Raw genomic sequence first — 115,343 nt, forward strand, 5'->3', positions numbered from 1 at the left:
GAGTTCGAGCAAGGAAAAAAGATTACAGCCGAGGTAGGCGGACGACGGATTAAAGTAGGAGGAATAGCTGAGTTAGGAGCATCTTTTGGTTCTGATGGTAATTTAATTACTAGCGACCAAAATTTTTTGCGCTTATTTAAAAACCGAAAATATGGCTTAATCGATCTAGGCGTTATTAAATTAAAACCAGCGGCAAATGCTGAGGTAGTTTTAGAAAAGCTGCGGCAATATTTACCGGATGATGTCAAAGTCTTCTCTAAACAAGAATTTGTCGATTACGAGAAAGATTACTGGGCGCGCAGTACTCCAATTGGGTTTATCTTTACACTGGGAACAATTATGGGTTTCATTGTCGGAACTGTAATTGTTTATCAAATTCTTTATAGTGAGGTTTCCGACCATTTATCTGAATATGCTACTTTAAAAGCGATGGGGTATACGCAAACCTATTTATTGTTAGTCGTTTTTCAAGAAGCTTTGATCTTAGCCAGTTTAGGTTATGTACCAGGATTTGCTTTTGCAATTTTACAATACAATTTAGCTAGAAATGCAACTCTATTGCCAATTTTTATGACTGCTAGTCGAGCAGTTATGGTATTTTTATTAACGGTTCTCATGTGTTTTATTTCCGGTTTTATTGCCGTGCGTAAACTACGGTCTGCCGATCCAGCAGATATTTTCTAGTAGATCCCCTCAACCCCCCTTAGAAAGGGAGGCTAAGAGAGATTCTCAATTGCAAAGAGAAACCAAGAGAGTTTCCCCCTTTTTAAGGGGGACGGAAGGGGGATCTAATATAGGGAGCGAGTAAATGAAAGAACCTGCGATCGCTATCCATAATCTCAATCACTACTATGGTAAAGGGGCGCTGAGAAAGCAGATATTATTTGATATTAATTTAGAGATTCACGCTGGAGAAATTACCCTGGTGACTGGAGCATCAGGATCGGGAAAGACAACATTACTGACTTTAATTGGTTGTTTGCGTTCCGTGCAAGAAGGAAGTTTAAAAATTTTAGGTAAAGAACTTTTGGGTACGAGCGAAAAACAACTAGTCAAATTTCGTCGGCAGATTGGTTATATCTTTCAAGCTCATAATTTATTAGGATTTTTAACAGCAAAACAAAACGTACAAATGTCAGTTGAATTAGATTGCGAGCTATCTCCATCAGCCGCTGAGGCTAGATCGAAAGCTATATTACAAACTGTAGGTTTAGCTCATCGAATTGATTACTATCCAGACAATCTTTCTGGAGGACAAAAACAACGAGTTGCGATCGCCCGTGCTTTGGTCAATCATCCAAAAATTGTCCTCGCAGACGAACCTACAGCTGCATTGGACAAGCAATCGGGACGCGATGTCGTCGAACTCATGCAATCTCTAGCTAAAGAACAGGGATGTACGATTTTGATGGTGACTCACGACAACAGAATTCTCGATATTGCCGATCGCATAATTGACATGGAAGACGGTCGTTTAACCTAAAGAATTGCCAACAAACAAATAAAGAATCGACAACCATATTGATAATCAGCGACTGATTGAAGCGATAGGCTATTTTTAATCAAGTCAAAAGTCAAAAGTCAAAAGTCAAAAGTCAAAAGTCAAAAGTCAGAAGTCAGAATTAAAATCAACTGTCAACTGCTAACTGTCAACTGTCAACTGATAACTGATAACTGATAACTGATAACTGAAAGAATATGCCTAAGACTCAAGATCCTTCTTCTCAGTCCAAAAACGGTAAGGCAAATTCTAGTACCACTCTAGGTACAGACTCTCATCAAGGAGACTTGAAGAAAAGTAACGTTGTGCGACCAATTCAGCAGATGCGATCGTGGAATTTGAAATTGAAAACAACGATCGCGGCTGTTGTTGCTAGCGCCCTTCCAGCATTGGTAGTTGGTACGACGAATTACTTGGGAACTCAGGCAATTCACAAACAAGTTACTCAAGCCAGACAGCAAAATCTCACTGAGTTAACCACAACAGAAAATGCCCTGCAACGGCAACTACAATCGCAAGTCCTGGAAACTGGATTAATCGCAGCTTGGGCGGCGGCGATCGCCATTTTTTTAGTGCATCGCGCCATTCGTCCAGTATTAGATGCTACAGCAGTTTCTACTAAATTAGTCAATAGATTGAGTCAAGAAGATCGAGATGCTCGCGATCGCGTTGCTGGTCAAGACGAATTAGTTGCCCTAGAGTCAAATATCAGCGCGATCGAACAACAATTGCCAAAACTGTTATGGCAGCAAGAAGCTGAAGCCGAACGCGCCAGAATCTTGATGAAGATCGCGCACCAGATCGGAGAATCGCTATCGGAAGCAGATGTCCTGAGAACGACTGTAGAAGAAGTCCGTAAAGCCTTTAAAGCCGATCGGATCGTAATTTTTCGGTTCGATCGTGACCGAAAAAATTCCGAACTCCGAATTCCGAATTCCGAATTCCGAATTCCGAATTCACTCGACTGGGATGGAGCTTTTGTAGAAGAATCGGTCGCATCGAGCTATCCTAAAATGCTGTGGGCGACAATCGATACAAACTTTTTCCAAGGGGAAAACATCGAGCTATATCGTCACGGTCGCGTGCAGGCAATCGATAATATATATCAAGCAGATTTCTCTGACGCTCGGATTGGACTACTAGAGCGATTTGCGATCGCGTCACAATTAAGCGCGCCAATTATCAAAGACAATCGGCTATATGGCTTATTAATCGCCAATCAGTGTAAGCAGTCACGCTCCTGGCAGCACTCAGAAATCGATTTAATTGCCCATGTAGCAACACAAGTCGGATTTGCTCTCAAACACGCTGATTTGCTCGAACAAATAGATACGAAAGCCAAGCAAGCTAAGCTATCGATCGATATTACCCGTCGAATTCGAGCCTCGCTCAACGAAGAGGATATTCTTAAAACTACCGTTGAAGAAGTCCGTAAAGCGATGAAAACAGATCGCGTCATCGTCTACGGCTTTGACTTCAATTGGTACGGTACTGTCATCGCCGAATCAGTCGTACCAGGGTTTCCCAAAGCTATGTGGGCGCAAATTCAAGACCCGTGCTTTGCTGAAGATTATGTAGATAAGTATCAGCAGGGTAGGGTAAACGCGATCGAGGATATCTATGCTGCTAATTTAAGCGAGTGTTATTTACAACAACTCGAACCATTTGCAGTCAAGGCGAATTTAGTCGCACCCATACTCAAAGACGATCGCTTATTCGGCTTATTGATTGCCCATGAGTGTGCTAAAACCCGTCATTGGCAGCAATGGGAGATCGATTTATTTACCCAGTTAGCCGCTCAAGTCGGATTTGCCCTCGACCATGCTAGGTTGTTACAACGCATCGATGCTGAGGGTTCTCGCAGCCAATTACTCGCCCAGGTAACGCGCCGAATTCGAGCCTCGCTCAACGAAGAGGATATTCTCAAAACTACTGTCGAAGAAGTCCGCAAAGCGATAAAAACAGATCGCTTGCTGGTGTATGGTTTTGACGCTGACTGGTACGGTACGGTCATCGCCGAATCGGTCCTACCAGGATTTCCTAAAGCTATGTGGGCGCAAATTCAAGACCCGTGTTTTGCCCAAGGCTATGTTGAAAAATATCAACAGGGAAGAGTAAACGCGATCGACGATATCTATGCTGCGGATTTGAGCGAATGCTATTTGCAACAGTTGGAACCGTTTGCCGTCAGAGCGAATTTAGTTGCCCCAATTTTGAAGGACGATCGCTTATTTGGTCTGTTAATCGCTCATGAGTGTGCCAAGCCGCGCCACTGGCAACAATGGGAAATCGATCTATTTACCCAATTAGCTACTCAAGTTGGATTTGCCCTCGACCATGCTAGATTGCTCGATCGAATCGATCGAGCCTATCAAACAGCTACAGCCACATCTCAAGAGGAACGCCAGCAAAAAGAGAGACTTCAGCGTCAGATATCAGAACTGCTGCGCAGTAGCCAAACATCTGTCAAAACTCTGTCCCAAGAAGCGATCGCCCAAATGGATTCGGTTACACTTGCCTACGATCGCGTTCAGGCTGTCGCTCAAGTCACGGAAAAAATCGTGGCTACCGTCCAAGCAGCAGAACGCCAAATTCAACCAGCCAAACCCACAGTAGAAACTGGTGAAGGGATTGTCGAGCAAACTATAAATACGATTGTGGCTACCCAAACAGCAATTTTTGAAGTTACTCAAAAGCTAGATCGACTCGATCGCTCGACCCAAAAATTACCGCAAGCAATTGAGATTATCGGTCAGGTCATGTATCAACTTCAGTTGCAAGCGATGAATATTAAATTTGCCGTTTCCCGCACTACCAACGGAGACAATTCAGAGTTTGTTCCCATAGCAGAAAAATTACTTGCCTCAATTGGGCAGTTAGAGACAGAATTTACCCAAATGAAACTTTTGGTGGCAAACGTTCAAGCAGATACCAAAGAAGCCGCGATCGCGATTGAGGGGACAGAACAGGCGATCGTTAAACGTCAAGTCATAGAAGAAACTCAGCAAAAACTGAATCAAATTGCTGCCTTCAGCGCCCAGACGATCTCATTTTTTGAACGGGTTTCCCAAATTGCAGCCAGTCAAACACAGGCTTCGGCTGCTGCGAATCAAGCTATCTTGCAAGCAGCCAACATTGCTAGCAAGACTTCAGAGCGATCGATGGCAATGGCAGAATCCTTAACCAAACTCGCCGCCGCAACTCAAGAATTGTAGGTTTACTTTAGATCTTATACTAGGCGACTGTAAGTCGCGGCTACACAGACAAAACCTACCTGCGCAGGTTTCAAAGCCTCTGTGTTTCACTAGTTGCCTTGCGGACTAGCCTGCGGCAAGCCGCTGCGCGTCTACGCTTGTGTAGGCGCGAATTCTATTCGCCAAACCTTGGCTCATTACCCATTTCCGTTCTCAATCTCTGTTCTAAATTTTGCAGATCTAAGCCTAAATTTCTCAATACTATTACTCCCATGCCTTGCCCTTCACGGAGAATTCCTAATAATAAATGTTCCGTGCCAATATGCCGATGTTTGAATTCTCGCGCCTGTTGCAGTGCAAGTTCTAAACACTGCTTTGCCCTTGGGGTAAAGGGAATTTCTGGTGGCGAACCCGTACCTCTACCAATTCTTTTTTCTACTTCAACTCTAGTATTCTCAAAATTAACTCCCATTGAAGTCAGAATTCTTGCAGTCATTCCACTTTGTTCGCCAATTATGCCCAGTAATAACTGTTCTGTACCAATGTAATGATGTTTCAAGCGCTTAGCTTCATATTGAGCTAGAATAATTGCTTGAATTGCCTGTTGAGTAAATCTTTCAAATCCTATAGGTAAGGCAACTCGATCGAAAATACTGCCAAAAAAACCTTCTAGCGATCGCAAAAATCCTTCAAACATAAATCCTCCATAAGTAGATTCATTTTGAATTAGTTCCGCAGATGAGTATGTTTCATCTGCTTTTGAGGTACGTTGGCGAATACTGCAACCGTTGTACAAAAAGGACAATAAATCTTCCATCGTTGCAGCATTGGCAGAATACCAAAGAAATTGTTTATCTCTCTTAGCATTTACTAAACCTTCATGCCGTAACTTTTCCAAATGGTGTGAAAGGGTGGAATTGGGAATATTCAGCACCGCTTGAATCTCCCCTACTGTCCTTCCTTCTGGATAAGCAGCAAACAGCGATCGCATAATCTCCAGCCGAGGTTCCGATCCCAGTGCCGCAAAAATATCTGCGTACTGAGCTGTCTCTTTATTTTCCATATTTCTAGTTTAATCGAAATGAAAAGAATGTCAATTAAAGGTTCTCCACACACATCAGTAACAGGGCATTATCTAAAGATACTCAATCCATCCTTTCATCTCATCAGGAGTCAGCACCTCGTAAATCAGAATCAAGCTACGAATAATCTCTCCGAGAGTGCGAACATCCTTTTTACAAAAAGCAATACCCCAATGCTCTGTGGTTTGACTGGCAATTTTGAGGAAATCCGTATCGTACGTTACAATAATACGCCCTTGCTGACAAGCAAATGCTAATTGTGCCTCATCTGTTTGTCCCCTTAACCCCATCTCTACTGTCGTTGTGACATCAATCAATTGACGGCGTAGAGCTAGAGCAATATCAGGATCGACGTTTTCATCCAAATGGAAACGAATGCGGTTACTCACCTCTCAAAGCCTTCAGCTTTGCTTGTAGTCTAGAAGGACGACTGTGCATCAAAGCATTGACAAATGCTTCATCTGCCTGCATTTGCTGCTCGATTTCGGCTTGGCGATCGTAGTAATATGCCATTGCTGCATAAACAGATGCTAAGGGGAGATCGTACTTACCTGCAATTAATTCCAATGACTGTCCCATCTGCAAATACATCATGGCAATATCTGCCACTGTGATGCGGGTTCCAGCAATTCTTGGCTTTCCACCCCGTATTTCTGGTGTAATTTCGATGTACCGATTCAGTGTAACTTCCATAGTAATATTTTAAACCTTACCCCCACCCATCAGGTATAACAGCGCCATTCGCACCGCTACCCCACTCGTCACCTGTTGGGAAATCAAACTGAATTGAGGATCGTCCATCAGATCGGAACTAATTTCTACACCACGATTGACAGGACCTGGGTGTAAAACTTTGACATCAGGTTTACAAAATTGTAGGCGATCGCGCGTAATTCCAAATGACTGATGGTACTCTCTAATACTGGGTAAAAGATGCTGCGTCATGCGTTCCCTTTGCAACCGCAGTGTCATCACAAAATCTGCATCTTGTAATGCAGGTTCGATTTGCCAATGTAAGAATAATTTGCGATTTGGCTGATAGTTGACAGTTGACAGTTGATTATGGTTTCCCCGATCTCCCTCACTCCTCGCTCCTCGCTCCTCACTCCTCGTATCAACAAACTCCCCAAACAACTGCGGTAACAAAGTCGGTGGTGCGGCGAGGTGGACTTCTGCCCCGCTAGCGGTTAAGCTCCAGATATTCGATCGCGCTACCCGTGAATGAAGAATATCCCCGACGATCGCAATTTTTTTCCCCTGTAACAGTTCCAAGCGCGGACGATCGGGATCGAGCAGAGTGCAAATTGTAAATAGGTCGAGTAAAGCTTGAGAAGGATGTTCGTGCTGTCCGTCCCCAGCATTTAAGACTCCGACGCGGACACCCAAGCGATCCATTTCAGCTGCGATCGCTTGAGGAACTCCCGCTTCTCGATGGCGGATCACCATCATATCGGTTCCCATTGCCAAGTAGGTTTTTGCTGTGTCTAATATTGTTTCTCCCTTCGTCAAAGAAGAGGTAGAGGCGGTAAAGTTTAGCGTATCTGCCGATAAACGTTTGGCTGCTAATTCAAAACTGCTGCGGGTACGAGTCGAAGATTCAAAAAATAAATTCGTTACCACCTGTCCTTGTAAGGTTGGGACTTTCTTCGTCCGCCGCGTCAACACCTCTCGAAAACTCGCAGCGGTCTGCAACACCGTGTTGTATTCTTCCGGCGTAAAATCTTCTAGGGACAAAATGTGATGGCGATTCCAAATCATGGGGAGCAGGGAGAAGAGAGCTGAGGGAGCGATCGGGAGCTGAGGGAGCAAAACAATTCACGCATTCACGCATTCAAAATTCTTACACCCCACACTTCCCACACCCTACACCCTACACCCTACACCCTATCTACTACCAGCCACTAGTCACTGTCAACCGTCAACCAACAACCAATTACCCATTAAAAAGACTGTTAATTGCTGAGAGCAATTCGTTTAAGTTTACTGGTTTATGAAAGTAACCGTCAGCCCCTTGTTGTAAAGCACGGCGACGAGTTGCCATATCTGCTTCAAATGAAAGAAACCAGATAGGTATACTAGCTGTAATCGGTTCATCACGCAACTGTCTTAAAATTTCGTATCCATTTTGTTCTGGCAGCTCCAGTTCGCAAATAATTAAGTTTGGCTGTTGTTCTCTGGCTAATTGTAAGCCCGAGCGACTATTATCTGCGGTCAAAACCTGAAAGTTATTCAAGGCGAAAAAGTCAGAAATTAATAGTAGAGAATATTCATCATTATCAATTACTAGAATTTTCCTCACTGCTATCTCGCGATAAACTTCATCTCAGAACAGAATTAGTACCTACCTCACACTAATTTGGAGATTTTGACTGCAATCCCAAGTAGTTCGTAGTAATTACGGACTTGTTTTTACAACTTTGTAACGCTATAACTTTTGTTATACAGTATCATATTATACCTCAGTTTTACTAAACTAACTTTTTTAGTAATGTATAGACAGTCCAAATTTATTCGCACGCTAGTGTTATAGCAATTCTCGATTGCGTGCGTGACACTTGTAGGGGCGCACGGCTGCGCGCCCTTATAGATCGGATCGTGTGTTTTACCCAATTGAAAACCGCTATATAATAAAGCGCTTCAGATTTTCATCCGCTTTAAACTAGTATTTAAACTAGTAATAAACTTCACAAAGAGCGTGGGTAAATTCTCTTCTACACGGATGCGATCGATTAGACGATAAACAACGCGGCAATGACGATGAGTTGATGTAGCAGTCCGATTGGTACATTAGAGCGATCGCGCTTTGAGAAAGGTAGCCAAACAGCTTACGATCGAGAATAGAGACGCTTATGGGGAAACACTGCATGGATACGAAAGCTTTTAAACGATCGCTCCAACACTCGGAAAACTATCATCGTAAAGGGTTCGGTCATGAAGCTGAAGTTTCTGAGATGTTGCAGTCGGAATATCAAAGCAATCTGGTGCAGCAAATCCGAGATAACGGCTATACTCTGCAACAAGGTGACGTAACAATTCGCTTAGCCGAGGCATTTGGTTTTTGCTGGGGAGTAGAACGAGCCGTAGCAATGGCATACGAGACGCGCCAACATTTCCCCACGCAGCGGATCTGGATTACCAACGAAATCATCCACAACCCCTCTGTTAATCAGCGGTTGCAGGAAATGCAAGTCGGGTTCATTCCAGTTATTGCCGGAGTCAAAGACTTTTCTGTTGTGGAATCGGGAGATGTCGCGATCCTACCTGCTTTTGGGGCTAGCGTGCAGGAAATGCAGATGCTTCAAGAGAAAAATTGCAAGATTGTCGATACGACTTGCCCTTGGGTTGCTAAAGTCTGGAATACTGTCGAAAAGCACAAGAAAAGTGAGTATACGTCGATTATTCACGGCAAGTACAACCACGAAGAAACCATCGCCACCAGTTCTTTTGCAAATAAGTATTTAGTCGTGCTAAACATGGCACAAGCCGAATATGTGTGCAATTACATCTTGAATGGTGGTAATCGCGACGAATTTATGGCAAAATTCAGCCGTGCTTGTTCGGCAGGATTCAATCCCGATACAGATCTCGAAAAAGTTGGGATTGCCAACCAAACCACCATGCTCAAAAGCGAAACCGAGCAAATCGGCAAACTATTCGAGCGCACAATGATGCGAAAGTACGGTCCCGATACGCTAAACCAACACTTTATCAGCTTTAACACCATCTGCGATGCTACCCAAGAACGGCAAGACGCGATGTTTCAATTAGTCGAAGAAAAGTTAGACCTGATGGTGGTGATTGGTGGTTTCAACTCTTCTAACACGACTCACTTACAAGAAATCGCGATCGAGCATCAAATTCCCTCATATCATATTGACAGTGCCAACCGCATCGGTACAGCGAATCAGATCGAGCATCGCTTACTCAGTGGCGAGATTGTAGCTACAGAAAATTGGTTGCCTAGTGGCAAAATTACTGTAGGCATTACTTCCGGTGCTTCTACACCCGATAAGGTTGTGGCTGACGTGGTAGAGAAGATTTTTGCGCTCAAAATGTAGAAACGTGAAATGTAGAGACGTGACATGTCACGTCTCTACATTTGATTGATTCGATATACACAACGCCGTTCGCCTGCAATTAAATGTTCGGTACGCGCGATCGCCACGTCTTCACCTAGAGTCGATTGAAAGACTTCTAGTTCTTGGCTGCAAAGTCCCGTGCAAGCTGTGGCGGCGGCGCAGATCGGGCAGTGGTTTTCAATGAATAGAAATGAGCCATCTGAGAGCGATTCAACGTCTGCCATATACCCCTCATCGGTACGTAGGTTTGCTAGGGCTTCTAGTCGCTGCTGAATACTGCTAGTGGTATGAATCTGCTCTTGATATGCTTCAATTTGTTGGCGAGTTCTAATTTCTAACAGCCGTTCTAATCCCTCCGATCCAAAAGCTTCTGTGACTGAATTGATTAGGCTTAGCGTTAACTCGGCATAACCATGAGGGAAAAAGCGATCGGCTGCGGGGGTGAGTTGCCACAACTTCGCCGGACGACCCATCGCCCGTTGTTCTTCCTGATAGGTGACTAATTGCTCTTTTTGCAGTGCATATAAATGTTGTCGCACTGCCATTGCAGAAATTTTAAAGTGAGAAGCAAGCGCAGCAGCATCCATCGCTCCTTCTTGTTTCAGCAGCTTGACGATCGCCCGTCTTGTACGAATGTTTTGATTTGATGGCTTCATCAGTTGTCAGTTATCAGTTATCAGTTATCAGTGAGAAAAGGGATCTGTGACCAATCACCAATTACCATTTCTATCTTTGGGCAGATACTAAAGGAAAATGTTTACATAGTTGGTTGAGTCTTTTACACTTTAGTTTATAACGAAATATCTTTAGAAAGTGAAGGCAAGTACGGGTTTCGTATTGCATGATTTACGTGGTTTCAAAAGATTTTGCCAAATAGGATTGCTGGCGAGCGCAATTCAGATGGTAGGGGCGCACAGCTGTGCGCCCCTACGAACCATTTGTATTCCATCTGTTATTCGGAGGCAAAAGGATGAATAGAGAAATTCAACGCATCAACCCAGTCGGCTTATATGACCCTTCTCCAAACGGTTACACGCATGTTGCGATCGCACCAGCAGGAGCAAGCATCGTTTATATTGCTGGTCAAGGTGGTGAGGACGAAAATGGCAATCTTGCCGATGACTTTGCCACCCAATTAAAACAGGCGTTTGCCAATCTTGACACTGCTTTGAATGCAGCTGGCGCACGCCCAGAACATGTGGTGAAGCTGACTACACTTGTAGTTAACCATGACGAGTCTAAACTACAGCACTTAGGATCTGAGATCGAGGCAAGGTGGGGCGATCGCCCGCCTACTCAAACTCTCATTCCAGTCCCAAGATTAGCGCTCGATCGCATGTTATTTGAAGTTGATGCCGTAGCAGTCTTACCCTAGCTTTTCAACTGTCAACTTTTAACTTTTAACTTTTGACTTTTGACTTTCAACACCCCTACAGAGTGACTTGCCTGTGACAAAGCACACAGTTTCAGGTGTCAGCTGCAAAATATATTTATGAAGAACTACAAACTGATTTTTCAGTTTTTTCGTCTCGTCTGGAAAAACTGTATTTTAAACTACAGTTTTTAAATTTCAATTGTGCATCGGTAGAGACGGCAAAACTATGAATTAACAACCTTCCTAAAACTCAAAATCTCAAATCTAAAATTTACAATGTTAGGGTTTATTCACAAAATATTCACAGCTTTTTTTTAGAGTCGAAAGTACTTTCAAGCACGATCGCAATATCTCTTCACACTTAGGTAACACAGGGTCAAGGAAAGTTGAATACGCACCTCCCGAAATCACCAGCATCCCAAACCTGGAGCCAGCGATTTGAAACGGCTTTGCATCCCGCGATCGCTCGTTTTAACGCTAGTATTGGCTTCGATATCGAATTGATCGAATACGACCTGACAGGTTCGATCGCCCATGCTCAAATGCTGGCGCATACAAGTATTATTACCCAGGAGGAAGCGCAACAACTGGTATCGGGTTTAGAACAAATTCGCCAAGAGTACCGCAACGGGCAATTTACGCCTGGAATTGAAGCGGAGGACGTGCATTTTGCAGTCGAACGACGCTTGACAGAAATAGTTGGCGATGCAGGGAAAAAACTACACACAGCGCGATCGCGGAACGATCAAGTCGGTACGGATATTCGACTTTACCTGCGCCACCAAATTCAAGAAATTCAAGCTGAAATTGAGCAAATGCAAACGGTTTTGCTGAATTTAGCCGAACAGAATATTGAAACGCTGATTCCTGGCTACACGCACTTACAACGCGCTCAACCACTGAGCTTAGCCCATCATTTGCTAGCATATTTCGAGATGCTGCAACGGGATAAAGAAAGGCTGAAAGATATCCGTAAGCGAGTGAATATTTCTCCTTTGGGTAGCGGTGCGTTAGCTGGAACTACCTTTCCCATCGATCGCCATTACACGGCTAAATTATTAGAATTTGATGGAGTTTATGCTAATAGCTTAGATGGGGTGAGCGATCGCGATTTTGCCATAGAGTTCTTAGCAGCGGCAAGCATAATTATGGTGCATTTATCGCGGCTATCTGAAGAAGTAATTTTGTGGGCATCGGAAGAATTTAGTTTTGTCAAACTTAAAGATAGCTGCGCGACTGGATCGAGTATCATGCCGCAAAAGAAAAACCCTGATGTACCGGAATTGGTGCGGGGTAAAACTGGGAGAGTTTGCGGACATTTACAGGCATTATTGGTACTGATGAAAGGCTTGCCTTTAGCTTACAATAAGGATTTACAAGAAGATAAAGAAGCGTTATTTGATGCCATTCGTACCGTTAGAGCTTGTCTGGAAGCAATGACAATTTTGTTTGCTGAAGGATTGGAGTTTCGGACTCCGCGCCTCGCTCAAGCAGTAGCAGAAGACTTTTCTAATGCTACAGATGTCGCCGATTATTTAGCTACCAAAGGCGTACCATTTCGGGAAGCATATAACTTGGTAGGTAAGGTTGTCAAAACCTGTATCGCCGCAGGCAAACTTTTAAAGGATTTAACTTTAGCAGAATGGCAAGAATTACATCCAGCATTTGATACTGATATATATCAGGCGATCGCCCCTCATCAAGTTGTTGCTGCCCGTAATAGTTATGGTGGTACGGGATTCGAGCAAGTACGAAAAGCTTTGGTAGTAGCACGAGGAAGATTGCGGGAGTAGGGAGTCGGGGGGAAGAGAGCTGAGGGAGCTGAGGGAGAGTCGCGGAGAAAGAGCAACCGTCAACCGTCAACCGTCAACCGTCAACCAACTACCAACTACCAACTACCAACTACCAATAAAAACATAATTTAGAACTAGTCTATGGATGGCAACCGTATGAATCAAAATCAACACATAAATAATGCAATAAATTCTCACGCTGCGGATGCTGTTGAAGCAGTGAATTCCTACGTGGAACCCAGATGGCTAGTAGAAGAAAGAGATGCGTGTGGAGTTGGACTGATTGCCCAGCAGCAAAATATTCCCAGCCACGGTATTGTAAGTGCAGCACTTAAAGCATTGGGATGCTTGGAACACCGAGGTGGATGTAGTGCCGATAACGATTCTGGTGATGGTTCGGGAATTTTAAGTGCTATCCCGTGGGAACTGTTTCATGCCTGGATGAAAGAGCAAAATATTGCCATTCCACCCCAAGAACGCACGGGCATCGGTATGGTATTTTTACCGCAAGAACCCTCTGACGCGCAAATCGTCAGAAAGATCGTCGAACAAGTTGCTACTGCTGCTGGACTGACGGTTCTGGGTTGGCGAGTCGTCCCCGTGAAGCCAGAAATTTTAGGTATTCAAGCACGGGAAAACCAGCCGCAAATCGAGCAAATAATTGTCAGTTCCGAGCTAACAGGCGAAGAACTGGAACGACAACTCTATATTACCCGCCGTCGCATCGGTAAGGCGATCGCGCAACAAACTCAACTTCAATGGTCGGAACACTGCTATATCTGTTCCTTCTCCTGCCGTACCATCGTCTATAAAGGTATGGTGCGCGCTGCCGTATTGGGCGAATTCTACCAAGACTTAACAAACCCTGCTTATCAAAGTGCTTTTTGCGTCTATCATCGCCGCTTCAGCACCAACACCTTACCCAAATGGCCCCTTGCCCAACCGATGCGCTTGTTGGGACACAACGGCGAAATTAACACGCTGCTGGGTAATATTAACTGGATGCGGGCGAGACAAGCTGACTTAAACCACCCTGTATGGCAAGGCAATTTGGATGCCTTGAATCCAATCGTACAGCTCGATAACAGCGACTCTGCCACCTTAGACAATGTATTTGAATTACTGGTGCGTTCCGGTCGCAGCCCCTCGGAAGCTTTGATGTTGATGGTTCCCGAAGCTTACCAAAATCAACCAGAACTAGCACAATATCCTGAAATTGTAGACTTTTACGAATACTTCAGCGGTATCCAAGAAGCTTGGGATGGTCCCGCCTTACTCGTATTCAGCGATGGCAAAACTGTAGGAGCTACACTAGACCGCAATGGCTTGCGTCCGGCGCGGTATGTCGTCACCAAAGATGGGATGCTGGTGGTTGCTTCCGAAGCTGGAGTTGTAGACCTGAAAGAAAGCGAAATTGTTGAAAAAGGTAGACTCGGACCAGGACAAACCATTGCTCTAGACTTAAACGAAGGCAGTATCTTCAAAAATTGGGAAATCAAACAGCGCGTCGCCAAAGCGCATCCATATGGTGAGTGGCTGAAACAGTATCGCGTCGAACTAGGCAGGGGCGCACAGCTGTGCGCCCCTACAGAAACCACAAACCAGGACAACGGTAACGGCTCCACCCCACACCCCACACCCCACACCCCACACCCTTATCAAGATAGACAAACCCTACTGCGTCACCAAATCGCCTTCGGTTTTAGCAGCGAAGACGTAGAAATGACGATTCAGCCGATGGCGGCGGAAGGGAAAGAACCAACATTTTGTATGGGTGATGATATCCCCTTAGCTATCCTTTCAGGAAAGCCGCATTTGCTGTACGACTACTTCAAACAGCGGTTCGCCCAAGTTACCAACCCCGCGATCGATCCGTTGCGGGAAAGCTTGGTAATGTCGTTAAAAGTAGAATTGGGCGCTCGCGGGAACTTGCTCGACCCGCAAGCGGAAGATGCCCGACGCTTGCTGTTACACTCTCCCGTACTACAGCAAGCAGATTTGGAGGCAATTACCCAATCTGGCTTTGAGTGTGCCACGCTTTCGACGCAATATGACATTACTACCGGTCCCGCAGGATTGGCAAAAGCTGTAGAAAAGTTACAAGCCGATGCAGTTGCAGCTGTCAAAGCTGGCAAGCAAATTTTAATCCTGAGCGATCGCACGCATAATCCAATTAGCGCCGAAACTAGCTATATTCCACCCTTGTTGGCAATAGGAGCCGTACACCATCACCTGATCAAAGCTGGGCTGCGAATGAAAGCCTCGCTAGTGGTCGATACAGCGCAATGTTGGAGTACCCATCACTTTGCCTGTCTAATTGGCTACGGTGCATCTGCTGTATGCCCTTACCTCACCTTAGCCGCAGTGGAAAGTTGGCATGGCGACCCGAAGACTCAGCAGATGATGGAGCGGGGTAAAATGTCTAGTCTGACCTTACAACAAGCCTTAGATAATTACCAAAAAGCTGTCGAAGCAGGCATTTTGAAGATTCTGTCCAAAATGGGGATTTCGCTACTATCGAGCTACCAAGGAGCGCAAATCTTTGAGGCGATCGGCATCGGACACGATTTACTCGCTCTAGGATTTTACGGCACGACATCGCGCTTAGGCGGGTTGAGTATTAGCGAACTGGCAAGCGAAGTCCTATCCTTCCACACTCGCGCCTTCCCAGAAGTGACGGTGAAGAAGCTCGAAAACTTCGGTTTCGTCCAGTACCGTCCAGGGGGTGAATATCACATGAACAGCCCCGAACTGGCGAAGGCTTTGCACAAAGCTGTTGCTAGTCCAGGAGATCGCGACCATTACAACATTTACAAAAAACACCTGCAAAATCGTCCGTTAACTGCTTTGCGGGACTTACTCGACTTCCAATCCGATCGCAGTCCAGTGCCAATCGAAGAAGTGGAAACAGCTAGCGCCATTGTCAAGCGTTTCTGTACGGGTGGCATGTCTCTAGGGGCATTATCGCGGGAAGCGCACGAAGTACTGGCGATCGCTATGAACCGGATTGGTGGTAAATCTAACTCTGGTGAAGGCGGAGAAGATCCAGTTCGGTTCAAGGTTTTAGAAGATGTGAGTGAAGGGCGTTCCTCGCTGCTACCGCATCTCAAGGGTTTGAAAAATGGCGACACGGCATCTAGCGCGATCAAACAAGTTGCTTCCGGTCGATTTGGCGTGACACCAGAATACCTGATGAACGCCAAGCAGATCGAAATTAAAATCGCTCAAGGTGCAAAACCAGGCGAAGGCGGACAACTTCCAGGGAAAAAAGTCAGCCCCTACATCGCCATGCTGCGGCGTTCTAAACCAGGGGTAACATTGATTTCGCCGCCACCCCACCACGATATCTATTCAATTGAAGACTTGGCGCAGCTAATTTTCGACCTGCACCAGATCAATCCCAACGCCCAAGTTTCGGTGAAATTGGTAGCAGAAATCGGCATCGGGACGATCGCGGCGGGGGTAGCTAAAGCTAACGCCGACATCATTCAAATTTCGGGTCACGACGGTGGTACGGGCGCATCCCCCTTAAGTTCGATCAAGCACGCGGGTACGCCGTGGGAATTGGGACTGACAGAAGTGCATCGATCGCTAATGCAAAATAGTCTGCGCGATCGCGTAATTCTGCGCGTTGATGGCGGAATTAAGAGCGGTTGGGATGTGCTTATGGGTGCGTTGATGGGAGCAGAAGAATTCGGCTTCGGTTCGATCGCCATGATTGCCGAGGGTTGTATTATGGCGAGAATCTGCCACACGAATAATTGTCCCGTAGGTGTTGCTTCCCAACGGGAAGACTTGCGCCAGCGTTTCCCAGGGATTCCAGAACACGTTGTCAACTTCTTCTTATTTATTGCCGAAGAGACGCGCAGCTTATTGGCACGGTTGGGATATCGTTCTATCGATGAAATTGTCGGTCGCGCCGACTTGCTGAAAGTTAGGGAAGAGGTGCGGTTGACGAAAACGCAAACTCTCAATCTCGATTGCATCACCAAATTACCCGATACGAAAAGCGATCGCGCTTGGTTGTCACACGAAAGCGTCCACAGCAACGGACACGTCCTGGATGACGAGATTCTTGCCGATCCAGAAATTCAAGCCGCAATTCAAAATCAATCTGCCGTAAGCAAAACCTACAACGTCGTCAACACCGACCGTACCGTAGGCGCGAGAATTGCGGGTGCGATCGCTTCCCATTACGGCGATGATGGATTTGAAGGACAACTCGACCTCAACTTTACGGGTGCGGTAGGACAGAGTTTCGGCGCATTCAACTTATCGGGAATGACTTTGAAACTCGTTGGGGAAGCCAACGACTACGTAGGTAAAGGGATGCATGGTGGTGAAATTGTCATCACGCCTCCTCCAGAAGCTAACTACGCGGCGGCTGAGAATGTCATCGTCGGTAACACCTGCTTGTATGGGGCGACGGGTGGAGTGCTTTTTGCTAACGGAATCGCAGGCGAACGCTTTGCAGTCCGCAACTCCAAAGGTGTAGCGGTCATTGAAGGTGCAGGCGATCACTGTTGCGAATACATGACTGGTGGGACGATTGTTGTTCTGGGTAAAGTTGGGAGAAACGTCGGTGCGGGGATGACGGGTGGATTAGCCTACTTCCTTGACGAAGAGGGGAATTTCCCTGAGTTAGTCAACCACGAAATCGTCAAGCTGCAACGAGTCAATTCGCCTGCGGGAGAACAACAGTTGCGTCAATTGATTCAAACTCATGCCGAAAGGACGAATTCTGCTAAAGCGCGGGCAATTTTAGCGAATTGGTCGAACTATTTGCCTAAATTCTGGCAAGTCGTACCACCTTCTGAAGCTGATGTGCCTGAAGTTACGGTAGGTAAAGAGTTGAGTTCTGTGAATTAGGGGAGTCGGTAGGGGCGCACAGCTGTGCGCCCGTACGAGGAGTCGGGAGTCGGTGGGAGTTTTGCAATTAAAGTAAAGCTCTCGATCCCCCCTGGTTCCCCCCTTCAAAAGGGGGGAAATAATAGCCCCCTTGTTAAGGGGGTTGGGGGATCTCCTGCGACTTTGCCTCTCAACCGAAGGGGGAAATAATAGCCCCCTTGTTAAGGGGGTTGGGGGATCTCCTGCGACTTTGCTTTTTAACCAAGTCTATTGCTGCTCTCCAACCTGACGCGGTAACTCGACGTAAAATGTCGAGCCTTGCTCTACTTTACTTTCAACCGAAATTTTTCCTCCCATCATCTTGACTAAGGAATCTGTAATTGCTAATCCCAGTCCCGTACCTCCATGCTGGCGCGTCAGCGTTTGGTTGCCTTGGCGGAATGGTTGAAAAATCGATTGCAAGTCTTCTGGAGCAATCCCAATTCCCGTATCTTCTACTGCGATCGCAATCCGGTCTGAACCTAATTCCCACACTCTAACTTCAACCCTACCAACCTCAGTAAACTTGATTGCATTTGATAGCAAATTGAGTAAGATTTGCCGCAGACGAACGCTGTCATTAGTAATTATGGGGGATTCTATAGCAAACGATCTCTGTAATTTTAGCTGTTTCTGTTCGGCTAAACAGAGCATTTCTTCTGTTGTTGCTATAACTAAATCGACGACATTTAAAGGCTCTAATTTTAAAGTCAACTTGCCAGCTTCAACTTTGGAAAAGTCAAGAATATCTTCAATTAAAACTAACAAATGCCTCCCACTATTAAGGATACGCGACACCATATTTTCTTGGGTTTGAGGCAAGGCGCTTTGAGTCTGACGCAGTAATAACTGAGAAAATCCAACGATCGCATTTAAAGGACTGCGTAGCTCGTGAGACATAATTGCTAAAAAATGCGCTCTCAGCTTTGCGGCTTCTTGTAGTTGCAAGTTTTGCAATTGAACGGCGCGAATCGTCGCTTCCGCTTGTTTACGGGCAGTGATATCTCGGATTAGCCACCGCCATCCCCTGGGGTTGCCACTCGCATCATATATGCTTGATACCGTCACGGCAGCATCAAAGGCGACAGCATGGCGCGGACAAATTGTCAATTCCCATTCTTGCATCTGTTGCATTTGAGACATTTTTTGCAACTGAGTGCGAAAAGCTTGCCGTTGTTCGGAGGGAACGTAGTTAATCAGCGGTTTACCAACTAAGAATTGCTGTGGCACGTTGAGTAGTTTAGCAGCAGCACGATTGGCTTCGCGAATTTTTCCAATTGTATCTGTCACAATGTAGCCATCGGGGGCAAACTCGAATAAGTCCAGGTAACGCTGGCGCTCGATATCAATTTGAGAACGCGCGATCGCCAGTTCTTCATTTTGGGATAATATTTCTTCTTCTGCTACGTGTAATTCCTCTAGGGTTATTCGTAGTTCTTCTAGCGATTGTTCTAGTAATTCTGCCCGTTGCTCTGGTGATGCTACTTTGGTGCGCTTGTATAACAGGGCTGCTTGTTTATAGGTGGCTTCTATTTTTTGATTAAATACCCTCGCGTCCATGTTACACCTCCACCAATCGAGATTGTAGCAGTGGGTTGACCATGTGTTGTATGGCGATCGATCTTTGAGCTAAACCTAACCCTCTGAAGGTAGAAACAAGGCAGCGCTTTGACCTGACATTGACAGTGGTGTGAAATAAAATAGCGATCGATAATATATACATGGTTTTTAAAAAAAAATTCTGTCAAAATTGCTATTTTTTGAGACTTTTAGCTAATCGGTTTGCTAGAGTCGGTAAAGTCAGGTGTTATTTTTAACGCGAAGGTTTTGATAAAAATGCAATATTCGTACTAGTAACATCAATATAAGTTAAGTGATGTATGTACGGTAGGCAACATTATTTTTTTTTCACTTTTATTCAGTCGTTCAATAAAAAAATAGCTAATAAAGTGTTTCTCTCAAACCTACTGAAAGGAAGAGAATAACTCAGTCAAAAGCTTTATTTAATCAGTTATCAGTTATCAGTTATCAGTTATCGAGGAGTCACCGATCGCTGCTCCCTGGTCACTGCTCCCTGGTCGCTGGTCACTGTTCACTGGTCACCGATCGCTGCTCCCTGGTCACTGTTCACTGTTCACTGTTCACTGGTCACTGCTCCCTGCTCCCTGCTCCCTGGTCACTGGTCGCTGTTCGCTGACTCTTGTTCTTCCATCAACATGATTACCCCGTGAATTCCTTGCCTAGCGTCCATTAAAGGGGTGAGAGTAACTTTACATTGGATCGCCTTACCGCGCCGATTGATCGCATCTAGAATCACTTCAATAGAGCGAGATTCTCCTGCTAGACAGGAACGGATTTGTTGTCGCAACTGTCCGACTGGTAGACCAATATCGAAGTTTAAAAAATGTTGTCCTTCAACTTCGTTACTGCGCAAGCCCCAGAGATCTTCGGCTTTATTATTCCAAACTTGGACTTGCAGTTCGCGATTCACGACTACCACTCCACCGCGCAGACTAGTGAGGATCGACTCTAGAAAGGCATTGACTTGATTCAGTTCGTCGCTGCGCAATCGCAGTTCTTCATTAATTGTCTGCAACTCTTCATTGGAAGATTGCAGTTCTTCATTCATGGTTTCCAATTCTTCGTTAGTCGATTGCAGTTCCTCGTTTGTTGTCTCCAGTTCTTCATTAGAAGATTGCAACTCTTCGTTGGTTGTCTCTAATTCTTCATTGGTTGACTGCAATTCTTCATAAGCCATTTCCAATTCTTGATTGGAATGTTCTAGTTCCTCTTGCAACCGTCGCGAGCGGCTAACATCGATAAAAACAATGCTGCATCCCAGCATTCTCCCGTTAATGTCTTGCAGGAGCGATATTTGTACGTCAAAATACAAAGTCTCTCCAGAGGAAGAAATCCACTCTACCTCTGTTTGGTTGACGGTACGCCGTTCAGCATAGGCTTGGTCAATCCGAGAGCGCAGTTCTAGAGGGCGGTAAGAAATTTCTAAGTCTTGCAGCGGACGACCCAAATCTCTAGGATGAATATTAAATAAGTTGCGGGCGCGTTCGTTAGCTAATGTGAGTAGTCCATTGACATCGATCGCTATCTGTGCAGTGGAATTGAGGTCGAATGCTGTATCCCGAATGCGGACGTGGCTAGCTAAATAATTTGCTTCGTCATCGACGTGATTGTTCCCCATAAGCAACAAGCGATCGCGCATATTTCCTTTAGGAACTTTAATAAAAATTCGTCGCTTCAAATCAACCGGCGTGAAAGAATCGCCGTGACTGAGTAACATTTCTGCTTTACCTAAAAATAAGAAGCCAGCATCATTTAAAGCAAAGTGAAAGCGGGCAATAATTCTCGATTGAGCTTCAGCATTGAAATACATCAACGTGTTGCGACATAACAATAAGTCAATGCGGGAAATAGGTGCATCTTGTAACAAGTCATGACGACCGAAAATCACCGAACGGCGGAGGTCTTTACGAAAAGTATAAACCCCGTTGGAATTCTCAAAATAAAGTTCTAACATTTCCGGCGGAACGGAACTCACCTCTCGTTCGTTAAAAGTAGCGTGGCGGGCTTGGTTGAGCGCTTCTTCATCCACATCTGTTGCATAAATTTTGACGCGCTGACGCAACTGCTCGATGCCCACTACCTCAGCCATCACCATTGCTAAAGTGTAAGCCTCTTGTCCCGAAGCACAGCCAGCACTCCAAATCCGAATTGGTTCTGTAGGTTCCTTGCGGGCAGTAATTCGAGGCACAATTTCTGTTGTCACGTAGTCCCAAGTCGCGCGATCGCGAAAAAAGGACGTGACATTGATCAAAATTGTGTTGAATAAATAGACGAATTCCTCTGGTGCTACCTCTAGACGATCCATATAATCGCTAAAGCTGTCGAGATCGAGCGTCTGCATTCGTTTGCGCACTCGCCGCATCAAACTAGAACGCTTATACCCTGTAAAATCAAAGCCGCGATTGCGTTTAATGTAGTTAATTAACGCTTCAAACTCCGCATTAACCTCATCCGTCATCCCTCACCCCTCATCCCTTTACCTCAACTGCAACTAGTTTTACCAAGGCAGGGGCAATCTCGTTCAACGGTAAAACCAGATCGACAACGCCAGTATTAATGGCTGCTTCTGGCATTCCACCAAATTCAGCAGTTTTGTAGTCTTGGACAATGACAGTTCCACCCATTTCTTCAATTGCTCTGACTCCCATTGCACCATCGCTACCCATACCCGTCAAGACAACTGCGATCGCCTGTTGTTTGAAACTGGCGGCTACCGATTCAAAGAGCAAATCTGCTGAAGGACGAACAAAATGTACGAGTTCTGAGTGGGACAACGACAGGCTACCATCTGCATTAACTAATAGGTGATGGTCTGGCGGCGCAATGTAAACTGTCCCCGTACGCAAATAATCTCCCGGTCGAACTTGTACGACAGGCAGCTTTGTGCGACGGCTGAGAATATCTGCCATCATACTAGGGTAGTGAGGGCTGACATGCTGAACTACAGTAATAGCAGCAGGAAAATTTGCTGGTAATGCCGATAGAACTTGGCTCAGAGCACTCAATCCTCCTGCGGAGGCGCAGATCGCTACAACTTTCTGAGGCGGCGAGGAGTCTTCCAAGGCAGGATGTTCCATTTTTGCTTCAGGAGTGACTCCCGAGGCTGCAATACTCTGCGATCCTACCACTTGTCCATTCGCTACTGATGTATCGCTGCCGTTACTGTCGCTTTTTAAGATCAGTTGGCGCACTAAAGTCGCCTGTTGATGTGCGGCTCGCGCTTGTTCTTCAAACCGTCTAGCAGAATAAGTTTGCTGGCGATCGCGGGCGCGATTTCTCAATCGCTCTGTCAGGGCAGCTTTTTCTTCCAATGCTCGCAGTGCGCTCCACAGTGCATCTTCCAATGACTCTGACTGAGCGGCAAGTAAACTATCTGTAGAGTAAGCGTGACCCGTGCGACAGCGGAAGCGCATCAGCCTGCCTTCATCCAGTTCCCACAGCACGCCACCGCAATCTGGGCAAGCATACGGGGAGGGCGTACCAGGGCGATCGGGGTTTTGCATAGCATTTAACTCTAGTTCTGCCATGTCAGCCTCCATTTCCATATCATCAGATACGGTTGTTGTTTCTGTTACTACAGGCTGGTTCGCCAGCTCTACAAGCAAGGCTGCCATCTCTGTCACGGGTAAAATGCGATCGACTTCTACATTTTCAATTGCACTGCGCGGCATTCCTGAATACATTGCCTCTTCAGGATCTTGGACGATCGCCACGCCGTCTCGTTGCTTCACCGCCATCAGTCCTGCTGTCCCGTCATCTAGCGTCCCCGACAGTACCACGCCTACAACCCTTTGTCCGTATACCCGTGCTGCCGTGCGAAACAATGGATCTACCGCAGGGCGATGACCGTTTTCTTTAGGACCGCGAGCCAGAGTAATCGAGCCGCGTTTGACGAGCAAGTGGCGATCGGGTGGTGCGACATAAATTTTGCCATATTCGATCTGCTCGCCATCTTGAGGATGGAATGCTTTGGGGGAGGATTGCTTCTGACGCTTGGCGATCGCCCGATTGAGAATTTTCGGGAGAACACTATAACCTTCAGAGGGAATGTGTAGTACGACAAAAATTGCCGCTGGAATATCCGCCGATAAAAGGCTTAGCAGTTGAGACAGCGCTTCTACCCCACCAGCAGAAGCACCGATAACAATTATGTCGCGTCCGGGCATTGGTTAGTTAGGGAGTAGGGAAGAGAGACAAGGGGGACAAGGAAGCAGAGGAGCAGAGGGGCAGAAGGGCAATCGGAATAAATAAAGAATAACTATCTGGTAGTCTTTGTTTATCTATTTAATCAAACTAAGTTCACGCTAACAGAATATTAGATAAATAGCTTCATTCTTGAGAAAGTATAGAGCAGGGCAGAAGTCAGAAGTCGGAATTAACTAATAACTGATAACTGATAACTGATAACTGGTCGCTGGTCACTGGTCACCGGTCACTGTCTTCGGTAACTCAACGTGAAATGTCGAACCTTTACCTAGTTGACTTTCAACGGAAATTTTGCCTTGCATCATGTGGACTAGCGATTTGGTAATTGCTAAACCTAAGCCAGTCCCACCATGTTTGCGGGTTGTCGTTTGATCGACTTGACGAAATTCTTCAAAAATATGCTCTAGTTCCGATGTAGCAATACCAATACCAGTATCCTTGACACTCAGCATAAATTGTGTACTGGAAAGTTCGCAAGTTTTGATTTCTATACAACCAGATTCAGTAAATTTAATTGCATTAGAGAGTAAGTTGACTAATACTTGACGCAGGCGGTTACTATCATTAACAATTGTCAAGTTTTCGGTCTGCAAATCGACATTGATAGGTAACTGCTTCTGCTCCGCCAGAGGTCTAAGTTCATCAATAGTTGATATAACTAAACGATCTAAGCTAATTAATTCTAATTGCAGTTCTAGCCGACCTGATTCAATTTTAGATAGATCGAGAATATCGTTAATTAAAGCAAGGAGATGTTTGCCATTACTCAAAATGCGATCGATCATGCCAGATTGAGTTGCAGACAGAGCCGCAGAACGCTGACGTAACAAAACTTGCGCAAAACCAATCACGGCATTCAAGGGCGTGCGTAGTTCGTGAGACATGGTGGCGAGAAACTGAGATTTCAGCCGTGCTGCTTCGATCAATTGGAGATTTTGCTGCTCGATCCGTTGTCTGGTTAACTCCAGTTCTCGATTTTGTTGAGCTAAAGTCAAATTTTGAGCAGCTAGCCGTTCTTCCCTTTCCTCTAAAGCCTCGATTAAGCGAGCATTCCCGATCGCGATCGCCGCCTGTTCTCCTACCGCTGCCATTAAATTTTGGTCTTCGGGGTCGAAGGCATCAAGATTTTGCCAATTTCCCACCACTAATACACCCAAACGCTCTCCATTCATCGAAGCGATCGGCACTGCATACAAAGAACTAGGGGCTGGAGAGAATTCGGAATTCGGAATTCGGAATTCGGAATTAAATTCTCCTTGTCCCCCTTGTCCCTCTTCCCTACTCCCTGCTCCCTGCTCCCTGCTCCCTCTCATCAACCGCGTTTCCCCAGTCTCAAATACCTGCCTCAAGACTCCCAGATCGGGATCGAAAATTTCGGTTAAGAGCAATCTTTCCTTGCCAATACCCGCTGTGGCAGAAGTTTCTAATTCGTCAGTTGCAGAATTGTAAGTGGCGATCGCGGCAAAATCTGCATCGGGAATTCCATCACAGACAGCTCCGACGATAACGTGTAGTAGCTCGGATACGTCGGTTAAGCGTTGGTTGAGCAGGTTGCCAATCCGCTGTAAGACGCGCAGTTGTTGCTGCTGTTCGCCCAAAATGACGATCGCCTGACGCAGATTTTCACCAATTTCATTAGCCTCTTGATAAAGCCGTCCGTTATCTACTGCTAATCCAGCCCGACGACCGAGATCCTCGGCAAATGTCAAGTCGGCATTAGTATAAACTCGCTGTGACTCAGCTGCCACAAAACTAATTGCTCCGAGCGTTCTACCGCGTGCTTGAATTGGGACGCACAGCGCCGATTTCATCTGAATTTGGTGCAAACTTTGCAAATGGTCGCGATCGCGGGCAAGACTTTGGAGTAAGTTATCGTCAATCTCTGGGTATAAAACTGACTCCCCAGTATGGATAACCTGGGATACGCCCAACGTGCTATTTGAACTAACAGGGTAGTGACAAGCTAAAGCTTCTAGCCACCGTACCTGAGATAGTGCGGAATGAGCCACGCTCACTTGCCGGATCGAGCCGTCTGTTTCGAGAATGTGAATGCTGCACCAATCTGCTAGCTGCGGTACGCTCAGTTGAGCTAGGTTATTCAAAATAGTTTGATAATCTAGAGAAGCAGCCAGAATGTTGCTAGCTTCAACTAAAAATCGTTCTTGTTCTTCAATTCGCTTGCGCTCAGTAATATCAACAAATGCCCCTATACTGCCTCGGCATTGACCTTGTTCGTCAAATAAAGGGGCGGCATTGCCAAGCAATTTGACTGGGGGCGTACCTTCTTTGATTACTAAGTCTAACTCTACATCTAACACTGGTTGACCGCTGCTTGCCGCTTGTTGCATGGGTAACTCGGAAGCAGGAATTTCTTGACTTTGACGGAAGACTTTGTAACTTGGTCGTTCCTCTAATGGCGCGCTTTTAGAAGCGTTAGCATTTGGTGATAGCCCCATGAGCTTTGCCATCGCTGAGTTGACGCGAATATATTGGCATTTCGGATCTTGGGCGATCGCAATTCCCAATGGAATCACGTCGAGCAGCGTTTCCAACTCATTGACTCGCCGCGCCAAATTTTGGTTGAGGTTGATAATTTCAGCTTCCGAACGTTTGCGATCGCTCAAATCGACAGTAAAACAAATTGCCGTATCGGGCGACTGTTCTACAACTGCTGCACCTAATAGTACTGGCACTCGCGTTCCGTCTTTACGGATATACTCTTTCTCGTAATAGTTAAAACTGCCAGCCGTGCGCAGTTGTTCGACGACAAGTCGATTCTGCTCAGCATATTCTGGTGGTGTCATTTTTTGCCAGTGCAACTTTCCCGCTTTTAAGTCCTGCTGAGTGTAACCCACCATTTGTAAAAAAGCTTGATTTGCCTCAATAATTTCACCACTCAATTTGGTTAATATCACACCTACGATATTTGTCTCCGCCAAGCGCTGGAACCGAGATTCGCTCGCTTTAAGGGCAGCATCCAGTCTTCTACTCTCCGTAATGTCGCTCACAATTCCCGACATCCGGTACGGATAGCCGCGAGCATCTCTTTGAGCTTTTCCCCTAGCCACGCAATGGCGATATTCCCCAGAGGAGTGAAGCATCCGAAACTCAGCTTCACATTTATCTCCGTGTAGCAGGTGATTTCTGACTACGGTTTTGATCTCGGGTAAATCTTCTGGATGAATTAAATCTAACAGCGCTGTGGGGGTGTGAGTAAATTCTGCCCGCTCGACCCCAATAATTTCTAATAACCTATCGTTACAATAAACTTCATCGGTGGTACAGTACCAATCCCACACCCCATCATTAGCAGCTTCTAGTACTAATCGATAGCGTTCCTCGCTTTCCCTTAATTTACTGTTTGCCTCTTGAGCTGCCAATTCTGCTTTATGCAGGCGGATAGCATTGCGGAGAGTCTGGCTTAGTCCCTCTACCGACAGTTTAGATTTCGACAAATAGTCATATGCCCCCGCTTTCATTAACTGGACGGCGATTTGCTCATCTCCCTGCCCTGTCAATACCACCAAAGGAACTGTAAAGCCCAAAGAGCGGATTTGTTGCACTAAACTCAATCCATCGCCATCTGGCAAGCGATAATCTAAAAATACGCAGTCAAACTGCTGCTGTTGCAACTGGGCGATCGCTTCAGCACAGCCATTTGCTTCTGACAAGTCCATCTTCACCCCAGCAGTGACTAGCGCTCGCCTCACTGCCATGCGATCGACTTCATCATCATCTACAACTAGAATTTTGACTGCTTCTTCCATAAGAATCTGGAATCGGGAGTGGTATATACCCTGCTCCCTGCTCCCTGCTCCCTGCTCCCTTCACTTAAGGCATTTCACTTAAAGTCCAATAATTATTCAGCGTTGCCATAACTTGGATAAAGTTATCGAACGTGACTGGTTTGAGAATATATCCAGCGACATTCAGGTTGTAAGCCTCAACTTTATCTCTGTCTTCGTTAGATGTCGTCAACATCACGACAGGTATCTGTTTGAGATTGGCATCACCTCGCAATTCTCGTAAAAATTCAATTCCATTCATTCTGGGCATGTTTAAATCTAATAAAATTAATCGCCGCTCTTGCGGGATTGGCGATGGTTCGCTTTCACTTCCTCGCAAGATTGACAATGCTTCTATCCCATCACTAGCCGTATAGAGTGGATTGGTAATGTTATTTTTCTTAAACGCTCTTTTTACGTTCATGACATCCACTTCGTCATCCTCGACAAGCAGAATATGTATCATCTTGTCTTTCATTATGAAGTTTTATATATTCCATCTTGACTAAAATTGGAGCCTATACACCTCAATCGTTTGTAGTATTTTTGAGGGAGCAGGGAGTATTGAGTGGTTAGTGGCTAGTGGCTAGACTTTTCTCTAGTCACTAGCCACCAGCCACTAGTCACTGATAACTGCTCACTTCTTCCAAGTAAAATAAAAAGCTGCTCCTTCTCCTGGCTGTGACTTTAGCCGAATAGTACCTCCTTGTTGTTCGACAATTTTTTTGACGATCGCTAAGCCGATTCCCGTGCTTTCGATTGTGTCACGGGGCGACAGAGTTTGGAAGATACCAAATATCTTGTCGTGATATTCGGGCGCAATTCCGTCCCCGTCATCGGCTACGACAAATTCATAATTTGAGGCATACTCTTGCACGGAAATACTAACTCTGCCATCCTGCCTGGGGTGGTATTTAATGGCGTTGCTAATTAAGTTAGTAAAGACTTGTTGTAAAGGCAATTTTTCACTCAGGATTGTCGGCATGGGTGCAATTTCAATTGAGAACGTTTCAGGTGGAGAGAGAGAGTCAACGACCTCTGCTAACAAATCTCCTAGAGAAACTTCAGATTTTGGCGTGTCCATCCGTCCGACGCGGGAATATTGCAGCAATCCGTTAATTAAGGCTTCCATGCGATGGACGCGCCCCCGGAGTAGGTTCATTTGGTGGCGCGTGTCTGCTGTCAGTTTGTCTGATAGATCTTCTTCAATCCATTCTGATAAATTGGCGATCGCTCTCAATGGTGCTTTGAGATCGTGAGACGCAACGTAAGCAAACTGATCTAATTCTTGATTGCGCTTTTCTAACGTCACGTTGGTTTGCGCTAGCACGGTTGTGAGATAAGTTAATTCCTCTGCCCGCGTTTTGAGTGCGTCTTCCGAAGCTTTGCGATCGCTAATATCCAAACAGCAGCCAATATATCCAGCAAAACTCCCGTCGGGGGTAAACCGAGGACTGCCTTTTTCAAAGATCCAACGGTACTTACCATCCGCCCGTCGCAGGCGAAATTCTTGCGCGAACTCTTGCCGACTGTGAAAAGCTGATAAATAAGTTTCCACGCAACGAGAGACATCTTGAGGGTGTACTGCTTCAGTCCAGCCTTCGCCTAATTCCTGTTTTAAACTGCGTCCGGTAAAATTTAACCAAGATTGATTGGCAAACTCCCACAAACTGTCAGTCCCAGCCATCCAGATCATCAGGGGTGTGCCGTCTGCCATCGTGCGAAATCGAGCTTCGCTTTCCCGCAATTCTGCTTCTGCTTGCTTGGCTGCGGTGATATCCAACATCAATCCCCGCAGTTTAGATTTTCCCTCACGATCGCGAGCAAAGTGCAGGCGATCGCGCAGCCACACCACGCGCCCGTCTGCGGCTATACAGCGGTATTCCAAACTACAATCGCGACCTAGCTTTTCCTGGTGGTAAGACTGTACTACCCTTGCCCGATCTTCAGGGTGAATGAGATTCTGCCAAAAGTTCGGCTGCTGTAGCCACTGTTCCACAGGGTAGCCTAAAATTTCTGCTGCACTTTGACTGACGAAGGTAAATCGCGCCGTTGCTGGATCGTATTCCCAAACAATCGTGTCTTCCAGCCCGTTGACTAAATCTTGAAATCTCTGTTGTACGGCTTCTAGTTGTGTTACTTCTGGTTGTGTCTTTGCCGATTCCGGTACGGTTGATTTTACATCGGTTTGAGTAATAAAAGCGACTTGCCGAGCCGATCCGTCACTCTCTTTTGGGATAACTTGTTCTTGCCACCAATAATAGTTTCCATCTGCTGCCAAAACTCTGTAGGAGACAGTATAAGCCTGCTGGCGAGCGATCGCTTGCTGCCGTTGCTGGTAATAGCGATCGCGATCTTCAGGATGGATGGTCTGCCAAAGTTCCCCAGGAACTGTTTCTATTTGGCTCATTTAGTTTTTGACTGTATTAGCAACTTGATTTTCTATGCTAGGAAAAATTCTATTACACTGTTAGATAGATAAATTTTATCTAGATAGCATCTCAGTTGAAAGGTTAACTTACTCTCTTTGCCAGAAAGGGTAATATCTAAATATTGAAATTCTCGAAAACCCCTTATATGTAAGTCTTTCTGGTAAATATTGATAGAAATCACCGTTCTTTATCCAAAAAAAAATATAATTACGATCGAGTTAAGATTTATTATAAGTTTAAGTCGGGATAACTCAAATAAAAAAAATTAAAACAAGAGAAGATCGACAAGTTCTCTCTTGAGAGGGATGAAAAAAACTGGATAAAAGTATTAAAGCCATAAGTAGAGGTTTTTGCAGGATAGCAAAAGATCGTCTTGGCAATTATGGAGCATGAAAGCAAATGAGGATGGCAATGTAAATAAAAGTACTAAGATTAGATTATCGAACAAAGCTAGAGTTAAAAACTTACTTGATACAGCAATCCTACAAGAGTTTATGGAATGGCTAGAGCAGTGAGTAAGGGCTGCGATCTACCTCGCTTTGAATCCCACTTTACTTTTAGTTGTAGGACATGCAGCCAAAGCATCATCTGTCATTTATTACCAGACCAATGACAAATGACCAATGACAAATGACAAATGTAAAAAACATGAGTAAAATTCGCGTTGCTTTAATTGAAGACCACGATCTCACTCGCGTCGGGATCAGAACAGCACTACAACAGCGGCAAGAACTTGAAGTGGTAGGTGAAGCTGCCAACGCTAGCGAGGGTTTGCAGTTATTGCAGACAGTCCATCCCGATATTGCGATCGTGGATATCGGTTTACCTGATAAAGATGGCATTGAACTAACTAGGGAGATTAAGGCAGCCGCAAGCGAGGGAGAAGGATTCACTACCAAAGTTTTGATCTTGACTTTGCGAGACAATCGAGAAGCAGTGTTAGCTGCTTTTGCGGCGGGGGCTGATTCTTATTGCATGAAGGATATTAGTTTCGATAACTTACTAGAAGCATTGCGCGTCACCCACAGCGGCAATGCTTGGATCGATCCCGCGATCGCCCGCATTGTTTTACAGCAAGTCAAACCCGCACCTGCCGAAGTTCCTGCTGCTGTAGTCGCTGAAGTTAGTAAAGAAGACAAAGACAACAAAACTGTTGCTATCCATGCAGCTGATGAAGACTACGACCAAATGTTAGCTGCTTACCCCCTCACCGAAAGGGAATTAGAGGTATTGCAACTGATTGTAGAAGGTTGTAGTAATGCTGTAATTGCGGAAAAACTTTACATTACCGTTGGTACGGTAAAAACCCACGTCCGCAACATCCTGAACAAACTCTGCGCCGATGACCGCACCCAAGCCGCAGTCCGCGCCCTGAGATCTGGGCTAGTTGGTTAGGTCTTTAGTAGAGACGCGATGTATTGCGTCTCTACAGATACATATTTACAACTTCCTATCGCTTCAAACTCAACAACTCCTGCGGTGAGCCTAAGAGTTTGATTTTGGTGGCAGCAATTTCTTGCTGAGAATTGAGTAAAAAGAACCAAGAAACGTTCACGCCAAACACAGGGGTTTGCACTTTCCCCACGACTTGCACTTCCAAATCGCCATTTTCCACAACCTGGGAAATTCCTCGCTCTGGCTCCAACTTCATTCCTTGAGCTTCCCCCTGCAAGAAGGAAGCGATCGCCTCTCGTCCCAAAATTCCTGCTTCAAAAGGAGGATACATCACTCCATCTGTAGCGAATAAATTTGCACAGGCTTGATAATTTTCTGTATTTAAAGTGTCAAAGTAACGAACAATTGTAGATTCTGTAATGCCTGTTATTTGTTGTACCGTATCCTGCTGCGATCGCGTTGATGCTTCCATGCGATTCATTCATCCCTCTCGACAAAAACAGCTTGCTCTTAACGCTCACGATCGCATATAAGAGTAGGTCAAAACCTGCCCCTATAGAAGGATTCTAGAATTTGTGATTCGTAGTTCGTCATCAATCATTTGGGTGTACTATCCAAATGACCAATGACCAATGACCAATGACTAACCTAACCAGCGACCAAATCAAACAAAAAGCCTTAGAATTAGGGTTTCACAAAGTCGGCATTGCCGCAGTAGAAGCAGTAGGAACTGCGGAGCGGCAGAGGTTGCAAGCTTGGTTGCAACTGGGATACCAAGCAAACATGGCATGGATGGCAAACCCCAAGCGCGAGGATATTCGTTTAGTCATGCCAGAAGTGCGATCGCTAATTTGCGTGGCGCTCAACTATTACACTCCTCACCAACATTCTACAGATCTAGCAAATGCAAAAATTTCTCGTTATGGCTGGGGTAGAGATTATCACAAGGTACTGCACAAAAAGCTTAAAGCCTTGACTCAGTGGTTGCGATCGCAAGCAGCAGATATCCAAACGCGATTCTATGCCGATACGGGTCCAATTCAAGATAAAGCGTGGGCGCAACAAGCAGGTATCGGCTGGATTGCTAAAAATGGTAACGTAATTACACGAGAATACGGCTCTTGGGTATTTTTGGGTGAAGTGCTGACTGACTTAGTTTTGACCCCAGATCGACCCCATACGCAACATTGCGGTAATTGTACTCGCTGCCTAGAGGCATGTCCGACACAAGCAATTACGCAGCCTTTTGTCGTCGATGCCAATCGCTGCATTGCTTATCATACAATCGAAAATCGTGCCGAACAGTTACCTGAAGCGATCTCTTCCCGTCTTAATGGTTGGGTAGCTGGTTGCGATATTTGTCAAGATGTTTGTCCTTGGAACCAGCGTTTTGCTCGCACGACAGATATTAACGAATTTCATCCTTATCCGCACAATCTTGCCCCAAAACTCACAGAACTAGCAACAATAGAAGACGGCGAGTGGGATCGGCGCTTTACAGGTTCAGCCTTGCGGCGGATCAAACCCGAAATGCTGAGAAGGAACGCCCGTGCTAATCTTGAATCGTCGGCTACGATTGTTTATTCCGATTCACTGTAATGACCATTAAGGTGATATTTTTTGATTTTGACGGTACTATTGCCGATACACTTCACTCCATTGTCGGTATTACTAATCGCTTAGCTGTAGAATTCGGACATAAACCCATCAGCACCGCAGAAATTGCTCAGATTAAAAACCTAAGTTCGCGTCAAATTATCAAACAATCAGGAATATCAATTCTCAAATTTCCCCTGTTAGTTGCTAGAGTCAAATCAGAGTTGAATGCAGAAATTTCTAAAATTCAACCTTTTCCCGAGATTAAAGAAACTCTACTCGAATTGAGAAAACGAGTCGATAAAGTCGGCATCCTGAGTTCTAACTCTAAAGACAATATTTTTGCTTTTTTGGAACTCAATGATATGGATTATTTCTTTGACTTTATTTACACAGAAGCCGCTCTCTTCAGTAAGAGTAGAGTCATCAAAAAGATTTTGAAGCAAGAGAGGATTGCACCGTCAGAGAGTGTCTATGTCGGCGATGAAACCAGAGATATAGAAGCAGCAAAAAGAAGTAAAGTCACTGCGATCGCTGTTAGTTGGGGTTTCAACTCCGCCGCAGCGCTGGAACAATATCAGCCCGATTTTCTCATCCACCAACCAGCAGAACTGATCGCGGCGATCGACAAATTAAATACTAGTTGTTAGTTGACGGTTGACAGTTGATAGTTATCAGTGACTAGTGACTAGTGACTGGTGGCTAGAATTGCTCCCCCCTGCTCCCTGCTCCCTACTCCCTGCTCCCTTTCTACTGATAACTGCCTACTCTTCGTCTGTTGCCATTTCTTCCATCAGGCTGACTCGATCGATCGCAAATCCTAATTGCATCGCTAACTGAACAAATAAATCGATTTCTTCTTGTTGCCAATTTCTCGGTTCGGAACAGTGATGGGCAATTAACAATCCCAGTAACTCATTGTTTTTCAAGATTGGTGCTACCAAATTAGCTTTAACTGCAAACTGCTCTAATAATCGGCGATAGCAGTCTTCAACTCGTCCCTCTTGGTAAATATCATCAATGACTGTGACATGACCTTGCTGGTATATTTCGGCATACTTTTCTCTCATGCAAGGATCGTCAATTCTCACTCTTAAAGTTTGGGGCCAGCCTGGGGCAACAGACTCCGCCACGACAATGCCATCCCAATTACTAGAATCTAGACCGTAAACGACTACGCGATCGGTTTTGATCGCCCGTCTGACTTCTTTCACAGCAGTTTTCAGTAACTCTTCTAAAAATTGAGCTTGCTGAATTCGCAAAGTAATTTCTGTGAGTAAATCGGCACGTTCGGCATCAGCTTCCTGCTTTTCTAAAAATGCAACTTGTTCGGATGCTACTCCTACCTGTTTTGCCAAATGGGAGAATAACTCAACTTCATGAGGCAGCCAAACTCTAGGTTCAGAACATTGATTAACAATCAATAAACCAAATAATTGACCGTTTTTAGTAATCGGCGCTACCATTTGCGCTTTGATCGCAAACTGTTCCAACAATTTAATATGACAATCTGTCAGTTCTCCCCCATAAATATCGTGAGTCACGCAAATTCGACCATTGATATACTTTTCTACGCCCTCGTTCGACTCAGAAAAATACGTATCGGTAACTTTAATCTTTAAGCAGGAAGGTAAGCCAGGTAGAACAGATTCAGCGACAACACTACCACTCCAGTCAGGATTAAATTGATAGACGAAAACTCGATCGGCACTGAGGGCGCGACGTAGTTCCTTTGTCGCAGTTTTTAATAACTCGTTGAGATATTGTGCTTGTCGAAATTTGAGCGAAATTTCCGTCGCTATTTTAGCTGATTCAATCGTGGCAATTTGTTGATGGCTAACATCAACCTTTTCTAGTGCTGCACTATTGAGAATTGCTAGCGGAGAGTACGATTCATCCGGTTCTAATTTCGGCTTGTCATCTGCATCGACAACAGATTTTGCTGGACGCATGGCACGATTGGCAAAAAAAGCAGTCAACAAACCGATGAGTAGCAGCGATGCGACAACAGTTTCGATTAAAAGAGTCACTGGCAGCTGAGTGGGAGAATCAGCCAGGTCTGGATTGTCCACGCGGGCTTCAGCTTGGGCATTAAACTGCGGGACTACGCGATCGTCAGCTTGCGCAAGGGTTTTGTCAGTCAAAACTGGCAACATCCCAATGGCAATAATTAACGCTACGATCTTGGTTCTAAAATTGCTTTTTTGCCACCAAAGGCGATGTTTGGGAAGCGGAGTTGCTGGGTCTGGATTATTACGGCAAGATGGCGGATAATTGTTTCTAGAGCCATAAATTTTTATACTGCTAAACTTGTAAAATCGTATACTTTTAGAAATGGCGATACGGCTACTGGTGGAATACTGCTCGGCAAGATGGGAAGGAAATTGACTCATTGTGCGCTCGCTTGGCTAATACTCTGAAGACTGCTGCCGAAAAAAACTTTTACATCTAGCATCTTGAGGTCATTTTTAAATTTTTGCAATACTTTTCAACATAGGTAGCCCCATTTAGCTTTTTGATTTTAAACTTATGTACTTACTCCTCGGTCAACTTGTTTATACCAGCTTTGCTGGCAAAGGATTCAAAACTGTTTGCAGTCCGCAGGTTTCGCCAGAAATTCAGCAAGCTTTCTTGCAACATGTAGTTTCCCAACATTGGGATTCTTACAATCCTCCAGAACCCAAATATCGTGCGGCTTACATATATCAAATCGACTTAGAGCAAACTTTGTTTGGCTGGTTATACAACGATGGTGTGGACGAGCTAGGACGCGGCAACGTACCATATTTTATTTGTTATTACATTTCAGAACCACTATTTGATTTTCAACTAGCAAATATATTTACTTGTTTGGAGAGAGGTCCAGTAGCAATCTTAGATCGACATCAGCCTCGTGCATATGTAAAAACTAAGGTTTTATCGAATTTGTGGGACTACCAACCTGCAAAAGCAGGGGTATCAACTCCTCTGTACCTGCGACAGCAAAGCTATACAGACTTGCGCCAAGGAAATTTGTTAGAGCTATTTGTGCCGATTGACGCACAGGAAAGTGCCGTTGATTTCCCAGCAAGAACTTACGAGCAGCAAATGGCGAATCTTTCTATTTATAGCAGTTATGCAATTGATGGCTTAGAACTCGAACCGGGACAAGTTCTCACAGCAGATGCTGCGACTATTGCAGTCGATCCGATCGCCTCTGAGAGTCAGTCAAAACCCAAGTTACCGTTGTATCAATTCTACAAACAGACATTAGGAAAAGATCGAGAGTTAGAAAGTTTGATTCAAAAGGGTTCGACAAATTTATTATCCAAATACAAAAAAAATTCGACTGCCAGCCGCGATCGCCACCCTGCCTCGGCAAATACTAACTCCGGTCGCTTGGCATTAGCAGGAAATAACTTTTCCCAAATCGATTTTCAGCCGTTGCCATTAGGACAAACAGTTGATGGTAACGCCGAACGCCTGACTTGGTGTTATAAAAACTCTCAACTTTGGCTCAAGGTTGGCATTTTAGCAAGTGCCGTAGCGCTGGGGTTTTCGCTATACGGTCTGATCCATTCGGGGATGTCTAATACCGATTCGCGAGTCTACGTAGCATCGCAAGTCAAGCGCAATCGAAACTACAAAGCCCTGGCAGCAGTTCCTAACGTCCCTTCAGGCATGTTTCGTTATGGTGGCTCTACTACTTTTGCGCCACTGCGATCGCCCGCAACTGTCGCGACGATCGCCCAAGCTCAACCGCAATTCGATCTACTTTATACCGATCCTTATAAAAATAGACATGGCTCTACCGTAGGCATCCAAATGCTGCTAGCAGGTAAACTCAGCTTCGCACAATCTTCTCGCCCGATTCGAGCAGCAGAATTAAGACAAGCCCAACGACTCGGTTTTACTTTAGAACAAATTCCCGTGGCGATTGATGGCATTGCTCTATATGTCAATCCTCAAGTTGCCGTAACTGGGTTAACTCTGTCCCAAGTTAAAGATATTTTCACTGGGAAGATCGTTAACTGGAAACAACTCGGTGGTTCGGATTTACCGATCGTACCCATTAGCCGCGATCCTCAAGTCAGCGGTACTGCTGATTTTCTGCAAGAAAAAGTTCTGGCAGAAGAAAACTTTGGCTCCAACGTGCGATTAGTTAACACGACAACCGATGCCATCCGTGCTGTCGCCAAAACTCCAGGCGGAATCAGCTACGCTACTGCCTCAGAAGCAGTTCGCCAGCAGAGCATAGATCCTATTTCTTTAGCAACCATCTCTCCCTTGCCACTGGCTGCTAGTAACGGTGGCTTTGTTTCTCCTTTCGATCTGCAACGCAAAAATGTCGCTAATACTACAGCTTTTGCTAACGGTACTTATCCCTTAACTCGTCGCCTTTACATCATCGTCAAGCGAGATGGCAGCGTTGACGAACGCGCTGGGATTGCCTACACAAATTTATTATTTTCTGAAGAAGGACAGCAACTCGTGGAGCAAGCCGGTTTTGCCCCCTTGCGCCTACGCTGAGATTTTACCTTCTAAATACTCGCAAAAGTGAAAAAAATTTATTTTTTTACGTCTGGAGATTTCTTTTATCAGATAAACTTTTTTTATCTAAATATATTGGCTTTTACGAATTGTCTAGTCTGCCTCTAATGCTCGATGAAGACTCTAAGTTTTTTCTTTAAAACAGTGGACTGGCTGATGACTTGCTACTATGCTCGAAAGAGAGGATTTGTCAGCCTAATAACCGCCAACAACTGTTTGATTCAAATGCAAGACATTATAGAGACACACGGCTGTGAACTTCACGGAGTTGCACCACGCCTCATTCAACTAGAACGCGCTATATGCAATCCCTTTAGAGTCTAAATGTGCGTTTTTAGGAGCAGCATCAGAATTGCAGGTAGATTGACCGCAATTATATTTATTCTACTGTCGCAGCAAAATCAAGTGTAATCCTTGGAGTTATTTGCTAGCAATGCAGTGAATAGTGATGTATGGTATTTAACTTTCAGGAATAATAACTTAGTGGTATGCTGCTGCTAATCAATCGCACGTAACAATTAAGCTAATGTTACAAAAACCCTAGAGCCAAAAAAACTATGTCAGTGAAACTTCGCAAGCAGCATCTAACCGTGTCACCTCAAAACTTACCAAAAAATAGAACATTTAATCTTTTAAGCATCGGGCAAAGAGGCGTAGGAAAAACGGTTTTCCTCGTCGGTAGCTATACGGAGCTACAGACTGAAAGTTCCAAAAAGCAACCGCACAAATTATGGTTTGAATGCCAAGACAACCAGGTAAAGGAAAACGTAGATAAAATTCTTAAATATATAGATCAGACGGATCAGTATCCACCACCGACGATGAAAGTCGTCAACTTCAGCTTTAACCTAAAACGACAAAGCTTGTGGGGCGAAAAAACAGTATGCCATTTCCGCTGGAATGATATCCCTGGAGAAATCTGCGACGTTCACAACTCTGATTTTCGCGAACTCGTGTTTAACTCGCACGGCTGCTGCGTATTTATTGATGCCTACGCTCTCAGGCACAGCGATGCTTACATTCAAGTATTGGAAAATATCTTTGAGCAAGTTATGGCATTGACGAGCTTGGTTTATCTCAATGGATTAAATTATCCATTAGCTATAGTGCTAACTAAGTACGATCTATTAGAATCTAATGCAGCAACTCAAAAAGTCATAAAAAATAAATTAGAACCTTTGATTGCTCATCTCAATACCGTCAAAGCGCGCTACGAGATTTTTCATTCCTCCATACCTCTAGTCCGAGAAAACAACATCGTCACTCTCAAACCCAAAGGAACAGCCATCGCTTTTCTTTGGTTAGTATGGGAGCTAAACAAAATACATAGCTCCAGTGCAGATAGTCAGCTTTTGGGATTAATTCATCGCCTTATCCCTGGCGATGCCAACGCTCGCTCGAAGAACCCTAACGGAGTGATGCAATCTTTATTCGATTCTAACCGCAAAGCGAGTACTCAAAGCGATCGCCACTCCTCCCTCAAGGAGAAAATGGGGTCGAAACTCGGGTGGTTCCTTGGCATTGGTTTAGTTGGAATAGCTGTATTGTCTCTACTCGGTTACCAACGGTCTACTTCACAGATTCGCACGGGTGAAGCATTGTACGATGTTGAAGCTTTACAACAAGCTGGACAAATAGATAAAGCGATCGCTTCGTTGGAACAACTAGTACAAAACAATCCCGATAATATAGATTTGCGTTTGCGCTTAGCAGAGCAATACGAGCTAACAGGTAATGCTGCTGGTGCAGAAAAAACTTACGACCAAATTTTGGCAAGACAAAACAATAACCTTAAAGCTTTAGTACGCAAAGCTGTGCTGCGTCAAATTCATAAAGATAGTCAAGGTGCGGCTCAGTTATTTGAGCAAGCAGAAGCAGCGGCTCCAGATGCTCTGAAACCACAAATTCGCACCTTAGCTAAAAAAACCTTAAATTCTTCTCAAGAAAATCAGAAGTTGAAAGGAGCGAAAACCACAGAACCCAAGAGCGATTGATAGGTTTTATCCTCCAGATAATTGCGGCTAGCCCTCAAATCTTCTCTGTCCGTATAGGGGAAAGTGTAGCATTTGTAGCTGCTCGAAATTTGCAGTTCGATTGGCAACTTATCTCTAGCCTCTTTTTGATGAGTGTTGCGTTCAGAGAAGTTCTTCCATTAAAAAAGTCTTTACTAGAAGTGAATTGGCTGTATAATAATTTACAACGCTATCAAGATCGTTTGGATAATATGCATCTGTCAGATAAAAAACGTTACAGTCTTGATGCACGCACTACTAGTAAAAGCTAGCTCAACAACCAACAGCCAATCGGCAATTTATAGGTTGAGTGCTAGCAGATTTACCGAAATAATGTATGAAGAAAAGCCGCAAGTTGCAATTAATAATTCTGTGGTTACCTATATCTAGTTTTTGCTTCTGTTTCAATCTCCTTTCAATCGATATAGTAAGAGCAGAAGCATGTTCCGATCGCGAAATTAATTCTTATATAACAAAACTAGGCAACACTAACGAATGGATATTTACTGTAGCAGCACTGAAAAAGTGTGGCGATCGCGCAGTCAAAGCATTGAGTCAAGAATTACAGCAAAAGGACGAAAGCATTAGAATTAATGCGGTTGCCGCTTTGGGAAGTCTGGGAGCAGCGGCGCACTCGGCAATTCCGGCTTTGAGCGTTACAGCTTTAGCAGATAAAAGTCCCGTAGTACGTTCTAGTGCAGCATACGCGCTTGGTAGTATGGGAGTAGCAGCAGAAAGTGCCGTCCCCGCGCTCACAGTCGCACTACAAGATGAAGATAGATCGGTGCGAGCGATGGTTGTATCTGCAATTGGTAGCATGGGGGCAGCAGCAGAAAGTGCCGTTCCCGCACTGAGCCAGACGCTCAGCGATCCCGATCGCACCGTGCGATCGAACGCTATCTATGCTTGGGCTAAAATTGCGACTGGCTGGCAGCAAAAAGCCGCAACGCTTTCCCATCTCCAATTAGAACGAGACATTCGCGAATTGGAAACGGCGCTGAAAATTATTGAAACCAGTCAAGAGTTATTTCCAGAAGCAGAGGTAGCGCTCTTACGTCAGTCATTGCAAATACTCAAATCGCAGCGATACCCCAATTGGAGCGAGAACGTACTGAAATTGCTCTCGCAGTATCGATGGCTACCAATTGGGATAGTATATATCGCTACGCTGACATCATTTTGGTCGCTACTCCTCTGGCAGCGTCCGCTGTGGATTTTAGGTATTAACAATGCATTACAACGATACTCTAGCATTGCTTTACCTGGTTTTTCCGGCCGAATAAAATTGCCAATTAACTGGTTAGTTTTAGTTAGTTTTTTCCACTATCATCCCAGGGTGCTGAATGCTTGGTTTGCTACCCAAACGCTCGATCCTCAGACGCAGCAGCAGGCACTCGCTCAATCTAATGCTGCAAGCAAACCTACCGATCTGCCGTTGTTAGAAGCAGACAGCGTGCAAAAATATGCCAAAGCAATCGCCTGGGAATGTATCAAGCAGACATTTCAACCAGCCGCAGTCAAACGCGAACAATTACTCAGTGAGATTGGAGCGATCGCGGGATACGATACCGCTAAAATTTACTTAGAACATTTAGAACAAAATCTCGGTTTGCTGCAAGCGATCGGTAAGGCACAAGATAAAGTGCGCTTTACTCACGATCTGTTAGCAGAATATCTAGCTAGCCAATATCTCGTAGAATTATGTTGCGACAATGAAAACAACTGGCGCAAGTTCTTGGCACGAGTAGACACCGTTCCCGATTGCGTGGCGATGAAGAGATTTTTATTATCTGTACGAGACTGCTGCATGGCTTTACAAGCAACAGTAAAAGTGCCTAGCTTTGTCACTGAAGAACTGAGTCAACGTGCTGGTATCGCTCAAAAATCACCCTCACAGATCCAGGCTGTATAGGCTAGTGGAAATTGGTAACGGGTAGTTGGTGAAAGGCAAGTCGTAAGTCGTAAGTCGTAAGCCATTTTTCTCCCTCAGCTCCCGATCGCTCCGCGACTCTATCTTCCCCCTGCTCCCTGCTCCCTGACAACTGATTCGCTAAACTACTCGTATAAGAACGATAGTATTAGCAATACATGACACCAGAAGAAATTGCCAACACCCTAACAGATTTATTTCATTCTGCACCCGTACAAGCGATCGCTCCTGGTTCCTGGCAAATCGAAACACCGGAATTTCGCCTATTAGTTCTGCTATCAGACGATCGCTCTTGGCTGCGAGTATTATTACCAATTGTATCGGCGCAGGCAGCTCAACCATTTATGGAACAGTTGCTTGAAGCTAACTTTGACGACACTCAGGAAGTACGCTACGCCTTACATCAAGGAGTCGTGTGGGGAGTCTTTCAGCACAATCGTGCAAGCTTGAGTACGACAGATTTTACCGAAGCGATCGCGCGCTTAATTTCCTTAAATCAAGCGGGGTTAACAAATGCATTTAGCCAATTGGTAGAAACGAAACTACGGCAAATCGTTACAGCGCAAAAGCAGCAAGGACAATCTCTAGAAGCTACCCTGCAAAATCTCAGCAGAATGTACGATGAGGGATTGCTAGGCGACTTACAACAAGGAGCAGAGTCGCGGGAGCAAGTCATGGCAGCATGGAAATATCAGTTAGAAAGGTTGTGGTTAGAAGTAGAACCATAATGGATATTATTCAAATCCTCCGGCAAGACTACCAAAGATTTCCCGACAACCAGACATACAGCATCTATGCTTCAGATGTCTTTTTCCAAGATCCCCTCAACCGTTTTCGTGGTGTCGAGCGATACAAACAGATGATTAATTTCATCAACACCTGGTTTATTGCTGTCAAGATGGATTTACATGATATTCGCCAGGAAGGGGACACCATTAAGACAGAGTGGACGTTGAGTTGGAATACTCCCCTCCCCTGGAAACCCCGCATTGCTATTCCTGGCTGGAGTGAGTTACACCTCAATCCCCAAGGATTAATTGATTCCCACATCGATTACTGGAACTGTTCGCGATTAGATGTGGTAAAACAGCATTTTGGGAGTGGAAAGGGGTGATGAAGTGGTCATGAGTGAGTGGTAATTGGTAACTGTCAACTGATAACTGTCAACTGATAACCGATCGGCGGAGTAAACCTGATGATTGCTAGTCCACAATTACAATGGATGTCGCCGCAAGAGTATTTAGAATGGGAACCTATGCAACAACTGCGCCACGAGTATATCGACGGCGAAGTTTTTGTCATGACTGAGGGAACAAAACCTCATAATCGCATTGCTTTAAACTTAGTCACAGCTTTAGATAGTCATCTGGTTCAAAGTGGTTGTGAAGTGTACATTTCAGATGTGAAAGTACAAGTTGTGACTGCTAATAGTTATTGTTATCCAGATGTTGTTGTTACCTGCGATCCAAGAGATCGGGAATCTAATTCAATCGTTCAACATCCTTGCCTAATTGTTGAAGTGCTTTCCCCTTCTACAGAAGCATACGATCGCGGTGGGAAATTTGCTCGATATCGTCAGTTAGAAACTTTGCAAGAATACGTTTTAATTGACTCCGAACAAATTGGTGTAGATTGTTTTCGTCGCAACGAACAAGGTTTGTGGGTACTGTATCCTTATACGACAGAAGATACGATAACTTTGGTAAGTGTGGGGTTATCTTTACCCGTTACTGCACTCTATCGTCAAGTTAAATTCGATCCTAAAGCAGCAGAGAGTTAAATCGCGATCGCATTTTGCACCTTCATCTTTTCCGACAGATATATTCAGCCATAGTTGGTGAAAGATAGTTTGATTCAAATTCAAATCCAACTCGATCCAGCATTCCTTCTATAATCCAAGCAAAAGTGCTGTATTCTTCCCGAACGTGCGTTTCAAAATCATCTGCGGGATCTTCAAAATCAACGCCAACTTGCTGTAAGTCATTGTAGTGCCAAGTAGGAAGTTTCTGCATAGTTCTTTTGCCTCAGTAATTCCTTGCTACAAACAAGATAAGACATTAATTCGAGCCTATGTGGAAAACAAGACTACCCTGAAGCACATCTGTGCGATCGCCATAACTACTTACAGTAATCGATTGCGCTTTGTCAAAAAATGGTTTTGCTGCCACTTCTAATAGTTTAACTAAAGGTAATTGACGCTCTAAAATTGCTCGACTTCTAGGTAAATCCAAATATAGATAACCTTGATTTGGCTGAGGAATGGCTTTAATGACAGCTTGGAACTGAGAATTCTTCAGTAAAGAACTAGTTTTTGCCGCTTTTAAAGCTGCATCCATTGCTGCAACTGAAGACGTGAAAATTTCGTATTTATCTATGGTAGTATAAACACCTTCGACTTTAGCTTTAAGAGTAAGTAACGAGCGATCGCCTAGTTCGGATGGACTAGATGGAACTGTATTTACCTGCGTCCAAGCATAGATTTTTTGCTCTTCAGAAAATAGAGGTGTAATACTTAAACCTCTATTTTCAGCGATTGTATTGAAGCGTTCGATCGCTAAATCTGTCCCTTCAGACTTCTCAGCCACGAAAATCCAATCAGCACTCGTACTAACATCTGTTTGGGGTAGCATTCCTAAAGCATATTCCCCTTGCACCCAGCTAAAAATATCTTGCGAAATATCTATACCCCAACTATCTTGTAATTTAGCTAAAGGTTGAGTTACTAAGCGCGAAATTGCATCATTACTAGAACCAGATAGGACAGTTGTAACTTGTCTCCATAACTGATTTAAATTAGTATTTTGTAAATGGCTCAAATCTAAACCCGCGATCGCTAATCCCGTTGTTTTAGGTAAATATTGTAATGCTTGCACGGGTTCAGATAGCATCTTGCCAGCAGGAGCGAGTTCTGTCTGAGTAGCAGCAGCGATTGAGGTTTCTGCAACAATTCCTTGCGGATTTAATTTTAAGGCGATAATTTGACTGTCATAAATTTGCTCTTGCGGTTCTTTCCCCAACCAAGTTGTCACTTGAGGTAAATTGAGAAAGATCGTGCCAATTCGCTTGGCTGGTAATAAACTTAATGCGTGCTGATATTGAGCAGAATCATTCAAACTCAGATCGGGTGCTTGGACGTTATTAATTGCCTCTCGCAATACTTTAGGATGATTGGCAAATAAAATAAAGCGATCGCCCACTGCTGCGCCGACAAGAGAGATTCGTTCTTGTAGGGGCGCACGGCTGTGCGCCCCTACATTTACCCGATCGCGATCGGAGAAAATATTAACGCCTTGATAAGTTTCTGAAACTAAATCTCTACCCGCGATCGCCCGTTGGGAAAATAATAATTGTAAAAATTCTCTACTTTTAGCCGGATTTCTGCTAGTTAATACCATTAAATATCCTGGCTGATTGCCATTTGCCACATCGCGATCGATATCTGGACTCGTCACAGCCAAAGTAACTTCTTCCCCCAGCCAAGGTTGAATATCTTGGCGATAGTCGAGACTACTACTAGCTAGTAAACTAGATTTAAAGCATTCTAGTTCCTGACGCGACTGCCTGCGATCGCTCGGACGTGCGACTAATTGCCGCAACGACTCTAGTTTTTCTGGATTGACTAGCAAAGATACCATTGCAGGTGCTTGCTTAGGCACAAATATCGCTGCTGCTGGTATATTTGTCGTACCACCTCGTAGTAAGCTGAGAGGACTTTGGGCATTAATCCAATAAAAACAGCCAATTCCGATCGATAGCAGTACTACCACACCAGCTGCGATGGCAGAAAAAAATAAGCTTCGCTTCATGGTTTGTCATTCGTCATTGGTCATTGGTCATTTGTAAGTCAGTGTGATAAATGACAACTTTGTACAGACGTTACATGTAACGTCTCTACACTGACAACTGTTAACTGTTAACTGATAACTGTCCCCAGCCCCTCATTATGAATCCTTTTAACCAAATTAGTGTAGAAGAACTGGCTCAGATGTTAAGTTCTGATGCTAGAGAGCAATTGCAATTGATCGACGTGCGCGAACCGGATGAAGTCGCGATCGCTCATATTGATGGGTTTGAAGTTCTACCCTTGAGTCAATTTGCAAATTGGGCTGATTCTATCCCCACACGCTTCGATCCTCAAGCAGAAACCATAGTTATGTGCCATCACGGTATTCGTTCGGCTCAGATGTGCCAGTGGTTGAGTCGTCAAGGTTTTACAAATCTTAGAAATTTAGCAGGGGGAATTGATGCTTACTCCGCTGCGATCGATCCATCTGTTCCTAGATACTAGGTATCAGTTATCAGTTATCAGTTATCAGTTAACCAACAATCGCCTTCACGCAGCGTAGCGTTTACTGTCAACCGTCAACCCTTCACTACTCACTGTTCCCCGTTCCCCATCCCCATCGGTGTTTAGTAATAATTGCTACCAAATGATTTTCAATTTTAAGGAAAAGTACAGTCTATATTAGATTTAGGGTTGCTAAAGCTACATAGAGTATTGCTCCCCGGTTGAATTTATTTAGATAGAGGCTTTAACTCTGCCGAATGCAGGCTATAACATTTAAAATGTTATGCATGTATTGACAGTTGATAAATTTTATGCACTAAAAGGATATCTTTTTTGAGAAATAGCTAAAACCGTAGGAGAGTTCAGGCACAATCGAAATATAACTTTGTATTTTATTTAAAACGGTCTATCTTTTTTGCTATCTTGAATAACTAAAAATTAAAAAAATCTACAGATTACATTTACATTTTTTAACCTCGCTTCTCATCTCACTAGTCTCGTTTTACCTATGCAAGTGCAGCTAAACGATCGCCAACAGCATATACTTTGGGCAACAGTACGACACTACATCGCCACTGCCGAACCAGTGGGTTCAAAAGCTTTATTGGAAGAATATAACCTCGGCGTGAGTTCTGCAACCATTCGTAACGCGATGGGAATGCTAGAAAAAGCTGGTTTACTTTACCAACCCCACACCTCGGCGGGAAGAATTCCCTCTGACTCCGGCTATCGAATTTACGTCGATCGCCTCATGACTCCTTCAGATGTTTGGGGACGGCAGGTAGAACAGCTACTTCAAGAGCAATTAAAGTGGGAAGATTGGAGCCTGGAAGCTTTATTAAGAGGCGCAGCGCAGATTTTAGCCAAGGTAAGTGGTTGCATTACTTTAATTACCATGCCTAGCGCTAACATGGCACGGTTACGCCACATTCAACTGATTCAAATTGAGTCAGGGCGGATAATGTTGATTGTGGTGACAGATACTTATGAAACCCAGTCAGTATTGTTAGATTTGCCGATTTCAGAAGCGGATACACTCTTAGAATCAGATCCAGAAGTTATAGAAAGAGAGCTACAAATACTCTCCAACTTCCTAAATAGCCAACTGCGCGGGCGATCGCTGTGTGAATTAGCGTCACTTGACTGGAATCAATTAGACTGCGAATTTCAACAATATGGCGATCGCTTAAAAACTGTATTTGCAGATATTTGTCGGCGGACTCAACCGCTTCCAGCTAGTACTCAAATTGCAATTCGAGGCGTATCTGAAGTTTTGCGTCAGCCAGAGTTTGCCGAGTTACAGCAAGTCCAGACGATTCTACATCTATTAGAAGAAGAACAGCAACAGCTGCTACCTTTTATTTTTGAAGAACCAGAATTAGATTCTAACTCCAGGCGGCGAGTTACAATTCGCATCGGCTCGGAAAATACACTCGAACCTATTCGTGGTTGTACCCTAATTTCATCCACCTATCGACGCGGTACAGTTCCCGTTGGCAGCGTGGGAGTCTTAGGACCAACCCGTTTAGATTACGAAACTGCGATCGCCATAGTCGAAGCTGCTGCTGATTATCTATCTGATGCATTAAGCAACTAGCAAAGAATGACTATTCTACATCTTGCCTTTTTGCATCACTTCTTGTAGATGTTGGCGGATTTCTTGCGCTTGCTGTTTATCTTGTTCGCGTAATTTTTGGAACAACTCTACACAAGGTTGAGAATCCATTGACTGAGCGTCATTGATGTATGTTTCATATGCTTTGACAGCTTCAGCCTTATGGTGCAACGCTGTGAGCAAATCGTATTCTAAATTGCTCATTGCTCTTTCACTTCCAGTAGCAGTCATAGATTTACCCTCCAAATTCAAACTCGTAACTAATAACCACCTTACTTACCCAAATGAGAACTTCATCTGTCAAAAAGTGGATGCATGAGGAGTGAGGAGTGAGGGGGACAAGGGAGAATAACGACAAATGACTAATGACCAATGACCAATGACTAATAAAGACATTGACTCTATCCTGAAACCATATCAGCGCTTTGGCGTACATCTCGGTTTAGAACGAATTCGACGACTGCTAGCCAATCTGGGTAATCCTCAGCAGCAAGTTCCAGTCATTCACGTAGCAGGGACGAACGGTAAAGGATCTGTCTGCGCTTACCTGTCTGCCGTACTCAAAGAAGCAGGCTATCGAGTCGGACGCTATACTTCGCCTCATTTAGTAGATTGGACGGAACGCATTTGCTTAGACGAACAACCGATCGCACCAAAAACGCTACAGCAAATATTGCTACAAGTCCAGCAGGCAATTTCGCCAGACGAGGAAACCCCAACTCAATTTGCCCCAACTCAATTTGAAATTATTACTGCTGCGGCTTGGTTGTACTTTGCCCAAGTTCAGGTAGATATTGCAGTCATAGAAGTTGGTTTAGGAGGAAGATTAGATGCTACCAACGTTTGCGATCGCCCTTTAGTTACAGTTATTACCTCCATCAGCCGCGAACACTGGCAACAGCTAGGACCAACCGTAGCAGATATTGCCCGAGAAAAAGCAGGAATTCTCAAACCCAACTGTCCCGCAGTTATCGGACAATTACCCCCAGAAGCAGAAACCGTCGTGCGATCGCGTCTCGTAGAACTTGGATGTCCCGCTATCTTTCCCCTCCCCTCACGCCAGACTGAGCCTGGATGGGCAGAGTTTAGGAGTGAGGAGCGAGGAGTGAGGAGCGAGGGAGAAAAAAATCAACTACCAACTACCAACTACCAACTACCAACTACCAACCTCAAATACCCCTTACCTCTACTCGGAGACATCCAGCTGATGAATTCCGCCTTGGCAATTGCCGCTTTACAAATATTGCAGCAACAGGGATGGAAAATTTCGGATGAGGCGATCGCAAATGGGATGGGAAAAGCAAAATGGTTGGGGCGGTTGCAATGGACGACTTGGCAAAATCGTCAACTCCTGATTGATGGGGCGCACAATCCAGCGGCGGCGCAAGCTTTACGTCAATATGTCGATACGCTAGAACAACCTGTTTGTTGGGTGATGGGGATGCTATCTACTAAAGACCATGCAGATATTTTTCGTGCCTTATTGCGCCCCAAGGATGAGTTACATCTCGTTCCCGTTCCAGACCATAGTACTGCCGATCCTGAAATACTAGCAAAGCTAGCCCGTGAAGTTTGTCCCCAACTAGCTACTTGTTACACTTATCCAGATCTGTTCGCTGGATTAGAAGCGGCGACAAAATCATCAAATTTAATGATTCTATGCGGTTCGTTATATTTGGTCGGTTATTTTCTACAAACCGCAAGGTAGGGGCGCACAGCTGTGCGCCTCTACATAAGAACCGTTATTTCCCAGCCTTAGCATCCCACTCTTTCGCAGCATCCGCGATCGCCACATCGACTGTTTTTTCTCCCAGCATGGCGGCTTGGAGGTTTTCGTAAATGGCGCGTTTGAGGACGTTGATATTTTCCATTGCGGGAATTAGCACTTCTGCTTGTTTTAACTGGCTAGCACTCACCACCCGCGCCCGATCCATTTCAGATTTATCGCCTGTAGGCACGGATTTGAAATAGCTATCAGCTAAGGCGGGAATTGTTGAAGGAAGGACGTTGGCGGCTTTGGCAAAGGCGAGTTGATTATCGCTGTTGGTCACAAATAAAGCAAATTTTATCGCTGCGTCGGGGCGATCGCTATCTTTGGGAATCACGAGATTCATGACGGCGACATTCTTTTTACCTGTGGTTCCGGTAATTTCTGGTGCAACAGCAGAAACTTTCGCGATTTCTGGGGCGTTAGTCGAAATTGTTTTGAGAAATTCTGCTCCCGTCCCCAATAAAGCTGTTTCTCCTGCTTGATACATCTCAATGCCGTGGCGATGTCCTTGAGTTAAGGATTCTTGGGGTAAGAGTTCCTGTTTATACAAATCTACCCAGTACTGAAAAGCAGCTTTGCCTGCGGCTGTATTAAATGCTGCTTTACCTTTGTCATCTACCAACGTTACCCCCATTTGAACGAAAGATTGCAGCACTTCCGATGAGTCTTCTGGGACAAACGTGGCAAAAAAGGCATACTTACCAGTTTTTTCTTTAACTTGCTTAGCAACCTGCGCCAATTCTGCATAAGTTGCTGGCGGCTTGGCGACACCTGCTTGTTTGAGTAAATCGCTGTTACAAATCGTCACTCGCGTGGTGAGATACCAGGGAATGCCGAAACTTTTGCCGTCGAGCGTACTTGCTTGCCAAATGTTAGGTAAATAAGTGGAACGTACTTCGGGTGAAATTTTATTATCCAATGTCAACCAAGCGTTGCGACCAGCTAACACGGAGGCAAAATCTGGATTTAAGTTAACGACATCTGGAGCTGTTTTCGCTGCAACTGAAGTTAAGATTTTGCTTTCCATTGCCGACCAAGGTACGTCTACCCAGTTGACTTTCATCCCAGGATTTTCTTTTTCAAAAGTTTGAATCTTCTGGTTGAAAAAATCGGTGAATTCCGGTTGCAACTGCATCGTCCAAAACTCAATTTCTTGGCTGTTAGAGTTAGATTGAGATGTTTGAGTAGCGACGTTCCCACTACCGCAACTGACTACCCAACTCAAAACAAAACCTAATAAGGTAAGAATTATTAACTTCGATGGTTGTAACCTATTTACAAGTCTTTTGGTCATTGACATTTTTAAGATCGTATGTATTCATTGAACAAGCTTGGTGATTCTAGGTTAAATTGAGTAGCTGTAATGAGTATCAAGTCTTTCAGCTAGACTAATTCTTTACTTCATAGACAAGTAGTAAAACAGTGATTGACCGTCTCAAAAGTTTACTGACAAAGCGTGGATGTGGAGTTGGCATTGAACTAGCTCCTGAACGAATTAATATAGCTCAACTGAAAAAGCAGCGACAGGGTTACAAACTGACAGCTTTTTCCTCCACCCCGGTTCCAGAAGGGCTGTTTCAAGATGGTCAAATTGCTGACCCTCCAGCCCTGGCAGAATTAATTCAAAAGGCACTAACTGAAACTAAAATCAAAGCCCAATGGGTAGCGACAGCCGTGCCTGGGCGAGAGTCGATCGTGCGGCTAATTCCCTTGCCAGCAGAGCTAAATGACCAAGAACTGAGGGAAATGGTACTGAATCACGAAGCTGGTTTGTACTTACCCTACCCGCGCGAAGAAGCTGATGTTGACTATCAAAAGCTAGGCTACTTCGTCGATGAAGATGGAATTGAGAAGGTACAGGTGCTGCTGGTGGCGACTCGCAAGCAAGTGACAGACACCTATATGGATACCTTCCAACATGCAGGGTTAAAAGTTAATGTCATAGAAATTAACAGTTTTGCCTTAATTCGCACGATTCGGGAGCAATTACGGACATATAGCACGAACGAAGGCGTAGCGCTCGTCGATGTCCAATTTGATAATACAGAAATTGCCATTATTGTTGATGGAGTGCCGCAATTTTCCCGTACTATTCCCATTGGGACGTATCAAATGCAGAGCGCGCTCCTGCGATCGATGAATTTACCTGCATCTAGGGACACTCAAATGTTGGAGTCATTCAATCTGCCACTGACTAGTGGGGATGATGATGACGAACCAGAAGATATGCCAGATGTAGATTCTGGCACTTTGGCAGTGATGCGAGTTTTAGCTGAATTAGCAGACGAATTGCGTCGCTCGATTGATTTTTACCTTAGTCAAAGTGAAAATTTGGAAATGGTACAGGTTCTTTTGTGCGGACCTGGCGGTGGTTTGGGCAACTTGAGTGAATTTTTCCAACAAAAGTTAAACATTCCCACAGCGCCAATCGATCCGGTAGCAGCACTGTCTTTAGATGTAGACGAGGAGAAAATTACTCCAATGCAAAGACCGGGATTGGGAACGGCGATCGGTTTAGGACTCAGAGGTGCATGGGGCAATGTATAGTTTAGACGTAAATTTTCTAAAAGACCGCGCCCCCCAGAAGTCAGGGTTTGCGACTGGTGGAAGCAAAACGCGGATGTCAGCGGTCGGTCAAACACCTCTATTTGTTGGAGCGGCTGTAGCGGCTGTGATTCCAGTGGTGGTTGGCGCTTGGTGGTTATTGTTACAAACGCAAAACACCCAGATGGAAAACAAACTAGCTGCGTTAGACGCAGAGTTAAACCGCTTGGGCTTGCAAGAAGAAGAATTGAAAAAAATTCAGGCTGAAACTAGCACATTGCAAACGGATACGAAAGCATTAGCTACTGTTTTCAACCAAATTCGCCCTTGGTCGGCAATGTTACAAGACTTGCGCGATCGCATTCCTAGAGCGGTACAAATTGAATCGATCAAGCAAATTCCGGCGATCGCCTCCTCTGGCGCACCACAACCACCTGCGGCAGCGGGTAATGCGGCTCCACCACCAGCCGCGAACCCAGCTGGTGGGATTGAAATTACTGGCAAGGCGCGATCGTTTAGCGATGTTAACGATTTCCTACTAACTCTGAAACAGTCAGCGTTCTTCCAAGCAACTGACACGCGAATTATTTCAGCAGAACTAGCCGAGGCTGCGGCATCAAATGAAAAATCAGCCGTAAAACCACCGTCACTTGTGAGATATACAATTCAATCTAACTTAAGTAATGTCCCAGCCGCCGATTTGCTCCAAGAGTTAGAGCGTAAAGGGACGTTAGGACTGGTGACTCGGATTCGCACCCTGCAACAAAAAGGAGTCATTCAACCATGACGATTAGTGAAGAATTTATTTCTGTAGAAGAAGATCTTGAGGCTGCACCGTCCTATCCTACTGTTTTTGGCGTGACTCTAACTCCAACGATTAGCGGAGCGCTGCTAGCAGTTGTTGGTCTTGGTTTAGGGGGTTATTTGTTTACTTCGTTCGTCACGCCAGCAATGCAAAAGCATGACGAGCTAACAGCAAAACAAAATGAAAAGCAAAACTTGGTGCAGCAAAAATCCGCTAGCATGGCGCAGAAGCAGCAAGTAGAAACAGAATTAGCGAAGGCGAAACAGCAAAAAGCAGATGTTTTAACTTTATTTGCTAGCGAAAGTACGCTCGATACTTTACTCATCGACCTGAATCGACTCGTACAGTCGGTTAATGGCAAGCAAAACGCTACTGCTAAATTGAAAAAATTTACGCCCGCCAATCAATCAGCTGAAACGATTTCAGATGGTTCGCTTGGTGCTGATGTCAATGGCAAACTCAAACGTCGAATAGTTGATATTAATATCTCTGGAACATTTGACCAAACTCAAGCGATTCTCCGAAGTATTGAACGATTGCAACCATTATTAATTGTGAGAGACTATCAATCAACAATGGTAGCTGCTACCGATAAGGATGGAAAACGTGCTGGCGGTGCGCCAAATATCGATACTTCCTTTAAATTACAGGCACTGATTCCCGTATCTCCAGAGGAAGCAGCAGCAGCGGCAGCAGCAGCGGCGAAGAAAGCAGAAGAGAAAAAGTGAATTCGGAATTCGGAAATTCGGAATTAAAGATCGGTCAGTTTGTAGGGGCGGGTTTATCAAAAATCGCTGGATTTAACTAAAGAAATCGATAATCCAGCCCTTATAGATATTGTAGTTAAGTTATCAAAGTTCATAGATTTTATAATTTTGAATTTTCGATAGGGGCTGATTTTCCAGTGAAATCTCGGGAGAAATTCGAGAACGCTACTAAATCTGCCCCATATTTGGAATTGGATATAAGATATGGGATTGCGATCGCAACCTAATTATCTAATTTTGTAGATATCATTATGTAACAAAATTACCGTACATTTACTGAGATTAGAGATAATACCAAGATGAAGACAAGGAATTATAAGTGAAAATTCGCTTGGGAAAAATGCCGAAATAAAGTTAGCTTGCTTGTGGAGTTTTTCAGGTGAAATTATCCCATTAATTCAGCCAACAGTTATCAAGCGCATGATGAAGAATCGATCTTACAAAAGCGCTTTCCAGTTCTGAAAAAATAGTTCTTTCATCCAAGGAATGAAATTGATAACTGATAACTGATAACTGATAACTGTTATAACTCATTCTATTTCTGTAAATTGTCAGGCGAATTTGCATTTACTAGCTTTCAAATTTAGGGCGATCGCCTGCAATGCGCGTAGAATACCTAAACTTTACTCAAAGTAGAAACAGAACTGTGAAACAGCTTCAAGGTAGTAACATACTATTTATCGGGGTAGCAGTCGCACTCGTTGCAGCGCCGCCAGTATGGGCAAAACCTGCAAAGGTAACAGCAGTCAAGCTAGATCCTACAAATAACGGCTTAAATGTGGTTTTGGAGACTTCCACAGCGGCTCGCCCCCAAGTCTTAACCAGCCAGCAGGGTAATACTCTAGTTGCAGATATTAGTAACGCTCAGTTGAACTTACCCGCAGGAAAAGATTTTCGTCAAGCCAAGCCAGCACCAGGTATTGATTCAGTAATTGTGACGCGACTCGACTCTAGTAGCATCCGGCTGATGGTCACTGGTACTACCAATGCTCCCAGCGGTCAAATGCAACGTAATGGTCAAAGTGTAACGTTTAGCGTTAGCTCTACGCCAGAAAGGATTGCCCAAGCAAAACCCGCTCCAACAACTGGTACGACATTGAAACCAGGGCAATCGGTAACAGTTCAAAAACCCCTTTTTCCCAATCCAGAAATTACAGTTGACGGAAAGCCAGTACCACCCTCAGCAATGCGCGGGAATCAAGCCCAACCGCCATTCTTGCCTAGAGCGGTTGCCCCACCAGTGGGAGATATGGCAATTTCCAACACCGATGCTTCTCCGGCTCTGATCGATCTTGGTAGCCAAGAACGAGTCCCGCGCCTAGTCTTACGGGATGCTCCCGTGCGCGAAGTCCTCTCCTTACTCGCCCGTGCTGCTGGTCTCAACTTAGCTTACACGACAGCCACACCTCAAGGACAACAAGGTCAACCAGCTCCGACTGCGCCTGGAGCGGGGGGAGCTGAGGGACCCAAAGTCACTCTCGATATTCAAGACGAATCCGTACAGGATGTTTTCAATCACGTACTGCGGATTACAGGCTTGCAAGCCAATCGGGAAGGACGCACGATTTTTGTCGGTCCCAGACTGCCTAATGAGGCTCGTAATCTAGTCACGCGCAGCTACAGGCTGAATCAGGTCACGGTAGGCGTAGCACTTAACTTTTTGGTCGCAATGGGTGCAGAAAGTGCCGTCAGCCGCGAACGCACGATCACCAGCGTTCAAGCCGTACCTGTAGGTGGCGGACAAGCTCCCGCAACCCAAACCCAAACCAGTACAGAGACGCGGATCGAAACCCAACGGATCGATTTTCAAGACTCTACACCCCTACTACGGGGATTAGAAGTCGTCGGTGACGAGCGGACGAACTCCGTTACACTGATTGGTTCTCCCAAGCAAGTTCAGGTGGCTAGCGCTCAACTAATCCAACTCGACTCTCGCCGTCGTCAGGTTGCAATTAACGTCAAGATTGCTGATATTAACCTCTTAGCAACTGAAGACATTAATACTAGCTTTTCGTTTGGGCTGGGTGACACTTTCTTTCAAAACAGTCGCGGTATTGGTGGAATCATCAACTTTGGTGTGAGAAACCCCGCGTCTGGGAGTGTCTTCAATGGCGCTCCTCCAGGGTTCGCCAGACAATTTCTCTCTCGTTTGCAAGCTCAAATTACAAGTGGCAATGCTAAGGTTTTGACCGATCCTACCCTGATCGTTCAAGAGGGACAGCAAGCTGCTGTCAACCTAACCCAAGAAGTGGTGGGTAACGTCACCAGAACCATTAGTCAGGGTACGGGTGGTCTCGGTCAAGATACCACGACAATTCAAAAAGAGCGAGTTGGTTTGACCGTTGGAATTAAGATCGAACGAATAGATGACAATGGTTTTGTTGCCCTATCTGTAGCTCCTACAGTCAGAGCAGTACAAGATCAGTATGCAGATCCAACTGGTAATTTGATTGCTTTAATTAACGAGCGATCGCTGACTTCTGGACTAATTCGCCTGCGAGATAATCAAACTTTAATCTTGTCAGGTATCATTCAAGAGTCAGACCGAACCAGCGTCGATAAGGTTCCCATTCTAGGAGATATTCCGATTCTTGGCGCACTGTTTAGAAGTACTAATAAGACGAACCAACGTCAAGAAGTCATCGTGTTGTTGACTCCTCAAATTATCGACGATTCAGAGCGATCGTCATCTATGGGATATAACTATAATCCCAGTCCCGATGCGCGTCAAATGCTAGAACGCAGCCAAAATCGCAAAGTTCAAGCACCTAATAGTAGTCGATAGATCGCTAAAGATTTACCATTGATTTCAAACTTCGGCACGAAAGATCCCCCCAACCCCCCTTAAAAAGGGGGGCAATAGATCGAAAAGGGTGCAATGGAATCAGTGCTAGTGTTGCGATCGCTGAAAGTTATGCTAAGTTAAATTTCTTGTAGGATGCGAAATTTCGCATCTTTTTTATTATCTTCTACGAAGGGTTATTCACAAAATGAAACCCAAAACACATACTTATACTGTCAAAGTTGAATGGACTGGAAATCTAGGACAAGGAACGAGTCATTACAAAACATATACACGCAATCACGAGATTTCTGTAGCTGGAAAGCCAACAATTTTAGCCTCATCAGACCCAGCTTTTCGCGGTGACTCTACCCGATATAATCCAGAAGAATTACTAGTAGCATCACTCTCTACCTGTCATATGCTTTGGTATTTGCATTTATGTGCCGAAGCTGGGATTGTTGTTATTAGTTATATTGATAACCCTACTGGCACGATGATGGAAACCGATAATGGTAGCGGACGCTTTACAGAAGTTACGCTGAAACCAAGCATAACTATCAACACAGCCAGCGATCGCGAACTAGCGATTGCCTTACATCATAAAGCACACGACAAGTGTTTTATTGCCAATTCCGTGAATTTTCCAGTACATTGCCAAAGCGCGATCGCTTCTATCTAAAGTCTGACACATACATTTCGGAAGTGGCTCTATAGAAAGATGCCATATCTATTTATATTTGTTCAGCTAGATAATATCTAAATAATTTAGGAAAACACTATGAGAATCTTTTTTTGGACAACTCTGTCCTTTGTAATTGTAGGTGCAATTATGCTACTTCTCCAACCTATTATTGACTTTCACTAGCACATTGTCTTCTTAAAAAACCTTCCCAATCCCTACAAAAATCTAAGGCAACACTTAGCGCCTTTGCTACGCCAGTCACCTCAACGGGGGGAACCCGCGCACGGTGCTGGCTCGCCTTTGCGTGACATTTTCTTTAAAACCATGAATTATCTAGTAGCAGTCTTACCAAACCGCATCCAAGCAGAAGCAGCCTATACAGCACTTGAAAAAGAAGGACTACCCAAAGAGCAAATTAACATCCTCGGTCAAGGCTACAAAAGTGCAGACGAATTTGGTTTCATCAACCCCAACGAACAAGCCCGTAAAGGAGCAAGTAGACTAGTAACATGGCTCGTCCCCTTTGGCTTTGCCGCAGGCTATCTCTTCAACTTACTCACAGGCATTGAAATTATTCCAGCATTAGGCGCGATCGGCAACCATCTCATCGCAGGTGTCTTAGGTGCAGTTTCCGGCGGATTAGGCGCGTATTTCGTTGGTGGCGGTGTAGGGTTAACTGTAGGCAGTGGTGACGCATTACCCTATCGCAACCGCCTGAATGCAGGCAAGTATCTAATTGTCATAGAAGGTACAGAAGAACTCACCCGACAGGCAACGCGAATATTGCGATCGTTTGAACCAGAAAACATTCAGGGATATGCTGGCTAGTAAGTCAAAAGTCAAAAGTTAAAAGTCAAAAATTGTCGGGGCTGGTTCACCAGAAATACTGGTCAGAGTCAAAGACAATTGGTAAACCCGCCCGTACACAAGTCAGAAGTCAGGAGTCAGAATTAACCGGTCACTGATAACTGATAACTGATAACTGAAAATAGCTGTTCCATCTACAATACTGATAAAAGCATACAGATCGAGCAGCTATGCAAGCAGAGTACCGCCAGCGTCGCGAACAGTTGATGGCTAAAATTGGCAACGGCACGGCAATTTTTCGCAGTGCGCCAATGGCAGTCATGCACAACGATGTAGAATACAACTATCGCCAAGATAGCGATTTCTTCTATTTAACAGGGTTTGACGAACCGGAAGCTGTTGCCGTCTTAGCACCCCACCACGCCGAACACCGCTTTATTTTATTTGTCCGTCCCAAAGAAAGAGAAAAAGAAGTTTGGACGGGCTATCGTTGTGGTGTAGAAGGGGCAAAAGAAATCTATGGGGCAGACGAAGCTTATCCGATTACCGAACTCGACGAAAAGCTGCCGCAGTATTTAGAAAAAGCAGATAAAATCTATTATCGTCTGGGACGCGATCGCAATTTTAACGAAAAAGTCCTGCACCACTGGCAGCGCCTCATGGCAACTTATCCCAAACGCGGTACGGGACCAATCGCTATTGAAGATGCTGGCGTAATTTTACACAGCATGAGACTAGTAAAAAGTCAAGCAGAATTAGAATTGATGCGGCAAGCTGCTGCTATTTCTGTTGAGGCACATAACTACGCCCAAGAAATCGCCAGCCCAGGACGTTATGAGTATGAAATTCAAGCGGAAATGGAACGAATCTTTCGCTTGCGGGGTGGGACGGGTGTAGCCTATCCTTCAATTGTGGCTTCGGGAGAAAACGCTTGCATTCTGCACTACATCGAAAATACGCGCCAGATGCAAGATGGCGACTTACTGTTAATTGATGCAGCCTGCGCCTACGGTTATTACAACTCCGATATTACCCGTACCTTCCCCGTAAATGGCAAGTTTACAGGCGAACAGAAAGCGTTGTACGACATTGTACTAGAAGCGCAAAAACAAGCGATCGCCCAAGTTCAACCAGGCAACCCCTACAGCGCTTTTCACGATACCGCCGTCCGCGTCCTCACCGAAGGATTAGTCGAACTTGGCATTCTGCAAGGACAAATTGACGACTTAATTAAAGAAGAAAAATACAAACCTTTCTACATGCACCGTACCGGACATTGGTTAGGATTAGATGTTCACGATGTCGGTGTTTATCAACATGGTGACTCCCCCCAAATTTTACAACCAGGACAAGTACTGACAGTAGAACCAGGACTTTACATCGTACCGCAGACTCAACCCGCCGAAGGACAACCCGCGATCGATCCGCGTTGGGAAGGAATCGGCATTCGGATTGAAGATGATGTCCTCGTCACCGAAACCGGACACGAAATCTTAACCGCAGGAGTCCCGAAATAATCAGTTATCAGTTATCAGTTATCAGTTATCAGTGGTAATTGGTATTTTCACTACTCCCGGTACGGGCGGGTTTATCTACACAATTCTCGATTGTTTCAAGGATATCCTGTCAAAACCCGCCCCTACGACTCCCGACTCCCGTACGGGCGGGTTTAATCGCGGAGTTATTTGTTTTTTACAGGGATCTTTCAAAAACCCGCCCCTACGACTCCCGACTCCCGGTACGGGCGGGTTTATCTGCACAATTCTCGATTGTTTCAAGGATATCCTGTCAAAACCCGCCCCTACGACTCCCACTCTCCCACTCCCATTTCCCCACATATGCCCCAAAAAATCGTTGAAATCCTCTCAGCCGATGAACTCCGGCGAACAGTTACCCGCCTTGCTTCTCAAATTGTGGAAAGATGTCGCGACCTTTCCCAGTTGGTCATTTTAGGCATTCACACTAAAGGGGTTCCCTTGGCGCAAATCTTAGCTAGTCAAATTGAAATGCTAGAAGGTGTTTCTGTCCATGTGGGGGCGTTAGATATTACTTTCTATCGGGATGATTTAGACAAAATTGGTGTGCGAACACCAGCTAAGAGTGACATTCCTCTGGATCTAACTGGCAAAATCGTTTTATTAGTAGATGATGTCATTTACAAAGGGCGGACGATTCGCGCCGCCCTCAATGCTGTGAACGAGTATGGTAGACCAGAATCGATTTGGTTAGCGGTACTTGTAGATCGGGGTCATCGCGAATTGCCAATTCATCCAGATTTTATCGGCAAACAGCTACCCACGGCAAAAGACGAACAAGTCAAGGTCTATTTGCAAGATTTGGATGGCAGAGATGCGGTAGAGTTAATTGGAAATTAGACGAATACCATCACCAACGGCTGGAAGTGACTTCAGTCTGGACGCGACAGCGAACGAGATATTCAAAATGATATAGGTAAGCGGCGATCGCAGTCCGCCCGATAACTGGTGCTGAAAATAAATGTTTTGGATCGTCCCAAGCAAACAACATTAATAAGTATTTAATTACAGAATTTTCCGAAGAATCGTAGGGACATATTGCAATAATAATTGCTATAGCCAAGATTGTAGATACTGCGATCGCTAACCAAGCAAATAGCCCTTCCCAGCAACTCATTATCCCAGGAAAAAAGCTATCACTTTCCTCGGTTGGAGCAGATTGAGTATCGGGAAAAAAGTGGTCTAATATGAGGTGGAGCCAATGATGGATGAAGGCAATAATTAGAATTGGCGCAAGCAGAGATAAAACGGATAAACACCAACTCATCTTAGTAGATAAATGTTCGCTAATAAATCGAATCAAGGGAATGCTAGTTTGTTTAATAATTAGCGTGACAACTCCCATTAACAGTGTTAGTAGAATGGCACTCATCCAAGCACCTGTAGCGGGAAACCAAGTAAGAGAGTTCTTTTTCATAAATAGAAAACCATAGACACGCAAACGGTAATTATTTAGATAATCCGTGCGATCGCGCTGAATTTGCTTCAGTGAGAATACCAGATATTGAAATCTGTATTTCCACTGTTGGAAATACATCTTTATGAAGCATATGTTTTTATAGTAATCAGTTATCAGTTATCAGTTATCACGCACTCTTTCGATCTCAACAACTAACAATCAACAACCAATTACCCAAAAATAGATGAAAAAAATATTATTTTACAGCTTTATTTGCTGTCTAGTTACTGCTTCGGGATTGGCAGTCAATGCAGAAACACCATCCCTAGTTAAGCAACAAGCAAAAACTCAAATTGCAACTGCTACGACAAAGCCTCAAGTAGAACTATTAGAAGCTGGAGATGAACCACGGCAAGAACTACGCTTTCGTCCCCAGGTAAATGCAAAACAGACAGCTACTATGACCTTACAAATGGATACAGATATATCTATGGCAGGTCAAACAATGCCGAAAGTTGATTTACCACCAATAACAGTTGCTATGGATGCAGTAGTAACAAAAGTCGATCCTAACGGTAACATTCACTTCAAATGGTCTTATTCTAATGTAGATGTCATGAACTCTACCAGCTTGCCACCACAGGTACTGGAAGCGATGCGATCGCAAATGAAAAAGATGGTTGGTACGAGTGGATCTTTCATCATCGATAATCGCGGACAAATTCAAACAGCTAAATTTGCGTCGTCTCAGAAGTCAGATGCAAATTTCAAACAATTCTCAGAGCAGATGTCAACTTCTTTCGACCAAATGTCTTCACCTTTGCCTCAAGAAGCAATTGGTATTGGGGCTAAATGGCGTGTCACAACTAAACCTTCTCTTTTGGGAATGAGTGTGAAGCAAACAATAACATATGAATTGGTGAATCTAAAAGATAATATAGCAACTTTAAATATATGGTTTGAGCAGCACGCTAACCCACAAAAATTAACTCTACCAGAAATACCAAGCGGAGCTACTGTAACTCTAAAATCATTTGAATCTAAAGGTGATGGGAGGTTGATGATGCAGCTCGATCGCCCTTTTCCGCTTCGTGCTAATCTGATTGCAAACTCTGAAAATGAGATGAGTATTCAGCAGACTGGTAAAGCAGGTGAAGCGACTAGAAACAGCAAATTTCACATGAAACTTAATCTTCTATCGAAGTAATACTATCTGATAATAAAGGCACTAAATTTAGCATCAGGTAACTGCAAGTCGCGTCTACACAGACAAAACTCACCTGCGAGGGTTAAGAAGTTTGACTTTCCATGAGTCCGCGCAGGCGGACTTGGTTTGTATAGTCGCGAATTCTATTCGCTTAAGCTAATCCTTAGCTGTGATAAAGGGCGACCCGTACCACCTCGACGCACTAAAATTAATTCGGCGCAGATACTTACAGCAATTTCTTCTGGTGTCAGCGCTCCAATATCTAAACCGATTGGTGCATAGAGCGATCGCAATTTATTTGCAGGAATACCCTCTGTTTCTAGCGCTTGAATCACCTGACGTACCCGCTTTTCACTCCCAATCGTACCGATATATTTACACGCAGGATTTCGAGCTAACAAAACTTTTAAAGCTGCTAAATCGTACTGAAAACCTCGCGTTACTAGTGCTGCATAAAGTTGCGTATGAGTTGCTAATTGCGTCACAACTGAGGCGATCGCTTGGTGATAAATTGCGGTTGCTTGGGGATAGCGTTCTCGGTTTGCCCACTCTGGGCGTTCGTCTTGAATAATAACTTGAAATCCAATTGTATGAGCAACTTTTGCTAATTGTTCTCCTACGTGTCCCGCCCCGACGATTAATAAAGTTGGTGGCGGTTGTAGAGTTTCAATAAAAGATTCTTCGGTGGCAATCAAAGTATTTTCTGATAATAAATATGGCGATTTGTCAAGGGCAAAAGGAGTAACGAGGGTAGCTGTTTGTCCCGACTGGAGTAAATTGAGAATTCGAGCGACAAGGGCGATCGCCTCTTTACCAGACCACCTTTCCAACCAGATCTGCATGATTCCGCCGCAAATTCCTTGGGTTTGCCGTTGGGGTGCGCCAGTCAGATCGATCTCTACCAATTGCTTTTCGCCTGTTTCCAGCACGATCGCTGCTTGACGAATGACTTTTGCCTCTCCCGCACCACCACCGATGGTATTGTAGGTACGACCGTCAGCACAGATCATCATCTTGGCTCCTACTTCTCTGGGAACCGAGCCTTTAATGGCGATCGCGGTTGCTAGTACGACTGCTCCTTTTTCTAATGCTTGAGCGAGTTGCTGGTAGCAATTAATAGTCATTAGACTTATTTTGAAAATTAAGAGTCGGTAGGGACGTATACCCACACACTGCTATGAAATAAGGCTACTGCATGTAGCCAGTAGCCTGAGTAATTCTTAGTCCGCAAAGGCGGACTTTGTTTGTGTAGATGCGAATTCAATTCGCGCTCTAACCAATCTACGCTGTAGCTGCTGCGGGTTCAGCCGCAGTTGCAGGAGCATATACGCTCACCTTCTTGCGGCTTTTACCCTTTCTTTCAAACGTCACTACGCCATCAATCAGGGCAAATAAAGTATCATCGCTACCGATGCCGACATTGTTACCAGGGTGAAACTTCGTTCCCCGTTGCCGTACCAAAATATTACCTGCCCGCACGACTTGACCACCAAAACGCTTAACACCTAGACGTTGAGCATTAGAGTCGCGACCGTTGCGAGTACTACCTGTTCCTTTCTTATGAGCCATTGTATCCTCTGCGCTATTTTTTCTATCTCTACTTCATTATTACGAGCCGAGCGCGATCTACCCAAGATTTAAGGATGTTGCGATCGCCCCCCATTCTATTCTGATGCAGTTTCCTCTGTGGTTTCAGCAGGCGCTTGACTAGCTGAAGTCTCAGTCGTAGCCGCTGCTTGAGCTGTCAACTTGGAACCATTGAGGTTAATCGAGTCAATCATCAGTCTGGTGATTTCTTGCCGATGTCCCCGCTTTTTGCGCGTCTTTTTCTTGGGCTTCATCTTGTACACCAAGACTTTACGCCCTCGTAGGTGTCGTACCACTGTTCCTTCTACGGTTGCGCCGTTAATTAACGGTTGCCCGACGGTAACATTGCCGTCGTGCTGCACCAACAAAACTTTTTCAATAGTCACTGTTGCATCAGGTTCTGCTGCCAGGAGTTCGATATCATAAAAACGCCCTGGTTCTACCCTCAGCTGCTTACCACCGGTTTCAATAATTGCGTAGGTCATGAGTTTGTAATGATTGTGCCGTACAGGTAGCTGATTGCTCGATTTGAGAACATTTCAGCTTTTGTGTTCGGTCTACCTGATCCGAGCCGGAATTAGACAGACGATCTACAATTATACCTTGATGCTTGACGTAGAAGTCAAGAAAGTTTGGAGCAAGCGGAAAATGCAATTAGCAAGAAACGGCGATCGTATCCCGTGACTACAAGTAATGTACAACAAAAGAATATACAGTTCAAAAAGCGATCGCATGAAAAAACTTCTAGTTACTGGCGCAAGTGGTTTTTTAGGTTGGCATTTATGTCAGTTGGCAAAACAGCAATGGGATGTATATAGTACGTACTTTTCCCATGAAATAGAAATTCCAGGCGTGACGATGCTTAAAATCGATTTGCGAGATTTTCAAGCACTCAAGCATCTGTTTCAACAAATTCAACCTTCAGCTGCAATCCATACTGCGGCGCAGTCAAGTCCCAATTATTGCCAAACTCATGCAGAAGAGTCATACGCGATTAATGTGATGACTTCTTTAAATATTGCTGGATTGTGTGCAGATTATGGCATCCGCTATATTTTTACTTCTACTGACTTAGTTTTTGATGGTTTAAACGCGCCTTATCGGGAAATAGATCCGGTATCTCCTGTGAATGCTTATGGAGAGCAAAAAGTTCAAGCTGAAGAGGGAATTTTAACACGTTATCCCTTGGGGACAATTTGTCGAATGCCTTTAATGTTTGGTATGGCAACGCCAACAGCGACTAGTTTTATGCAGCCTTTTATGCAAACTCTACAAGATGGAAAAGAATTAGCATTATTTACAGATGAATTTCGTACTCCTGCCAGTGGTACGACAGCAGCTAAGGGGCTTTTGATGGTGTTAGAGAAGCAGATTCAAGGTATGATTCATTTAGGTGGAAAAGAGCGGTTATCGCGTTATGATTTTGGTCGGTTACTTGTAGAGGTATTTCAACTTCCTGCAACTGGATTAAAATCGTGTCGTCAGCAAGATGTAAAAATGGCTGCGCCTCGACCTGCTGATGTTTCTTTAGATAGTTCTCAGGCTTTTCATTTGGGATATCAGCCTCTTTCTGTAAAAGAAGAGTTAGAGGTTTTGCGAAGCTAAGTCTGTTATGTTTGCGATCGCACCAGTTGGTTATTTTTCTTCTACTAGCTTAGCAATTTCGATTGCTAAAGTATTATATCCAATTTCTTTACAGGCAAAAGCTAGAGCGCACAAAGCATAATCTCGTTCGTCAACGTCTTCTAACGTTTTGGCAAGTTGTAAAGCTCGATCTAATAGATTTAATCCTTTATCTTCTATACCGAGCTTGACATATCCACTACCTATTTTACTAAATTCAGTTATTTTTGTAGATCTGTCGGAGATTGCTTGAGTAGCTTCCAAGGCTCGATCTAAAATTTCCAAACACTTATCTGCTAATTTTATTTCTATACACGCGATCGCCAATTCGTTTAAGTAATATGCTTTAGTAGCAATATCGGCGATCGTTTCAACTTGTTCCAAGGCATCAGCCGATAATCGCAAAGCACTATCTCTGTGTATTGGCTTGACTTGCTTGCGCAACTTACTAATTAGAAACTGAATTCTTTCTTCAAGTGTAAAATGGTTCTCCATTCCGACTCTTCTGGATTGAGCATCTTTGCTCGCCCAGATATGTAAGTTCTCTATGAAATATTTTACTAATGATAGATGACTAAAGATCGATGACCAAAAATTACTGGGTCTAACTACCACTTGGCTCAAATCATAACTCACAGCACAACTGCTAGTTATAAATTGAATCAGCGTGGAAACTAGACCCAGTGAATTAAATCAAAAATAAAGCTGAAATTTAATCAACTCTATTTTCTACCACGGGATGGTACTAGACTTAGATAGTCAAGGTCAAAGGCAGAAACGCGCTGAGCGTAATTACCTTTGTTATTAATCGATGCTGCCATATCAGCATACTTGCGAGGATCTCCTTCCCGCAGCTGCTTTTCTTTCGACTTGCGGCTGTAGAACTGATCCAGGGTAAAGCGCCAGTCTGTTTTGACTGTACCAGCAGTTTCGCGGAAATCGTCACCGTAACGAGGGGTAACGAGATTGAAGGGTCTACCTTCCATCCGCTTGCGCTGGAAAGGAACGATGTAATCTCCAAATGCATCGGTGTATTCGTCGCTGTCTAGCAAAGCATCTACTAAACCGTAGAATCCTTTCGTACCGATGACAATTGACCAAGCAATTTGTTCTTCTTTGTTGTAAGAAGAACGACCTAAGAAACGCTTGAGGCAAATATCTACAAGTCGGTAGTTATTGTTAACTGAAACTACCATTTCGTAGAATCTTTCCGACTTAGCTAAGCCGCGAATAAAGTCGCGCACGGTAATTGCGCGATTCTTCAACTGCGATTCTAGTTGAATTTGGCGGTTGATTCTAAGAGTTTCGTGTTCGCTAAATACCTGACGGTAAGCAGCCCAAATTAACTCTTGAATCTCTGCTGGAGAATTAGCATCTTCCACACGATAGATGTATGGAGTGTCTTCGTTTTGATCCGCAACGCCAAAGCTGCGGACTCTATGATTTTGCGTAGTTGGTTTGTAATCGAGTAACGGCAGTGCCATGAGGGATTCTCCCGTCTAGGTTAATCGCACAAAATGAAAACAGATAAATTCAAACTGAATTTATCGATCGCTTTCCATGAATTGGAAAGTTTTTGAAACAAGCAAAGCCTATATGTATAGAGCTTTCTAGCTTATTATCCCACGTAGGGTAGGCAGAATGTTGGTTCGTGAGTAAGTCAATCTGTGGCTGTTAGATTTTCCTACTATTAAACTTTCAAAATTACAGCCGCACGGGAAAACTTGCTGAAGGATTGATAGAAACGGGCGTTGTTGATTTTTCCTTCCGTGACGTATCAGGAATGCTAATATTAGCCGTGCTAACTGGCTGGGGTGTTACGGTTCTGATATTCAGCGATCGCGCCATGTCAAAGAAGTTGCTAATCGCGCCAGATTTATAGCGTTCGGTTTCCTCTTTATCGCGCCAGTAGTCAGCGTAACGCGGTGTTACCAAATTAAACGGTCTGTCTTTAAACCGTCGTCTTTGGTAGGGTACGGTAGTATCGCCAAAATTCTGCTGGTACTCTTCGCTATCAATTAGTGCATCGACAAAACCACCCCAGCCAAGGGTAGCAATTTTAATCGACCAAGCAATTTCTTCGTCTTTGTTGTAAGATGCACGTCCTAGCAACCGCTTTAGGGCAATATCTACGAGTCGATAGTTCGAGTTTGTTTCTACCACCAAGCGGCGGAACGATGCTGACTTAGCTAAACCGCGAATAAAGTCCCGCACGGTGATAGCGCGATTCTTCAGTTGAGATTCTAGCTGTTCTTGGCGATAGAATTTGAGAATTTCGTGTTCGCTAAAAACTTGGCGATACGCAGCCCAAATCAATTCTTGATTATCGCTGGGTTCTGTACAATCTTCCAAGCGATAAATCCAAGGAGTATCTTCACTTGGAACTTCGTAACCAGCCACCCGCTGATTTTGCGAACTGGGTTTGTATTCAAGGAGGGGTATTGACATATTTACTAGGGTTAAGGGGTAAGGGGTAAGGGGTAAGGGGTAGGAGGCAAGAGGTAAACTTCTTCCTTGTCTCCCTTGTCCCCCTTGTCTTCAGTTCCTCGGATCGGAGGGAATATAGTCGTAGGGTAGAGCGACTTTGGTACGTTTGATCGAGGTTTGGGGCAACGTGTCTTTGCGTGTCGTGTCGGGGATCTCCATTGTTGAGATTTGGGAGAGAACCCGATCGCGCGATCGCTGATAGTTGACTTGTGGAGTCAATATCCCACCAGCCATTGCGAAGAAGTTAGAGGGAATTGCCTGACGCACCAATTCTTTCGTAACATCTCCAGTCTTGCGGGCGCGGTAGTAGCCACTACCTTGTGAGGTGCGAACGCTTTCGCGATCGCGCCAGTCGCCGTTATAACGTGGGTTTACCAAGTTAAAGGGACGACCTTTATAACGACGGCGTTGATAGGGTACGATGTCGTTGCCGAAGTTTTCGCGGTACTCTTCGCTATCGACGATCGCATCGATAAAGCCGTTCAAGCCTTTGGTAGCGATGACAATTGACCAAGCGATTTGCTCTTTTTGGTTATAAGTAGCGCGTCCTAAAAATCGTTTAAAGGAGATATCCACTAAGCGATAGTTAGAATTGGTTTCTCCAACTAACTCGCGGTAGACATCCGATTTACCCAAACCGCGAACAAAATCCCGCACGGTGATAGCCCGGTTACGGAGTTGAGATTCGAGGAAGGGTTGGCGATAGCTTTCAATAATTAGGTGTTCGCTGAAGATTTGGCGATAACCCGCCCAGATAATTTCATCGATATCCGATGCCGAGGAAGTATCTGTTAAGCGATAGCCAATTGGCGTATCTTCGCTAGGAACTTCGTAACCCTCAACCCGCTGATTTTGGCTGGAGGGTTTGACTTCAAGTAATGGTATTGACATTTTTCAGTTATCAGTTAACAGTTGTCAGTTGTCGTAGGGGCGGTTTTTTTGAGCATAGCTGTACTAAAATCAACAGTTCTGCGGTTAAACCCGCCCGTACAATTGTTAGATGTCGGTGAGTCAAGCAAGAGGCAAGAGGTTTCTGACTTACGACTTACGACTTACGACTTACGACTTCATTTATTGCTAGTTGGGCGCGGGCGCGGACTGCTGGATCGGCATCAGACTCAATCATTTGCATTAAATGAGGCTGAATTTTTGCTTGTAGGTCTGATAGTTGTAACAAACCATGCAAGCCGACTACAGCCGCGTAACGAATCGACCAGTCGGAGTCTTGAGAGACTGAGAGTAAGGTTTTCAAGGCTTGATGTTGAGCTGCCGTGCGATCGGCTGGAGTGGCGATCGCTTGCCAACACATGCTGCCTAACCCCTTAGCCGCTGCCCTGCGGACGCTGGGAGCAAAGTCTGTTGCTGCTGCTGTCGCCAACACTTCTAAAGCAAGAGGGTCGGCGATCGCCGCTATAGCGCGAATGCTATAAGCTCTGGCTCCGTAGTTATAGCCATCCAATTTGTCAATTAACGGCTGTACTGCTTTCGCACCCAATTGCGTTAACCCTTCTACCGCTGCTACTGCGGCAACTGGGTTGTTGTACCCCAGGACAGCAATTAAAGTTGCAATCCCCGCCTCATCTTTCGCTGCTGCCAGCGATCGCACCGCCGCCACCAAGCTTTCGGGCGAATCTGCCCGATCTACGGCTTGAATGAGGTTTTGGGTTGAGGTGGTCATGGGAGTGGCTAGTGGCTAGTGGCTAGTGACTGGGGAGGGAGAGGCTAAACTCTACACTCTTTGCCTTTTGCCTTTACAACAAAGAATCCATCAGACTCATCAACCGGATGGCTGGGTCGGAAAGTTGAGTAGGCTGGGTTTGCAATTGCGACTCTAGGAGTCCTTTGAGGGAGAGGAGTTTGAAGCTATTTTCCGCCCTACAGGAGGCGATCGCTGCGGCTGCACCGATGTAACCAATTGCCCCCAAATCTGATAAAACGACCCGTCGCAATTTCAGGTCGTCGCTGTTCAACCCAGCTACTAAGCGCTGTCCGTAGCTATCTTCTTGAGTCAGCTGGTACATTGCCCGCAGTGCCGCATATTGGATTTTGGGACTGGGATGCTCTGTAAATGGCTGAATCAGAGATATGGCTTCTTTCGCTTGTAGCGCTCCCAAAGCTTCGAGAACGCTATCGTAGGGCTGGGTGAGATGAGGTCTACCTGGTACGTCAACAGCTGCATCAACACCGCCGTCCAACAGTTTCGTCAATGCGGGGATAGCAGATGGATCGCCTAACATGGCTAAAGATTGGGCTGCGGCTTCCCTGACGTAGAAATCATCGCAGTCCAAACAGCAAATAAGCCCTGGGACTGCTCGCCGATCGCTCAGCTTGCCCAAGGCTCTTGCTGCATTACGGCGCAGGGGATAACCGCCTAATTCTGTCCGGTCGGCTTCATCTTCTAAGGCAGCGATCAAAACATCAACGGCGGCTGGTTCTCGGACGCGAAATTTGCCCAACCACCAAGCTGCGTAATAACGCAAGCTTAGATCTGGCGATCGCAAGTTGGCGATCGCTTGTTCCACCGTTAATCCTGTTGCTGCTACCTCTAGTTCTTCCGCACTAGACTCCATTGCGTCAAACCTATGCCTACTTCACAGTCGTTAGTGGTTCGATCTTAACGATTTTGCCACCCAAGCGAGTTATCCGCTGCATTTCTTCATTCATCCGGCTGTAAGGAACTGTGACGAATACGCTACCGCTGCGGCGGATCTCGTAATTATTTTTGTCGGTTTCGCCGTTCTGCCGCAAGCCAACGACTTCATAACGAAACATCCGGCTAGAGGCGGAGGAAACTCCGTTTGCACCAACAGTTGTTTGACCGAACATTGCTTCTATAATCTCCTGTAACCGCGATTCTATTCAGTTAAGTTACTTCTTGCTTTTGGCATCGGCTCCTGTAGCTTTGCCTTTACCTTCAGCTTTGACATTTTGATGAGCTGCGGTCGCATCGCTTTTTGCTTTACCGTCACCATCAAAAGTTACGGGTGCAATGCTCACAATTCTGCCACCCATGCGGTGAATCCGTTGCATTTCTTCATTCATGCGGTTGTAGGGAACCGTAACCACAAAACTGCCACTACTGCGAATGGGATAGCTCAATTGGTCAGATTCATAAGTCTGACGCATCCCCTCAACTTCATAGCGAAATATGCGATTTTCGGCGTTACTGAGCCTACCACTGCCAAGTGAGGTTTGACCAAACATAGTTCAGATTAAGACGCGCTAATTAAATGTGTCATTTGTCATCTGTCATTTGTCATTTGTCATTGGTTGGAACGAATGACGAATGACGAATGACCAGTGACTGCTAAGCTGGATTCACGCTGACGATTCTGCCACCCTTTTTGGTGATTTCCTGTAGCTTCTGCGATAACCGCTCGTAGGGAACCATGATCGCAGTGCTGCTCCGGCGCACTTTGGGATAACCTGGTTGCAACAGCCCCGTGACTTCGATTCGGTAGACTCGTCCGCTTTCTTCTTGTGTCCCGCCGATCGCTTTTTTGGGAGCTGAATCTTTAGGAATCGCCGCACCAAAATTCCAGCGCGTACCGCTAGACGGTTGAACGATGGTCGAAGATTGGTTGCGACCGATTTCTCCCATGAGGCGGGGGGATTTGCCTCCAATCGAACCGCGATCGCTTGTAGCGTAACCGCGATAGAGGCGGAACATCCGGCTAAAGCCTACTGTTCTCGATCCTGGTTCGACGGAAAATCCGCGATAGTAAGGTACGACATTGTTACCAAAGTTGTTGTCGTATTCAACGCTATCTAAGTAAGAGTCGATCTCGGCATCGTAGCCCACATCTTCGCACAGCTCTGTATGATAGGCTAATTCAGCCTCATCGTAAGGAGGGCGACCCAACAAATGCTTAAAATTGAGTTCGACAAAGCGTTGGTTGGAATTGGGATAGAAAAACTTGTTTTTGTATAAATCTGATTTGGCAACAGCGCGGACAAAATCTTTGACAGTAAAGTTTCCTTGCCGTAGTAAAGATTCAGCTGAAGTCAGGCGTTCTGCCTTCATCACGTAATCGTTACCTAAAACTTGACGATACACGGCTCGGATGACCGATTGCAATTCGTCCTCTGTCCAATCTGGTCGTAGTTCGACTCTGGATGAGGCATCAAATGCAGAAATCCCCAGCCGTCCTGCTGCTGCTAAAATATCTGCTGGTAAAACGCTCATACACCGCTCTCCCGAAGCAACTAATCTTAAAGTGGGTTTGCTGACTATTGGTTTTCTGACAAATGCGAAAAACAATGCCCAGAGCTAGGTGCAAGTGCTAGTTCTCTCGATCCAGCACTTGCACCCCTCTCTGGGCAAGCTTGACGCTCTCTAGCTTAGAGCGTTGATAGCGTAGTCGAGGTAGGTGTTAGCTTCGTTAGCAGCTTGTCCAGACAGACCGTGGTTGGATTTGATGTGCTTGAGAGCTTCAACGTACCAGCTAGGAGACAAATCGAAGGAACGGTTGATTTCGTCTAAGCCAGCGATTAGGTACTCATCCATTGGACCTGTACCACCAGCTACTAAGCAGTAGGTAACCATCCGCAGGTAGTGACCGATATCGCGAGCGCACTTGGATTTACCGCGAGAGTCAGCCGCGTACTGAGGTCCTTGCATTTGGGTGGTGTAAGGAAACTTGCTGTATACAGCTTGAGCAGCACCGTCAACGAGTTGTTGAGCTTTGCTGGTCAGAGCGCGAGCAGCTTCCATGCTAGCAGCAGCGCGATCGAAACGACCGTTGATTGCTTGTAGCTCGGTGTTGCTTAAGAAACGACCTTGGGTATCGGCAGCGCCAATTGCTTCAGTAATCGGTGTTTTCATTGTTTGACAATCTCTATTATTGCAGTTGGTTAATTTAGGTCAGGTACGAGCAGTCAGCTTTTAGCGAGTTGGCTAATTGCTAACAACTTATCTAAGCAACAGCAGCAGCAGCGCGATCGAAGTAGCTTGCAACTTCAGACATCAACTGGCTGCAATCGCCTTGGGTGATACCGTTGGGATCGTTAGCAATCTTGACAGCAGCTTCCTTCATCTTTTGAACGCCTACAGCTACGGAAGAACCAGGAGTTCCCAAAGCTTGGTAGGTTTCGCGCAATCCGTTCAAGCAGCGATCGTCGAGTACGCTTGCATCACCTGCCATTACAGCGTAGGTTACGTAGCGCAGGATGATTTCCATGTCGCGCAAGCAAGCAGCCATACGACGGTTGGTGTAAGCATTACCACCAGGAGCGATCAACTGGGGTTGCTCTTCAAATAAAGCGCGAGCAGCGTTGGTAACGATGGTGGAAGCGTTGCTGGTGATGCGGTTTACGGTATCCAGGCGCTTGTTACCATCTCTTACTAGACCGGAAAGAGCGTCAAATTGCTCGGTGCTCAGGAACTCGCCTCTGGAGTCGGCTTGAGCAACAACCTTTGCAAATGCGTCTAACATGAACTAATTTCTCCTACTTGCGAAAGTTGAGCGCAGTTTTTTGATTAAAATTGGCGGTGTTTTATCAAGTTTGGAACGATCGCAACAAACGCGAGCCGCATCCTCGGTTAAGCTGGTTCTTTATTTCCCCTACCAACGATTGTTATGTCGTCGTCAGAATTATGAGAAAAACTTCTACTTTTATGAGAAAATATCCAACTTGTTTTTTTCCTGAGTTTTGCTGAACTTCTGTCTGTTATTGATCCCTCCAGGTTATGTTTATACAACGCCATAAGTGCATTATTTATTACGAATTGTTAAGGTTAGCGTGATTCCGTCAATAAAAGCTCCAAATCCTTTACATATAAGAGATTTCGCAGTTAATTTTTGTGATTTTCTTTAAAAAACTTAGTAGTATTTATACTTATTGTTCGGTATAAATATGGTTTTATATTTTTTTAATATTTGCTTGGTGTAAGTAAAAAGAGCAAATACAGAGTTTTTAAATCTTTATGGTTATGAAATAAATGTAAATAAATATGAAGAGTTTGCTGATAAATATTACCGATAATTACGAAAATATAGTTGTTGGTTATTGGTTAACAGTTGACGGTAAGAGAGTGGTGCGTGGGGCGAATTCGGAATGAATTATGACTTGTGACATGTGATTTGTGACTTGGTAGTAGCTTCTCAGCTCTTCTGTCCCATCCGAATCCCCAACCCCAACTTTTAATTACCCTGCAAGTGCCATGCGGATGCGGGTCTGAACTACGCGGTCTGATTCTTGAGTTAAGGCTTGTTGCAGGACAGCGATCGCCTCCTGCGTGCCTATTTCTGCTAAAGATAAGGCAGCAGCATAGCGCAACCCCCAATCTTCCGGTGACAGCAACGCCCAACTCAGCTTATTTACAGCACGGTGAATTATCTGAGCATCGATCGCCGTACTACCAATTTTGCCCAAACCTGTAGCAGCAATGCGCCGAACGTTTCCCTGGCAGTGATTGACAGATACGCCGACAACTTCCTCTAGCACGGCGATCGCTTGACAATCGCCAATTTGAGCTAAAGCTTGAATGATGTGTGCTTGTACCCCTTGGTCTGTAGCAGTGTAATAGGTGGAAATTAGGGCTTCTAACGACAGAGAAGCCAACTGAACGAGTTGAGAGGTAGCAACTGCCCTTACACCTGGATGATGATGGCTTAATGCCTCGATGAGAGGGGGAATCGCATCGGGGGTATGGTAAGAAGCGATCGCGACAATTGAGGCGATCGCCTCTGCTGGAGTCACGCTGGCGCGGAACTGTTCGATAAGATTTTCTAATGCGCGATCGATCTGCCCCACGGAGGAGCTAGGGTGTTGGCTGAAATTAAATTGTGACATTTTAACCTTTGATTTCTGACTTCTATACGGGCGGGTTTCGCAAATAGATTGACAACCTTAACCAGAAATTTCGGTCAAAACCCGCCCCTACAATTTCTGACTTCTGTACGGGCGGGTTTCGCAGCTAGATTGACAACCTTAACCAGAAATTTCGGTCAAAACCCGCCCCTACAATTGAATTAACAAATCGTCGATCGCATGGAAAAGCAACCCAGAATCAGACGTGGTTGTATCTCCCGCATCACCATTCAATCCAGCTTCCAGTATCTGCTTTAAATTCAACAGCTTCAAATTATTAGGAACCCTAGCTGTAATAATTGCCTGGATAACCTCTTGACTTTGACCGATCGCGTCCAAATCGAAAATGGCTGCCCAGCGTAAATAAACATTGTCGTGGCTGAGATTTTTGATAATGCGTTCTATGTACTGCGATTCGCGGGTCAATAAATACATATACCGCGCTGCCGCACACTGCACCCGCTCTGAGGAATGTTGTAGGCAAGGCTCGATCTGCGGACGAGCCGACCGAACTTGTAGGGTTCCCAAAGCTTCAATCAAAGCCTCATCTGGCTGCTGTTGGGAATGTAACAAACCAAGCAAAGGGTTAATTGCACGTTTATCGCCAATAGCAGCTAAAGCCTGAATGACTGCTTCGCGCAGTTGTGGATCTTCCTGACAGTTTAATGCTTCAATTAGAGCTGGCACGGCTTGGGAATTTTTCAATTGTCCCAGCGCCCTAGCCGCCTGACGACGCAAGGGATATCCCCCTGCTTCTAACCGATAGCGATCGTCGGTAAGAGCTTCGCACAGCGCCGCACAAGCCGACTGTACTTAATCCTTTCCCAACCACCAAGCGGCATAGTAGCGAATTTGATTATCTTCTCCTGCCAAAGCTGCGATCGCGGCTTCTGGGGTCAAAATTGGTTCTTGCATAAATGTTGGGAGTGAGGAGTGAGGAGTGAGGAGTGAGGAGTGAGGGGTAAGAGAATTTTAAATTTTGGATGCGCGGATGCGTGGATTGTAATTCTCCCTTGTCTCCCTTGTCTTCCTTGCCCCATTGTCCTTTCCCTAGCTCCTCGCTCCTCACTCCTAGCCCCTTACTTAGACAGGCGTAATTCTGACGATCTTGCCACCAGTTTTATGAATTTCCTGGTAAGTAGCTGACAGCCTGTCAAACGGTACGTTGTATACTTGTACGCTACGGCGCACGGGTACTCTACTGCCAACTGTACCTGCTATGGCTTCGATGACAAACATGCGATTGTCACCTTGAGCGGGAGAAACTCCCAACGTTCCAGCGGATCTGGAGCCAAAAGACAAGCCAGAGGGCGATGAAGGTGGTGTAATCCAGTTAGTTTGATTGCGAGATATTTGGGTTCTCAAGCGAGCATTACGCCGCCCATATTGCGAGTTGTCGCTACTAGCTGCACCGCGATACAAGGCAAACATGCGAGGAAAGCCTACAGTTTTTTGACCGAGTTGAGATTGAAACCCGCGATGGAAAGGTACAACCCAATCCCCAAAAGCTGCATCGTACTCTGGACTATCGATGTAAGAATCAATTTCCGCATCCAAGCCTTTTGAGGCATATAGATCGACATGATAGGCAATTTCTGACTGGTCGTAGGGTGCGCGTCCTAATAAGTGCTTGTAGTTTAATTCGATAAAACGCCCCTGGGAATTATTGTGGAAAAAGCATTCTCTGTAAAACTCAGATTTTGCTAAAGTTCGCACGAATTGCCGCACCGTAGTTTTGCCATTGCGTAACAGCGATTCAGCGCTAGCAAATCTTTGACTAGCATAGACTCCTTGTCGCCCGAATACTTGCTCGTAAGCAGCCCGAAAGACTCTTTGTAAATCGTCTTCAGTCCAATTTTGCCGCAGCTCGACTTTTCCATCTGCGATCGCATCATTTACGAACTGAGCTATGACTGTTCCACTCATTTTTTTCTAACTCCTGTGCTAATTGCTAATCGTTCATTGTTAATTGACCTGTACTAAAAGTAATGGCTAATCGCTAACAGCTGATGACAACAAGTTCTTCAACAATTAGCAATTAGCCATTAACTATTGACAAATGACTAGCTCAAAGCATTGATCGCATAGTTGAGATACGTATTAGCTTCACCAGCAGCATCACCAGACAAACCATGATTGTCGCGGACGAATTCTAGTGCAGCAATATACCAACTAGGAGACAAACCGAGGGCGCTGTTGAATTCTTTCAGTCCAGCGACAACATATTCATCTAGGGGACCAGTACCACCGACAACGCAGCAATAGCTAATGGTGCGAAGATAACGATCGATATCGCGCACGCACTTCGATTTACCTTCGGGAGTGGAAGCGTATTGAGGTCCCTGCATTTGAGTTGTGTAGGGAAACTTTTGGTAAACGTGGTTAGCAGTGGCTTCCGCCCATTTTTTGCCATTATTCGCAAAAGCTTTTGCTGCTTCTACCCCAGCTTGAGCGCGATTAAAGCGACCGAAAATTGCTTGCATCTCGGTATTACTAACATAGGAACCACGAGCATCAGCAGCAGCGATCGCTTCAGTTAAAGGTGTCTTCATTTGTGAATTCTCTCCTGATTTAGTAAGTAGTTATCAGTTATCAGTTATCAGTTAACTGTTAACCAACCACCAATAACAAATGACCAATGACAAATGACCAATTAAGCAACTGCACCAGCAGCGCGATCGAAGTAGCCAGCTACTTCAGACATTAATTGGCTACAATCGCCGCGAGTAATGCCTTTGGGGTCGTTGGCAATTGAAATTGCCGCATCTTTCATTTTTTTAATTCCTGAAGCGACTGCATCACCAGGAGTACCTAAAGCTTGGTAGGTTTCCCGCAGTCCGTTCAAACAGCGATCGTCCATGACGCTGGCATCTCCAGCCAAAATGGAGTAGGTAACGTAGCGCAAAATAAAGCCTAAATCGCGGATGCAAGCAGCTTGGTTGCGATTGTGGAAACAAGCACCACCAGGGTTAAATACTTCTGGTCTTTCGGCTACTAATGCGCGATACGCATTTGCCACAATTGTAGAAGCGTTGCTCGTCAGACGATTCACGACATCCAAACGCTTGTTGCTATCAAATACCATCGCCTGAAGTCCGTTCAGTTCATCACTACTCAGGTAAGAACCCTTGCGATCGGCTTGTTCGACTACGCGAGAAAAAGCGTCAAGCATTTCTTCAAATCTCCTAAATTTTATTGCTTCTATTTCTATCGGTGTTATCGCGCAGGAAAGCACAAATAAAACTTTGTCTCAGGCACAATATTTCTCTATGCCAACGATAGTTACTTCGACAAATATCGCTATTTAGCTATACAGTATTTTGAGCAAATATCGCCAGAAGCAAAAGTTTTATTTGCTATAAATTCCTCATGGGTTTTTTCTACAATGCGCTCGATCGCCAATTAGTTAAATAATATTAAACTGTGTAAAAATGCACGAAAAGCTAATAAATTGATTTGCTCAAATAGCTTTCAGTTATCCAAAATGAAAATCAAGTTACAAAACTTAATTGTTTCTGTCAAAACTTTATGTAATTCGACTAGGCAATTTTACAGAGTAATGTCTTGTCTGATTTGACCCTGAGAGCATTAATACTTATCGACATCCAATCCAAAATCATTACGTTTTGTAAGCAAAAGTTAAGAAATCGTAGAAATATTTTTTAGATTTCGTAGGGTGCGTTGAATAACGCACCTTACCAATTGCTAGCCGTTCTCCGCCGCAAAACTTCCAAGAGCGTGTTAAATTCTGCTGAAGGTGTTGCTGTCACCTCGATCGCCTCTCCAGTTACCGGGTGTTGTAGCGTGAGTCGCCAAGCGTGTAAGGCTTGCCCAGAAAGATTTACACCAACAGAACGCCCAGAACCATAAATCGGATCGCCCACAATGGGATGACCGATATGGGCGCTATGGACGCGAATTTGATGGGTGCGCCCCGTTTCCAATTGAAAATGCACCAAAGTATAGTTTCCTAACCGTTCTTTGACTTGCCAGTGGGTGATCGCCGCCCTTCCTCCCTTTTCTACAGGGACGATCGCCATTTTCTTACGGTCTGTAGGATGGCGACCGATGGGCAAATCTATAGTTCCATTGAGCGATCGCGGCGCACCGTAAATTATACCCAAGTACTCGCGGCGGGCGGTTTTTGCCTTGAGTTGTGCTTGTAGATGTTGTTGGGCAAAGTCAGTTTTGGCGATCGCGATCGCTCCTGTTGTATCTTTGTCCAAGCGATGGACGATGCCAGGGCGTTGCACTCCGCCTATGCCTGGTAGGTTGGGACAGTGGGCGAGTAAAGCATTAACTAAAGTACCATTAGCATGACCTGGGGCGGGATGGACGACTAACCCCGCAGGTTTGTTAATTATGAGTAGCGAATCATCCTCGTACAGGATATCGAGGGGAATTGCTTCGGGTTTGAGTTCTAAAGGCTGAACGGCAGGAATTTCGATCCGAATGCGATCGCCTGTTTTCACATCTATTTTTTTTGCCGTGCAAACTCGATCGTTAATCTGGACGCAGCCTTGTTCGATCAACTGTTGCAGACGCGATCGCGACAATTGTGTGAGTTGTTGGGCAAGGTAACGGTCTAGGCGATCGTCACTGGCTGTTACCTGTAGATGAATTTCTGTCACGACTACTCTAAATCGATTCCTCTGCACTTAGCATTGTTAATTTTATCTAAGTCGCCCTTCATTCATCTTTGAGCCAAGCAAGAGTGCAGGCTCGATTGTTAGAAAAGATACGGTGTATCAATTACTTTTTATCACAAAGGTTCATCTTTCTCCGAAATACAGCACTATAACAGACTTAATTTTGCATCGATGAATACAAAAATAGCTATATGGCGATATTTAGAGGCACGATAAATAACGACACGTTAACTGGAACTGTAGGCGACGACCAAATCTATGGTTTAGCTGGGGATGACACTTTGCAAGGCAGTTCGGGCAACGATCGCCTCTACGGTGAAGACGGAAACGATTACCTCTATGGCGACAAAGGTAGCGATCGCATATTTGGTGGGAACGGTGACGACCATCTTCAGGGGGGTGACGGTGACGACTACATTGAAGGGGGTGAGGGTAGCGACTATACAGAGGGTGGTAACGGCAACGACTATTTAGTTGGAGGGAATGAGAGTGAAGCTTTATGGGGAGACTCTGGAAACGACAAAGTTTTCGGTCAGAGTGGCAATGACTACATTCATGGAGGTGATGGTGAAGACTATTTAGAAGGGGGTGAGGGTAACGACGAAGTTTCAGGCGATAGCGGAAACGACAGGCTTTATGGCAATATCGGCAATGATTTTCTAAATGGTGGGGGCGATCGCGACATTTTAGAAGGTGGCGATGGAAACGACTACCTAGTAGGCGGCGGAGGCAAAGACACGCTATATGCTGGCGCTGGTGATGACTTTCTCGCTGGGGGTTACGATTCTGTCGTTGGTTTTGGCGGAAATGACTATATTGGTGGCAAAAACGATATCGATTTGTTATTTGGCGGTGCGGGAAAAGACACTTTTGGGATCAATTACAGTACCGACGATGGCAATCCAACCACAGACGGCAGGCGAGATTACAGTTTAATCAAAGATTTCAATCCCCAAGAAGATACGATCCGGCTGAACGGTGCTAAAAGTAACTATATTCTGAAACCATCTCCTCAAGGTTTACCTCAAGGCACGGCAATTTATTTTGACAAACCAGGCAGTCAACCGGACGAACTGCTGGCAATTGTAGAAAACAAATCGGGATTGAAACTGAGCGATCGCTACTTTACTACCACTGCTGAGGACAATTTCTACGGCACTGTGCAAGACGATTATTTTGACGCTGGAGTAGGAAATGATTCCGTCAGGGCATTTGACGGTAACGATACCTTATTAGGTGGCGATAACGACGATTTTATTGTTGGCGACAAAGGCAACGATACTATCTCAGGTGGTAATGGTAATGATTCACTTTTAGGAACAACTCCATTTAGTCCGATGGATTCAGATTTCGTCAGTGGCGATCGTCCCAATCCGCAAGTTCTGGGCAAAGGACAGATAGACACTCTTACAGGTGGTGCAGGTAAAGATAACTTTTGGCTGGGCGAGTCATTAAGCGGTAAGTATTATTCTTCCTATCGCTACTACGACGATGACAACGCTTCAACTGTTGGCAACAATGACTATGCGTTAATTACGGACTTTAACCTTCAAGAGGACAGGATTACACTGATCGGACAACCGACTGACTATCTACTAAAAGCAACCTCTGATAGTTTACCCGTAGGTACGGGAATATACATCAACAAACCTGGAAATGAACCAGACGAACTCATTGGCATCGTTAAAGATATATCACCAACGAAGCTCAATTTGGGCAATTCCTACTTTTTCTACACCAACCCCGAACCCATTGTTATTCCAAGTTAAGACTCGAGTAGGTTAGTTGTCAGCTGTCAGCGGACAAAAGTTGTAGGGGCGGGTTTAGCAACAAATTCACGATCGGCGATCGCCAATCTCGCTCCAAAACTCGCCCCTACACAAATCGGTCAGTTCTCAGCAAATAAAAAATGAAAATACCTGAATTTTGCTAGAAAAATATTTTTTAATTATAACATAAAATTAAATAAAATTTCATTTCACGTGCGCTCGATCGTCGCCATCAAAACCTATTTTAGAGATGTGTTTAAGGCTAAAATTGTATAGCAAAGCGCGAGAAAATCATGGTACATAGAAAGCTGGCAAGATTTATCTAAAAGGTTTTTCCTGCCTTCTAACCCAACTCGAAAATGCTAAAATAAAGAAGAAAGCAACTGGCAGATTAGCTCCAAAATTGACTCCAATAAATCGTAGCTAATAGCTTAATTTCTATCGCTTTTTCGTGAAAAAATTTGAGTTGGTCGAAGATTGATAATGGTAACGCAACTGAATCACTACCCAGCCGCGATCGCCCAAGCAGCCCAGAGAGTCAACGAACTGGACTCGCAAATTATGGCAGTTCAACAGCTAATTAGCCGTGAAGAAGGAAACGCCGATCGGCTATCGGCATTCGATGTAGACTTAAAAAATGACACTCAACGTAAGGCACGTCGCTTTGAAGTTCTGTTAACTCATCAAGAATATCAAACGGCAGTCAATACACTCATGCGGCTGACGGCTGATAAAGCTAATGCGATCGCTCACTTAGAATATTTACGCAATCAATTTAGTGTTGCCAAATTAGAAGCAAGACTAGAAATTGCCAAACAACTCACTGATTTTGAGTCGCGAGAATTAGTAGGTTTGTAAGAACAGTTATCAGTTATCAGTTATCATCACAAACAATCCATGTTGCGCCTAGTCACTGATAACTGGTCGCTGATTTCATTCTTTATCCCAACCCTTCCATGACGCAAGTTACTTTAGAAGAAGTTGCTAAATTGCAGACTGAATTGACAAATTATCCCAATGCTCTTGCTGCTTTGCAAGAAATAGAAGAGTGTGAGGGAGATTTAGAAGATGCAGCTATGGTACTAGCAATTCGAGCCGGACAGCAACCAGATATAGCAAATGCAGAGTGGCTATCTAGTTTGGCAAAGAAATGCCGTGCCTTTATTTGTCGCCAAGAATTGCGATCTGCGTTAGCAAATGAATCCTTTGCGCCAGTAGTCGAACAACTAACAGCAGCTAAAATCTGCCCTACCCTACTGGTAATGCCCGTCTTGTTATACGTCGTCAAACAAGGTGTAGATGAATTCTGCCAACCTCTCGATCCGGTAGCTTAAAAAAGTCAAAAGTTAAAAGTTAAAAGTCAAAAAGGAAAAATGTAGTTTTAGTAAGGCTTTTGGCTGCTTGTATGCGAATTAACTATGGAACGACTGACTTAATTTCTTAGCGACTTAGAGTCCGTAAAAACCTTTGCATACTGGCGAAAATACCTGGTTTTCTCGCTCCAGACGTATTAGTAGTGTCAGTGGGATTCGATTGACTTGTATCTCCGTAGAGAATAGCATCAATTTCATCGCCCATTGGTTTTGTCGGTTGTTCGGCAATTAACTGAAACTCTTCTTCTACTTCCTGCCAAATTTGCCATTCACCAGGGTAGGAACGGAACACGGAGATGTTTTCAATTGGGCGCAGATAGTAACAAGATTCAATATTATTGAGAAAGCGAGTGCGTAATTGTCTTCCAGCGTAACCAATCCCGACGATCGCCACATCTTCCAAACGAGGATTGAGCATCAGTGTAGGACATGTCGCTAACTCACACAACTTTTCTACCCGTTCGACTTCTACCGCAGAAGGCGAAACAAATAACAAAGCCCCATCCTCTGGTTCGATCTTTTCTTCCAGAGGCGATCGCGTGCCGATATCGACAATTTTAAATGGTACTTCTCCCCAATCCCGCCGTGCTAGCGCCGCCGCACCCGCATCGGGAAAAAACACCTTAAGTTGGGAGCCGAACTGGGTAAATTCTGCTAAAAATTGCTCGGCAACAGACATCGGTTTGAGTTCTGGGATCGCTAACTCCACTTGCAGGCGAGAATATCCATCCGCGATTGCCGCTGAAGTGGCTACTGCTGCTTGGGCGATCGCCTGTTCTAGTGTTTTGGGAAATTCTGTCATATGAGAGGGGCGAGGAGTGAGGAGTGAGGGGCGAGGAGTGAGGAGTGAGGGGGAGAAGAGAGAGTTGCAGAACAACTACCAACTACCAACTACCACTGTTAACTGTTAACTGTTAACTGCAATTTTACAGGTATGAGACGCTCTAAAATTTGCTTAAGTACTGTTGCCGTCCAGTCAATATCGGCTGCTGTGGTTTCTCTACCTAGAGTTAAGCGAATTCCACTCAAAGCCGCAGCTCTGTCATATCCCATCGCTAGTAATATTGGACTAGGGGAAAGCTTCCCACTATGACAAGCAGAACCTGCACTGATACCAATTCCCGCTAAATTCATTTGCCGCACCATAGTTTTGCCGCTGACTTTTTCGCCATCTGCGCCTTTCATGTAGAAACTAGCGTGGTGCGGTAGACGTGACTGGCGATCGCCTGTAGGAACTAGTTGAGGCACGTCAGCCAATTGAGCAAACAAGCGATCGCGCAATAACACCAAGCGCGATGTTTCCGTGGGCATTTCTTGAACGGCGAGTTCTGCGGCAGTGCCAAAACCAGCAATAATTGGTACTGCTTGCGTTCCCGATCGCAGTTTCGATTCTTGCCCGCCACCACCCAGTAACGGCACTAACTTCACTCCAGGACGAATATAAAGCGCTCCCACTCCTTGAGGACCGTAGATTTTATGACTGGAAAGGGATAATAAATCTACGGGTAACTGTTGCAGATCTATAGGTAAGCGTCCGGCAACTTGGACGGCATCGGTGTGAAACAATGCGCCGTGAGAACGGGTTATCTTGCCCAAAGCCTCAATTGGTTGTATCGTTCCAACTTCACTTTGACCGTAAATGATTGAAACTAAAACTGTATTTGGTTGAAGTGCTGCTTGCAAGCGATCGGGATTTACGCACCCGTTGGCATCTACTGGTAAACGAGTCACCTGCCAACCCCACCGTTCTAGTAACCGCGCTGGCTCTGCGATCGCCGAGTGTTCGACGCTAGAAATAATCATGTGCTGGGGACTACTATAGCGTTGAGCAACCCCCATAATTGCCAAGTTATCTGCTTCCGTACCACCGGAAGTGAAGATAATTGACTCGGCGTTACGGGCGTTGACTAAGCCAGCCACCTGCATTCTAGCTTGTTCCAATACTGTTGCAGCGCGTCCGCCCCACTCATGCAAGCTAGATGGGTTACCCCATTGTTGAGTCAACACTGCTTGCATAGTCGCGATCGCCTCTAAACGAGTCGGCGTTGTCGCGCTGTAGTCGAGATAAATCTGCATGGATGTCAAGAGAATATGTGGTGCGCGATGAATGGGTTGTGGGGTGTGGGAAGTGTGGGAAGTGTGGGGTGTAAGAATTTTGAATTTTGAATTTTGAATGCGTGAATTGTTTTGCTCCCTCAGCTCCCTCAGCTCCCTCAGCTCTCTTCTCTCCCTTGTCCCCTCACCCCCTCACCCCTCACTCCTCGCTCCTAATTAGACACTTCTGCCATCTCAATGATCTGTCCGTCAAGATCTTTGACCAAAAAGTTCAATGGTTTCTGGCTGAGAATTTTGTGTTTTAAATTCATCATTTCCACCCGCATCAAGACTTGTTCCAAACACTCGCGATCGAAACAGACATGGCGCTGCTGGTTTTTCTTCCCTAAGCTAGCTCCGGTAATGATGTGGAGTTGGGTGTTTTTCTTGAGTTGATACCACAATCCATCGGGACCGTTAAATCCTTTGGTGCTGCTGAAACTGGGGCTAGGAGAGATGTAGTAAGGATCGATCGTTCCAGCTGCGCCCAAGGTTTGCTCGTAGTTGTAGTAATAATGCAAAGGAACTTCGGCAGCGGGGAGATTGAGCATTCCTTCGTAAAGCTGACGGGCAATCTCTAAGTCAGATACCATAACGGTATAGACTTTCGGGGCGCTGGTGAGAAACATCCACATAGCAACCGCATAGGCTGCTAGTAGCATCACCATGATCCCCTGTGTAGAGAAGAGGCTATCCAGGGGTAGGGAGGGCAAAAAAGCACCTAAAGTAGGCGGAAGCAGAAACGATGTCGAACTCACTGCTGTAACCATGAATGGGTGATGGGGAATAAATAACTTGAGTTTTCCTGTGCTAGCACAAAATTAACCCAATGATACTAGTCTATCAAGAGGAGAATTATTCGTTTGTAAATTGTAATTGAGTCGGTGAGTTGACGGTTGACGGTTGAGCAGATTTTTAGTTCAGAAATACGTTTTCAGTCGGTTGAGTTAGTTGACGGTTGACGGTTGACAGTTGAGCGGATTCTAGTTCAGAAATACGTCTCCAGTCGGTTGAATTTGCAGAGATTGCTTATCTATCCCGAGGTCGGTGGTTGCATCTAGCATTAATTCTAGTACTCCTGGAGTGGGCGATCGCCCAGTTGCGTTCAGCAATCCGCCATCTTCGCGCTTGAATGTCACAGTTATGGGTGCAACTAAGTTTTTGAGCGTGACATCTGATTTTCCTGGGAGCGATCGCGGTGCTGTATTCCCAATTGCTTGATAAGTGATTTTTGCTCCCGTCTGATTGATCAGCTTAATACTAACTTTGCCTTGATTCAATAGCACTGTCGTGCTGGGAGGCTGCTGCTGTTCGGGTAGGGGTGGTTGAATGGGAGAAGGCGAAATTTGTGGGGTAGGGGAAACTTGCGTATTAGGAGGCTGCTGCTGTTCGGGTAGGGGTGATTGAACGGGAGCAGGCGAAACTTGTGGAAGTTGTGGAGTTTGTGAAATATAGCTATTGCGTGGTGCTACTGTAGCGATATGAGAAAGAGAGGGAAGTACTGACTTTTGCTCTGCTTGGGATATAGCAACGGCGGGTAAACCGATCGCCAAACTGCCACATATACCAACTAATGTTGCGATCGAGCCGCGCAGCCTAATACTATAGTTCTTCATTTGTTCTCCAGTTATATATATATTTACGTGAATCTAGATTTGACTGTTTTTCCAGCCCAGGCTGCATCTGAACTGATGAGTTATATAAATAAACCAAGTTTCTCTAGCAATAGCTAGTTAAAACTCTGCTTTTAGAGCAGCATTTGGGTAGTTCGACATTGAATTATAGCAACAAATAATACATACCACCTGCTATTTCTCAAGAGGGGTTGGATCGTCTAGTAACAAATGACCAATAACCAATGACAAAACAGGGTAGGAGTTGTCTCCTACCCTGACTCAAAATTAACTTCAAATGTTCCTAAGCTGTTTCCCACATTTGCCGAACTCTTGGAGGTAAGCAGTTAGCAATTTCTTTAACTCTTTCTTCCGATAGTTCATCCTTGGTAGCAGAAAATACAGCTTTAACTACTTGTTCGGTATCTAAATCGAAGGCAGTTTTTGCTGTTGGTGCTTCACCTTTAACCCGTGCCAAGAAGCGATTGTCATTAACGTTAGTAATGTCAGAACTGTCTGAGTGGTAAAAAGGTGGACGAATTCTACTCAAAAAGCGAACGATGGGATTGGTATCATTCCACAACTCAGCTATTTCCATTTTTAAAGCTTTATCATCTGTGGGAAGTACCTCTTTGTGCAGTTCGTCTGCAACTCTATCTGATGCTTCCGTTGTCATTAAATCGCGCATGACGCGATAGACGACTTCTGTGACATCTCTAGCATCAAAAAGGTCTTCAAGTCCGCTTTTCAGCATGACTTTCTCTAGGAAAGGCATATCTTTCGTCGCAATAGGAACCGATGGTCCTTCTTTTAATTCTTCTGGAGGTTTTGCCTCCATTTTCTCCAACATCCGACGACCTTTTTCTGTCAACTCTGCCTGCTTGAAAGTAATTAAATGCGGCAAAGGTCCATCAGAAGCACCAAAGGTATTAGCAACTCTAAAATCAACCTCTTTGGGATTTACAGCATCGGGAACATCTTCCTGGTTACCGTACGCATTCCCACTAAATTCAGCCTTAATATACTGCTTTTGATTCAGATAATCTAAGTGTCCTAATAGTTCGGCTTTTGTTGGTTCGCGACCGATAAAGTCATCAGCAGTAAATTTTACTGGATGCAATTCTTGCCCAGTTTCATTGATTTTTTTCAAAATAATGTAGGCAACATCTTCTCTTAATGGAATGGTCATGAAATTACCCCTTAGCTTTTTATGCAGATTTTGACTGTAGCTAAAGAGAACCAACAAATTGTTTTTCAGTCCCTCTAGTGCTTGACTCAATTCAAACCTTATTGCGAGCGAACTGAAGGAGGATCGAATTTAGTTCGGATCTACAGCCATTGCCATTTAAGGTATTAAGAAAAAATACTTGCTTACATCTGTCACAGGAAACATATTCGGAAATTTTGAGGCGTAAGCTTGAAAAAACAGTTTGGTTGTAATTGTCTATTTCCCCAAAGATATATTTTTTAAGAAAGCTTTGGGTGGCTAAAATTTGCACAACAGACTATTCTCGAATCCAATTCAGAGCGTTACGTGCAGTGACTTGTGTTGTTGCGATCGCCACTTTCGAGCGTTATGCCACAGCAAAACCCGTATGCTGCCGTAATTTTGGATGTCGAAATCCAAGGATGCTTCGGTATTTTAACTGGGTATCCATTGCACAATCGCCTCATCTTCATCGAGATTGTTGGATGGCAGGTTCGGTCATCAAGAACCAACCGATCCAAAATTACTTCTCCCGTCGGAGTCATCTGGGGCTACAGTACCTTGGATGCGTAAGACCATGATAGCCAGCACCACAACCCATAGCATGTAGCTAAAGATGTTAATACGCTCCCAAACTCCCATCCACGGCGTAGGCAAGTTTGCCGCCAGCCGGGAACCGTCCAACCCTGCCACAATGCCAAACACGAGAAGTATCAGGATTGTCGCGATGGAGTAAAAGCGAAACCGCTTTCCGAATGCAGTAGCCGCGAACCCTATGGCGAGCAGCATGAAGAGAACGCCCACACCCGTGAGAATTGCGTGCATGGTATCCGTAAGCGTTCCCTCGACCCCACGTAGGTGCATTGGGAAAAATAGCGTTACCACCAAACCGATTTATTCCCAAGTTTCTAATTCTCGAATCCAGGTTTGCATCAATGCGATCGCTTGAGTGCGACGAGCCTCAAATGTGGCAGCAATCCAAATAAATAGCAATCCGACTACAATTCCAATTGCCCAAAGTAATAAAGAATAATTATCGATAAATAACCAGAGCTGACGCAAGACTTTAATAATAAAAGTTAGCGTGCCAACATATAAATAAGCGCGGGTGCGAAATACGATTCCTGCTAAGATTAAACCTACACCTAGAAAGATAGTTAAAATTCCTTGCCACAAGCTATTATCTGATTGGTACAAAGCTGTTAGACAAAATAACCCTACAGCTAAAGTGCGGAGGATGTGACGTTTTTCCTTTTCGGTAGGCGATCGCAATGTCGGATCGACTTGGACAACATATAGTAACGAACTACTCAATACCGAAACATACCACAAAGGATCGGTAAGTTGCCAATCTTGAATCAGTTGAATAATTGCCCAGTCTGATAAAATAATACTTATATAACTGAGACGAATCTTATTTTCTACTCTTGCTAACCAAGCGTAAAAAGCAGCGACGATAAATAAGCCTTGAATTGAAATTCCACTCAATGTAAGTAAGACAGTTACTCCTGGTAAAACAGTAGCAGAACGCTGCCAAGGTTGTCTCGACCATCCCCAAGTTTGCCAAGGTAACATATATAAAATATAGGCAAAAATACAAGCGATCGCGGCTGACCAATCTAGCAGTGCAGACAGAGGCAAAATTCGATTTAAGAGGTGGGCAATTGTAATTGTTAATTGTATGACTGACAAATATACCCAAAAATGGCGATTCCGTCCTTGCCAAGCTGCATAAGCTGCTAACGTTGTCGCGATCGCTAGCCAAAGATTGCTACCAAAATTACTTAAATTTACTCCTAATGCTAGTAGGGAAAAAAGACTGCCAACTCCCCAGTGAATATTGGTAATTACGAGTAATTCTTGAGATGTAAGTCTCCAATAGAATAGTAACCAGCGCGAACAGAAACGATATGTAATTGCGATCGCACAAGCTAGGGCTGATAGTAAGACTATGCCATCCCCTGCTTGCCCTCCTTTGGATTGGATCAATTGATAAATTAAAAGTTCGTAAGCAGCAAAGGAAATCCCAAATACAGCTATAAATGTAACTGGTTTAAGCAGAGGTAAACGCCGTCCAATACCAATTCCCACTAATGCGCCTGCTAGCGTGTAAAGTCCAGTGTAGGCAGTAAATGTATAGTGGGCAAAGAATAACCCTATAACGGCATATATAAGTGGAATAACGTGCCAACTAGAAAGGTAAGGCAAGGCAGAACGACGTAGCCACCAATCACCACCTAATTGCGTTGCTAGTCCTAATCCTAAATTAGCGATCGCAATGTTGATGAAAGATGGTACAGTCCACCAAATAATACTAGCTACTACTAATTCTGTACCCCAAGTAATCCCGGAGAAACCTATATTTGTCGGTTGTTGCCAGTTACGATAAGTAATTGCCCCTGTGGTTATAACTGCTGCTAAAACTAGATATAAATCTTGGATTGAATAAACTTCTAGCCTACCTAAAGTTAGGAAAGTTAAATTAATTATACTCAGTGCGATTGCCCAACCATCTAATGCTGGGGCATAAATATCTGTAGGGGGACAAATTTCTGTAGGGGCGCACAGCTGTGCGCCCCTACGAGAACGTAACAACCACAACCCCCATAAAGCAACGCCAATCCATGTTGGCAACCAATTGAGGGGAACCCCCCAAATTTGCCACAGACAAGTTCCCACAAAACTCAAGCCAAATCCAACGGTTATTGCTGCGGCAAGTTGCGATCGCAATTTTTGCGTATTGAATAACATTAAACTGGTGGCAACTGCCGTACTTATTAATAAAGGAGTTACCCTAGCTTCAGTTAAAATTTGGGCTAGAAGTAAAGCAACAACACTCAGCCAACTTGCTAATCTTGCTTGAGGAATGGTACGACTACCGAGAAATGTGAGACAGGCGGGAGTTGCTAACCAAATTAATCCCCAATATGGATTCGATGTTATGAGTAAGGGATAACTCAATCCGGCTAAGACTAAACCGATATACCACGCACTACGTTGCCAGATTGGATGAGCGATCGCTAAACTACAACTCCACTCTGCTATCATGCCAATTAATAAAATGACTGCCCAAAATCGAGCATCGAGATTGGGAAAACCCCAACCTATCCATGCATATACAGTTAATATTCCTGTTACATGCGTGAGATAAATTAACCATGCGGTGCGAGTTGGACGCTGACGCAGGACAATGATTAAAGTAAGAGTAGAAGCTGATAGATAGAGCGATCGCACCAAGGGATTGAATAGACTAAATAAAGCAAGAATGCTTCCTAAAATCAATGCCATGCCTTCGGTATAGTTAGCTAAATTTGGTTGAGAGGCACGGCGGAGGCGCGAGGCGACAATTAAAGTAACAATAATATAAGGAAAAAGCGCTAGCCCAATCAGTTCTCCCGGGAATAAATAACCTCCGGCGATTTGAGTTGCAAAAGCGATAATTTGCTGTCTCCCTGCAATGGGAATCAACCGCCACAGCAAACAATAAGTCTGCAATCCGACAAAAAATAGGGCGAGTAAATCCCATACTTGCCAAAGTCTTTGCAGACGATTTGCTAATAACCAGATACCTAAAATACTAACTGCGATCGCTTGCCAAGGTGGTTCGACATTAACAGCGACTATCCAACCCAAGACTAATAACCCGATACCCGTGCGAGTCAATAGAGGTTCTACCTGACGGCGAGTTAACCAACAAAGTACCCAGCCGCAAATCCCTAACGCCAGTCCAACTGCATTTATGGATACGCCTGCACGCAAGACTCCCCTACCCAAAAGCAGTAAGGTGGAAATAGCCAGAACAACGCCACTAATCCCTAAATCAATTAAACTTGCCTGACGCTTTTCTACCCGATGCCATAATACTCCTGCTGTCCCTACCGTACCGCTATAGATGGCAATGAGGGGGAACCCAGGTATTATCCAACCCAATTGCAGCCAACCCATTGCAACAGTATTCACTCTAATGGGTAATGCAGATTGCAGTAACGTCCAGGCGATCGCGGATAAACTTAAAATTGCGATCGCTCCTACTATTAATCCCAATCCATCCCACCACAACTGAAACCCATCGATTGCCCAAAAGTTAACTGGGATTAGGGACAGGGTAGTGACTTGTAAAATCCTATTTGTCAAACTTAAATTCGGTCGTTGTCGCGTCCACCAGCAAGCAAGCCAAAATGCTAAGGTGTAGCCGAATAAAATGGCATATTGTCCGACTGAGGAAAAATTTTGCCACTGACTCGCAGCTAGTACCCCAGAGGATACGACTACCATGAACACGCCGAGAAATAGCAGCCACACAACGCTAATTTCTTCCATCAGGGAAGACAAAATCCGGCTGAGTATGGGGGTGGGACGAGTTCTCGCTGGAAGCGTTTCTGCTTGTGGTGTAGTGATAAAGTCTGCTTGAGGAGATACTTCGGGTAAGGCACAAACTAGGTAAGTGCGGCAAATTCGGATAACTTGAGTTTCAGAAAGCAACCCCAGACGCAACCACAGATCTAATCCTTCTAACAACTGGGGTTGTGTAGCTGGTATTGTTAGTTTTATCTCGATTTGCTCTGGTTGTGAAGTCATGGCTAGCTATCTCAGCGCATACCTCATCATGCCGATTGTAGGGAAATTTAACTCTCGGTAAATGTGCTACTTTTTAAGTTGGCGATCGAATGATAGTGTCGCGCATAGACGCGAAGCGGCTTCTCGTAGAGTAGATGCAAAGGCGCAAAGCCGAACTTCCGCTTTCACCTTTGACGACTTCTGCACCAATTAGATGTGCTAATCTTAGGGCTTCTGGTACGTGACCGCGATCGCTTAATCTTTGTACTACGGTGGCGATAACATCTGGATCTTCGCCGCAAACTTGAAAGAAGAATGGCGGATATGCGTGAACTTTTGCGTCGGCGCACGAATGGCGCATCATCAAAACCGATAACGCGAATGGTGCGATCGCGTGCTAGTAATGTTTCTAGTTTCACTGGGTTTGCTGTACTTCGTTTCTAGAATTATTGAAACGTAGAGATGCAAATGAATTATAAATGTGCGAAGCAATATATTTTCAGTATTAGACTACATCAAAAAAATACCCAATTTTAGGACTCTATACCTAAACATTGCGAGTCGATCCACGATCGGAAATTAAACTCAGTTGTATACCCATAAAACGTGGATTATACCTAAGCTTAATTGAGAAACTCTTTAAACGCGATCGAGTGAAGAGACATCCAGTAAATACCTAAAATCTGCGCTTTATACCCAAACTTAGAAAAATCAATATTTCTACATTAGATTATCTCGTTATGATACCCAAATAGTTTAGTCTATACCTGATATCCTCTAGCGCTTGAATCTCTGTACTCTCGTCTGTATACCTAAAATACGAAGTAAATACCCAAGCATGAAGGCAAGTAAAGGTTCGGTTGTTGTAGAAAGCTTTAAGGATAGGTTGAGACTGCGTTGGCGAGTTGCGGGGAAGCGGTATTGTTTATCTTTAGGATTGCCAGATACTCAAGAAAGTCGGATGTTGGCAGAGTTGAAGGCGCGTCAGATTGAGTTGGATGCAATTTCTGGAAATTTTGACGCAACTCTGACGAAATACAAACCCCAAAGCTTAACTGAAAAACCAGTCAATGAGGCGCAACTTCTCACTTGTGCCGAACTATTCCAACAGTTTATGGAATACAAAGCTCAGTCTTTACATCCCAGAAGTTTAGATCGCTACAAGACAACTCTGAAATACCTGCACCAGTTTTATTATCGGGAAGGTGAGAAGAGGAAGTTAATAGCCGAACAAAATGCGATCGCAATCTTACAGACTCATGCAGAACAATTCAATGCTTGGCTTCAGAGTAAGAACGCCGAACGCGCCAGGAAAGAACGGCTGATTTTACTCAGTGCTTGCTGGAGTTGGGGAATGACGAAAGGTTTTGTAGAAATCAACCCCTGGAGAGATCTACAAAGACAGGTAGAATCAGCACCCAAACAATCACTCAAGCCATTTACACAAGAGGAAGTTAAAGCGATTTTAGCTGCTTTCAAAACTCACCCTCAATACAGACACTATGCCGATTTTGTCGAATTTTTATTCTTGACTGGGATGCGAACTACTGAGGCGATCGCTTTACGTTGGATGCATATTACCTCCGACATGTCAAGTATGTGGATTGGAGAATCTATTAGTCGGGGTGTCCCTCAGACAAATAAAGTTCGCTCTATTCCCTTAAATGACAGAATTAGATTATTGCTCCAAGCTAGAAAGCCTGAAAATTCTTTACTAGAAGATCTGATATTCCCTAGTCCTGAAGGATTGCCAATTGACGATCGCAATTTTCGCAATCGTGCTTGGGTGAAAATGTTAGAGTTGGCTGGTGTGGAATATCGCAAACCTTCCAATACAAGACACACGTTTATTTGTACGTGTTTGAGTGCGGGTATAAATCCGGCTGTGGTGGCTCAAATTACTGGTTGCGATCTGCAATCCTTGAATCGCGATTATGCTGAATATATTCCGTCTGTGTTAATGTTGCCAGATGTGTTTGGTAATTGGTAATTGGTTGTTGGTGATTCTATTTCGATAATGTACGGGCGGGTTTTGTACGACGATTTCCTGTTGGGGTTGTGAATCTATCTGCTAAACCCGCCCCTACGATTCTCCTTCAACCATTGCTGCTAATAATCCCGTGACTTCGGCTTGGTGATTTTGGCGATTGTCGTCGTAAACCATTAATGTATCTAATCTGGCATGACGAGACAATTTCTGTACCATGCGAACGTTTCCACCTGTTGCATCCAAAGCAGCTGTAATTCCAGAATGTCTGACTCTGTGGGGACTGAGGCGTTTTTTCAATCCTGCTGTTTCTGCCATTGCCTGTACGATCTTATATATAGCAGTACCAGTGAGACGATGACCGTAACTAGCGCGATCGAGTGCGATAAATAATGGTTCGTTACGCTTAGCTTTACCGCGCTCGCACAACCAATCTTGCAATGCTGCTACTGTAGACTCAGATAAACTAATTGTCTCAGCTTGAGTGCCTCGACCTTTACCATATATAGTTAGCGATCGCGCCTCTGAATCGAAGTCACTTACATTCGCTTTAACTAATTCTCCGCGTCTCAAGGCGTTATCCCACAGCAATCGTAATATGGCATAATCGCGTTTACCTTTAAGCGTGTTGCGATCGACAATATCTAGTACCTGACGATATGCTTCTAAACTCACTCCACTTGTATCGCGATAAGCCTTGACTTTCTCTCCCGCAATGTCATCCAAACTGTAGTCGCACATCCCAATTTGACGCGCGTAGTTAACTAAAGATTTTATTGCTGCTAATCGACGGTTGATTGTTGCTTCCGATAAATTGCGATCGATCAGAACTGCCTTATATTTAAGTACTAAGGCTGTCGCATTAAATCGAGAAAGTTGGAGAAATTCGGCAATTAAATTGCGATCTGGTTCAACTCCTGCCATCGTGACAAAAAAATCTTTTAAATCTTTAGCATAGGCGCGTCGAGTATTTTCGCTACGCTTATTCGCTAATAAATTTCCCAAAATGTCTTCTTGGGTTTGGATGTTGAAACTCGATTTAGGGGATGTCAGCCGACTTAATTGGCTCATGGTTACGATAATGCGCCTTTCCGCAACCTACTATAACCTTGATATATCAATATGTCTAGGGTTTTAGCAGCGAAAGCCCGTGTTAATAGCTCATACCTATGAGGCGCTCAACTTGAACGGATACATCAGGAAAGGCTAGAGGGGTAATAGTACCTGTAGTTAGTGTGAGTTCGGTTTTGTATTGTCCCTTTTCAAGGTCGCGAAATACTTGTAACTGTTTATATTTGAGGTTAACAACCCAATATTCAATAATGCCTGCTTCTGCGTAGATATCTTTTTTTTCACCTAAATCTTTATTTAAGGTGGCATTAGAGAATTCGATAATCCAGAAAATATCTTCAGGATAAGGATGGTGTTCTAGGTAAACTTCACCTAAAGGTTTGACAATAGCAATATCGGGGGCAGGTTCGGAATTATTAGGCAGAGTTACAGGTTTAGCATCGCGGATTTTTGCCCGTTCGCCAAGTAGAGTGCGGAGATAATCGGCAGCTTCTGTGTTGTAGTAGGCGTGGGGTTCTCGTTCTGGGGGCATCACAATCAGGTCGCCACGCAATAGTTCTATAGGCTGGTCGTCAAAAATGCCTGCCTCTATTGCTCGGTGATATCGTTCAATTGTCCATTTATAGGTAGTTACAGTCATGACACTCGATCTAAGTTTTGTTCTACCGTTTAGACAACAGGGTTAGTTTGATTTTAGTGTAGTAGGCAGGTTTTTCGAGTCGCTCAACTTGTAAACGTGCGGAATCTCAATGTTTTGTCTTGTAGATGGCTAGTGGTAAATTGAATTACAGCATCACCACACACTTAAAAACATATATTTGCTGGGCTAAGCTGCTAATCGTGAATTGCAGAATAACAGTTTTTCAGGGGCTAGAATGACAAACGAAACTACGATTCAATTTACTTTTGGGCTTGACAATCTAGAATTAGAAGATGACGAGCGGCAAAAGTTTGCTCAGAGGTTATTGCCCGAACTGCGTAGCCTTGATGAAGTCATAAGAGCTGACAGAGCTGAAAATTTAGATCCCGAAGCAGGTAGTAAGGGGTTTGCTACTCTAGTAGGGTTGCTGCAAGCAGAAGTCGGTTTTAAAAGCATTAAAGCTTTTGTAGGCTTTTTAGGCGATCGCTTAGCAGATAAACCAGTTAAGGTAAAAGTTAAGGTGGGTGACAAAGAGGCTGAAATTGAAGCTAAAAGTCGTCAAGAATTAGCAGAGCTTGAGAAAATAGCCCTAAATCTGATTGCGGCAATGGGTGGAGGATCGGGTGTCTAAGAAGGTTGCACTACTGATTGGTGTCAGCGAGTACGGGGAGGGAATCCCTCTACTTAAAGCACCTCCTAATGATGTAGTTGCTATACAACGGGTATTGCAGAATCCCCAGATGGGAGGTTTTGACGAAGTTACGCCGCTGATTAACCCAGAACCAGTAGCGATGCAGCAAGCGATTCAAAGGCTGTTTAGGAATGCTAATAAAGAAGACCTAGTTCTACTATTTTTCTCCGGTCATGGCATCACTGATGACGAAAATAACCTTTTCTTAGCAACTCGTATTACCGCTAAGGATAACTTTGAAGCAACTGCGGTATCAGCTAATTTTATTCAAAAGTTATCGAAGAATAGCTACGCCAAGCGACAAGTAATCATTTTGGATTGTTGCTATAGCGGTGCTTTTGCTGAAGGTTGGCAAGCTAAAAGCGTGGGACTCGATCTCAAGAGAGAATTAGGCGCGGAGGGGAGAGTTGTTTTAACTTCTGCTACTGCTACTCAAACTTCATTTGAACAGGAAGGAGCAGAGCTTTCACTTTACACGCAGTATTTGGTTGAGGGAATCGAAACCGGAGCAGCAGACAAAGATGGCGATGGCAAAATTCATGCTCGAGAATTGCACGATTACGCCAAAACTAAAGTGCAGGAAGTGAAGCCAAAAATGCAGCCAGGAATTATTTTGGATAAGGAAGGCTTCAACATCCTTTTGAGCCTAGCTCCAGTCAACGACCCAGAATTGGAGTTCCGTCAACTTGTAGAGCAGTATGTTTATCTTGGTGAAATTTCTAACTACCGTCGTGAATTTCTTAATCTAGAGCAGGAAAAGCGCGGGATTTTAGATGAAAAAGCTGAGGAAATTATTAATAGTGTTCTAGAGCCTTTTCGCAGACGGCAGGCAAACTTGGCTCGTTACGAAGAAGCCTTTCGTCAGGAAGTTGAGCGTCAATACCCTTTAGATCGGGGAATGGAGAATGATTTAAGGGATTGGCAACAGTTTGTTCTGGGTTTAGAAGATGAATATGTCGCAGAGATTCAGCAACGAGTTATCTCTGAGGTGGAAAAGAAACAAAATTTAACCGAAACAAAATTAGAAGCAGCCAGTTCGCAAGCTACAACACCTTCAAACAAATCAACATCTCAACCCTTGCATGTGTTCGAGTTCGATGTGGTGACTGTGGCAGATATTCAGCAGAGTGGGTGGTTAGGGTTAGGTGGTAAACGCGCTCAAGTCAAAAGCGATCGCAGTCAAGCACAATTTTTCAAAGAAAACTTCGGTAATGGTATCACTCTAGCAATGGTTGCCATCCCTGGGGGCAAATTTATCATGGGTTCGCCAACAGGGGAAGGATTTGACAAAGAAAGACCTCAGCATGAAGTCACCGTTCAACCCTTCTTCATGGGCAAGTTTCAAGTCACTCAGGTGCAATGGAAAACAGTAGCTAATCTACCTAGAGTCAACCGCGATCTTAAGCCCAATCCATCCTATTTTAAGGGGAATGATCGCCCTGTAGAAACAGTGTCTTGGTATGATGCAGTGGAGTTTTGCGATCGCCTCTCCAGACACACAAACAAGCAATATCGACTCCCCTCTGAAGCTGAGTGGGAATATGCTTGTCGTGCTGGAACGACTACACCCTTTCATTTTGGCGAGACGATTACAACTGATTTGGTGAATTACGACGGCAACTATACTTACGGTGATGCTCCCAAGGGAGAATATCGACAGCAAACCACCCCAGTAGGAAGTTTTTCACCTAACGCCTTTGGCTTATACGATATGCATGGCAATGTCTGGGAATGGTGTGCAGATACTTGGCATGAGAACTACTCTGGTGCGCCTACAGATGGTAGTGCATGGGTAGAAAAGAATGATAATAAGAATAAATCCCAAGTGCTGCGTGGTGGTTCGTGGATCTCCTATCCTGGAGGCTGCCGTTCTGCTTATCGCGGCAGGGGCCGCCCCGACGTCGACAGCAACGCCTTCGGTTTTCGGGTGGCGTGCGGCGCGGCGAGGACTCAATAGCCCTTGACACTTTTGCCCTTTTACCCTTTACCCTTTCTTTTTTACTCTCGCGAGCGAAGCGAGCTTAAATTTTTTTTAGAAAATCAAGCGACGAACTTCTTCGCGTCTTTGCGTCTTTGCGCAAGACTCTATAGCGATTTTCTAGCTCAGAATCCGAGTCAAATCCAAGACAAACCCAGGTAATACATCTTCTCCCGACAAACTTTGAGGATCTTGTAACACCTCCACAGGTTGTCCTAAACGATAAATTTCCACTTGCAGATCTTGGGGATTAATCAGCCAACCCAGACGAACGCCATTTTCCATATATTCCTGCATCTTGGCTTGCAGAGGTGCTAAATCGTCAGTAGCAGAACGCAATTCTACAACAAAGTCTGGAGCTAGGGGCGGAAATTTCTGCTGTTGTTCCAGTGTTAAAGCTTCCCAGCGTTCCAACCTTACCCAAGCAGCATCAGGAGAACGATCTGCACCGTTAGGCAATTTAAAACAAGTTGAGGAGTCAAAAGCAAGTCCTGTATTGCCTTCATCCGTCCAATTTCCTAAGCGTTGTGTAATTCGACGGTTGCGATCGCCTGTTTCTCCTCCCGTTGGTGGCATAATGATTAACTCTCCCCTTGCCGTGCGCTCAAACTTCACTTCTGGATTTACTCGACAAAGTTGGTAGAATGCTTCGTCAGTTAGATCTAGCAATGGTTTGAGATTCACAACTACCGCAGTCATAAACACCTCACAATTGTTCTGGATCTTCGCCTAACTCCCGTAGACGCGCTGCAAGGCGTTCTGCGCGTTCTGCACGTTCCTCCAAAGAGAGGTATCGGCTTCCTTGCTGGTTATACCAAGATAGTAATTCTAGTTCTATACCACTTACCATTCGCCGGACTCTACCGATTCCCAAACCAATTTCAGGCATCCAAAATGGTTCGCCAAGTTGTAATTGATAGGAACCATTAACCAGGCGATAAACTTCAAAAGGTTGGTGTCTGTCGCGCTGCCAAAAATCAGGGTTATAAATGACATAATACAATACACCTAATTTGGCATAGATTTCAGCCTTTTCATCATACTCTGCACCGGGAGTTTGAGAAACAATTTCAATCGCTAAAATTGGTACAATTCCATTTTCTTCCCAAACGACATAGCTTTTCCGAGATTTTCCTTGCTTGCGTCGTTCCACCCCCAAACTTAAGAAAGCATCTGGTACGACGGGTACTCTGGGATTAGCTCCCGTAGTATGATAGATTGCCATATCAACCCCAAAGAACCAATCGTTACGAGCCTGCCAAATCCATTGCAGTAAAAAGAGTAAGGCATTGGGAATAAAATTTTGGTCTTCATTATCCACAGGAATATCGTCAGAGTCGGATAACTCGTCGCTGGTAGGTAGGTTGCGATAGAGATCGGGAGTAGCCATAGGCTGGAAAGGAGTCAATGGGTGTTGCAATTCTAGGAAAGCTTAGAGAGTTCCTTTGTTTAAATGCTATGTCAGTTGAAAGCGAATTTGTCGCAGCGGTCGAACGCTACTAATAACTTCAAAATCGCGATCCCTGTGAATTAAAGTTAACCCATACTCTAAAGCCAATTGAGCAATACAGCAGTCAATCAGACTACGTACGGTTAATCCTTGTCTGCGTAATTCAAAGTATATACGTGCAGCCGCTTGCCAAGATTCAGAACCTAATTCAACGTAGTCTTGGGTTTGCAGATAGCTTTGTAATAATCTCCACTCGCGATCGTCTCGACATCCTTGCAACAGTTCTAATTGATGGAAACGAGTTAGAATCACATCGCGATCGCAAATAATCGATTGTAGTTGTTGGCGAACGAGTCCTGTTTTATCTCGAAATACGCTTACCCAAACAGATGTATCAATCAGCAACATGGCGGTTTGTTCTGAGTGCTTTGGGATCGTAATCGTCGTAGAACTCAATTTTTCCAGCTAGATCGAGTAGATTTTTCTTTTTCTGAGAGCGAATTAGTTCTTGCAATGCTAGATGCAAAAGTTCCTTTTTTGTCCGGACGTTGGTAAGCCGAAAGGCTTCTTCAACTAATATATCGTCAAGCTCGACGTTAATTCTCATCTTATAGTGCTTTTATTTAAGTGTATTATTCACAAAAACTCTTCTGCCAATCTCCTCTACAAGAAAATCGGTTGAATTCGGAGTAAAACTTCTTCTAGTAGGGAAATAGGACACTCTCCCAAAAACTCTGCATTTCTGACTTGATAATCAAGCGATCGCAATTGGTCGCACATCACAACTCCAGTTACAGCTAATCCTTCTGGAATTGCCACATAAAAAGGATTTTTTCGCTTAGTATTACTGATGGGACAAACGAATGCAAAGCCACGCTTGCGGTTAAAAGCCGTATGACTGACAACTAAAGCAGGTCTTCTACCCATTTGTTCGCGTCCAGATTGCGGTGCAAAATTCAGCCAAATGAACGTACCTCGCTGGGGAACTTCTACCACGCTTCCTCACCCATAGGTTTACCCCAATCAATTTCTGGTTCGAGTTCCATCTCTTGAGAAAGCAACTCTTCTAAGGTATATTTGCGTTTTTGTACGACTTCAACAATTAATCTACCTTTTTCAACGTGACACTCAACTTCGTCATTTAGTTGTAAGGATAGTTCTTCAACAATATGCTTGGGTATTCTCAACCCTAAAGAGTTTCCCCACTTACCGATCGCACTTCGCATTTTCTGACAGCCGCATAGATATACAAAGTATATTAAACTAGTATAGGCTGAAATTAAGTCGATACCTATGTTTGCCGAATTTCTACCTCAGCTTGTCACCCAACTAACTGAAACAACATCGATCGCCTTAGCTCAGAATATACAACAACAAGCGATCGCCACTCCATTATCTCCAGATGCGATCGCCACCACATACGTCAGACAAGGTAGTGGAGAAATCCCCATATTATTAATTCACGGCTTCGATAGTTCCGTATTAGAGTTTCGTCGATTATTACCACTATTAGCAGCTCATCACGAAACTTGGGCAGTAGATTTATTCGGCTTTGGATTTACTGATAGAGTTGCAGGAGTTAAGATGACTCCCGAGACGATTAAGACTCATCTATATTATTTCTGGAAAACTCTGATTCAAAAGCCTGTAATTTTAGTTGGCGCGTCGATGGGAGGCGCAGCAGCCATAGACTTCACGCTGACATATCCAGATGCGGTGAAAAAGTTAGTTCTAATCGATAGTGCAGGGGTAGCTGGTGGTTCGGTGATGAGTAAATATATGTTTCCACCACTGGATCGTTTAGCAACTGAATTCTTGCGCAATCCGAAGATTCGTCATAGTATTAGTCGTGCTGCTTATAAAAATAAAACTCTTGCTTCCATTGACGCTCAAGTTTGTGCCGCGCTGCATTTAGAATGCTCTCAGTGGAGTCAGGGGTTAATTGCTTTTACTAAAAGTGGCGGGTATAGTTCCTTTAAAAACAGACTTAGCCAAATTCGATCGCCAACATTAATATTGTGGGGGAAAGACGATCGCATCTTGGGTACTACCGATGCTTATAGATTTAAACGCGCGATCGCCCAAAGTCAACTGATTTGGATTAAGGATTGCGGACACGTCCCTCACCTAGAACAGCCACAAATTACAGCACAACACATTCTAGAATTTGTCGATTCTACTCTACCGTGTGACCAGTAGCCGTAATAGCTTGTTTGATAGACTCTTCAGACTGTGCGCCTTCCACTTTAACAGTCTTAGCTGAAATATCCACATCAACTTGAGCATCTGCATTTACGGATTTAACCGCCTTAGTAATAGTTTCCGCACAGCCTTCGCAAACAATACTAGGAACCTTCAGTTGTAGTGACATAACTATAAAACTGAATTCTACTCAAGTTCAGAGTATCAAATTTACGCTTCAGGTTAAATAAACAGGTATACATATCATATTTTAGGTATAAAATAAATGTAGTCATGCAATAGGGCGATCGCCTGAAGGTCGATAATTCACACCACCGCTCAATTTCTACAAAAAGCGTTCGACAATAATTTCGTCTACATACGTTCGATCGATCTTGGCGTGTGTTTTTGCTGTACCAACAATCTGAAAACCTTGGTTGAGATATGTCGTCAAAGCAGCTGGATTATCTGCACGGATAAAGGTGAATAGTTTCTCGTATCCCTTCAAACGCGCAGTCTCAAACATGGCTGTGAATAGCCTCCTAGCAATACCTTGTCTGCGATATGACAGATCTACATAAGTTCCCAGTACGCCTACATGGTCGAAAGCATGGGTGTATGTAGCAAACGGTTCCATACTTTGAAACCCTACCACCTGGCGATCGCGATGCCGTAGGCGGTTCGCTTCGCGACCATCGCATATTGCCACATGAAACACTCCACGCTGAGGAAAGTTCAAAATATATTCTCGTTCAGCCTCTACCGTAAAGGGTGTATCAAACGCAGTGTAAATTCCAGCTTGAATAATTGGATTGAGAATACTAACTATAGCCTCAGCATCATCAACTTGGACTTCTCGAATCAATAGTTCCATATCAGGTTTTCTCCTTACACTTTAGCTTTTGGGTATTTCATTCGCTATTTAGGTATGTGTATGATGTAGTTGTGCTCGACTCAAGATCCAAAACATCGCATCCAGGTGCGATCGCTTGCGTTATACTTGTATAACAAACAGGAGTACGAATATGGGACTAATAGCTGTGCGACTAGATGCAGAAACAGAAGCACACCTCGCCGATATCGTAGCGCACGAGAAAACAGATAAAAGCGAATTAATCAGGCGCTTAATCAACGATCGCTGGTTGAGTTTACAAGCTGGTCAAACTCTAGTAGCAAGAATGGGAGGACATCCCCAGCATCTACTTCAAGGAGCCGATCCTAACTTGTCCGAACGCTCAAACCGCAAAAAAGCGATCGCTGCTCGTTTGCAAGCACAAGCAGATCGTGAAAGCACGGAACATAAAAGTGAGGTGACAGCAACAGAGTCATGAGCTTTATAGCTTTGACCAAATACCATCCCATAATTCTGATGGATACAGGGATGATAGTTGCCTACTATAGTGCCGATGATAAATATCATGCTCAAGTGCAGAGATTTTTCGAGCTTTGCACCAGTCAAGTAGTCACTACGGTTGCTTGCGTCACTGAAGCCATGCACTTGCTAGCCGCCGACTGGCGAGTACAAAATGAGTTTTCGATTCATATTAGTAAAGGAATATTCAACTGCGAACACTTACAGAACCAAGACTTTTCGCGTATTGCTGAGCTAAACAGACAATATATAGATATCAATCCAGATTTTGTAGATCTGGCTCTAGTTGCTATTTCCGAGCGGCTGGACATTAGTGCGATCGCTACCTTAGACGCAGACTTCGATATTTACAGACGCTACCGCAAGCAACCGTTCGATCGCGTATTTCGTCCCAGCTAACTTTGGGCATTGTCTCCACACATTGGGTATAGGCAAAAAAGTTTTTTATTCTTCCCTGCTCCCTGCTCCCTGCTCCCTATCTAATGAAATACTACCACCAACAACCATCGTGCTTCCCCAGCAACTACCTCAACGACTTATGGGGAGAAATTCAAGCGTGTCCCTACTTTACTACCAACAACCTCAACCGTGACTTCGTAGGAACCAAAGGATTTTCTGTAGTATTTCAGCGTGCTGGAATAGCAGAAGTAGAACAAAAATTTCCCTACTTTAAACCATATATTAATTTAGCTCTGCGATCGGATTGTAATGCTTTTTACCTCAATCCCTTACTCCTCACCGCAGGCTCCCGCGTCGATCCCCATATCGATCGCTCCCTACGTTCCTATTGTAAAACCATCGAACCACCCGCTTTGGTCAGCGTCCTCTACGTGCAGCTACCACCAGATATGCAAGGGGGAGAATTAGTATTGCGCTGCGACAAACGCCAAGTCGGACAGATTAAACCACAAGTCAATACCTTAGTTTACTTTCAAGGCAATTTAACCCATTCCGTCAATCCCGTGCAAACACCAGGAAAGCGCCTCAGCTTAGTATGCGAGCAGTATAGTTTGAGCGAGTCCGAACTGCGAGAAATTCCAAAGTTTACTGTCGAGTCAAGAGTGAATCAGTTCTCAAAGAGAAAAAAGTAGTTTTGGGTATAATGAGCGTTGTTTGGGTATATACATGTACCATTAGTCTTGCGCTTCTTCAATAGTTTCAATGACTGCTAAACCAATTTTAGAAGCTGCAAGTAGTAGCACTACTGAAATTAAATAAGCGATGACTAAAATCTGAAGCGCAGTTTCAAAAAAGATGGATGAATTCATGAAAACTCCTCCCAAATATTAGGATTATAGTGCTATGCTGTCCCTGCATTCTTCTACTAAATTGCATAGAGATACTGCATTTTGACTAATGACTAATGACTAATGACAACCTTCACTCGTTGGTTCGCATTTTAAATAGATCTGATTCAGATTTGCCTACAATTTAACCCAAAAAAGTGACAGAACTGCAACAAAAAAGTCACAAAATTGAGAAAGTTGCGATCGCCCGCTATCAATTCTCAACTACCAAATAACATGCGGCAAAAATCTAGAGCCACTGATAAATCGCTAGTTTGCTGCGGATATTCAACCGTTGGACGAGCGATCGCAATTAAATCGATCCCTAATTCAGCAGCCACAGTCCGCTTCACATCCTCTCCCCCAGGCGTACCAGAAGCCTTAGTCACCACTACAGAAATATTCCATTGTCGCCACAAAGCCGCCTCTAATTCAGACGAAATTGGTGGACGCAGACAAATTAAGCGATCGTTAGTAAACCCAGTCTTCAAAGCAGATTCCAATGCGATCTCACTAGGTAAAATGCGAGCAAATAAAGTTGCCTTATCCTGCCAAGATTGAAACAGATGCAGAGGTCGATAACCTACAGTCAATAACACCCGTCGTCCCTGTAAGTAGTCCCCCGACAGCAAAGACTCAAAACTATTTAATCTTATTATTCTCCCCTGCTCCCTGCTTCCTGCCCCCTGCCTCAAAACAGGGCGCTCGTACCGCAAATAGGGAATTCCCAACTTTTGACAAACCGCGATCGCACCTTGAGAAATTTCCACAGCATAAGGGTGTGATGCATCCAACACACCAACTACCTGCTGCTGTTGCACGAACGCCTCAATCTCCAATAAGGTAAAACGCCCCACCCACACTTGCAAACAAGCCGCATCGGGGTAGAGCGCGCGAGCTGATTCCGTTGTGACAGAAATTATACACGGCAAATTAGCCCACGCGATCGCCTCAGCTAATTGAGCGCTTTCCTGCGTTCCACCAATGAGCCACAGAGGAGCGAGGAGTGAGGAGTGAAGAGAATTTTGGATTATTTCTCCTCCAACTTCCCCAGCTCCCTCAACTCTCTTGTTCATCCTTTCAGCGCTCTTCTAAAATTCTGGCGATAAGACTTATTTGCCACGAGCAAAGCAGGCCACAGTAGAGATAATGTTAGCCTGTTAGTAAAAGAGCGAGAAAAGTTAGTTCGATGAAACCCAGTCCAGAACTTCCAAACACCACCGCCATAAGCTAAGACTAATAACAAAGTAATTAAACTACTCATTCCGAATCTACCTCTACAGTTGTCAGTTATCAGTTATCAGTTATCAGTGACTAGTGGCTGGTGACTAGTCACTAGTAATTTCTCCTCTCCCACACTCCCCACACTCCCCACACTCCCTAGCTCCTCGCTCCTCGCTCCTCACCTTCTCTCAGTTTAGCTGACACAATTGATACCGCTTCTAGTGCCAATGCAGTTGCTTGAATGCCCGTAGCATGATTAGTTGGAAAGCGTGGTAGGTAGAATCCATCGAGCTTGTTGGTGGGATGTAACCTGTGGGAGTGCCGCAAGTGGGAGAGACATAGGAAACTAGATAGAGACTAGCGTTGCTCGAAGTGTTGGCTTTACACCATTAAGGTGGAACATCTAAGGAGGAATTATGCGCGCAGTACTGATGGCTGGAGGATCTGGAACGCGGCTTCGACCGCTGACTTGCGATCTTCCCAAACCGATGGTTCCAGTGCTGAATCGACCGATCGCAGAACATATTATTAATCTGCTCAAACGGCATCAGATTACAGAAGTGATTGCCACCCTACACTACTTACCTGACGTAATGCGCGACTACTTTCAAGATGGTAGCGACTTTGGCGTACAGATGACTTATGCCGTTGAGGAAGATCAGCCGCTAGGGACAGCAGGCTGCGTCAAAAATATCGCCGAATTGCTCGATCGCACGTTTTTAGTGATTAGCGGTGATAGCATTACGGATTTCGACCTCACCGCCGCCATAGAATTTCACAAACAGAAAAAATCGAAAGCCACTGTAGTTTTAACCCGCGTTCCCAACCCAATTGAATTTGGTGTAGTAATTACAGATGAATCGCAACGCATCCGCCGCTTTTTAGAAAAACCTTCTTCCAGTGAAATTTTTTCCGACACGGTAAATACTGGTACTTATATTTTGGAACCAGAAGTATTGGAATATCTGCCAGAAAATCAAGAAAGCGACTTTTCTAAAGAATTATTTCCCCTATTACTGGAAAAAGACGAGCCAATGTATGGTTACATTGCTCAAGGCTACTGGTGCGATGTCGGTCACTTAGATGCCTATCGAGAAAGCCAGTACGACGCACTCGATCGCAAAGTTAAACTCGACTATGCTTACGAGGAGAGGTCTTCAGGAATTTGGATCGGACAAAATACTCACATCGATCCGACTGCCAGCCTAGAAGCCCCTTGTTTAATCGGTGATAATTGCCGCATTGGAGCCAGAGTCCAAATTTCTGCGGGTACGGTCATTGGCGACAACGTTACCGTTGGCGCTGATGCCAACCTGAAGCGCCCGATTGTCTGGAATGGAGCGCTGATTGGAGACGAGGCGCACTTGAGAGCCTGCGTTATTTCTCGCGGTACGCGGGTAGACCGTCGCGCCCACGTTTTAGAAGGTGCGGTGGTGGGTTCCTTGTCCACCGTAGGGGAAGAAGCCTTGATCAGTTCCAGCGTCAGAGTTTGGCCCAGCAAGCAAATTGAATCGGGCGCGACGTTAAATATTAACTTAATTTGGGGTCACACCGCTCAGCGCAATCTCTTCGGTCAGCGAGGCGTGACGGGATTGGCAAATATTGACATTACACCCGAATTTGCCGTCAAACTGGGAGCCGCCTATGGTTCGACATTAAAACCAGGAGCGCAGGTGACAGTTTCCCGCGACCAGCGCAGTATTTCTCGCATGGTCACGCGATCGCTAATTGCAGGATTGATGTCTGTAGGTATCAATATTCAAAACCTTGATGCTACCGCAATTCCAATGGCACGGACTGTAATCTCAACGATGGGAGTGTCTGGAGGCATTCACGTTAGAGTGCATCCCGATCGCCCAGATTACATTTTGATTGAATTTATCGACCCCAAAGGCATCAATATTTCTAAAGCTCTAGAAAAGAAAATTGAAGGGGCTTATTTTAAAGAAGACCTGCGGCGCGTGCAAATTCACGAAATTGGTAATGTCGTCTATCCAACCCAAATGGTATCTACCTACTGCACGGCATTCGAGCAGCACCTCAATGTCGAAGCGGTACGTCACAGTAACTCTAAAGTCGTGATCGACTACTCTTATGCAGTTACTGGGGCAGTCCTACCGCAAATGTTAGCTAAATTTGGCTGCGATGCAGTGGTGTTAAATGCTAGCCTCAAACCAACCGCTGTCAGTGCCGTAGAGAAAGAAGCATTACTGATGCAATTGGGTCATGTCGTCGAAGCACTCAAAGCTAACTTCGGCGTGCAGGTGTCGGCGAATGGCGAACAAATGACCTTAGTAGATGAAGCAGGTATCCCCATTCGGGGCGAAATGCTGACGGCTTTGATGGTCAACATGATGCTGACAGCACACCCCAGAGGCACTGTCGTCGTACCCGTTCACGTTTCTAGCGCTGTAGAGCAAATTGCCCGTCGCCACGATGCGAAAATCATTCGTACCAAGGCAAACCCCACCGCCTTGATGGAAGAATGCCGTCGCACGCCAAACGTAGTTTTAGGCGGAAGTGGAGAAACAGGCTTTATTTTCCCGCAATTGCATCCAGGGTTTGACGGGATGTTCTGCATCGCCAAGCTGATCGAAATGTTGACCATTCAAGAGCGATCGCTTGCCGCTATTCGCACCGAACTCCCCCGCGTCTACCACAAGTCATATACAGTCCGGTGTCCGTGGACGGTCAAGGGGGCGTTGATGCGTCATCTCGTCGAAACCCATCCAGCAGAAAGACTCGAACTGACCGACGGTGTAAAGATTCTCGATCGCCATGAAGATAATTGGATTTTGATCTTGCCAGATGCAGGGGAACCAGTGGTACATTTGTTCGCAAATAGTAACGATCGAGATTGGATAGATGAATCCTTGCGGGAATACCGTCACCGCGTTCAAGAGTTCGTAGAACAAGAACAAGGAGTGGAGCCATCCGTCTCATCTCTGGAAGGACTAGAGGCAAGATAGGGATGAAGTATAAAGGATGAAGGGAGTTGAAAATTGACGGTTAACCGTTAATTTTCAACTGCCAATCCCGACTCCCTACACCCTACACAAAGGAGACGAAGACATGAACAGCTGTATTTTAATGGCAGAAATTAAAGAAGAGCCGCAATTACGTCACGTCAATAATGACAACCTGCTGGCGATCGCCGAAATGATGGTTAGTATTCCTGGGCTAAGGGCAGAAGACCCCTCAGCGACTCTAAGAGTTGTCGGTTGGGGCAAAATGGCAGACGAAATTCAGCAAAACTACCACAAAGGCGATCGCGTCATTATTGAAGGTCGTTTAGGTATGAATACTGTAGAGCGACAAGAGGGTTTTAAAGAGAAACGAGCTGAATTAACCGCACAACGCATTCACAAGCTGGATGGTGTTAACCTCACGTCTTCCGCCACCGAACGGGAAGAAACAAGTAGCTATACCCCACCAGCGCCCCAGCCGCGTGCTGCAGCGCCAGTCGAAAGACAACCCGCCCCCGTCGCCGTCGCCGCACCGCAAGAGTCACCTAAGCCACCTGTAGAAGTCGATGAGGATGATATTCCGTTTTAACTGGTAATAATTCATGGTTGACGGTTGACAGTTGACCGTCAACCGTCAACCGTCAACTACTAATTCCCAATCGGTGCTGTTAAGATCCAGTTAATTTATCCCGCTAACTCCTATGAGTGATGTCCTCACAGTTCGCGATTTGCAGGTAGAGTTTGCTACAGATGACAATAGACTCATCAAAGCTGTTAACGGAATTTCGTTTGAACTGAAGCGGGGACAAACGCTGGGAATTGTTGGGGAATCGGGTTCGGGTAAGTCAGTCACTTCTCTGGCAATGATGAGACTGATTCCGACTCCTGGAAAGGTGACGCGGGGGCAAATCAAATTTTGGACAGCAGACGGGCAGGCAGTAGATTTATTGCAACTATCTCCTGCCCAGATGCAGAAATATCGAGGCGATCGCTTGGCAATGGTGTTTCAAGAGCCAATGAGCGCCCTCAACCCAGTCTTTACAATTGGGTTTCAACTAACTGAAGCCATTCGCTTGCACCAAAACGTATCTCAAGCTGAAGCCCGTCGTCAAGCGACTGCGCGGTTGCAGGAAGTGAAACTTTTACCCAGTGACGAAGAGTTACAACAGAAATATTTCGCCACCGTCAAGCAGCCAAATGCATCGGCACGCCAAATTCAAACTTGGGTCAACCAACAAAAACTTGCCATACTCGATCGCTATCCCCACGAGCTATCAGGAGGGCAATTACAGCGGGTGACAATTGCAATGGCAATTTCCTGCAATCCCGCCATTTTGATTGCTGACGAGCCTACCACAGCCCTAGACGTGACCGTACAAGCGACGATTATGGACTTGTTGCGGGAATTGCGCGATCGCCGTCAGATGTCCATGATGTTTATTACCCATGACTTGGGATTGGTGGCAGAAATTGCCGATGCGATCGCGGTGATGTACAAGGGGAAAATTGTCGAATACGGTTCGGTAGAGCAAATTTTTTCCCAACCCCAACACCCTTACACGAAAGGCTTATTAGCCTGTCGTCCGGCGCTAAATTCCCGACCGCAAAAACTCCTGACAGTTACCGACTTCATGACGGTAAGCGAAACCCCTACGGGAGAATTGGAAATTGAGTCAAAACAACCGCAATATCCCGCATTAATTCCATCAGAAGCCACTCACCAGCGGTTAGAGCAATTACAACAACAGCCACCTCTATTAGAAGTCAAAAATCTTCAAGTTGGCTTTCCCATGCGTGGAGGTTTCGGTCAAACGAAGCGCTATTTCATGGCAGTCAATGGCGTTGAGTTTCAAGTTTATCCAGGAGAAACTTTGGGATTAGTCGGTGAATCTGGTTGCGGCAAAACAACTTTGGGTAGAACGATTTTAAGGCTGATTCAACCGATTGGTGGGAAAATCTTTTTTGCCGGGAAAGACGTTACCACTCTCAAAGGCGAACAGTTACAGCGACTTCGCCGAGAAATGCAAATTGTGTTTCAAAATCCATATAGTTCTCTCGATCCTCGGATGAAGATTGGCGAGGCAGTGATGGAACCAATGTGGATTCATGGCACTAGTAAGACAACGAGACAGCGACGAGAAAGAGCCGCAGAATTTTTAGCTAAAGTTGGGATAGAACCTAAATTGATGAACCGCTATCCCCATGAATTTTCTGGCGGACAACGGCAGCGAATTTGTATTGCTAGAGCGCTGGCGCTTTATCCTGAAGTTAAATTTATTATCTGCGATGAATCTGTTTCCTCGTTAGATGTGTCGGTACAAGCACAGGTACTCAATCTTTTAAAAGAATTACAACAAGAATTAAAGCTCACTTATATTTTTATTTCGCACGATCTGAGCGTGGTGAAATTCATGAGCGATCGCATTTTGGTGATGAATCAAGGACAACTTGTCGAACAAGGGAGTGCTGAAACAATTTACTCCCAACCGCAACAAGAATACACGCGCAGATTAATCGCTTCCATCCCTACGGGTTCGCCAGAAAGAATTCACCAACGCCAGCAACATATATCAGTGACTAGTGACCAGTGACCAGTTATCAGTTATCAGTTATCAGTAATATTTATTTATTAGTAGGGTGGGCGTTGCCCACCTTAATTGATGCATTAAAGTCTGTTTTTAAAAGTATTAAAGACAGCAAACCCTGAAAGATTGGGAGAGTGGTATCTGAAAAAGGTAATTTTTGACTTGCAACAACACAGAAAGTAGCTGTTCTCGCTTTTGAGTTCCCGCGATCGCCAGCGAGTTAGTCAAGTTCAAGATATTTTACAGTAATAGCATGAAGGCACCTGCGATCGCCCCCCAAAACAGACTCCCGAAGAGAATTCCAAACAAAACTCCCCGAGTCGCGTAGGGATAGCAGTCAATCTCATAGCGATCGATGAGACATTCACGGACATTGCATTCAGCCGTTGGCTCGGATAAGGTGGGATTTAAAGTAATTGCGCTCGTTTGCTCGGATAAGGTTTGATTTAAGGTAATTTCGCTCAGCATTACGTAACTCCAAGCCGAAATAATTTTTATTATTCGTTAGCCAAGTTCTAAGATTCAGCTATAACGTAAGCATAGGCAACGAATGTGACTAATTTGTGAAACTTAAATGCGATCGAGATCGAAACGATGCGTATTTTAGTAGTCGAGGATAACGAACTGATTGCGGAGACACTAGCAGACGTGCTGCAAGACCAGCATTATGTCGTAGATATTGCCCTTGATGGAGAAGTTGGTTGGCAACAGGCGGAGGCTTTCGACTACGACTTAATTTTGTTAGATCTGATGCTACCTAAACTAGATGGCATTAGCCTCTGCAAACGTCTGCGGAGTTCTGGTTATGGAAAACCAATTCTGATGCTCACGGCACGGGACTCCTCTGCTGATAAGATTGTCGGTTTGGATAGTGGGGCTGATGATTACGTGATCAAACCTTTTGATGTTAACGAATTAGCAGCTCGCATCCGCGCCTTGTTACGTCGAGATAGCCCGGGGCGACAACCGATTCTCAGTTGGGGAGAGTTAAAGTTAGATCCCAGCACCTTAGCTGTCACCTATGGCTCTCAAGCAGTTAATGTCACCTCCAAAGAATATCAAATGCTGGAGTTGTTTTTGCGCAATCGCCAGCGGATCTTCAGCCAAGCTGAGCTTTTGGATCGCCTCTGGGCATTAGAAGATTCGCCGAATGAAGAAGTCGTGAGAGCGCACATTAAGCGCTTGCGCCACAAGCTGACAAATGTAGGAGTCCCGAAAGACGCAATCCAAACAGTCCACGGCTTGGGTTATCGCCTCAAGGAGCGATCGTGAATTCAAAAGCTCTCAGATACCGCTTATTTGGCACGTATTTGGCGATTATGGCAGTGCTATTAGGTGCGTTTGCAGGAGTGACCTATTGGCTATTTGCTCGCAGTCTCTACTGGGATTTAGACCAGCAACTGACGGCGATGGCAAGAATTGCAGCCTTGAGTCTGAGCAAGCAGAAGCATCCTCAAGTCGATTTGAATGATGATATTTGGGAAGATTTAGAAATTCGCGGCGTGACATTGGAATGGTTCGATGCTAATGGTAAACCCTTGGCAACACAGGGAAGGCGTAGATCGTCGCTGCCACCCCAAGTGTCTGACTCGGTGCAGCAAATTGGGCAGTTACGCCAGTTGACGATCGCCGTTCGTAGCCCTGAGATTCAAAGAGCAGGAGAATTGCAGGGATATGTTCGAGTCAGTAAATCTCTCAGAACGGTGGATGAGCTGCTAGAAAAGTGGCGCTGGCGGTTGAGTCTCGGTTTGCTCACAGAGCTGGGGTTATGTGGACTAGGCGGATATTGGCTGACGCGCCAAACGGTGCAACCCATCGAACAAAGTCTGATGCGAGTCAAATGGTTTACTGCCAACGCTTCTCACGAACTGAGAAGTCCGTTGACAGTGATTAAAAGTAATATCGGTCTAATTTTGAATCATCCAGAGCGAATTCATGCTGCGGACAAGAAAAGAATCGCAGCGATCGCCTGGGCTGCCGATCAAATGACAAATCTAATTGAGGATTTACTCTTTCTCGCCCGCTCCGACCAAACTCAACAGATACCCCACTCAGCAAAAGCCCCTTTAGATCTAGAGCCAACATTAAAAAGTTTAGTCGAGTCCTTTGAACCCCAGGCTCAAGCAAAAGAAATTCTCCTGACATCAGATTTAACTTCAGGATTATATATATTGGGGGACATCGCTCACATCAATCGATTGTTCTCTAACTTAATTGCCAATGCAATTCAATACACTCCAAAGGGCGGGCAGATCTGGGTGACAGCGCGCACTCAAGGCACGCAGGTCCAGGTTGACGTGCGAGATACTGGAATTGGCATTGCAACAGAAAATATGGATCGAATTTTCGATCCCTTTTGGCAGGCAGATGAGGCTCGCTCCTATCATTCACGCGGCTATGGCTTGGGTTTAGCTATCGCCAAGACAATTACGACGCAGCACTCAGGCAAGATTTTTGTCAACAGCGAACTGGGACAGGGAACGACCTTTACAGTCGCTTTACCCCTGTCGTTCTCAGTGATGTCTTAGCGATCGTTTGAGCTAAATCCTAAAACTCCGTGCTACGAGCCGCGATCGCCTTTGGTAACTCCGGTGGTGTCGTTTTGACCGGAAAGCGAAAGACAGCAACGATCGCTCTCACCGTGAACGCAAACATTGTCAACGCACCGATCGCAAAAATAATATCGCCTGGAATCCGCAACCATACAGTCCATCGCATCCACGGGCTACTAATCACCTCAGCACTACGAGCATACCAAGTGCCATGTTCGATCGACTGCGCCAATTGGTAGAAACCGTTGGGAATTAGCCCTAAAACCAGCATTCCAACTAAACCGCCATTAATCGTCCAGAAGCTAAAACGCAAGAGCCGCTCGTTCCAAGCCTGCTCTGGCACAAATTCCCGCAAGGCAAACAACATCAGCGCTAAAGCTAAACAACCATACACGCCAAACAAAGCAGAATGGGCGTGAATTGGAGTCGTATTCAGTCCTTGAGAGTAATACAAGACAATCGGCGGGTTAATTAAAAAGCCAAACACTCCCGCACCGACTAAATTCCAGAAACAGGTGGCAATAAAAAAGCGTAGGGGCCAACGGTAAAACCCTTCGGCTTCCTGAGACAGTTTCAGGGTCTTTAAGACTTCAAAGCCAATCAGTGTCAGGGGTACGACTTCCAGCGCCGAAAACACCGCTCCCATCGCGGCAATAAACGACGGCGTACCGGAGAAGTACAAATGGTGCAAAGTGCCGATTACCCCACTGCCCAAGTACAGAATTGTGGTAAGATAAGTGGCACGTAATGCCGAAGATTTCTTGAGAAATCCCAGTTCGCTACACAAATAGGCAATTACCACTGTTGCAAACACCTCGAAGAAGCCTTCTACCCAGAGGTGAATCACCCACCAGCGCCAATACTCTGCAATGCTCAGGGATGTGTGATTAGTGTAGGCTAACCCTACTGAATAGAACAAGGGAATCGTAATCGCACTGTAGAGGAAAAAGTGACTTAACCCCGTCGGAGTTTTTTCCTGTTTCAGGGCAGGCTTGAAGGCACGGTACAGCAGCCACAACCAAAAAACCATGCTGCCAATTAACAGCAGTTGCCAAACTCGCCCTAATTCAATATACTCGTAGCCCTGGTGTCCCCACAGGAAGCTATCTTTTACGTCTAGCACGCCTGTCACGGCTTGCCAAGTGCCAACGATCGAGCCGACTACCACGATCGCTAATGCTCCCAGCAGCACGGTATTACCCAAGGCTTGATGCTTGGGTTCGTACTGACCGAACCGAGGCGCAAAATACAATCCAGCTGCTAACCAACAGGTGGCAATCCAAAATAGAGCGAGTTGCAAATGCCAGGTGCGCGAAGCGGCGTAAGGGAGGAATTGCATCAAGGGAATACCGTAAAATCCTTCCCCTTCCACGGCATAGTGCGCGGTAAACATCCCCATTAAAATTTGCACCAGAAACAATGTCATCGCCACGCCAAAAAATAGCGAGGTTACTTTCTGGCTGGGCGTAGGAATGCGGACGGCTGGACGAGCCGGAACGGGCTGGACTTCATCTGTTTCTTCTTGCGTCAGGTAGATAAATAGAAACACGCCAATACCGGCAATCAGAACCACCACCGATAGGATCGACCAGGTGATAAACTGTCCTGGGGCTTGATTACCAATCAGGCGATCGGCAGGCCAATTCGCCGTATAGGAGAAAGGAGCATTGGGGCGATTGGCAGAAGCTGCCCAAGCAGTCCAGGCAAAGAAGCCAGTGACATTGTGAATTTGAGTATCGTCTTTGAACCAGCCATCAGGAATAGAGTGAACGGCAGAACCATGCGCTAAAAGTGGCTGATAATCTTGAAAAACTTGTTTTAAGCCTTGAGTTTGAGCATCCGTCAGGAGCAGCGTGCGGGTTTGGGGATCGTAGCGGTTAGTCTTGAACTGCTCGCTTACCCTTGCTTCCAAGCTGGCTCTTTCGGGAGCGGGTAAAGCCTCCAAGTCTGCTTGAGAAAAATCTGGTTGACCGTTATAGAGGACACCAGCAGTGCTTAATCCCCA

Annotated in this window: 105 protein-coding genes and 5 pseudogenes (2 of these 110 cut by a window edge); 44 read left to right on the top strand and 66 right to left on the bottom strand. The window is 44.9% G+C overall.

Features of this window, described 5'->3' with window-relative positions; genetic code table 11:
* The 3 genes from devC to QH73_RS16605 form a co-directional block, all read left to right on the top strand.
* Positions 1-684, top strand: the 3' portion of a protein-coding gene (devC, locus tag QH73_RS16595; RefSeq protein WP_201278185.1) for an ABC transporter permease DevC. The gene continues 483 nt to the left of window position 1, outside the view; the window shows 684 of its 1,167 coding nt (coding positions 484-1,167); the start codon falls outside the window, past its left edge; the stop codon is at positions 682-684.
* 124 nt (positions 685-808) lie between these two features.
* On the top strand, positions 809-1,483 hold the full coding sequence (locus tag QH73_RS16600; RefSeq protein ID WP_039717076.1) for a DevA family ABC transporter ATP-binding protein: 675 nt from the start codon (positions 809-811) through the stop codon (positions 1,481-1,483).
* A gap of 215 nt (positions 1,484-1,698) precedes the next feature.
* Positions 1,699-4,716, top strand: a complete 3,018-nt coding sequence (locus QH73_RS16605) for a methyl-accepting chemotaxis protein (protein WP_039717075.1) — start codon at positions 1,699-1,701, stop codon at positions 4,714-4,716.
* Between the two features lie 154 nt (positions 4,717-4,870).
* Here QH73_RS16605 and QH73_RS29330 read toward each other — a convergent pair whose 3' ends face one another.
* The 5 genes from QH73_RS29330 to QH73_RS16630 form a co-directional block, all read right to left on the bottom strand.
* Complete coding sequence (locus QH73_RS29330) at positions 4,871-5,758, bottom strand: ArsR/SmtB family transcription factor (protein WP_039717074.1); 888 nt, start codon at positions 5,756-5,758, stop codon at positions 4,871-4,873.
* Between the two features lie 72 nt (positions 5,759-5,830).
* Positions 5,831-6,166 (bottom strand): DUF5615 family PIN-like protein, encoded by a 336-nt coding sequence (locus QH73_RS16615; RefSeq protein WP_039717073.1) that lies wholly within the window; start codon positions 6,164-6,166, stop codon positions 5,831-5,833.
* Positions 6,159-6,470 carry a DUF433 domain-containing protein gene (locus QH73_RS16620; RefSeq protein WP_039717072.1) on the bottom strand — a complete coding sequence of 104 codons (312 nt, stop codon included), beginning with the start codon at positions 6,468-6,470 and terminating at the stop codon, positions 6,159-6,161. Before QH73_RS16620 ends, QH73_RS16615 begins: the two co-directional genes overlap by 8 nt.
* 9 nt (positions 6,471-6,479) lie before the next feature.
* Positions 6,480-7,535: an aspartate carbamoyltransferase catalytic subunit gene (locus tag QH73_RS16625; RefSeq protein ID WP_039717071.1), complete on the bottom strand. Its 1,056-nt coding sequence runs from the start codon at positions 7,533-7,535 to the stop codon at positions 6,480-6,482.
* A 175-nt stretch (positions 7,536-7,710) separates the two neighbouring features.
* Complete coding sequence (locus QH73_RS16630) at positions 7,711-8,076, bottom strand: response regulator (RefSeq protein WP_039717070.1); 366 nt, start codon at positions 8,074-8,076, stop codon at positions 7,711-7,713.
* 565 nt (positions 8,077-8,641) lie between these two features.
* Between QH73_RS16630 and QH73_RS16635 the strand changes: the two genes are divergently transcribed.
* A complete protein-coding gene (locus QH73_RS16635; protein WP_039717069.1) occupies positions 8,642-9,835 on the top strand; it encodes a 4-hydroxy-3-methylbut-2-enyl diphosphate reductase in 1,194 nt (397 codons plus the stop codon).
* Positions 9,836-9,870: 35 nt separating this feature from the next.
* On the opposite strand, the gene QH73_RS16640 is transcribed toward QH73_RS16635, so the two are convergent.
* Entirely contained in the window at positions 9,871-10,512 is a 642-nt protein-coding gene (locus tag QH73_RS16640; protein WP_039717068.1) for a helix-turn-helix transcriptional regulator, read from the bottom strand.
* Between the two features lie 314 nt (positions 10,513-10,826).
* Between QH73_RS16640 and QH73_RS16645 the strand changes: the two genes are divergently transcribed.
* From QH73_RS16645 to gltB, 3 genes are all read left to right on the top strand, one after another.
* Complete coding sequence (locus tag QH73_RS16645) at positions 10,827-11,231, top strand: RidA family protein (protein WP_052290219.1); 405 nt, start codon at positions 10,827-10,829, stop codon at positions 11,229-11,231.
* A 386-nt stretch (positions 11,232-11,617) separates the two neighbouring features.
* Positions 11,618-13,024: an argininosuccinate lyase gene (gene argH / locus QH73_RS16650; protein WP_039717067.1), complete on the top strand. Its 1,407-nt coding sequence runs from the start codon at positions 11,618-11,620 to the stop codon at positions 13,022-13,024.
* Positions 13,025-13,165: 141 nt separating this feature from the next.
* Positions 13,166-17,893 carry a glutamate synthase large subunit gene (gene gltB / locus QH73_RS16655; RefSeq protein WP_039717066.1) on the top strand — a complete coding sequence of 1,576 codons (4,728 nt, stop codon included), beginning with the start codon at positions 13,166-13,168 and terminating at the stop codon, positions 17,891-17,893.
* A 246-nt stretch (positions 17,894-18,139) separates the two neighbouring features.
* Here gltB and QH73_RS16660 read toward each other — a convergent pair whose 3' ends face one another.
* The 8 genes and pseudogenes from QH73_RS16660 to QH73_RS16685 all read right to left on the bottom strand — a co-directional run bounded on the left by QH73_RS16660 (position 18,140) and on the right by QH73_RS16685 (position 29,893).
* Positions 18,140-19,471, bottom strand: a complete 1,332-nt coding sequence (locus QH73_RS16660) for a PAS domain-containing sensor histidine kinase (protein ID WP_039717065.1) — start codon at positions 19,469-19,471, stop codon at positions 18,140-18,142.
* Positions 19,472-20,087: 616 nt separating this feature from the next.
* Positions 20,088-21,950, bottom strand: a complete 1,863-nt coding sequence (locus QH73_RS16665) for a CheR family methyltransferase (protein ID WP_039717064.1) — start codon at positions 21,948-21,950, stop codon at positions 20,088-20,090.
* Positions 21,951-21,960: 10 nt separating this feature from the next.
* The gene (locus QH73_RS27835; RefSeq protein ID WP_201278202.1) at positions 21,961-22,569 is read right to left on the bottom strand and encodes a chemotaxis protein CheB; all 609 of its coding nucleotides are present in this window, start codon (positions 22,567-22,569) and stop codon (positions 21,961-21,963) included.
* A gap of 537 nt (positions 22,570-23,106) precedes the next feature.
* Positions 23,107-23,658 (bottom strand): annotated as a pseudogene (locus QH73_RS29195) (chemotaxis protein CheB); the annotation flags it as partial.
* A 252-nt stretch (positions 23,659-23,910) separates the two neighbouring features.
* A complete protein-coding gene (locus tag QH73_RS16675; RefSeq protein ID WP_309476502.1) occupies positions 23,911-26,706 on the bottom strand; it encodes a sensor histidine kinase in 2,796 nt (931 codons plus the stop codon).
* A pseudogene (locus tag QH73_RS28855) lies at positions 26,680-27,465 on the bottom strand (PAS domain-containing protein); the annotation flags it as partial. The pseudogene QH73_RS28855 and the gene QH73_RS16675, both read right to left, overlap by 27 nt.
* A gap of 64 nt (positions 27,466-27,529) precedes the next feature.
* Positions 27,530-27,961 (bottom strand): response regulator, encoded by a 432-nt coding sequence (locus tag QH73_RS16680; protein ID WP_039717061.1) that lies wholly within the window; start codon positions 27,959-27,961, stop codon positions 27,530-27,532.
* Positions 27,962-28,120: 159 nt separating this feature from the next.
* Entirely contained in the window at positions 28,121-29,893 is a 1,773-nt protein-coding gene (locus QH73_RS16685; protein WP_132867173.1) for a PAS domain-containing sensor histidine kinase, read from the bottom strand.
* Between the two features lie 670 nt (positions 29,894-30,563).
* Here QH73_RS16685 and QH73_RS16690 point away from each other — a divergent pair.
* Positions 30,564-31,310, top strand: coding sequence for a response regulator (locus QH73_RS16690; protein WP_039717060.1), 747 nt, complete (start codon positions 30,564-30,566; stop codon positions 31,308-31,310).
* A 55-nt stretch (positions 31,311-31,365) separates the two neighbouring features.
* On the opposite strand, the gene QH73_RS16695 is transcribed toward QH73_RS16690, so the two are convergent.
* Positions 31,366-31,791: a YybH family protein gene (locus QH73_RS16695; RefSeq protein ID WP_039717059.1), complete on the bottom strand. Its 426-nt coding sequence runs from the start codon at positions 31,789-31,791 to the stop codon at positions 31,366-31,368.
* Positions 31,792-31,949: 158 nt separating this feature from the next.
* Here QH73_RS16695 and queG point away from each other — a divergent pair, with 158 nt between their 5' ends.
* Positions 31,950-32,909, top strand: coding sequence for a tRNA epoxyqueuosine(34) reductase QueG (queG, locus tag QH73_RS16700; protein ID WP_039717058.1), 960 nt, complete (start codon positions 31,950-31,952; stop codon positions 32,907-32,909).
* Positions 32,909-33,556 (top strand): HAD-IA family hydrolase, encoded by a 648-nt coding sequence (locus tag QH73_RS16705; protein WP_039717057.1) that lies wholly within the window; start codon positions 32,909-32,911, stop codon positions 33,554-33,556. The genes queG and QH73_RS16705 overlap by 1 nt, the downstream gene beginning before the upstream one ends.
* 114 nt (positions 33,557-33,670) lie before the next feature.
* Here QH73_RS16705 and QH73_RS16710 read toward each other — a convergent pair whose 3' ends face one another.
* Positions 33,671-35,299: a GAF domain-containing protein gene (locus QH73_RS16710; protein WP_132867175.1), complete on the bottom strand. Its 1,629-nt coding sequence runs from the start codon at positions 35,297-35,299 to the stop codon at positions 33,671-33,673.
* A 136-nt stretch (positions 35,300-35,435) separates the two neighbouring features.
* Here QH73_RS16710 and QH73_RS16715 point away from each other — a divergent pair, with 136 nt between their 5' ends.
* The 3 genes from QH73_RS16715 (at position 35,436) to QH73_RS16725 (ending at position 41,360) form a co-directional block, all read left to right on the top strand.
* Entirely contained in the window at positions 35,436-37,415 is a 1,980-nt protein-coding gene (locus QH73_RS16715; RefSeq protein WP_052290217.1) for a PstS family phosphate ABC transporter substrate-binding protein, read from the top strand.
* A gap of 578 nt (positions 37,416-37,993) precedes the next feature.
* On the top strand, positions 37,994-39,430 hold the full coding sequence (locus QH73_RS16720) for a tetratricopeptide repeat protein (protein WP_052290216.1): 1,437 nt from the start codon (positions 37,994-37,996) through the stop codon (positions 39,428-39,430).
* Positions 39,431-39,785: 355 nt separating this feature from the next.
* Entirely contained in the window at positions 39,786-41,360 is a 1,575-nt protein-coding gene (locus QH73_RS16725) for a HEAT repeat domain-containing protein (RefSeq protein ID WP_039717055.1), read from the top strand.
* A gap of 1 nt (position 41,361) precedes the next feature.
* On the opposite strand, the gene QH73_RS28860 is transcribed toward QH73_RS16725, so the two are convergent.
* Positions 41,362-41,490 carry a hypothetical protein gene (locus QH73_RS28860; protein ID WP_286194122.1) on the bottom strand — a complete coding sequence of 43 codons (129 nt, stop codon included), beginning with the start codon at positions 41,488-41,490 and terminating at the stop codon, positions 41,362-41,364.
* Positions 41,491-41,536: 46 nt separating this feature from the next.
* Between QH73_RS28860 and QH73_RS16730 the strand changes: the two genes are divergently transcribed.
* From QH73_RS16730 to QH73_RS16740, 3 genes are all read left to right on the top strand, one after another.
* The gene (locus tag QH73_RS16730; protein ID WP_039717054.1) at positions 41,537-42,106 is read left to right on the top strand and encodes a hypothetical protein; all 570 of its coding nucleotides are present in this window, start codon (positions 41,537-41,539) and stop codon (positions 42,104-42,106) included.
* Entirely contained in the window at positions 42,106-42,492 is a 387-nt protein-coding gene (locus tag QH73_RS16735; RefSeq protein ID WP_039717053.1) for a C6orf136 family protein, read from the top strand. Before QH73_RS16730 ends, QH73_RS16735 begins: the two co-directional genes overlap by 1 nt.
* Positions 42,493-42,573: 81 nt before the next feature.
* On the top strand, positions 42,574-43,158 hold the full coding sequence (locus QH73_RS16740) for a Uma2 family endonuclease (protein WP_039717052.1): 585 nt from the start codon (positions 42,574-42,576) through the stop codon (positions 43,156-43,158).
* 22 nt (positions 43,159-43,180) lie between these two features.
* Here the strand turns inward: QH73_RS16740 and QH73_RS16745 are convergent, their stop codons facing one another.
* Positions 43,181-43,390 carry a hypothetical protein gene (locus QH73_RS16745; protein ID WP_039717051.1) on the bottom strand — a complete coding sequence of 70 codons (210 nt, stop codon included), beginning with the start codon at positions 43,388-43,390 and terminating at the stop codon, positions 43,181-43,183.
* Between the two features lie 45 nt (positions 43,391-43,435).
* Positions 43,436-45,184: a DUF3352 domain-containing protein gene (locus QH73_RS16750; protein ID WP_039717050.1), complete on the bottom strand. Its 1,749-nt coding sequence runs from the start codon at positions 45,182-45,184 to the stop codon at positions 43,436-43,438.
* Positions 45,185-45,321: 137 nt separating this feature from the next.
* Here QH73_RS16750 and QH73_RS16755 point away from each other — a divergent pair, with 137 nt between their 5' ends.
* Together QH73_RS16755 and hrcA are read left to right on the top strand one after the other, a co-directional pair.
* The gene (locus tag QH73_RS16755; RefSeq protein WP_039717049.1) at positions 45,322-45,666 is read left to right on the top strand and encodes a rhodanese-like domain-containing protein; all 345 of its coding nucleotides are present in this window, start codon (positions 45,322-45,324) and stop codon (positions 45,664-45,666) included.
* A gap of 508 nt (positions 45,667-46,174) precedes the next feature.
* On the top strand, positions 46,175-47,263 hold the full coding sequence (gene hrcA / locus QH73_RS16760) for a heat-inducible transcriptional repressor HrcA (RefSeq protein ID WP_039717048.1): 1,089 nt from the start codon (positions 46,175-46,177) through the stop codon (positions 47,261-47,263).
* A gap of 15 nt (positions 47,264-47,278) precedes the next feature.
* Here hrcA and QH73_RS16765 read toward each other — a convergent pair whose 3' ends face one another.
* Positions 47,279-47,512: a hypothetical protein gene (locus tag QH73_RS16765; RefSeq protein WP_015155438.1), complete on the bottom strand. Its 234-nt coding sequence runs from the start codon at positions 47,510-47,512 to the stop codon at positions 47,279-47,281.
* Positions 47,513-47,660: 148 nt separating this feature from the next.
* Between QH73_RS16765 and QH73_RS16770 the strand changes: the two genes are divergently transcribed.
* A complete protein-coding gene (locus tag QH73_RS16770; protein WP_039717047.1) occupies positions 47,661-48,989 on the top strand; it encodes a bifunctional folylpolyglutamate synthase/dihydrofolate synthase in 1,329 nt (442 codons plus the stop codon).
* 34 nt (positions 48,990-49,023) lie between these two features.
* Here QH73_RS16770 and QH73_RS16775 read toward each other — a convergent pair whose 3' ends face one another.
* Complete coding sequence (locus QH73_RS16775; protein WP_039717046.1) at positions 49,024-50,346, bottom strand: ABC transporter substrate-binding protein; 1,323 nt, start codon at positions 50,344-50,346, stop codon at positions 49,024-49,026.
* 128 nt (positions 50,347-50,474) lie between these two features.
* On the opposite strand from QH73_RS16775, the gene pilM reads away from it, so the two are divergent.
* The 8 genes from pilM (at position 50,475) to pyrR (ending at position 59,817) form a co-directional block, all read left to right on the top strand.
* The gene (gene pilM / locus QH73_RS16780) at positions 50,475-51,599 is read left to right on the top strand and encodes a type IV pilus assembly protein PilM (RefSeq protein ID WP_039717045.1); all 1,125 of its coding nucleotides are present in this window, start codon (positions 50,475-50,477) and stop codon (positions 51,597-51,599) included.
* Positions 51,592-52,383: a PilN domain-containing protein gene (locus tag QH73_RS16785; protein ID WP_039717044.1), complete on the top strand. Its 792-nt coding sequence runs from the start codon at positions 51,592-51,594 to the stop codon at positions 52,381-52,383. Before pilM ends, QH73_RS16785 begins: the two co-directional genes overlap by 8 nt.
* Complete coding sequence (locus tag QH73_RS16790) at positions 52,380-53,129, top strand: pilus assembly protein PilO (RefSeq protein WP_039717043.1); 750 nt, start codon at positions 52,380-52,382, stop codon at positions 53,127-53,129. The genes QH73_RS16785 and QH73_RS16790 overlap by 4 nt, the downstream gene beginning before the upstream one ends.
* Before the next feature lie 685 nt (positions 53,130-53,814).
* On the top strand, positions 53,815-55,953 hold the full coding sequence (locus QH73_RS16795) for a secretin GspD/PilQ domain-containing protein (protein WP_039717042.1): 2,139 nt from the start codon (positions 53,815-53,817) through the stop codon (positions 55,951-55,953).
* A gap of 205 nt (positions 55,954-56,158) precedes the next feature.
* Positions 56,159-56,632 (top strand): OsmC family protein, encoded by a 474-nt coding sequence (locus QH73_RS16800; RefSeq protein ID WP_039717041.1) that lies wholly within the window; start codon positions 56,159-56,161, stop codon positions 56,630-56,632.
* 327 nt (positions 56,633-56,959) lie between these two features.
* Positions 56,960-57,463: a hypothetical protein gene (locus QH73_RS16805; protein WP_039717040.1), complete on the top strand. Its 504-nt coding sequence runs from the start codon at positions 56,960-56,962 to the stop codon at positions 57,461-57,463.
* Between the two features lie 209 nt (positions 57,464-57,672).
* Positions 57,673-58,959: an aminopeptidase P N-terminal domain-containing protein gene (locus QH73_RS16810; protein ID WP_039717039.1), complete on the top strand. Its 1,287-nt coding sequence runs from the start codon at positions 57,673-57,675 to the stop codon at positions 58,957-58,959.
* A gap of 321 nt (positions 58,960-59,280) precedes the next feature.
* Positions 59,281-59,817, top strand: coding sequence for a bifunctional pyr operon transcriptional regulator/uracil phosphoribosyltransferase PyrR (pyrR, locus tag QH73_RS16815; RefSeq protein WP_039717038.1), 537 nt, complete (start codon positions 59,281-59,283; stop codon positions 59,815-59,817).
* Positions 59,818-59,827: 10 nt separating this feature from the next.
* On the opposite strand, the gene QH73_RS16820 is transcribed toward pyrR, so the two are convergent.
* Positions 59,828-60,514 carry a hypothetical protein gene (locus QH73_RS16820; protein WP_052290215.1) on the bottom strand — a complete coding sequence of 229 codons (687 nt, stop codon included), beginning with the start codon at positions 60,512-60,514 and terminating at the stop codon, positions 59,828-59,830.
* A 106-nt stretch (positions 60,515-60,620) separates the two neighbouring features.
* Here QH73_RS16820 and QH73_RS16825 point away from each other — a divergent pair, with 106 nt between their 5' ends.
* The gene (locus QH73_RS16825; protein WP_039717037.1) at positions 60,621-61,583 is read left to right on the top strand and encodes a DUF6263 family protein; all 963 of its coding nucleotides are present in this window, start codon (positions 60,621-60,623) and stop codon (positions 61,581-61,583) included.
* Between the two features lie 143 nt (positions 61,584-61,726).
* Here QH73_RS16825 and QH73_RS16830 read toward each other — a convergent pair whose 3' ends face one another.
* From QH73_RS16830 to rplU, 3 genes are all read right to left on the bottom strand, one after another.
* Positions 61,727-62,707 (bottom strand): XdhC family protein, encoded by a 981-nt coding sequence (locus QH73_RS16830; protein WP_039717036.1) that lies wholly within the window; start codon positions 62,705-62,707, stop codon positions 61,727-61,729.
* Positions 62,708-62,864: 157 nt separating this feature from the next.
* Positions 62,865-63,152: a 50S ribosomal protein L27 gene (gene rpmA / locus QH73_RS16835; RefSeq protein WP_015155423.1), complete on the bottom strand. Its 288-nt coding sequence runs from the start codon at positions 63,150-63,152 to the stop codon at positions 62,865-62,867.
* A 95-nt stretch (positions 63,153-63,247) separates the two neighbouring features.
* Positions 63,248-63,655 carry a 50S ribosomal protein L21 gene (gene rplU / locus QH73_RS16840; protein ID WP_015155422.1) on the bottom strand — a complete coding sequence of 136 codons (408 nt, stop codon included), beginning with the start codon at positions 63,653-63,655 and terminating at the stop codon, positions 63,248-63,250.
* 247 nt (positions 63,656-63,902) lie between these two features.
* Here rplU and QH73_RS16845 point away from each other — a divergent pair, with 247 nt between their 5' ends.
* The gene (locus QH73_RS16845) at positions 63,903-64,775 is read left to right on the top strand and encodes an SDR family oxidoreductase (RefSeq protein WP_039717035.1); all 873 of its coding nucleotides are present in this window, start codon (positions 63,903-63,905) and stop codon (positions 64,773-64,775) included.
* Positions 64,776-64,805: 30 nt separating this feature from the next.
* Here the strand turns inward: QH73_RS16845 and QH73_RS16850 are convergent, their stop codons facing one another.
* From QH73_RS16850 to QH73_RS16935, 18 genes and pseudogenes are all read right to left on the bottom strand, one after another.
* Positions 64,806-65,288 carry a hypothetical protein gene (locus tag QH73_RS16850; RefSeq protein WP_039717034.1) on the bottom strand — a complete coding sequence of 161 codons (483 nt, stop codon included), beginning with the start codon at positions 65,286-65,288 and terminating at the stop codon, positions 64,806-64,808.
* Between the two features lie 227 nt (positions 65,289-65,515).
* Complete coding sequence (gene cpcG4 / locus QH73_RS16855) at positions 65,516-66,277, bottom strand: phycobilisome rod-core linker protein CpcG4 (protein WP_039717033.1); 762 nt, start codon at positions 66,275-66,277, stop codon at positions 65,516-65,518.
* A 220-nt stretch (positions 66,278-66,497) separates the two neighbouring features.
* Complete coding sequence (cpcG2, locus tag QH73_RS16860) at positions 66,498-67,241, bottom strand: phycobilisome rod-core linker protein CpcG2 (protein WP_039717032.1); 744 nt, start codon at positions 67,239-67,241, stop codon at positions 66,498-66,500.
* A gap of 90 nt (positions 67,242-67,331) precedes the next feature.
* The gene (gene cpcG1, locus QH73_RS16865) at positions 67,332-68,171 is read right to left on the bottom strand and encodes a phycobilisome rod-core linker protein CpcG1 (RefSeq protein ID WP_039717031.1); all 840 of its coding nucleotides are present in this window, start codon (positions 68,169-68,171) and stop codon (positions 67,332-67,334) included.
* 154 nt (positions 68,172-68,325) lie between these two features.
* Positions 68,326-68,958, bottom strand: a complete 633-nt coding sequence (gene cpcF / locus QH73_RS16870) for a C-phycocyanin alpha-cysteine-84 phycocyanobilin lyase subunit CpcF (RefSeq protein ID WP_039717030.1) — start codon at positions 68,956-68,958, stop codon at positions 68,326-68,328.
* A 73-nt stretch (positions 68,959-69,031) separates the two neighbouring features.
* On the bottom strand, positions 69,032-69,850 hold the full coding sequence (gene cpcE, locus QH73_RS16875) for a C-phycocyanin alpha-cysteine-84 phycocyanobilin lyase subunit CpcE (protein ID WP_039717029.1): 819 nt from the start codon (positions 69,848-69,850) through the stop codon (positions 69,032-69,034).
* Positions 69,851-69,869: 19 nt separating this feature from the next.
* A pseudogene (gene cpcD, locus QH73_RS16880) lies at positions 69,870-70,106 on the bottom strand (rod-capping linker protein CpcD); the annotation flags it as partial.
* 152 nt (positions 70,107-70,258) lie between these two features.
* Positions 70,259-70,484, bottom strand: a pseudogene (gene cpcD / locus QH73_RS16885) (rod-capping linker protein CpcD); the annotation flags it as partial.
* Between the two features lie 103 nt (positions 70,485-70,587).
* Entirely contained in the window at positions 70,588-71,466 is an 879-nt protein-coding gene (locus QH73_RS16890; RefSeq protein ID WP_015155412.1) for a phycobilisome linker polypeptide, read from the bottom strand.
* 150 nt (positions 71,467-71,616) lie between these two features.
* Positions 71,617-72,105: a C-phycocyanin subunit alpha gene (gene cpcA / locus QH73_RS16895; RefSeq protein WP_039717026.1), complete on the bottom strand. Its 489-nt coding sequence runs from the start codon at positions 72,103-72,105 to the stop codon at positions 71,617-71,619.
* A 91-nt stretch (positions 72,106-72,196) separates the two neighbouring features.
* Complete coding sequence (cpcB, locus tag QH73_RS16900) at positions 72,197-72,715, bottom strand: C-phycocyanin subunit beta (protein ID WP_015155410.1); 519 nt, start codon at positions 72,713-72,715, stop codon at positions 72,197-72,199.
* 712 nt (positions 72,716-73,427) lie between these two features.
* Positions 73,428-74,075 carry a HEAT repeat domain-containing protein gene (locus QH73_RS16905; protein ID WP_039717025.1) on the bottom strand — a complete coding sequence of 216 codons (648 nt, stop codon included), beginning with the start codon at positions 74,073-74,075 and terminating at the stop codon, positions 73,428-73,430.
* A gap of 168 nt (positions 74,076-74,243) precedes the next feature.
* Positions 74,244-75,008: pseudogene (locus QH73_RS16910) on the bottom strand (HEAT repeat domain-containing protein).
* Positions 74,950-75,162 carry a hypothetical protein gene (locus QH73_RS16915; protein WP_165587722.1) on the bottom strand — a complete coding sequence of 71 codons (213 nt, stop codon included), beginning with the start codon at positions 75,160-75,162 and terminating at the stop codon, positions 74,950-74,952. Before QH73_RS16915 ends, QH73_RS16910 begins: the two are co-directional and overlap by 59 nt.
* Before the next feature lie 14 nt (positions 75,163-75,176).
* Positions 75,177-76,019 (bottom strand): phycobilisome linker polypeptide, encoded by an 843-nt coding sequence (locus QH73_RS16920; RefSeq protein WP_039717024.1) that lies wholly within the window; start codon positions 76,017-76,019, stop codon positions 75,177-75,179.
* A 137-nt stretch (positions 76,020-76,156) separates the two neighbouring features.
* Positions 76,157-76,645, bottom strand: a complete 489-nt coding sequence (locus tag QH73_RS16925; RefSeq protein WP_039717023.1) for a bilin-binding protein — start codon at positions 76,643-76,645, stop codon at positions 76,157-76,159.
* A gap of 101 nt (positions 76,646-76,746) precedes the next feature.
* Positions 76,747-77,265, bottom strand: a complete 519-nt coding sequence (locus tag QH73_RS16930) for a phycocyanin/phycoerythrocyanin subunit beta (protein ID WP_039717022.1) — start codon at positions 77,263-77,265, stop codon at positions 76,747-76,749.
* A 523-nt stretch (positions 77,266-77,788) separates the two neighbouring features.
* On the bottom strand, positions 77,789-78,724 hold the full coding sequence (locus QH73_RS16935; RefSeq protein ID WP_039717021.1) for an RluA family pseudouridine synthase: 936 nt from the start codon (positions 78,722-78,724) through the stop codon (positions 77,789-77,791).
* A gap of 209 nt (positions 78,725-78,933) precedes the next feature.
* Here QH73_RS16935 and QH73_RS16940 point away from each other — a divergent pair, with 209 nt between their 5' ends.
* The 3 genes from QH73_RS16940 (at position 78,934) to QH73_RS16950 (ending at position 81,845) form a co-directional block, all read left to right on the top strand.
* Complete coding sequence (locus QH73_RS16940) at positions 78,934-80,511, top strand: calcium-binding protein (RefSeq protein ID WP_052290214.1); 1,578 nt, start codon at positions 78,934-78,936, stop codon at positions 80,509-80,511.
* A gap of 483 nt (positions 80,512-80,994) precedes the next feature.
* Positions 80,995-81,369 carry a hypothetical protein gene (locus QH73_RS16945; protein ID WP_039717020.1) on the top strand — a complete coding sequence of 125 codons (375 nt, stop codon included), beginning with the start codon at positions 80,995-80,997 and terminating at the stop codon, positions 81,367-81,369.
* A 98-nt stretch (positions 81,370-81,467) separates the two neighbouring features.
* Positions 81,468-81,845 (top strand): hypothetical protein, encoded by a 378-nt coding sequence (locus QH73_RS16950; RefSeq protein ID WP_039717019.1) that lies wholly within the window; start codon positions 81,468-81,470, stop codon positions 81,843-81,845.
* Positions 81,846-81,951: 106 nt separating this feature from the next.
* Here the strand turns inward: QH73_RS16950 and QH73_RS16955 are convergent, their stop codons facing one another.
* The 8 genes from QH73_RS16955 to QH73_RS16990 form a co-directional block, all read right to left on the bottom strand.
* Complete coding sequence (locus QH73_RS16955; protein ID WP_039717018.1) at positions 81,952-82,686, bottom strand: DUF1995 family protein; 735 nt, start codon at positions 82,684-82,686, stop codon at positions 81,952-81,954.
* A gap of 98 nt (positions 82,687-82,784) precedes the next feature.
* Positions 82,785-83,960, bottom strand: a complete 1,176-nt coding sequence (locus tag QH73_RS16960; RefSeq protein WP_039717017.1) for a cysteine desulfurase family protein — start codon at positions 83,958-83,960, stop codon at positions 82,785-82,787.
* 191 nt (positions 83,961-84,151) lie between these two features.
* Positions 84,152-84,748, bottom strand: a complete 597-nt coding sequence (locus QH73_RS16965) for a glyoxalase-like domain protein (RefSeq protein WP_039717016.1) — start codon at positions 84,746-84,748, stop codon at positions 84,152-84,154.
* A 213-nt stretch (positions 84,749-84,961) separates the two neighbouring features.
* On the bottom strand, positions 84,962-85,594 hold the full coding sequence (locus QH73_RS16970) for a hypothetical protein (RefSeq protein WP_052290213.1): 633 nt from the start codon (positions 85,592-85,594) through the stop codon (positions 84,962-84,964).
* A 301-nt stretch (positions 85,595-85,895) separates the two neighbouring features.
* Positions 85,896-86,780 (bottom strand): DUF2267 domain-containing protein, encoded by an 885-nt coding sequence (locus tag QH73_RS16975; protein WP_039717015.1) that lies wholly within the window; start codon positions 86,778-86,780, stop codon positions 85,896-85,898.
* 519 nt (positions 86,781-87,299) lie between these two features.
* Positions 87,300-87,662 (bottom strand): DUF998 domain-containing protein, encoded by a 363-nt coding sequence (locus QH73_RS16980; protein ID WP_052290212.1) that lies wholly within the window; start codon positions 87,660-87,662, stop codon positions 87,300-87,302.
* A gap of 30 nt (positions 87,663-87,692) precedes the next feature.
* Positions 87,693-91,376, bottom strand: a complete 3,684-nt coding sequence (locus QH73_RS16985) for a hypothetical protein (RefSeq protein ID WP_039717014.1) — start codon at positions 91,374-91,376, stop codon at positions 87,693-87,695.
* Between the two features lie 73 nt (positions 91,377-91,449).
* Positions 91,450-91,719, bottom strand: a complete 270-nt coding sequence (locus tag QH73_RS16990; protein ID WP_039717013.1) for an endonuclease dU — start codon at positions 91,717-91,719, stop codon at positions 91,450-91,452.
* Positions 91,720-92,193: 474 nt separating this feature from the next.
* Here QH73_RS16990 and QH73_RS16995 point away from each other — a divergent pair, with 474 nt between their 5' ends.
* Positions 92,194-93,345 carry a tyrosine-type recombinase/integrase gene (locus tag QH73_RS16995; protein ID WP_039717012.1) on the top strand — a complete coding sequence of 384 codons (1,152 nt, stop codon included), beginning with the start codon at positions 92,194-92,196 and terminating at the stop codon, positions 93,343-93,345.
* 93 nt (positions 93,346-93,438) lie between these two features.
* Here QH73_RS16995 and QH73_RS17000 read toward each other — a convergent pair whose 3' ends face one another.
* Both QH73_RS17000 and QH73_RS17005 read right to left on the bottom strand, forming a co-directional pair.
* Complete coding sequence (locus QH73_RS17000; RefSeq protein WP_039717011.1) at positions 93,439-94,413, bottom strand: tyrosine-type recombinase/integrase; 975 nt, start codon at positions 94,411-94,413, stop codon at positions 93,439-93,441.
* Positions 94,414-94,495: 82 nt separating this feature from the next.
* The gene (locus QH73_RS17005) at positions 94,496-95,053 is read right to left on the bottom strand and encodes a Uma2 family endonuclease (RefSeq protein ID WP_039717010.1); all 558 of its coding nucleotides are present in this window, start codon (positions 95,051-95,053) and stop codon (positions 94,496-94,498) included.
* Positions 95,054-95,288: 235 nt separating this feature from the next.
* Here QH73_RS17005 and QH73_RS17010 point away from each other — a divergent pair, with 235 nt between their 5' ends.
* Together QH73_RS17010 and QH73_RS17015 are read left to right on the top strand one after the other, a co-directional pair.
* Positions 95,289-95,684 carry a hypothetical protein gene (locus QH73_RS17010; protein WP_039717009.1) on the top strand — a complete coding sequence of 132 codons (396 nt, stop codon included), beginning with the start codon at positions 95,289-95,291 and terminating at the stop codon, positions 95,682-95,684.
* Entirely contained in the window at positions 95,677-97,701 is a 2,025-nt protein-coding gene (locus QH73_RS17015; RefSeq protein ID WP_039717008.1) for a caspase, EACC1-associated type, read from the top strand. The genes QH73_RS17010 and QH73_RS17015 overlap by 8 nt, the downstream gene beginning before the upstream one ends.
* Before the next feature lie 141 nt (positions 97,702-97,842).
* Here QH73_RS17015 and QH73_RS17020 read toward each other — a convergent pair whose 3' ends face one another.
* The 6 genes from QH73_RS17020 to QH73_RS17045 form a co-directional block, all read right to left on the bottom strand.
* The gene (locus QH73_RS17020; RefSeq protein ID WP_201278187.1) at positions 97,843-98,421 is read right to left on the bottom strand and encodes a Uma2 family endonuclease; all 579 of its coding nucleotides are present in this window, start codon (positions 98,419-98,421) and stop codon (positions 97,843-97,845) included.
* 7 nt (positions 98,422-98,428) lie between these two features.
* Entirely contained in the window at positions 98,429-99,112 is a 684-nt protein-coding gene (locus QH73_RS17025) for a Uma2 family endonuclease (RefSeq protein WP_039717006.1), read from the bottom strand.
* Positions 99,113-99,178: 66 nt separating this feature from the next.
* Positions 99,179-99,580 (bottom strand): type II toxin-antitoxin system VapC family toxin, encoded by a 402-nt coding sequence (vapC, locus tag QH73_RS17030; RefSeq protein WP_039717005.1) that lies wholly within the window; start codon positions 99,578-99,580, stop codon positions 99,179-99,181.
* A complete protein-coding gene (locus QH73_RS17035; RefSeq protein WP_039717004.1) occupies positions 99,567-99,779 on the bottom strand; it encodes a type II toxin-antitoxin system VapB family antitoxin in 213 nt (70 codons plus the stop codon). Before QH73_RS17035 ends, vapC begins: the two co-directional genes overlap by 14 nt.
* 56 nt (positions 99,780-99,835) lie before the next feature.
* Positions 99,836-100,168 (bottom strand): type II toxin-antitoxin system PemK/MazF family toxin, encoded by a 333-nt coding sequence (locus tag QH73_RS17040; RefSeq protein WP_039717003.1) that lies wholly within the window; start codon positions 100,166-100,168, stop codon positions 99,836-99,838.
* Positions 100,162-100,398: an AbrB/MazE/SpoVT family DNA-binding domain-containing protein gene (locus QH73_RS17045; RefSeq protein WP_039717002.1), complete on the bottom strand. Its 237-nt coding sequence runs from the start codon at positions 100,396-100,398 to the stop codon at positions 100,162-100,164. Before QH73_RS17045 ends, QH73_RS17040 begins: the two co-directional genes overlap by 7 nt.
* A gap of 67 nt (positions 100,399-100,465) precedes the next feature.
* Here QH73_RS17045 and QH73_RS17050 point away from each other — a divergent pair, with 67 nt between their 5' ends.
* A complete protein-coding gene (locus QH73_RS17050) occupies positions 100,466-101,371 on the top strand; it encodes an alpha/beta fold hydrolase (protein WP_039717001.1) in 906 nt (301 codons plus the stop codon).
* Here the strand turns inward: QH73_RS17050 and QH73_RS17055 are convergent.
* Together QH73_RS17055 and QH73_RS17060 are read right to left on the bottom strand one after the other, a co-directional pair.
* Positions 101,349-101,543 (bottom strand): heavy-metal-associated domain-containing protein, encoded by a 195-nt coding sequence (locus QH73_RS17055; protein ID WP_039717000.1) that lies wholly within the window; start codon positions 101,541-101,543, stop codon positions 101,349-101,351. The genes QH73_RS17050 and QH73_RS17055 overlap by 23 nt on opposite strands.
* 156 nt (positions 101,544-101,699) lie before the next feature.
* Positions 101,700-102,227, bottom strand: a complete 528-nt coding sequence (locus QH73_RS17060) for a GNAT family N-acetyltransferase (RefSeq protein WP_039716999.1) — start codon at positions 102,225-102,227, stop codon at positions 101,700-101,702.
* A gap of 151 nt (positions 102,228-102,378) precedes the next feature.
* Here QH73_RS17060 and QH73_RS17065 point away from each other — a divergent pair, with 151 nt between their 5' ends.
* The 3 genes from QH73_RS17065 (at position 102,379) to QH73_RS17075 (ending at position 103,816) form a co-directional block, all read left to right on the top strand.
* The gene (locus tag QH73_RS17065) at positions 102,379-102,684 is read left to right on the top strand and encodes a hypothetical protein (RefSeq protein WP_039716998.1); all 306 of its coding nucleotides are present in this window, start codon (positions 102,379-102,381) and stop codon (positions 102,682-102,684) included.
* The gene (locus tag QH73_RS17070) at positions 102,681-103,124 is read left to right on the top strand and encodes a type II toxin-antitoxin system VapC family toxin (protein WP_039716997.1); all 444 of its coding nucleotides are present in this window, start codon (positions 102,681-102,683) and stop codon (positions 103,122-103,124) included. The genes QH73_RS17065 and QH73_RS17070 overlap by 4 nt, the downstream gene beginning before the upstream one ends.
* Before the next feature lie 83 nt (positions 103,125-103,207).
* Entirely contained in the window at positions 103,208-103,816 is a 609-nt protein-coding gene (locus QH73_RS17075) for a 2OG-Fe(II) oxygenase (protein WP_039716996.1), read from the top strand.
* Positions 103,817-103,858: 42 nt separating this feature from the next.
* Here the strand turns inward: QH73_RS17075 and QH73_RS28865 are convergent, their stop codons facing one another.
* The 3 genes from QH73_RS28865 to QH73_RS17085 all read right to left on the bottom strand — a co-directional run bounded on the left by QH73_RS28865 (position 103,859) and on the right by QH73_RS17085 (position 105,275).
* Positions 103,859-103,993, bottom strand: a complete 135-nt coding sequence (locus QH73_RS28865; RefSeq protein WP_039716995.1) for a hypothetical protein — start codon at positions 103,991-103,993, stop codon at positions 103,859-103,861.
* A 239-nt stretch (positions 103,994-104,232) separates the two neighbouring features.
* The gene (locus tag QH73_RS17080) at positions 104,233-105,087 is read right to left on the bottom strand and encodes a cobalt-precorrin-6A reductase (RefSeq protein ID WP_132867183.1); all 855 of its coding nucleotides are present in this window, start codon (positions 105,085-105,087) and stop codon (positions 104,233-104,235) included.
* On the bottom strand, positions 105,084-105,275 hold the full coding sequence (locus QH73_RS17085; protein WP_132867184.1) for a hypothetical protein: 192 nt from the start codon (positions 105,273-105,275) through the stop codon (positions 105,084-105,086). The genes QH73_RS17080 and QH73_RS17085 overlap by 4 nt, the downstream gene beginning before the upstream one ends.
* Before the next feature lie 376 nt (positions 105,276-105,651).
* On the opposite strand from QH73_RS17085, the gene QH73_RS17090 reads away from it, so the two are divergent.
* The 3 genes from QH73_RS17090 (at position 105,652) to QH73_RS17100 (ending at position 110,792) form a co-directional block, all read left to right on the top strand.
* Positions 105,652-108,204 (top strand): mannose-1-phosphate guanyltransferase, encoded by a 2,553-nt coding sequence (locus tag QH73_RS17090; RefSeq protein ID WP_039716994.1) that lies wholly within the window; start codon positions 105,652-105,654, stop codon positions 108,202-108,204.
* 103 nt (positions 108,205-108,307) lie between these two features.
* Positions 108,308-108,790, top strand: coding sequence for a single-stranded DNA-binding protein (locus tag QH73_RS17095; RefSeq protein ID WP_039716993.1), 483 nt, complete (start codon positions 108,308-108,310; stop codon positions 108,788-108,790).
* A gap of 112 nt (positions 108,791-108,902) precedes the next feature.
* Entirely contained in the window at positions 108,903-110,792 is a 1,890-nt protein-coding gene (locus tag QH73_RS17100) for an ABC transporter ATP-binding protein (RefSeq protein ID WP_039716992.1), read from the top strand.
* 234 nt (positions 110,793-111,026) lie between these two features.
* On the opposite strand, the gene QH73_RS17105 is transcribed toward QH73_RS17100, so the two are convergent.
* Complete coding sequence (locus QH73_RS17105; RefSeq protein WP_039716991.1) at positions 111,027-111,254, bottom strand: hypothetical protein; 228 nt, start codon at positions 111,252-111,254, stop codon at positions 111,027-111,029.
* A gap of 126 nt (positions 111,255-111,380) precedes the next feature.
* On the opposite strand from QH73_RS17105, the gene QH73_RS17110 reads away from it, so the two are divergent.
* Both QH73_RS17110 and QH73_RS29200 read left to right on the top strand, forming a co-directional pair.
* Positions 111,381-112,058 (top strand): response regulator transcription factor, encoded by a 678-nt coding sequence (locus QH73_RS17110; RefSeq protein WP_039716990.1) that lies wholly within the window; start codon positions 111,381-111,383, stop codon positions 112,056-112,058.
* Positions 112,055-113,314, top strand: a complete 1,260-nt coding sequence (locus QH73_RS29200) for a sensor histidine kinase (RefSeq protein ID WP_039716989.1) — start codon at positions 112,055-112,057, stop codon at positions 113,312-113,314. The genes QH73_RS17110 and QH73_RS29200 overlap by 4 nt, the downstream gene beginning before the upstream one ends.
* Before the next feature lie 19 nt (positions 113,315-113,333).
* Here the strand turns inward: QH73_RS29200 and QH73_RS17120 are convergent, their stop codons facing one another.
* Positions 113,334-115,343 carry the 3' portion of a nitric-oxide reductase large subunit gene (locus QH73_RS17120; RefSeq protein WP_039717752.1) on the bottom strand. The gene runs 312 nt beyond the window's last position, so 2,010 of the gene's 2,322 nt are visible here — the last part of the coding sequence; its start codon lies beyond the right edge, outside the window; the stop codon is at positions 113,334-113,336.

The sequence above is a fragment of the Scytonema millei VB511283 genome, assembly GCF_000817735.3.
Classification (GTDB): domain Bacteria; phylum Cyanobacteriota; class Cyanobacteriia; order Cyanobacteriales; family Chroococcidiopsidaceae; genus Chroococcidiopsis; species Chroococcidiopsis millei_B.

What these genes read in the sequence shown, in the direction of transcription:
- QH73_RS16600 (WP_039717076.1), top strand. Translation starts at nt 809, where the DNA reads ATGAAAGAACCTGCGATCGCTATCCATAATCTCAATCACTACTATGGT.
- QH73_RS16605 (WP_039717075.1), top strand. Translation starts at nt 1,699, where the DNA reads ATGCCTAAGACTCAAGATCCTTCTTCTCAGTCCAAAAACGGTAAGGCA.
- QH73_RS29330 (WP_039717074.1), bottom strand. Translation starts at nt 5,758, where the DNA reads ATGGAAAATAAAGAGACAGCTCAGTACGCAGATATTTTTGCGGCACTG.
- QH73_RS16620 (WP_039717072.1), bottom strand. Translation starts at nt 6,470, where the DNA reads ATGGAAGTTACACTGAATCGGTACATCGAAATTACACCAGAAATACGG.
- QH73_RS16625 (WP_039717071.1), bottom strand. Translation starts at nt 7,535, where the DNA reads ATGATTTGGAATCGCCATCACATTTTGTCCCTAGAAGATTTTACGCCG.
- QH73_RS16635 (WP_039717069.1), top strand. Translation starts at nt 8,642, where the DNA reads ATGGATACGAAAGCTTTTAAACGATCGCTCCAACACTCGGAAAACTAT.
- QH73_RS16640 (WP_039717068.1), bottom strand. Translation starts at nt 10,512, where the DNA reads ATGAAGCCATCAAATCAAAACATTCGTACAAGACGGGCGATCGTCAAG.
- QH73_RS16645 (WP_052290219.1), top strand. Translation starts at nt 10,827, where the DNA reads ATGAATAGAGAAATTCAACGCATCAACCCAGTCGGCTTATATGACCCT.
- gltB (WP_039717066.1), top strand. Translation starts at nt 13,166, where the DNA reads ATGGATGGCAACCGTATGAATCAAAATCAACACATAAATAATGCAATA.
- QH73_RS16660 (WP_039717065.1), bottom strand. Translation starts at nt 19,471, where the DNA reads ATGGACGCGAGGGTATTTAATCAAAAAATAGAAGCCACCTATAAACAA.
- QH73_RS16665 (WP_039717064.1), bottom strand. Translation starts at nt 21,950, where the DNA reads ATGACGGATGAGGTTAATGCGGAGTTTGAAGCGTTAATTAACTACATT.
- QH73_RS27835 (WP_201278202.1), bottom strand. Translation starts at nt 22,569, where the DNA reads ATGGAACATCCTGCCTTGGAAGACTCCTCGCCGCCTCAGAAAGTTGTA.
- QH73_RS16680 (WP_039717061.1), bottom strand. Translation starts at nt 27,961, where the DNA reads ATGAAAGACAAGATGATACATATTCTGCTTGTCGAGGATGACGAAGTG.
- QH73_RS16685 (WP_132867173.1), bottom strand. Translation starts at nt 29,893, where the DNA reads ATGAGCCAAATAGAAACAGTTCCTGGGGAACTTTGGCAGACCATCCAT.
- QH73_RS16690 (WP_039717060.1), top strand. Translation starts at nt 30,564, where the DNA reads ATGAGTAAAATTCGCGTTGCTTTAATTGAAGACCACGATCTCACTCGC.
- QH73_RS16695 (WP_039717059.1), bottom strand. Translation starts at nt 31,791, where the DNA reads ATGAATCGCATGGAAGCATCAACGCGATCGCAGCAGGATACGGTACAA.
- queG (WP_039717058.1), top strand. Translation starts at nt 31,950, where the DNA reads ATGACTAACCTAACCAGCGACCAAATCAAACAAAAAGCCTTAGAATTA.
- QH73_RS16705 (WP_039717057.1), top strand. Translation starts at nt 32,909, where the DNA reads ATGACCATTAAGGTGATATTTTTTGATTTTGACGGTACTATTGCCGAT.
- QH73_RS16710 (WP_132867175.1), bottom strand. Translation starts at nt 35,299, where the DNA reads ATGAGTCAATTTCCTTCCCATCTTGCCGAGCAGTATTCCACCAGTAGC.
- QH73_RS16715 (WP_052290217.1), top strand. Translation starts at nt 35,436, where the DNA reads ATGTACTTACTCCTCGGTCAACTTGTTTATACCAGCTTTGCTGGCAAA.
- QH73_RS16720 (WP_052290216.1), top strand. Translation starts at nt 37,994, where the DNA reads ATGTCAGTGAAACTTCGCAAGCAGCATCTAACCGTGTCACCTCAAAAC.
- QH73_RS16725 (WP_039717055.1), top strand. Translation starts at nt 39,786, where the DNA reads ATGAAGAAAAGCCGCAAGTTGCAATTAATAATTCTGTGGTTACCTATA.
- QH73_RS16730 (WP_039717054.1), top strand. Translation starts at nt 41,537, where the DNA reads ATGACACCAGAAGAAATTGCCAACACCCTAACAGATTTATTTCATTCT.
- QH73_RS16735 (WP_039717053.1), top strand. Translation starts at nt 42,106, where the DNA reads ATGGATATTATTCAAATCCTCCGGCAAGACTACCAAAGATTTCCCGAC.
- QH73_RS16740 (WP_039717052.1), top strand. Translation starts at nt 42,574, where the DNA reads ATGATTGCTAGTCCACAATTACAATGGATGTCGCCGCAAGAGTATTTA.
- QH73_RS16745 (WP_039717051.1), bottom strand. Translation starts at nt 43,390, where the DNA reads ATGCAGAAACTTCCTACTTGGCACTACAATGACTTACAGCAAGTTGGC.
- QH73_RS16750 (WP_039717050.1), bottom strand. Translation starts at nt 45,184, where the DNA reads ATGAAGCGAAGCTTATTTTTTTCTGCCATCGCAGCTGGTGTGGTAGTA.
- QH73_RS16755 (WP_039717049.1), top strand. Translation starts at nt 45,322, where the DNA reads ATGAATCCTTTTAACCAAATTAGTGTAGAAGAACTGGCTCAGATGTTA.
- hrcA (WP_039717048.1), top strand. Translation starts at nt 46,175, where the DNA reads ATGCAAGTGCAGCTAAACGATCGCCAACAGCATATACTTTGGGCAACA.
- QH73_RS16765 (WP_015155438.1), bottom strand. Translation starts at nt 47,512, where the DNA reads ATGACTGCTACTGGAAGTGAAAGAGCAATGAGCAATTTAGAATACGAT.
- QH73_RS16770 (WP_039717047.1), top strand. Translation starts at nt 47,661, where the DNA reads ATGACTAATAAAGACATTGACTCTATCCTGAAACCATATCAGCGCTTT.
- QH73_RS16775 (WP_039717046.1), bottom strand. Translation starts at nt 50,346, where the DNA reads ATGACCAAAAGACTTGTAAATAGGTTACAACCATCGAAGTTAATAATT.
- QH73_RS16785 (WP_039717044.1), top strand. Translation starts at nt 51,592, where the DNA reads ATGTATAGTTTAGACGTAAATTTTCTAAAAGACCGCGCCCCCCAGAAG.
- QH73_RS16790 (WP_039717043.1), top strand. Translation starts at nt 52,380, where the DNA reads ATGACGATTAGTGAAGAATTTATTTCTGTAGAAGAAGATCTTGAGGCT.
- QH73_RS16800 (WP_039717041.1), top strand. Translation starts at nt 56,159, where the DNA reads ATGAAACCCAAAACACATACTTATACTGTCAAAGTTGAATGGACTGGA.
- QH73_RS16805 (WP_039717040.1), top strand. Translation starts at nt 56,960, where the DNA reads ATGAATTATCTAGTAGCAGTCTTACCAAACCGCATCCAAGCAGAAGCA.
- QH73_RS16810 (WP_039717039.1), top strand. Translation starts at nt 57,673, where the DNA reads ATGCAAGCAGAGTACCGCCAGCGTCGCGAACAGTTGATGGCTAAAATT.
- pyrR (WP_039717038.1), top strand. Translation starts at nt 59,281, where the DNA reads ATGCCCCAAAAAATCGTTGAAATCCTCTCAGCCGATGAACTCCGGCGA.
- QH73_RS16820 (WP_052290215.1), bottom strand. Translation starts at nt 60,514, where the DNA reads ATGTATTTCCAACAGTGGAAATACAGATTTCAATATCTGGTATTCTCA.
- QH73_RS16825 (WP_039717037.1), top strand. Translation starts at nt 60,621, where the DNA reads ATGAAAAAAATATTATTTTACAGCTTTATTTGCTGTCTAGTTACTGCT.
- QH73_RS16830 (WP_039717036.1), bottom strand. Translation starts at nt 62,707, where the DNA reads ATGACTATTAATTGCTACCAGCAACTCGCTCAAGCATTAGAAAAAGGA.
- rpmA (WP_015155423.1), bottom strand. Translation starts at nt 63,152, where the DNA reads ATGGCTCATAAGAAAGGAACAGGTAGTACTCGCAACGGTCGCGACTCT.
- rplU (WP_015155422.1), bottom strand. Translation starts at nt 63,655, where the DNA reads ATGACCTACGCAATTATTGAAACCGGTGGTAAGCAGCTGAGGGTAGAA.
- QH73_RS16845 (WP_039717035.1), top strand. Translation starts at nt 63,903, where the DNA reads ATGAAAAAACTTCTAGTTACTGGCGCAAGTGGTTTTTTAGGTTGGCAT.
- QH73_RS16850 (WP_039717034.1), bottom strand. Translation starts at nt 65,288, where the DNA reads ATGGAGAACCATTTTACACTTGAAGAAAGAATTCAGTTTCTAATTAGT.
- cpcG4 (WP_039717033.1), bottom strand. Translation starts at nt 66,277, where the DNA reads ATGGCACTGCCGTTACTCGATTACAAACCAACTACGCAAAATCATAGA.
- cpcG2 (WP_039717032.1), bottom strand. Translation starts at nt 67,241, where the DNA reads ATGTCAATACCCCTCCTTGAATACAAACCCAGTTCGCAAAATCAGCGG.
- cpcG1 (WP_039717031.1), bottom strand. Translation starts at nt 68,171, where the DNA reads ATGTCAATACCATTACTTGAAGTCAAACCCTCCAGCCAAAATCAGCGG.
- cpcF (WP_039717030.1), bottom strand. Translation starts at nt 68,958, where the DNA reads ATGACCACCTCAACCCAAAACCTCATTCAAGCCGTAGATCGGGCAGAT.
- cpcE (WP_039717029.1), bottom strand. Translation starts at nt 69,850, where the DNA reads ATGGAGTCTAGTGCGGAAGAACTAGAGGTAGCAGCAACAGGATTAACG.
- QH73_RS16890 (WP_015155412.1), bottom strand. Translation starts at nt 71,466, where the DNA reads ATGAGCGTTTTACCAGCAGATATTTTAGCAGCAGCAGGACGGCTGGGG.
- cpcA (WP_039717026.1), bottom strand. Translation starts at nt 72,105, where the DNA reads ATGAAAACACCGATTACTGAAGCAATTGGCGCTGCCGATACCCAAGGT.
- cpcB (WP_015155410.1), bottom strand. Translation starts at nt 72,715, where the DNA reads ATGTTAGACGCATTTGCAAAGGTTGTTGCTCAAGCCGACTCCAGAGGC.
- QH73_RS16905 (WP_039717025.1), bottom strand. Translation starts at nt 74,075, where the DNA reads ATGTCACAATTTAATTTCAGCCAACACCCTAGCTCCTCCGTGGGGCAG.
- QH73_RS16920 (WP_039717024.1), bottom strand. Translation starts at nt 76,019, where the DNA reads ATGAGTGGAACAGTCATAGCTCAGTTCGTAAATGATGCGATCGCAGAT.
- QH73_RS16925 (WP_039717023.1), bottom strand. Translation starts at nt 76,645, where the DNA reads ATGAAGACACCTTTAACTGAAGCGATCGCTGCTGCTGATGCTCGTGGT.
- QH73_RS16930 (WP_039717022.1), bottom strand. Translation starts at nt 77,265, where the DNA reads ATGCTTGACGCTTTTTCTCGCGTAGTCGAACAAGCCGATCGCAAGGGT.
- QH73_RS16940 (WP_052290214.1), top strand. Translation starts at nt 78,934, where the DNA reads ATGGCGATATTTAGAGGCACGATAAATAACGACACGTTAACTGGAACT.
- QH73_RS16945 (WP_039717020.1), top strand. Translation starts at nt 80,995, where the DNA reads ATGGTAACGCAACTGAATCACTACCCAGCCGCGATCGCCCAAGCAGCC.
- QH73_RS16950 (WP_039717019.1), top strand. Translation starts at nt 81,468, where the DNA reads ATGACGCAAGTTACTTTAGAAGAAGTTGCTAAATTGCAGACTGAATTG.
- QH73_RS16955 (WP_039717018.1), bottom strand. Translation starts at nt 82,686, where the DNA reads ATGACAGAATTTCCCAAAACACTAGAACAGGCGATCGCCCAAGCAGCA.
- QH73_RS16960 (WP_039717017.1), bottom strand. Translation starts at nt 83,960, where the DNA reads ATGCAGATTTATCTCGACTACAGCGCGACAACGCCGACTCGTTTAGAG.
- QH73_RS16965 (WP_039717016.1), bottom strand. Translation starts at nt 84,748, where the DNA reads ATGGTTACAGCAGTGAGTTCGACATCGTTTCTGCTTCCGCCTACTTTA.
- QH73_RS16970 (WP_052290213.1), bottom strand. Translation starts at nt 85,594, where the DNA reads ATGAAGAACTATAGTATTAGGCTGCGCGGCTCGATCGCAACATTAGTT.
- QH73_RS16975 (WP_039717015.1), bottom strand. Translation starts at nt 86,780, where the DNA reads ATGACCATTCCATTAAGAGAAGATGTTGCCTACATTATTTTGAAAAAA.
- QH73_RS16980 (WP_052290212.1), bottom strand. Translation starts at nt 87,662, where the DNA reads ATGCACCTACGTGGGGTCGAGGGAACGCTTACGGATACCATGCACGCA.
- QH73_RS16985 (WP_039717014.1), bottom strand. Translation starts at nt 91,376, where the DNA reads ATGACTTCACAACCAGAGCAAATCGAGATAAAACTAACAATACCAGCT.
- QH73_RS16990 (WP_039717013.1), bottom strand. Translation starts at nt 91,719, where the DNA reads ATGATGCGCCATTCGTGCGCCGACGCAAAAGTTCACGCATATCCGCCA.
- QH73_RS16995 (WP_039717012.1), top strand. Translation starts at nt 92,194, where the DNA reads ATGAAGGCAAGTAAAGGTTCGGTTGTTGTAGAAAGCTTTAAGGATAGG.
- QH73_RS17000 (WP_039717011.1), bottom strand. Translation starts at nt 94,413, where the DNA reads ATGAGCCAATTAAGTCGGCTGACATCCCCTAAATCGAGTTTCAACATC.
- QH73_RS17005 (WP_039717010.1), bottom strand. Translation starts at nt 95,053, where the DNA reads ATGACTGTAACTACCTATAAATGGACAATTGAACGATATCACCGAGCA.
- QH73_RS17010 (WP_039717009.1), top strand. Translation starts at nt 95,289, where the DNA reads ATGACAAACGAAACTACGATTCAATTTACTTTTGGGCTTGACAATCTA.
- QH73_RS17020 (WP_201278187.1), bottom strand. Translation starts at nt 98,421, where the DNA reads ATGACTGCGGTAGTTGTGAATCTCAAACCATTGCTAGATCTAACTGAC.
- QH73_RS17025 (WP_039717006.1), bottom strand. Translation starts at nt 99,112, where the DNA reads ATGGCTACTCCCGATCTCTATCGCAACCTACCTACCAGCGACGAGTTA.
- vapC (WP_039717005.1), bottom strand. Translation starts at nt 99,580, where the DNA reads ATGTTGCTGATTGATACATCTGTTTGGGTAAGCGTATTTCGAGATAAA.
- QH73_RS17035 (WP_039717004.1), bottom strand. Translation starts at nt 99,779, where the DNA reads ATGAGAATTAACGTCGAGCTTGACGATATATTAGTTGAAGAAGCCTTT.
- QH73_RS17045 (WP_039717002.1), bottom strand. Translation starts at nt 100,398, where the DNA reads ATGCGAAGTGCGATCGGTAAGTGGGGAAACTCTTTAGGGTTGAGAATA.
- QH73_RS17050 (WP_039717001.1), top strand. Translation starts at nt 100,466, where the DNA reads ATGTTTGCCGAATTTCTACCTCAGCTTGTCACCCAACTAACTGAAACA.
- QH73_RS17055 (WP_039717000.1), bottom strand. Translation starts at nt 101,543, where the DNA reads ATGTCACTACAACTGAAGGTTCCTAGTATTGTTTGCGAAGGCTGTGCG.
- QH73_RS17060 (WP_039716999.1), bottom strand. Translation starts at nt 102,227, where the DNA reads ATGGAACTATTGATTCGAGAAGTCCAAGTTGATGATGCTGAGGCTATA.
- QH73_RS17065 (WP_039716998.1), top strand. Translation starts at nt 102,379, where the DNA reads ATGGGACTAATAGCTGTGCGACTAGATGCAGAAACAGAAGCACACCTC.
- QH73_RS17070 (WP_039716997.1), top strand. Translation starts at nt 102,681, where the DNA reads ATGAGCTTTATAGCTTTGACCAAATACCATCCCATAATTCTGATGGAT.
- QH73_RS17075 (WP_039716996.1), top strand. Translation starts at nt 103,208, where the DNA reads ATGAAATACTACCACCAACAACCATCGTGCTTCCCCAGCAACTACCTC.
- QH73_RS28865 (WP_039716995.1), bottom strand. Translation starts at nt 103,993, where the DNA reads ATGAATTCATCCATCTTTTTTGAAACTGCGCTTCAGATTTTAGTCATC.
- QH73_RS17080 (WP_132867183.1), bottom strand. Translation starts at nt 105,087, where the DNA reads ATGAACAAGAGAGTTGAGGGAGCTGGGGAAGTTGGAGGAGAAATAATC.
- QH73_RS17085 (WP_132867184.1), bottom strand. Translation starts at nt 105,275, where the DNA reads ATGAGTAGTTTAATTACTTTGTTATTAGTCTTAGCTTATGGCGGTGGT.
- QH73_RS17090 (WP_039716994.1), top strand. Translation starts at nt 105,652, where the DNA reads ATGCGCGCAGTACTGATGGCTGGAGGATCTGGAACGCGGCTTCGACCG.
- QH73_RS17095 (WP_039716993.1), top strand. Translation starts at nt 108,308, where the DNA reads ATGAACAGCTGTATTTTAATGGCAGAAATTAAAGAAGAGCCGCAATTA.
- QH73_RS17100 (WP_039716992.1), top strand. Translation starts at nt 108,903, where the DNA reads ATGAGTGATGTCCTCACAGTTCGCGATTTGCAGGTAGAGTTTGCTACA.
- QH73_RS17105 (WP_039716991.1), bottom strand. Translation starts at nt 111,254, where the DNA reads ATGCTGAGCGAAATTACCTTAAATCAAACCTTATCCGAGCAAACGAGC.
- QH73_RS17110 (WP_039716990.1), top strand. Translation starts at nt 111,381, where the DNA reads ATGCGTATTTTAGTAGTCGAGGATAACGAACTGATTGCGGAGACACTA.